Source organism: Pseudomonas rhodesiae (genome assembly GCF_007858255.1).
Taxonomy (GTDB): Bacteria; Pseudomonadota; Gammaproteobacteria; order Pseudomonadales; family Pseudomonadaceae; genus Aquipseudomonas; species Aquipseudomonas rhodesiae.
This window is the reverse complement of sequence record NZ_VFEU01000002.1, coordinates 172,613-284,232: the sequence shown is the minus strand read 5'-3', so window position 1 is coordinate 284,232 and position 111,620 is coordinate 172,613. Positions and strand designations below refer to the sequence as shown.

The window sequence follows — 111,620 nt, the reverse complement described above, 5'->3', positions numbered from 1 at the left end:
GAAAGAACGCGGCGGCGTGGTGTCGGTGTGGAACGTGGCGCACAACGTCGGCGGCGGCCTGATCGGCCCGCTGTTCTTGCTGGGCATGGCCTGGTTCAACGATTGGCACGCGGCATTCTACGTGCCTGCCACGGTGGCCTTGGCAGTGGCGGCGTTTGCGTTCATCACGATGCGTGACACCCCACAATCGGTTGGCCTGCCGCCTATCGAGCAATACAAGAACGACTATCCCGAAGGCTACAACGCCAGCCACGAAGACGAATTCAGCGCCAAGGAAATCTTCGTCAAATATGTGCTGCGCAACAAAATGCTCTGGTACATCGCCTTCGCCAACGTATTCGTCTACCTGCTGCGCTATGGCGTACTGGACTGGGCACCGACTTATCTCAAGGAAGCCAAACACTTCACGGTGGATAAATCCTCGTGGGCTTACTTCTTCTATGAGTGGGCGGGTATCCCGGGCACGCTGCTGTGCGGCTGGATGTCGGACAAAATCTTCCGTGGCAACCGTGGCCTGACCGGCATTGTGTTCATGGGCCTGGTGACCGTGGCGACGCTGGTGTACTGGCTCAACCCGCCGGGCAATCCGACGGTGGACATGATTGCGCTGGTCTCGATCGGCTTCCTGATCTATGGCCCGGTAATGCTGATCGGCCTGCAGGCGCTGGAGCTGGCACCGAAGAAAGCCGCCGGCACCGCCGCGGGTTTCACGGGTCTGTTCGGTTACCTGGGCGGCTCGGTGGCGGCAAGTGCGGCCATGGGCTACACCGTTGACCATTTCGGCTGGGACGGCGGCTTTGTGCTGCTGATCGGCGCGTGCCTGCTGGCCATCGCATTCCTGATCCCGACCCTGTGGCACACCAACAGTGTCAGCTCGGCCCGTTAAGCGCCTGAGCATCCTTTTGCACACCGCTTGAGCCGCGCCTCCAGGTTTTTATCTGGCATGGCGTGGCTGCGCAGGGCGTTGACGGTCTGCTCGACATAATCGCGGGTCGTACCGTAACGCCCACTCGCGCTTTGCAGCACATGGTTAAGCACGATATCAGGTAAGTTGCCGGCGTAGCTGGGCAAATGCCGCTCCAACACAAACCCCAGCGCTTGCACCTGCGTGCCATCCTCCAACCGACAACTGAGCCAATGCGGCCGGTACGAGGGATAAGGCATCTCGCGCTGCCACAAGGCATACAGCGAGGCTTCCAGCTGATCTTCCGGCAAGCGATAAGCAAACCCGCTGCATGACCCACCGCGATCCAAACCGAATACCAACCCCGGCAATTCCGGCGTACCACGGTGCTCGTGGGACCACAAATACAGGCCACGGTGATATCCGTGGACCCGGGCCCGTACCCGCTCGGTCGACGAGCATTCCGGCCGCCAAATCAATGAACCATACGCAAATAGCCAGACCGGCCCACCCTTATGCCGGGCCATGGTGGCCTGCATGGAGCTCATTAACTGTTCGTGGGTAAGTTGCGGTCCCAGATCGAGCCGCGGAGGGTAAGCCAACTGCAGAAGATCGGTTTCAATGGCGGTCATGGCGAAAAGCGGTGCGCCTCCTGTGTAACCAGCTGTAAGCGACTTTAGCGCAATAAAACGCGCCGCAGGAACCGTTTAGGCCAAAAGTATGGGGTGTGCTGAACCTGCGGCCTTGGGGATATAGCTTAGGGATATCCACCGGGGACAATAAATACCGGAAGTGAATAAGCAGAGATATAAGGCCAACGGCCATTCGTCAGGATTGAAACCCATAATCCCGCTACTTTCAGCCCCGGTTCAGCCTGGGGCACGTTCCTGCCGTCAAAATGATGTGCCGATCACGACCCACTAGCCGCCGCCCCCACCGACTACCGAGGTCGCCCCATGAAAAAATTTCGACTGCCAGGACTGTTGTTTCTGGCCCAGGCCACCACCGCACTGGCCGCCGAACCGCCGCCTGGCGAAGACGACAAAGGTTTCTGGTATGCGCAGACCAGCGTCTACACCCGGCATTTCTCCCCCGACCCAGACCACAATAACCATCAGGACCTGATCGGCCTTGAACGCAATGAAGCCTCAGGCTGGGTGTATGGCGGGGCGACCTTCCGCAACTCGTTCAGCCAGCGTTCGTACTACGTCTATGGGGGCAAACGCTATGACATGGCGGATTACCCGGTGTACGTAAAACTGACCGGCGGCGCGCTTCAGGGCTATCGCGGCAAGTACCGCGACAAGATCCCACTGAACGGCCTCGGCGTGGCGCCGGTGATCATTCCGTCGGTGGGCACCCACCACGGGCCGGTGGCGGCGGAGCTGGTGCTGTTGGGCTTCAACGCGGCAATGCTCACCGCGGGCGTGCGCTTCTAGGGTCGGGGGGCGTAGGCAAATACGTCAGCGCGCATCTGATGCGCGTCCATGCCGGCTTCGACCAGCGCATCCAACGTGCCATAGATCATCGCCGGTGAACCGCTGGCATAGACGTGCACGGCCTTCAGGTCGCGGATGTCTTCGCACACCGCTTCATGCAATAGCCCACAGCGCCCTTCCCAACCGCACAGGTCGCTGACGACCTTGTGCAGAAACAGGTTGGGCAGTTGCTGCCATTGCGTCCAATGCTCGATTTCGTAGAAGTCCTCCGGGCGGCGCACGCCCCAGTACAGGTGTACCGGGTGCTTGAAACCGGAAGCGCGGCAATGCTCGATCAGGCTGTGCATCTGCGCCATACCGGTGCCTGCGGCGATCAGCACCAGCGGGCCGTCGGGCAGCTCGGCCAGGTGAGTGTCGCCAAACGGCAGTTCCACACGCGCTATCTGATCACGCTGCAGTTGGGCCAGCAGGTTGCGTGCGCTGTCTTCACGGGCCAGTACATGCAGTTCCAGCTCACGCCCAGAATGGGGTGCCGAGGCCAGGGAAAACGCCGACTTCTCCCCGTTATCCCGTTCGATCATCAGGTATTGCCCGGCGTGGTAACGCACCGCCTTGCCGGCAGGCGCGCGCAGGCGCACTCGCCACACATCGCCACCCACGTCGACGCACTCGCTCAATTGGCACGCCAACTTGCGCAGCGGCAGCTCGCCGGGGGCCAGCACGCCATCCCACAACACAACGCAGTCTTCCAGCGGCTCGGCGATGCAGGTGAAGAATTCACCGTGGTCACGCACTTCACCGGCTTGCTGCACGCGGCCTTCCACCAGCAGTGCGGCGCACACATGGCATACACCGTTGCGGCAGGCCTGGGGGCATTCATAACCCAGGCGACGGGCGCCTTCGAGAATCCGCTCGCCAGGGACCAGATCCAGTACAGCACCGGAAGGTTGCAGGGTTACACGCATCAATCTATTCCCAATTCTTTCCAGATCGCATCGACACGCGCGGTCACGGCTGCATCCTTGACGATCACCCGGCCCCATTCGCGGGTGGTTTCACCCGGCCACTTATGGGTGGCATCCAGGCCCATCTTCGAGCCCAGGCCCGACACCGGCGACGCAAAGTCGAGGTAGTCGATTGGCGTGTTATCGATCATCACCGTATCGCGCTTGGGGTCCATGCGCGTGGTGATGGCCCAGATCACGTCGTTCCAGTCCCGAGCGTTGATGTCGTCGTCGGTGACAATAACGAACTTGGTGTACATGAACTGTCGCAAAAACGACCACACACCCAGCATGACCCGCTTGGCATGGCCTGGGTACGACTTCTTCATAGTGACCACGGCCATGCGGTACGAGCAGCCTTCCGGCGGCAGGTAGAAATCGGTGATTTCCGGAAATTGCTTCTGCAGGATCGGCACGAACACTTCGTTGAGCGCCACGCCGAGGATGGCCGGCTCATCCGGCGGCCGGCCGGTGTAGGTACTGTGGTAGATCGGCTTGATCCGATGCGTGATGCGTTCAACCGTGAACACCGGGAAGCTGTCGACTTCGTTGTAATAACCGGTGTGGTCGCCGTAGGGGCCTTCATCGGCCATCTCACCGGGGTGAATCACGCCTTCCAGGATGATTTCCGCGGTGGCCGGCACTTGCAGGTCGTTGCCGCGGCACTTGACCAGTTCGGTGCGGTTGCCACGCAACAGTCCCGCGAAGGCGTATTCGGAAAGGCTATCCGGCACCGGCGTTACGGCACCGAGGATGGTGGCCGGGTCGGCGCCCAAGGCCACGGAGACCGGGAACGGCTGGCCGGGGTGTTTTTCACACCACTCACGGAAGTCCAAAGCGCCGCCACGATGGCTCAGCCAACGCATGATCACTTTGTTACGGCCGATCACTTGCTGGCGATAGATGCCCAGGTTCTGGCGATCCTTGTTCGGGCCCTTGGTGACGGTCAGGCCCCAGGTGATCAACGGGCCAACATCGCCTGGCCAGCAGGTCTGCACCGGGAGCATGCCCAGGTCGACGTCATCGCCTTCGATGACCACTTCCTGGCACACGGCGTCCTTGACCACTTTGGGCGCCATCGCAATGATCTTGCGGAAAATCGGCAGCTTGGACCAGGCATCCTTCAAGCCTTTGGGCGGCTCGGGCTCCTTGAGGAACGCCAGCAGCTTGCCGATTTCACGCAACTCGCTAACCGACTCGGCACCCATGCCAAACGCGACGCGCTCGGGCGTGCCGAACAGGTTGCCCAGCACCGGGATATCGAAGCCGGTCGGCTTTTCGAACAGCAGCGCCGGGCCCTTGTTACGCAGGGTGCGGTCGCAAATCTCAGTCATTTCCAGCACCGGGGAAATCGGCATCTGGATACGTTTCAACTCTCCGCGCTGCTCAAGTTGCTGCACGAAATCCCGAAGATCCTTGAATTTCATTAACCATGCCACCCGTAAAATAGGCGTACATCCTACCTGCTCTTACGAGCGCTGGCAGCTTATTGAACGACATTGCGGCTTACATCCGACTCAATCGACGCGTTGCGCAAGGTGCGGAAGAAGGGCTCGAGAAAACCTTGTACGAACAGGGTGCCAGAGATCGAGAGATGGTTGTCATCGGTATACAACGACTTGCCAGCCAGTTCGACCCGACACCATCCATTTGTATCGCAGAGCTTCGGCGCAGGGTCGAGCAACTGAACGCCTGAGTCGGCCGCCGCCATGCGCTCAAATAGATTGCTGATATAGGCCTGTCGCTGCATGTGCTCGGCCAGAGGCAGACCTTCTCGGTCGGTCGGGCGCCCCAACATCGCCAGGCGGCTGAGCCGGTATGGCACGTTGAAATCCTGCAACGGCACCTCTTTGACCAACCATACGCGGTGCCCCTGAGCACGCAGCTGCTGCACCAGCGCGCCAAGCCCTTCGGTGAAGAGCTGCTCAGCGGTGGCACGGTCATATTTCCCCGTTGCCGGATCATGAATAGAAGCCCCCGTATCACCATTGCGCTGACCATACACGTAGAGACTCCAGCGAGCCGCCAGTACCACATCGCTGAACGGTTCGTCCTTTATCAACTGCGTTACACGATCATTGAACGCTCTGCAGCCAGGCGTATTTTCTTTGCGATAAAACGGCAGACAACCGGCGTAACCAGCCTGGGTAATGTTGAGGTGATACTGGTTCGCGCTGTCTTTCAACGCAGGAATCAAGGCCGATGCGTGACTGTCACCCCAGACCAACGCCTTGGGCGCCGCGGCCTGAGGACCGAAATGGCAGAACGCTCGGTGCTTGTTTTTTTTGTCATCCGACAAGCAATTCATGAGTGCCGGGCTCCAAGTGTGGGTTTGCGCGAACTGCAAGGCCTCGGGCGACAATCGCCACGCAACCCCGCTCGACCACACCAAGCCTTTGCCCATCATGCCCAGGCCCAGCAGCACGATGACACCCGTTACCAGAATCGAGCGGTTCCCGGCCAAGAGTCGGCGCTCACGAAACGGCCCCTCCACAAATCGCCAGGATAAATACCCTAGAACCAGGCTGAGTACGAACAGTGCTGCGAGCGCCCAAGTCGACAGCCCATAAATACTGGCGTACTTGCCAAAAACCAGTACCGGCCAGTGCCACAGGTACCAGGAATAGGAAATCAAGCCTATGCCCACCAGCACGCGGCTACCCAGCAAACGTGCGACCAGAGTGGGGTGTTGGCCATTAGCCCAAATCAGCCCGACCACGCCCAATACTGGCAGTAAGGCTGCGGCGCCAGGGAAGGCCGTGTCCGCGTCGTAACCCAATATAGCCACAAGGATCAGACCCAAGCCGAGCAAACTGACTGTTTGCGCCAACGCTGGGCTCATTTGTTTGGCCCGTACCGGCATAACCGCCAGCATGGAGCCTGCCAGCAGCTCCCAGGCACGCATGGGTAGCAGGAAAAAAGCCTTTTCCGGGTGATGAAATACCGCCCAGGCGCTCGCTCCAAACGACACAAGCATCAGTACGCACAATACGCTGCGCCATTGCTTGATCCGACTCGATACAAATACCAGCACGAGTGGAAAGGCCAGGTAGAACTGCTCTTCGACAGATAAGGACCAGGTATGCAGCATTGGCTTCATATCGGAGGCGGTCTCGAAGTAACCGTCCTGACGCATGAAGAACAGGTTGGAGATAAAGATCACCTGGTTGTGTATCGAGCGCCCCAACTCGGAGTAATCCTTTGGCGCCATCAGAAACCAACCAACCACCAACGATATGGACATCATGACAATCAGCGCTGGCAGGATACGCCGGGCTCGCCTTGCCCAAAAATCGAGAAAGCTGAAACGTCCTGCTTCACGCTCGCGCCAGATGATCGACGTGATCAGAAATCCTGAAATCACGAAGAACACATCAACGCCGACAAATCCCCCAGAAACTCCTGGAACCCCAAAGTGGAACAGAACGACAGCCAGGACAGCGATAGCACGCAGGCCGTCGATGTCTCTGCGGTAAGCAAGAGTGGTCATAAGAAATGTGGTCAGTCTCTGACGAAAGGGATAAGCGTAGTCGCGCGTACAATTTTTGTTACTTAACGGACAGTTATGCCATGAGAAATGCTGCATCAGGACGCAAAAAAAATGGCGCCCTGTTCGGGCACCATTTTTTTAAGCTGAAGCGTCGTATTACTTGCGCTTCATCGACAAGAAGAACTCATCGTTGGTCTTGGTGGTTTTCAGTTTATCCACCAGGAACTCGATGGCTGCCACTTCGTCCATCGGGTGCAGCAGCTTGCGCAGGATCCACATACGCTGCAGCTCGTCATCGGCGGTCAGCAACTCTTCGCGGCGGGTGCCGGAACGATTGATGTTGATGGCCGGGAAGACGCGTTTTTCTGCGATACGACGGTCCAGGGGCAGTTCCATGTTGCCGGTACCCTTGAACTCTTCGTAGATCACTTCGTCCATCTTCGAGCCGGTCTCAACCAGCGCGGTGGCGATAATGGTCAGCGAGCCGCCTTCTTCGATGTTCCGCGCGGCGCCGAAGAAACGCTTGGGTTTCTCCAGGGCGTGAGCATCGACACCACCGGTCAATACCTTGCCGGAGCTAGGGATGACGGTGTTGTAGGCACGGGCCAGACGGGTGATGGAGTCGAGCAGGATCACCACGTCTTTCTTGTGTTCGACCAGGCGCTTGGCCTTCTCGATCACCATCTCGGCAACCTGCACGTGGCGGGTTGGCGGCTCATCGAACGTGGAGGCAACCACTTCACCGCGCACGGTTCGCTGCATCTCGGTCACTTCTTCCGGACGCTCATCGATCAGCAATACGATCAGATGAACTTCAGGATTGTTACGTGCGATGTTCGCTGCAATGTTCTGCAGCATGATGGTCTTACCGGCTTTCGGCGGCGCAACGATCAAGCCACGCTGGCCCTTGCCGATCGGTGCGCAAAGGTCGATCACGCGGCCGGTCAAGTCTTCGGTGGAACCGTTACCGGCCTCCATCTTCATGCGCACGGTCGGGAACAGCGGCGTCAGGTTCTCGAAGAGAATCTTGTTTTTCGCGTTCTCGGGACGATCGAAGTTGATCGTATCGACCTTGAGCAGGGCGAAATACCGCTCGCCTTCCTTCGGAGGACGGATCTTGCCCACGATGGTGTCACCGGTGCGCAAGTTGAAGCGGCGGATCTGGCTCGGCGAGACATAAATATCGTCTGGGCCGGCGAGGTAGGAAGCGTCTGCAGAGCGGAGGAAGCCGAAGCCGTCCTGGAGAATCTCCAGCACGCCATCACCGGAGATTTCCTCGCCGCTTTTCGCGTGCTTTTTCAGCAGGGAGAAAATCACGTCCTGCTTGCGCGAACGGGCCATATTTTCTATGCCCATTTCTTCGGCCAATTGGAGCAGGTCGGTAATCGGCTTTTGCTTGAGTTCAGTCAGATTCATATAGGAATGACGTAATCATTTATGGAGGGGGAAATTAAGCTTTTGGCTTAATGAGGCCGCGCCGCGGAGAAGGCGACAGGATCGCGTACTAATCGAAAAGGAGTGCGTCGGCGACGGCTTGCAGGGGGCAGTGGAGAAACCAGTGCGGGGCCGAATGTAACACCTGAATTTCGGAGCGTCTAGCCCTGTTTTACGAAAAAGCCCCGCTATTTGCGGGGCTTTTTTGACGACGCTTAGATGTTCGCGTCGATGAATGCAGCCAACTGCGACTTCGACAATGCGCCCACTTTGGTCGCTTCAACGTTGCCGTTCTTGAACAGCATCAGCGTAGGAATACCACGTACGCCGTGTTTGGCAGGCGTTTCCTGGTTGTCGTCGATGTTGAGTTTGGCAACGGTCAGTTTGCCTTCGTAGGTGGTTGCAATGTCGTCCAGAACCGGAGCGATCATTTTGCAAGGGCCGCACCACTCAGCCCAGTAGTCAACCAGCACCGGGCCTTGAGCCTTGAGTACTTCGGCCTCAAAGGTCGCGTCCGTGACGTGCTTGATAAGATCGTTGCTCATGGATGTCTCCGGATTGTAAGCAAAAAAAACGTTGCCCATCATAGCCGCCCTTCCCCCGTTCAGGAAGCCGCCTCTGATTGAGTCTCGCTATGGCGATCAATGAGTTTGGATATTGCCTTATTCAGGGGGTGGCAGGGGTCAAGAACGCGATGCCGGTACGTAACGCCGCGTTGCGTACGTGCTGCTGCATGGTTTTCTGCGCCGCAGCACTGTTGCGTTGAGCCAGGGCGCGGAGGATTTTGCGATGCTCTTGCCAGGTTTCCATGGCCCGCTCCGGCCGGATGAACGGTAGTTTCTGACTCTCCAGAAACACCTCGGCGCTGGCACTAAGGATGCTGACCATCGCTCGGTTACCGCTGGCGAGGAGAATGCGCTGGTGAAATTCAAAGTCCAGCCGCGCAGCCGCTTCGAAATCACCGGCCTTGAGCACCTGACGCATTGCCTCGACGTTGTCTTCCAGGCTGTCTAACGCCTCGATGGTCAGCGTGACCGCCGCCAACCCCGCGGCAAAGCCCTCCAGGGCATAGCGCAACTGAAAAATCTCCAACGGCGTGGCCTGCGCCGCGAAAGGCCAGGCAAAACCCGCCGACGGCTCCTGCGCGGTTTGCACGAACACACCTTTACCCGGTTGCACACTGACCACACCCAGAGCGCTCAGGGACGACAACGCTTCGCGCAATGACGCCCGACTCACGCCCAGTTGCACGGCCAACTCACGCTGAGACGGCAGGGCATCGCCTGGGCCGAAACCCTGCTCCTTGATCAGTTTGCGGATGGCCTGCAACGCCGCCTCCGGTACCGCTTGGGCGATGGAATTCATAAAAAACTCAAGGTTTCAGTCAACTGAGCGGCTAGTTGTAAAGCTATTCGCAGTCGCCGGCAAGTCACGCCCTAAAGGCGCTCGCGAGGTTTTAGCGGCGCTCGAAAAGGGTGCAAAAAACTTGCTTACTGTTCAGACCAGTAAGACCAATACACGCCAGTAAAACCCAGCCTCGCAGCGCAATCGGCTACGACTGGCATGGGCTGTGCACTGACCACTGACAGAACATTCCTTCGCCTTTCTCGGAGAGTTGCCATGACCAAGCGCTACAGCGCCCTGCTGACTGCCCTGTTTGCCAGTCTGATGCTGAGCCACGCACCCGCCCAGGCCAACGGGCTGGACGATATCGTGGCCCGTGGCACCTTAAAGGTTGCCGTGCCGCAGGATTTCCCGCCGTTCGGCTCGGTCGGCCCGGACATGAAGCCCCGTGGCCTGGACATCGACACCGCCAAGCTGCTGGCCGACCAGCTCAAGGTCAAGCTGGAGCTGACCCCGGTCAACAGCACCAACCGTATCCCCTTCCTCACCACCGGCAAAGTCGATCTGGTGATATCCAGCCTGGGTAAAAATCCCGAGCGCGAGAAGGTCATCGACTTTTCCAAGGCCTACGCGCCCTTTTACCTCGCCGTGTTCGGCCCGCCCGAGGCCGCCATCGCCAGCACCGACGACCTCAAGGGCAAAACCATCAGCGTGACCCGTGGCGCCATCGAAGACATCGAGCTGACCGCCGTGGCGCCCAAAGAAGCCACGATCAAACGCTTCGAAGACAACAACTCGACGATCGCCGCCTACCTGGCCGGCCAAGTCGACCTGATCGCCAGCGGCAACGTAGTGATGGTGGCGATCAGCGAGCGCAACCCCAAACGCGTACCGGCACTGAAAGTGAAGCTCAAGGATTCGCCGGTGTACGTGGGCGTGAATAAAAACGAGCCGGCGCTGCTGGAGAAGGTCAATCAGATCCTGGTCGCGGCCAAGGCTGACGGCAGCCTGGAAAAGAACGCGATGCAATGGCTGAAAGAGCCGCTGCCCGCCGATCTGTGAAGCCACGGAGCTGACTGATGGCGTATCAATTTGACTTTGTTCCGGTGCTGGCCAACACCGACCTGTTGTTGCGGGGTGCGCTATTTACCCTGGAATTGACGGCTATCGGCGCGATCCTCGGCGTCGCCCTGGGCACCGTCGGTGCAGTAGTGCGTGCCTGGAAAATCCAGCCTCTGGCCTGGTGCTTTGGGGTCTATGTCGAGTTGATCCGCAATACGCCATTCCTGGTGCAGCTGTTCTTCATCTTCTTCGGCCTGCCGTCGTTGGGATTGAAAATCACCGAATGGCAAGCCGCCGTACTGGCGATGGTGATCAACCTGGGGGCTTATTCCACGGAGATCATCCGCGCGGGCATCCAGGCCGTTCCTCGCGGGCAACTGGAAGCCGCCGCCGCACTGGCGATGACCCGCTTCGAAGCCTTCCGTCATGTAGTGCTGCTGCCGGCGCTGGGCAAGGTGTGGCCAGCCCTGAGCAGCCAGATCATCATCGTGATGCTGGGGTCGGCGGTGTGTTCGCAGATCGCCACCGAAGAATTGAGTTTTGCCGCCAACTTCATCCAATCCCGCAATTTCCGCGCCTTTGAAACGTATGCCCTCACCACGCTGGTGTACTTGTGCATGGCGCTGATGATTCGCCAGTTGCTCAATTGGATCGGCCGTCGCTTTGTGATGAGGAATAGCCGATGAGTGATTTTTCATTCTGGGACATTGTGCGCAACCTGCTTACGGGCCTGCAGTGGACGTTGCTGCTGTCGCTGGTGGCATTTATCGGCGGCGGCCTGATCGGTTTGCTGGTGATGACTCTGCGCATCAGCAGCAAGGCATTTCCACGCAATGTTGCGCGCACCTATATAGAGCTGTTCCAGGGCACACCGCTGTTGATGCAGTTGTTCTTGGTGTTTTTCGGCATCGCGCTGCTCGGCGTGGATATTTCGCCCTGGCTGGCGGCGGCGATCGCCCTGACTTTGTTTACCAGTGCCTACCTCGCCGAGATCTGGCGCGGCTGCGTCGAGTCAATCGCTCATGGGCAGTGGGAAGCCTCCGCCAGCCTGGCACTCAACCCGCTTGAGCAACTGCGTTATGTGATCCTGCCTCAGGCCCTGCGTATCGCCGTGGCGCCGACCGTGGGGTTCTCGGTACAGGTCGTAAAAGGCACCGCCGTGACCTCGATTATCGGCTTCACCGAACTGACCAAGACCGGCGGCATGCTCGCCAATGCCACGTTCGAGCCCTTTATGGTCTACGGCCTGGTGGCCCTTGGTTACTTTTTGCTCTGCTACCCCTTGTCCCTCAGTGCGCGCTACCTGGAAAGGAGACTGCATGCCTCTGCTTAGAATTTCGGCCCTGCATAAGTATTACGGCGACCATCATGTCCTCAAAGGCATCGACCTCACGGTTGAAGAAGGCCAGGTCGTGGCGATCATCGGTCGCAGCGGCTCGGGCAAATCCACCTTGCTGCGCACCCTCAATGGCCTGGAGTCGATCAACGATGGGGTGATCGAAGTCGACGGAGAGTACCTCGACGCCGCACGCGCCGACCTGCGCAGCCTGCGGCAGAAAGTCGGGATGGTGTTCCAACAGTTCAACCTGTTCCCGCACCTGACCGTGGGCGAAAACGTCATGCTCGCGCCCCAAGTGGTGCAGAAAGTGCCCAAGGCCAAGGCCGCCCAACTGGCTCGGCAAATGTTGGAGCGCGTTGGGCTGGGTGAGAAATTCGATGCCTTCCCCGATCGTCTGTCCGGCGGCCAGCAACAACGGGTCGCCATTGCTCGCGCCCTGGCCATGTCGCCCAAGGTGCTGTTGTGTGACGAAATCACCTCGGCCCTGGATCCGGAACTGGTCAACGAGGTACTCAGCGTGGTGCGCCAGTTGGCCAAGGACGGGATGACGCTGATCATGGTGACCCACGAAATGCGCTTCGCCCGGGAGGTCGGTGATAAGTTGGTCTTCATGCACCAGGGCAAGGTGCATGAAGTGGGCGATCCCAAGGTATTGTTCGCCAACCCACGTACCCCCGAATTCGCGAACTTTATCGGCTCAGTGGAGCAGTCGGGCTGACCAGCTCGAAACGGCCCCTCCCCTCCAGCACCGCGTGACTGCGCACCTGCAGGGCGTCGGAGGGCAGTTCGGTGTCGATTTGCACCTGGGCGGTCAAGCGCTTGCCAACCGCCCGGGTGGACAGTACCTGCCCTGGCAATAGCTGCCCGCCAACGGGCTCACCGGCAAGCTGTACCGGCGCCCACTCGACAGCATGCCCATCCACCTGGGCCTGCTTGAGTGTCAGACGGAAGTGCCCCTGACGGCCAAACCGGAAACCTTGCCCATCGGCGGCTCCGACAAATCGCAGCGCGATGGTCGCAGGCTCCATGCACAGCACGCTCAAGTGCAACATGCGCGTCCCCAGTACGAGGGTGGGGCTGTGTGTCAGCGGCTCATTGCGAATCACCCCATAGTCGACCGTCGGCTGGCTCACGGACAACCGGCAGTTCTGCGCCTGTACTGCCTCGCTCATCGCCATCGTGCAGAACAGTAAGAGGCCCAGTTTCTTCAGCTTAACGGCCATGGCACACCGCCGATGTTGTCTGGTAGAACGTGTCATTGTCGGGCTGGGTCCCGGGAGTAAGCCTGAGCTGGCAAGTAGAAGAATCCGACAAAGAAACCCGCAACGCCTGGGAGTCGTTCATGTCATTCAGGAAAATCATGCCGTCACCCACGACGCTGGTCAGGAAACGGTTGTTTTTATCGAACACCGAAGCACCCTGAGGCAATGGTCGGCCCTGTTCATCGGTGCCGGTGACCAGCACCCGGCGCACTTTCACCACGTCGAACGCCACGCTGTTCACCGACCCGCGGGCGGCAGCGAGGGTGTGCGTGCCGTTCTTCAGGTCCACACGTTTGGGCAAGGACTGGGTCTGTACTTCGATACGACTGTCGGTATAGGCCGGCAACCCGGGGATCACCGCCTGCCCGCTGAAATCGGTCCATACCGGGCCGTGCGGGGTACTGATTTTGGCGGCTCCGATATCGCCCACCGAGACAATGCCAAAGGTGTCCTGCACGGCATACGGCGAGAACGTCAAACCGCCTCCGTGGGCCACGACGCCGCCGCGCAACTGCCCGGAATAATCGGTGCCCTGGGGGTTGCGACTGACCCCCATGCCCACTCGGGTGTAGCGTGGCATCAGGTCCAACTGACCGCGCAACGTTTGCTCCCGCGCACTGAGGTCACGCTCGACGCCCACTTCGTAGTTCACGTAGTCGTTGACCCGCTCGGTAAGGGCGGTGCCAGCCCGCGCGCGGTCCCCACGCCGACTGATATAGCTGTTGACCCGACGATCACCGCCCAGGGGCACGGTCACCTGCAAGCGCACCGACAGATCATCGTCGAGCGCCGAATCACGCCAGCTACCGCCCTGGGTAGCGTCATGCCGTTTGCGGGTGCCACCCACCTGCGAATCGGCGATCAAGGTGACGTCGGCATGGCTGAATGAGCGGTTCCATGAGGCGAACAGGTGCTCGGTGGTGTGCCCGTCGAATGAGTTGCTGCGCATATAGCCCAAAGAGAATGCCCCCAGCGCGGGGTCGATCCAGCTCACTCCGGCGGTGTATTGATGCTTGAAACGAGAGTCCAATTCATCGGTCTTGGACGAGCGACCCGCCTCAAGCACTTCGCGATAACCACGCGTCTGGGTGGTAGCGCTGAGGCTCAGGTCCATATCGGCGGACACCGGGCTGCTCACGCTTAGGCTGCTGCGTGAACCGGACACCGCATTAAGACTATCTCGGGAAAGGTTATGGCGAGCACCCACGTTAACGCGTTGGAAAAACACGCTGCTCAGCGTGCCTCCGGCCGCCCAGTAATCATCGGTACTCAACAGGCCAAAGCCGGCGGATGAGTCGCGCCCCAGGCCCCAGGTACCACTGCCCATGGCGACGATGGGTGACGGCGCGTCTTCATGGGTGTTCTCACGCATCTTGCCCAAGGCGAAGTAATAGCCGGGTGCCGCGGGAGCAGCACCGGCAAACGAAGCCGCCGGCACCACAAAACTGCGCGTGCCTCCTCGCACATCGATCACGCTGACTTCCAGGTCGCTGGTGCCATTGAGCAGCGGCAAACCGGTCAACCGAAAAGGCCCTTCGGGCACCAGCGTGCTATGGATCAAGGCACCCGACTGACGCACTTCGATCCTCGACTGGCTCTGGGCCAGCCCCTCAACCACGGCATTGTTGCTGCCCGCCGGCACGCGGGATTGACCATCTGGAAAAAACTGCACACCGGACAGTTGGAGGCCACCGAACTGCGGGTTATTGCTGGACAACTGGCCGACCTGGAAGGTCGATTGCAACGCGCCGATATCCCGCTGGGCATAGGCATTCAAATGTTCGGCGCGGGCCTCGCCATTGTCGGACACATAGTATTGGCGACTGCGAACGATCCAATCTCCGAGATTGAACCCCGCCTCGGTATAAGCCGATACGAACCGGCTCGCACCGCTGCGCGAATGGCTATCGAACCCCTGCACGTCATAGTTGAACAGCGCCGCCGCCCCGCCCCGGGCAAAGTGCCCAGCCTCCCATTGCGGCTCGCGCAGCGCCTGCGTCGGCACCACCAGCGCGACCTCATCGTTACCGGGCCGCAGCCGCACCATCGTATTAGGGAAAGCCCCCAGGAAGTCATGACAGGCCTGAGTCGCATCAGCCGTCTCTTGGATAATGCCACTCGGTTTGACTAACCCGGCCTTATCGAGCAGCCCGGCGGTAAAACACAGTTGCCCATGCGCATCGAACCGCGCCTCCACCAACCCGAGCGGGTTGCCATTGAGCCGCAACCCGACCACATGCACACCCTCACGAAAACGCGGGGCCGTGCGGAAATAGTCGGAGACCTTCGGATCAATACCGTGGGCAGTCAGCGCCGCCAGGTCAAACCCCTCGCCCAATTCCAGGGCAGGCAGCGCGCCAGGCAAACTCCACAAAGTCGCGACCCCCATCAACAGCGTGGGCCGACAGGGCCAGAGCGATGCCAGAAGTCGGTTACTCGACAGGTTTATCATGAGTCGATCAACCCTCGCCGGCATTGATCAAAGCTCGGTAGTTGTCTGCGGAAAAACCGTAGACAGTGGCGGGCTGAATCTCTACAGCAGCCACCCCCTCCAGAGCGCCTTCGACGCTCAATGTCAGCGCCTCCCCCGGCAAAATGTAGGTTCGGGGCAATGTTGCCAGGGCCTTCTGTGGCAGCAGCAGCACCTCCGGCGCTAGACGCACGACGTAGGCACTGTCGTTGTGAACGCTGAGCGCCTCGCCCACGTGCTTCCACTTCAGCAGTTCCCAGGGGCTGTGATGCAGAGGCAGACCGCGCGGATGCAGGATCAGCGGCAAGTTCTGCCGCAAGGTGATACCGATGGTCGCACGGCCTGGCGCACGGGCCTGGGGGATGCCTTCGAAGGACACGCGTTTCAATCGCTGGGTTTTCAGCGGCTCCTTCAAGGTGCCGATGAAGCGCACCAACTGGGTTTCGCCCGCCTCCACGCGCGTAATGGGCGGCGTCACGATTAAAAGCGGCTCCACATCTTCCGGTACGTTTTCGATCACCGAGTGAAGCAACGCCGGCGTCGCGTCAGTATTTTTGATAGATATCGTCGCTTCGCCCTGGTCTTCATAAAATACAACTACCGTGGTCTCCGGCAACATGCCGTCTGCTATCACAGCACCGCTAAACCAAAGGCAAAAACTGGCACATAACACACGCGCACTATTTATTACTGAAAGACTAAGCACTCAGTGTTCCCCACGCCCTTTAAGTTGACCATTGATAGCCAAGCCCCCCCTATAAAAACAGCCGATCGGAAATAGGAAACTTCTGATCGGCCGCAAATAAGTGGCTTAGATGTAACTCAACTCAAGCGTCGCACGCCCATCCAGAACGGTATCGCGCGACAGGTCCAGGTCCTGGCCCCGATTAATGACGGCGCGCACTTCGAGGGTGCCGGTCAGTTGACTGATCGCGGCTGGAGCGACAGCCGTGGTGTTGCGCCAGGAATACTGACTAGGGGCCTGGGCCACTTTGCCATCCGAGTTTTGCCAGGCGCCGGTGCCGACACGCACGATGGGAGCCAGCGTGCTGGTGGACGAACGCAGGTCTTTGAGGGTGATGGCGAAACCACCGGTCCTGCGGCCGCCAACGGCACCCAGGCCATAGTTGTGGGCTTCGGTATAGCCGGCCCCCAACGCATTGAGGATGCCAGGGACCTTGCTGGCGCCCTGCAGGTCGACGAACTTCAATCCGAACTTGGCTGGGGTAGTGCCGCAGTTAATGCTCAGGGGAGCGGTCTTGGGCAGCAATGGGTTGAACGCCGTTGGCAGCAATTGGCCGGAAGGGATGGTGCCGTAATCGACAATGCCGCCACCGGTCATGCTGAGGTTGCAGGCGGCGGGTTTGATCGTGCCCCTGACGATCAGTTCGGCGCTGCTGGAAGCGTGAGCGTTGATGGCCGCAGCCAGGCAAGCAATACCGAAAGTCAATCCAACAATCTTTTTCATAAGGGTCCTGTCACAGAAGTTATCAGGCGCATTTATTTATTGTTCCTAACGGCAACAATAAATAAATAACACCACGGCACTATTGCCGAGTGACAGTCTGTCCCTTTAGCACCCGACTAAAAAATGAGACAACACCTCAGTTACTGTGGGAGCGATAAAAGATTATTGTCGGCCAAGCGTAAACCCAGGGTAGGCCCCGACAAGGCAATAAATAAAATACCGACATGAAAGGTGTAGGCAAAATCATAATTCGCACTACAACAGGCAAAAGTTAAAACTTCCTACAAGAACACACGAGGACGCTACAGCGACCAAGAAAGATAACCTACTTTTCCTACAGCCAATTCTTATGGGCGGCCTCAGCGCAATTCCCTAAGCACTACGCGTTGGCGTCAGCGGTCGATCGTGGCACGATGGCGAGGTTATCGACCGAGACCCCCAAACCATGCCGCAATCCCAAGCCAAGAATCTGTCCCTGATCGCCGCCATCGACCTGGGCTCCAACAGCTTTCACATGGTCGTGGCCAAGGCCCAGAACGGTGAGATCCGCATCCTTGAGCGGCTCGGCGAAAAGGTGCAACTGGCCGCCGGGATCGACGACGAGCGCCAGCTCAATGAAGAATCCATGCAGCGCGGGCTCGATTGCCTCAAGCGTTTCGCTCAATTGATCAACGGTATGCCCCTGGGCGCCGTTCGAATCGTCGGTACCAACGCCCTGCGCGAAGCGCGCAACCGTGGCGAATTCATCCGCCGCGCCGAAGAAATCCTCGGCCACCCCGTGGAAGTCATCTCCGGCCGTGAGGAAGCACGCCTGATCTACCTCGGCGTGTCACACACCCTGGCCGATACCCCCGGCAAACGCCTGGTGGCGGACATCGGTGGCGGCAGTACCGAGTTCATCATTGGCCAGCGTTTCGAGCCGCTGCTACGCGAAAGCCTGCAGATGGGCTGCGTCAGCTACACCCAGCGTTATTTCAAGGACGGCAAGATCACCCCGGCGCGCTACGCCCAGGCCTATACGGCTGCGCGGCTGGAGATCATGAGCATCGAGCACGCCCTGCACCGCCTGACCTGGGATGAAGCCATTGGCTCATCCGGCACCATCCGCGCCATCGGCCTGGCTCTCAAGGGGGGCGGGCACGGCACCGGCGAGGTCAACGTCGAAGGCCTGGCGTGGCTCAAGCGCAAACTGTTCAAGCTGGGGGATGCCGAAAAAATCGACTTCGACGGCATCAAGCCCGACCGACGCACGATCTTCCCGGCCGGCCTGGCGATTCTCGAAGCGATTTTCGACGCCCTCGAACTGCAACGCATGGACCACTGCGATGGCGCCCTGCGTGAAGGCGTGCTGTATGACCTGCTGGGCCGTCACCACCATGAAGACGTGCGTGAGCGCACGCTCAGCTCATTGATGGAGCGTTATCACGTCGACCTGGAGCAAGCGGCCCGCGTTGAACGCAAGGCGCTGCATGCCTTCGACCAAGTGGCCGAGGACTGGGGCCTGGAAGACGGCGTCTGGCGCGAACTGCTGGGCTGGGCGGCCAAGGTGCATGAAGTGGGCCTGGACATCGCTCACTACCACTACCACAAGCATGGTGCTTACCTGATCGAGCACTCGGACCTGGCCGGTTTCTCCCGGGAAGACCAACAGATGCTCGCGCTGCTGGTGCGCGGCCATCGCCGTAATATCCCCAAGGACAAATTCGCGGAATTCGGTGACGACGGCATCAAACTGATTCGCCTGTGTGTGCTGCTGCGTTTTGCGATCCTGTTCCACCACATCCGTGGCACGCAGGAGATGCCCCAGGTCAAACTGCGGGCCGATGGCGACAGCCTGGAAGTGATGTTCCCCAAAGGCTGGCTGGAGGAAAACCAGCTGACCCAGGCGGATTTTGCCCAGGAAGCAGAATGGCTGACGCGGGTGGGGTTCAGTCTGAACCTGCGCTAGAGAACACCGAAAACAAATTTGGGAGGGGGCTTGCCCCCGATGAGGGAGTGTCAGTCAACAGATTCATTGACTGCTCCACCGTCATCGGGGGCAAGCCCCCTCCCACCTTTCAGACATCGTCGGTTTTAGTTCACCGCCAGGATCGGGCTACCCAACTTTTCCAACAACGTTGCCTGCGCGCTGCGCGGGTTCTGGTTGCCGGTCGGGGTGTTGCGCACGTAGCGCCCGTCGGACTGCAGGCTCCAGCTGTGGGTGTTATCGGTCAGATAACTCTCCAGCTCTTTCTTGACCCGCATGATCAGCTTCTTGCCTTCCACCGGGAAACAGGTCTCGACGCGCTTATCGAGGTTGCGTTCCATCCAGTCGGCGCTGGAGAGGAACATCTGCTCTTCGCCGCCGTTGAGGAAGTAGAACACGCGAGTGTGCTCCAGGAAGCGACCAATGATCGAACGCACATGGATGTTGTGCGAAACCCCGACGATCCCCGGACGCAGGCAGCACATGCCACGCACCACCAGGTCGATGCGCACACCGGACTGGCTGGCCTTGTACAGCGCACGGATGATTTTCGGGTCGGTCAACGAGTTGAACTTGGCAATGATGTGCGCCGGTTTACCGTCGAGGGCGAACTGGGTTTCGCGGGCAATCATGTCGAGCATGCCCTTCTTCAGGGTGAACGGCGCGTGCAGCAGCTTCTTCATGCGCAAGGTCTTGCCCATGCCGATCAACTGGCTGAACAACTTGCCGACGTCCTCGCACAAGGCGTCGTCGGAGGTCAGCAGGCTGTAGTCGGTGTAAAGCTTGGCGTTACCGGCGTGGTAGTTGCCGGTGCCCAGGTGGGCATAACGTACGATCTCGCCGGCCTCGCGACGTAGGATCAGCATCATCTTGGCGTGGGTTTTGAAGCCCACCACGCCGTAGATCACCACCGCACCGGCCGCTTGCAGGCGGCTGGCCAGTTGCAGGTTGGATTCTTCGTCGAACCGCGCACGCAGTTCGATAACCGCGGTAACTTCCTTACCGTTACGCGCAGCGTCCACCAGCGCATCGACGATTTCCGAGTTGGCGCCGGAGCGGTACAGGGTCTGGCGCACCGCCAATACATGGGGGTCCTTGGCGGCCTGACGCAGCAGGTCCACCACCGGCGTGAACGACTCGAAGGGGTGCAGCAGCAGAATGTCTTGCTTGCTCACCACGCTGAAGATGTTCTCGCTGTTTTGCAGCAGCTTGGGGATCTGCGGGGTGAACGGCGTGTATTGCAGCTCCGGGTGGCTGTCCAGACCGGTGATGCTGAACAGACGCGTGAGGTTGACCGGGCCATTGACCTGATACAGCTCGCTCTCGCCCAGGTTGAACTGCTTGAGCAGGTAGTCCGACAGGTGTTTGGGGCAGGTATCGGCCACCTCTAGGCGCACCGCATCGCCGTAGCGCCGCGAGAACAGCTCGCCGCGCAGGGCACGGGCCAGGTCTTCGACGTCTTCGGAATCCAGCGCCAGGTCGGCGTTACGGGTCAGGCGGAACTGGTAGCAGCCCTTGACCTTCATGCCTTGGAACAGGTCATCGGCGTGGGCGTGGATCATCGACGACAGGAATACATAGTTGTCGCCAGCGCCCCCCACCTCTTCCGGTACCTTGATGATCCGTGGCAACAAGCGCGGCGCCGGGATAATCGCCAAGCCGGAGTCGCGGCCGAAGGCGTCGATGCCTTCCAGTTCGACGATGAAGTTCAGGCTCTTGTTCACCAGCAGCGGGAACGGGTGAGTCGGGTCAAGGCCGATGGGGGTGATGATCGGCGCGATCTCGTCGCGGAAGTAGCGACGCACCCAGGTCTTGATCTTGGTGGTCCAGTGACGGCGACGGATAAAGCGGACCTGATGCTTTTCCAGTTCCGGCAGGAGAATGTCGTTGAGGATCGCGTATTGGCGATCCACATGGCCGTGGACCAGCTCGCTGATGCGCGCCAGCGCCTGGTGCGGCTGCAGGCCGTCGGCGCCGGCCTGTTCGCGGGCAAAAGTGATTTGCTTTTTAAGGCCCGCCACGCGGATTTCGAAGAACTCATCCAGGTTGCTGGAGAAGATCAGCAGGAACTTCAGCCGCTCCAGCAAGGGATAGGACTCATCCAGCGCCTGCTCCAACACGCGAATGTTGAACTGCAGTTGCGACAGCTCGCGATGAATGTACAGGCTGCTGTCATCCAGGTTGACCACCGGCGGCGCCGGGGCTGGCACCGGCACTTCAGCGGCGACGACGGGCGCGAGCGGCTCATGTTCCGGGGGTGTCTCGGAGACTTGCTCCACCACCGGGTGGGCGTCTTTTACGGCAACTTCGGAGAGTCCTTCGGTATTCATCGAGTGTCCTGTGAGAGCTACGGTTGCGCTCTAAGCAATTGGGCGGCGCGGGCGGCAAAGTAGGTCAGAATGCCATCAGCTCCGGCACGTTTAAAGGCAGTCAGGGATTCAAGGATCACTCCCTCACTCAACCATCCATTCTGTATTGCGGCCATGTGCATCGCGTATTCGCCGCTGACCTGATAAACGAAGGTCGGCACCTTGAACTCCTCTTTGACCCGATAAAGGATGTCCAGGTACGGCATTCCGGGCTTGACCATCACCATGTCAGCCCCTTCGGCCAGATCGGCGGCCACTTCGTGCAAGGCCTCATGACTGTTGGCCGGGTCCATCTGGTACGAAGCCTTATTGGCCTTGCCCAGGTTCAGCGCCGAGCCGACCGCGTCGCGGAACGGGCCGTAGTAGGCGCTGGCGTACTTGGCCGAGTAGGCCATGATCCGCACATTGACGTGACCGGCCAGCTCCAGGGCTTCGCGAATCGCCTGGATGCGCCCGTCCATCATGTCCGACGGCGCCACCACCTGCGCCCCGGCCGCGGCGTGGGACAACGCCTGCTTGACCAGCGCATCGACGGTGATGTCGTTCTCAACATAGCCGTCGGCGTCCAGAATGCCATCCTGACCATGGGTGGTGAACGGGTCCAGCGCCACGTCGGTGATCACCCCCAGCTCCGGGAAGCGTTCGCGCAATGCGCGGGTGGCACGCTGAGCAATACCTTGCGGGTTCCAGGCTTCGGCAGCATCCAGGGACTTGAGTTCAGTGGGCGTGACGGGAAACAACGCCAGCGCCGGAATCCCCAGCTCAACCCAGCCGGCCGCTTCTTCAAGCAGCAGGTCGATGGTCAAACGCTCCACCCCCGGCATCGACGCCACGGCTTCGCGGCGGTTCTCACCGTCCAGCACAAACACCGGCAGGATCAGATCATCGGTCGTCAGCACGTTTTCACGCACCAGGCGGCGAGAAAAATCATCACGGCGATTGCGACGCAGGCGGGTAGCGGGGAACAGGCGATTGGCAGGGGTAAAGCTCACGACAGACTCCTGAGCCCGGGTTCACGGGCGAGCGTTGCAGTTATAAGCGGCCATTATGACGAAGGAATGACAGTTGTGCTTATCGATGCGACCTGTCGTCGCATTCGTCGTTTATGTAGGAATTGTTCACTTCGTGACACATCTCGATACTTTCATGAATGTTCGCGAAGGCGTAGGCTGCGCGTTCATTTCGCCAGCACCCAGACCATGCTTCAACAATTTCTGCATGACTTCGGCTACTTTGCCCTCTTCCTCGGCACCTTCTTCGAAGGCGAAACCATCCTGGTGCTCGCAGGCTTTCTGGCGTTCCGTGGTTACATGGATATCAACCTGGTGGTGGTCGTTGCCTTCTTCGGCAGCTACGCCGGCGACCAGCTCTGGTACTACATGGGACGCAAGCATGGCCGCAAGCTGCTAGCGCGCAAGCCGCGCTGGCAACTGATGGGTGACAAGGCTCTGGAGCATATCCGCAAGCATCCGGACATCTGGGTGCTGAGCTTTCGTTTCGTCTATGGCTTGCGCACCGTGATGCCGGTGGCGATCGGGCTGTCCGGCTACCCGCCGTTGCGCTACTTGATCCTTAATGGCATCGGTGCCGCGATCTGGGCCGCCGCGCTGGGCGCAGCGGCTTACCACTTTGGCGCCGTGCTCGAAGGCATGCTCGGCAGCGTCAAGAAGTACGAGCTGTGGGTGTTGGGCGCATTGCTGGTACTGGGCTTTGGCCTGTGGGTGCGCCGCCGCTTCAAAAACGCGCGTATCGCCCGTCAGGCTTGCGCCGACGCACAAGCCCAGAGCGCTGCCGAGCCGGTGCCGGTGGAGAAACCTAAGACGCCAGTCGAGTAAGCCGGCTTCTGCAGCAGTAGAGGCCGATCACGCTGAGCAGGCTGTAACTGGCCAGGCCCAGCCAGCCCAGGCTGCTTGCCGGCCATAGCCCGACCAACGGCGCCAGCCATACCAGCGGCGCATTCAGCGCCAGGCGCAGCAGCTCAGCCTTCAACGCCCACGGGCGATTCTCCAGGGCCACGCCTAAGGTAAACAGCCCCAACGCCATCGCCCCCCAGCCCAGGACCAGCGCCGCCGTGGGCAGACCTTCGCCGACGTTCATCAAGTAACTGCCAAACCCCACATACGCCGCAAATTGCACGGCGACGTACACCTGCTGACGCACATCCAGCGGCACTTCGTATTTGCGGAACTGGCTCAAGTCGGGCTTGGCCAATGGGTATTTGGCCTTCACATCCGCCGGGCGCCAGCCGGTGCGCATAAACCAGATACGCAGCTTGTCCCACAGGCTCTGCGTTCGCCGCGCATCGCTACACAATTGCGCATAGAACTGCAGATTGGCCCACAGCGGGTTCCAACTGGCCAGGGGCGTGGTCACGCCGAAAATCACCGGTTCGTTTTCGTCTTCTTCTTGGAAACTGCCGAACAGGCGGTCCCAAATAATGAACACCCCGCCGTAGTTGCGATCCATGTAGAGAGCGTTCTGTGCATGGTGGGCCCGATGATTGGACGGAGTAACGAAGAACCACTCGAACCAGCCGAGCTTGGGCACATGCCGTGTATGGACCCAGAATTGATACAGCAAATTGAGCGACGCCACGCTGATAAACACCACTAATGGCACGCCGGCCACCGCCAGGGGCAGGTAGAAGATCCAGCTCAGCAGAAAACCCGTGCTGGTCTGGCGCAGGGCGGTGGTGAGGTTGTAGTCCTCGCTCTGATGGTGCACCGAGTGCGCGGCCCACAGAATATTGCGCTCATGCCCCATGCGATGCAGCCAGTAGTAGCAGAAGTCATAGAACATAAAGGCGAACAGCCACGTCCAAGGGCTCTGCGCCGGCAAATCGAACAGCGCCAGATGCTTGAGAGCGAACGCGTAGGTCAACACGCCCACACCCTTGGTCAACAGGCCCGTGGTGGTAGACAGCACACCGGTGCTCAGGCTGTTGATGGCATCCGCCACCCGGTAATTGCGCTGTCCGCGCCAACGGTCGGCAAGCAGCTCCACCACGATCAAGGCAATGAAAAACGGTACCGCGTAAGGCACGAAGTCCATGGGCAAGTCCGGTCTATTTTTGTTACATCAAGATTAGGTGCAGCGCTGTGAGATCCCATTGGCAACAGGTTACAAATTAGTAGACATTTAACGCCAAGAACCCAGGAGAAATGCCCATGAGCAAAAAGATTGCAGTGATCCTTTCCGGCTGCGGCGTGTACGACGGCGCAGAGATCCACGAAAGCGTGATCACTTTGCTGCGCCTGGATCAGCGCGGCGCTCAGGTCCAATGTTTCGCACCCGATATCGAGCAACACCACGTCATCAACCACCTGACCGGCGAGGAAATGCCAGAAACGCGCAACGTGCTGGTGGAGTCGGCGCGCATCGCCCGTGGCGAGGTGAAGGACATCAGCCTGGCCAATGTCGACGACTTCGATGCTCTGATCGTACCCGGCGGGTTTGGCGCGGCGAAGAACCTGTCGAATTTTGCCAGCGAAGGCACCGCATGCAGCGTCAACCCGCAGGTACTGGCGTTGGCGGAGGCCTTCGCCGAGGCGAGCAAACCCGTAGGGCTGATCTGCATCTCGCCGGCCCTGGCCGCGAAGATCTACGGCCCGGGCGTAACCTGCACCATCGGCAAAGATGCCGACACCGCAGCCGCCCTGGGCAAGATGGGCGCCACTCACCAGGAGTGCACGGTTGAAGACATCGTCGAGGACAAAGCGCGCAAACTGGTAAGCACGCCGGCCTATATGCTGGGCAAGAACATCAGCGAGGTGGCGTCAGGCATCAATAAGTTGGTGGATCGCGTGCTGGAGCTGACCCACGAGAACGACGAGTGATCGCCTGACCGGCCCGATGCAGTAAGCCGCGCCACCATCAACCCTGGCGCATCAGCTGCGTAAGGAGTCGGTCCAGCGCATTGGCAAACGCCTGCTTATCCTTCTCCCCATGGGGCGGTGGTCCGCCGCCCATCTGGCCCTGTTCACGCAAGTCGGTGAACAGGTTGCGCACCGCCAGCCGCTCGCTCATGTTCGCCGGGCTGAACTCCTTGCCTCGCGGGTCCAGCGCGGTGACGCCTTTTTTCACCAGGCGATCGGCCAGTGGCACGTCGCTGCAGATCACCAACTCGCCGGGCACCGCGTGCTCCACCAGGTAGTCATCGGCGGCGTCCGGGCCGCTGGGCACCACGATCAGCTTCACGCAGGCAAAACCCGGCTTGATCTGGCTCTGCCCGGCCACCAGCACCACCTCGAACTGGCGCTTGAGGGCGAACTTCACCACCAGGTCCTTGGCCGCGCGCGGGCAGGCGTCGGCATCGATCCAGACGCGCACGGTTATACCGCCACTCGGCGCTTCTCGGTCAAACGACTGCGGCCGTACAGCACCACAATCGCCAGGATCGCCACCACCTGCGCGCTCAGCGAGTAAGCGTCGGCGTGGATGCCCAGCCAGTCGAAGTCAAAGAACGCCACCGGCCGTGTACCGAAGACACCCGCCTCCTGCAATGCCTTGACACCATGCCCAGCGAACACCACCGACAGCGCGCACAGCAGCGCCGCGTTAATACCGAAGAACAGCGCCAACGGCAGCTTCGCCGAACCGCGCAGGATCACCCAGGCCAGCCCCACCAGCAGCACCAGCGCGGTGGCGCCCCCCGCCAGCACTGCGTTATGCCCGGCCGGGCCGGCTTGCAGCCACAGGGTTTCGTAGAACAGGATCACTTCGAACAGCTCGCGGTATACCGAGAAAAACGCCAGCACCGCAAAACCGAAGCGCCCACCGCCGCCCACCAGGCTGCTCTTGATGTAGTCCTGCCAGGCCGCCGCGTGGCGCCGGTCGTGCATCCACACACCCAGCCACAGCACCATCACGCTGGCGAACAACGCCGTGCACCCTTCCAGCAATTCACGCTGGGCACCGCTGACATCAATCACATACGCCGCCAACGCCCAGGTAGCCAGGCCGGCCAACAGCGCCAAACCCCAGCCGGCGTTGACGCTACGCACCGCCGATTGCTGGCCGGTGTTACGCAGGAACGCCAGGATCGCCGCCAGCACCAGGATCGCTTCCAGGCCCTCACGCAGCAGGATCAGCAAACCGGAGATATAACTCAACGACCAGCTCAGGCCATCGCCACCGAGCAAACCGGCCGATGCGGCGAGCTTGGCCTTGGCCATGTCCAGGCGCTGCTGCACTTGATCGATCGGCAACCCGTCCTGCAACGACTGCCGATAGGCCATCAGGGCCTTTTCGGTGTCTTTGCGCACGTTGGCGTCGACGTTGTCCAGGGAGCTTTCCACCAGCTCGAAGCCTTCCAGGTACGCCGCTACCGACAGGTCATAGGCTTGTTCGTGATCGCCATTGCGGTACGCGGCCAGGCTCTTGTCCAAGGTGCTCGCGGTGTAGTCGAGCAACTGTGCCGGGCCGCGCTTGACCTGCGGCGGCTGCGCACGCTGGGCGCGGAAGGCCGCGGCAGCTGCGGCGCCGTCAGCGGCCAGCACTTCATTGGGAGTACGACGGGCCAGGTCGGCGAGGTTGAACGGCTGCTCGCTCTTGGCGGCCGCCGGGTCGGCGGTAAATTCGGCGATGTAGGTGGCCAGGTCCCAACGCTGGCGGTCATCCAATTGATCGGCGAACGCCGGCATGTCGGTGCCTTCGACGCCCAGGCCCAAGGTGTTGTAGATCGCGTAGAGACTCAGGCGATCCAGCCGCGCGGCGTCCCGCAGATTCGCCGGCGGCGGCGTAAGGCCCACACCTGCCGGCCCATCGCCAGCGCCAGAATTGCCGTGGCACACCGAGCAATGCTGGGCGTAGAGGGGTGCACCGCGCGTTGGGTCGGGCGTGATGGCCGGGGCCTGGCTCACTTCATAAGCCACCGCCAACTTGGCGCCCAACTGCCGAGCCTGGCGGGCAACGGTGGCACCGTCCTGACGAGCGGTCACCGCCACGCGCAATTCTTCGACGCCCGTTACCAGTTCGGCGCGTTCCGGCTTGGCCGGCAAGTCCGCCACCAAACCCTGCAACACCCCAAGGAACTCAACTTGTTCACGGTATTCCGAAGGGTCCACCACCTTGCCCGCGTCTACCGTCGGCGGGTAATCCGCACCGATGTAGTCCAGCAAATGCAGGGCTTGGGGCGCGCCCTCGGCCGTCGCGGCCAACAGGTTGAAGCTGCACGACATCAACGCCGGCAACACCAGCCAGGCGAGAAAACGGTGGGGGGCAGTCATGAATGAATCTCAAAGGGAAATACGAAGTAACACATTGTTTAACGTTAAAGGCTTTGACTCAAGCCGTTCGTGATTTAGCACACCTGAGCGCAACCGTTTAATCCGTCAGTAGTGGCATTTTTGTCGATCGCATCACAGCAAAAAGCCATTGTTTTGCCAGTTATGGCGCCTATAATGCCGCGCCCTGTTAGTGCGAAAGGGAATGTCATTCCGGATTTTTATGCGAAATGACCACATTGGCTGACAACTTTCAGGGAAGAAATCTGCATGGCATTTCGCGCTTTAACCCCGCTCACGCTCGCGGCGGTAACCTTGCTGTCCGGTTGTTCGATGTTCCGCAGCTACGACACCGAGCTGCAAGCCACTAACCAGCAACTGGCCACCGGCAACCTCGATGCCGCCCTGACCTTGCTGGAGAAGAACAACACCGGCGAAGACAAAGACCTGCTCTATTTCTTCGAAAAAGGTGAATTGCTGCGCGCCAAAGGCGACCTCACCGGCAGCCAGACCGCCTGGCGCAGCGCCGACCTGCAAGTCTTCAAGTGGGAAGAGTCAGTCAAGTTCGACAGCGCCAAGTACCTCGCCCAGTTCGGCAGCTTCCTGGCCAACGACAAGGTTCGGCGCTACGAAGGCTACGACTATGAAAAAGTCATGCTGACCACCCAGATGGCCCTGAACCTGCTGGCCGTGAACGACTTCGACGGCGCCCGCACCGAGATCAAGAAAACCCACGAACGCGAAGCGGTGATCGCCGAGCTGCGCGATAAGGAATACCTCAAGCGCGAGGGCGAAGCCGAGCGAGAAGGCGTGACCACCCAGTTGAAAGACCTCAACGGTTACCCGGTGGAAGCCCTGAACGCCCCGGAGGTGGTCGGCCTGAAAAACAGTTACCAGAGCGCATTCAGCCATTACCTGGCCGGCTTCGTCTATGAAGCCCTGGGCGAAAAAGACCTGGCCGCCCCTGGCTATCGCAAGGCAGCCGAATTACGCCCTAACACTCCGCTGCTGGAACAGGCCTTGCGAGACCTGGACAAGTCCAAGGTCGGCGCCAATGAAACCGACGTGCTGATTGTGGTCCAGAGCGGCCTGGCGCCGGCCCGCGACTCGATCCGCCTGCCGTTGCCGATCCCGATCAACGGCAACCTGGTGATTACCCCGCTGTCGTTCCCGGTGATCAAAGCCGACACCTCCACCGCCACCTTCGCCCAGATCGGGGTGGACGGTCAGCAACAGAACCTCACCGCGCTCAACAGCACCACTGCCATGTCCCGCCGCGCCCTGCGTGACGACATGCCGGGGATCATCCTGCGCACTACCGTACGCGCGGTCAGCCGTGGTGTGGCGCAGAACAACCTGAACAAGACCAACCCCATGGCGGGCCTGGTGTTGGGCATCGCCTCGGCCGTGACCGAAGGCGCCGACACCCGCACTTGGCGCACCTTGCCGGACATGACCCAAGTGACGCGCCTGCGCCTCAAGCACGGCGAGCACCAGGTCAGCCTGCCCAACGCATTGGGCGGCACGCTGGTGACGGTCAAGGCCGATCAGCGCTACCAGGTGATCACCCTGCGCGTGGTGGGCAATCAGGTATTCGCCGGCGGCCTCGCGGCCCATGTGGTGCCGAGCAGCACGCCCCAGGCGATCGCCACCCTCAAACAACCTTAAGGAGCACGCTATGCGTCATTTCATCCTCGGCGCTTTGGCGCTGGTCCTGCTCGCCGGCTGCGCCACCCCGCCGCCACCGGCACCCGGCAGCGCCGCCAGCAAAATCGTCGTGATGGGCAAATTCAAGGGCATCGCCGTCGGCGCCATCCGCGTCGCGCGCGAGAACGGCTTCCTGACCGCCAAAGTGCAACTGAGCAACATCACCAGCAGCAACCAGACGATGTATTACCGCTTCGCCTGGCTGGGCGCCGACGGCTTCCCGGTAGGCGACGAAGAAACCTGGAAAGTGCTCAACCTGTATGCCAACCAGGCCACTTTCCTGCCGGCCATCGCCAACCTGCCCCAGGCGGCGGACTTCCGTCTTGAAGTGAAAACCCCTTGAGCCGCTCATCCTTTCTGAGAGATTTCCCCATGTTTGCACGCTTCTCGATGCTCGCCGTGGTCGCCGTTCTGGCCAGCGGCTGCGCCAATACCTCGCCAGTACTCGGCAGCAAGAACATCAACTACGGCGATACCAAGGCCGTGGAAACCGTCACCAACGAGTTCGGCTCCACCGACTTGCAGATGATCGCCGAAAGCATGACCCGCTCCCTGGCCCAGTCCGGCGTGCTGCGAGGCCGCCCGGTGGTGCAGGTGTATGACGTGAAGAACAAGACCAGCGAGTACATCGATACCCGCGAGATCACCACGTCGATCAAGACTCAGTTGATGAAAACCGGCACCGCGCGCTTCGCCAGCGACAACACCGACATGCAGAGCCAGGTCGACCAGCTCAAGCTGCAAAACCAGAGCGGCCTGTACAAGAAGTCCACGGTCAGCAAAACCGGCAACATGATCGCCGCCCAGTACCGTCTGGAAGGCTCCATCAGCTCCATTGTCAAACGCAGCGCGGACTACAAGGACGTGTTCTACAAGTTCAGCCTGCAACTGATCGACGTCGAAAGCGGCGTGGCCGAATGGATGGACGAAAAAGAAATCCGCAAAACCACGGAGCGCTAAACAATGCGTGCATGGATCGGCATGATCGGCCTGCTGTGCGCCTTTGGCGCCTCGGCCGCGCCTAAAATCGCGGTAACCGACCTGGCCTACGAGGCGCGGGTCGAGGAATACATCCACCAAGTCTCGGCCAGCGACACCTTCCAGGCCAGCGCTTATCACGCCAGTGGCGCCTCCAATTACAGCGAGTACGAAAGCCGTACCAGCTATATCGAGCAGACCGAGCTGCGTAAATTCAGCGGTGATATCAAGGGCGAGATCCTCAAGTCACGGCAGTTCCAGCTGGTGCAGGGCACGCCCTACACCGCCGATGCCAAGGGTGACGTCTACGACGTGATCAAACGCATCAAGGCCGGCCACTTCAAGGGTGCCGATTACGTGCTGTTCGGCACGTTGTCGGACATCGACTTCACCCAGGACATCAACGCGCTGGACCACACCAACAGCTACTCGGCGGTACTGGGCCTGACATTGGTGGCGGATTTCAGCTTGATCAACACCCGTACCTACGAGATCACCTCGGCGTTTACCGCCATGGGCGAAGGCCAGGACACCAAGCTGGTCAACAGCCGTGACATCCGCGTGAGCTTGAACCGGCCACGGGTGGTGAAGGAAGTGTCGAAAGCGCTGGGTGAGGATGTGGCCAGGCAGTTGGCAGAACAGTTGGGCGGTGGCTACCAGGAACCTGGCCAGCCGGCACCGCGTAACAACCTGCCAAGGGATGAAGCGCCGAAGATTCTGCGCTGAGCGGTAATCCCCCAGGCAACACAAAACCAATGTGAGAGGGGGCTTGCCCCCGATGGCGGTGCCTCAGCTACAGCTAAGCTGACTGACACCCTGCTATCGGGGCAAGCCCCCTCTCACACGTTTAGCGACCGAGCTTTACGCCGTTGCGCGATGCAAGCTGGCCAGGAAACCCGCCGCCCCCACGAACAATCCGGCAAACGTCCGGTTTACCCGCTTTTGCTGCGTGGGCGTACGCAACAGGCGTAGGACTTTGGACGCCAACCCCGTATACCCCGCCATCACGATCATATCGACGCTGATCATCGTCGCACCGATGATCAAATACTGAGCCAGCAACGGCGCCTGCGGGTTCACGAATTGCGGCAACACCGCGAGCATGAACACCAAGGCCTTGGGGTTGCTGGCGTTGACCAGGAAGCCACGGAACATCATCGCCATCGGCTTGCCGATGGGGCGTACGGCCGCGTCATCGGTCATGTCCAGCGGCAAGGCACGCCATTGCTTGATGGCCAGGTACACGAGGTACGCCACACCAAACCATTTGATCGCATAGAACGCGGTGGACGACGCAGCCAGGATGGCACCCAGGCCACCCGCCACCACGGCAATCTGCATCGCCAGGCCCAGTTGCAGGCCGATGGCGTTCCAGTAACCGCGTAAAAAACCGTATTGCAGGCCGCTGGACATCGACGCAATGGCGCCGGCGCCCGGGGAAAGGGAGATGATCCAACTGGCCAGGAAAAAGGCCAGCCACGTATCGAGAGCCATGACATACCTCGCGTGAGAATAAGCGGTGGAGCCTTAAGCTAACTCCGCCGACCAGAGGCTGGCTATCGGTTTTTATCACCGTGCAGGCTAGCGATCGCCCGGAAACACGTGGGTACCTGGCCAACGCCGTACCGAACGCTGGAAAAACAGACTGTTAGGCACCTGCACGATCGCGCTGTCGGTACCGGCGGCCTCCACTTCAACCAGTGTGGTGTAGAGCAAATTGATTGCCACCACCCGCCCCTTGACGCCCGGTTTGTCGACGGTATCCACCAACTCGACAATGTCGCCGAGGCGAAATGGGCCGACGGTAAAGATCAGAACCGCGCAAAGCAGGTTGGACAATACCGACCACATGGCGAAAAACGCCACGGCGGCGACCGCCACGAAGCCCGACAGCGCCGTCCACAACACGGTGGCGGACACACCCAGGCGCTCCAGAACAAAAATCAGCGCACTCCCCATGATCAGCCAGCGCAGGCCGCCGCGTAGTGGCATCAGCAGTTGCGGTGGGAATGGGTAGCGCTCGCCCAGGCGCGTAAGGACTTTGCTCACAAAGCGCTGAGCCAGGTAACCGGCCAGCAGGATCAATAGGATCTGCACGCCAATCCACACGGGTTCGATCCACTGTGCCGGCAACTGCAACGCTTCCATCAGGACAGCGCCTCCAGCTCCGCTTGCAGGGTTTCGAGCAGTTCGAGGGCTTCCATCCAGGCTTCCTCCAATTGCCCTTCGCGCACCTTGAGCTTGGCCTGTTCGGCGAGCAGGTCACGCAGTTCGTCCTTGCGCGCGGCTTCGTACACGGCGCTGTCGCCGAGGCTGGCTTCGATCTTGGCCAAACGCTCATGCACCTTGCCCAGCTCAGCTTCCAGCTTGTCCGCTTCGCGCTTGTGCGGCGCCAGCTGCTGACGCAATGCAGCGGCGGCCTGGCGCTGGGCCTTCTTATCGGTTTTGTCCGGATTCACCGGGGTGTTGCTCACCGGCGCATTGCGCAGGCGGTAATCGTTCAGCCAACGGGCGTAGTCGTCGAGGTCGCCATCGAATTCTTCGACTTTGCCATCGGCCACCAGCAGGAAGTTATCCGTGGTGCTCTTGAGCAAGTGCCGATCGTGGGACACCACCAATACCGCACCACTGAACTCTTGCAACGCCATGGTCAGCGCCAGGCGCATTTCCAGATCCAAGTGGTTGGTCGGTTCGTCGAGCAGCAACAGGTTCGGACGATCCCAGGCGATCAGGGCCAAGGCCAAGCGGGCTTTCTCGCCGCCGGAAAAATTCAGCACCGGCTCATCGATGCGCGCGCCACGGAAGTCGAAGCCACCGAGGAAGTCACGCAGGGTCTGCTCGCGCTCGGTCGGCGCCAGGCGTTGCAGGTGCAACAATGGGCTGGCCTTGGCGTCGAGGGAGTCCAACTGATGCTGGGCGAAGTAACCCACCACGGTGTTCTCGCCACGGGTCAAGCGACCGGCCAGGGGTTCGAGCTCACCCGAGAGGTTCTTGATCAGGGTCGATTTACCCGCGCCGTTAGGCCCCAGCAAACCGATACGCGCCCCCGGCGTGAGTTGCAGCTTGACCTTCTCCAGGATGGTTTTGTCGCCATAACCCAGGCGCGCATCCGAAAGATCCAGCAATGGGCTCGAAATCTTCACCGACTCGCGGAACACGAAGTCGAACGGCGAATCGACGTGAGCTGCCGACAATTCTTCCATGCGCTCCAGCGCCTTGATCCGGCTCTGGGCCTGGCGGGCCTTGGTGGCCTGAGCCTTGAACCGGGCAATGTAACTTTCCATATGCGCACGTTGCGCCTGCTGCTTCTCGTAGGCCTGTTGTTGCTGGGCCAGGCGTTCGGCACGCGCACGCTCGAACGCGGTGTAGCCGCCGCGGTAGAGGGTGATTTTTTTCTGCTCGACATGGGCGATGTTATCGACCACGGCGTCGAGGAAATCCCGGTCGTGAGAGATCAGCAGCAAAGTGCCCTGATAGCTCTTGAGGAAGTCTTCCAGCCACAGGATCGCGTCGAGGTCCAAGTGGTTGGTCGGTTCGTCGAGCAGCAACAGGTCCGAGGGGCACATCAGCGCCTGGGCCAGGTTCAGGCGCATCCGCCAGCCACCGGAGAAGTCGGCGACCGGGCGGTCCATCTGTTCGTTGGTAAACCCAAGGCCGGCGAGCATCTTGCGAGCGCGGGCGTCGGCGGTGTAACCGTCGGCGCTGTCGAGCTCCGAGTGCAGACGCGCCAGAGCTGCGCCATCCTGGGCCTTCTCGGCTTCGGCCAGGTCGTGTTGCACCTGGCGCAAGCGCAGGTCGCCATCGAGCACGTAGTCGATCGCGATGCGGTCCAGGGTGTCGATCTCCTGGCGCATATGAGCGATGCGCCAGTCGGCCGGCAGCAGGCAGTCGCCGGAGTCCGGGGTCAGCTCACCCAGCAACAGGGCGAACAGCGTGGATTTGCCAGCGCCATTGGCACCGATCAGGCCGGCTTTGTGACCGGCGTGCAGGGTCAGCTCGGCGTCTTCGAGAAGACGTTGCGGGCCACGCTGTAATGTTAGGCTTTGAAGTCGGATCATAATGGCGGCGGAGTCTACCAGCTTCGTTGGCCGCTGGCTTGGGTGTGACTATGTGCGCTGACCTGTGGAGCTTTGCTCTCTCGATTTACGCCCGTCCGGGTATGGAAGCCGCCTGCCTGCGGTTGCAGGCGCAAGGGGTGGATGTGTGCCTGATGCTGTGCGGCGTCTGGCTGGAACAGCGCGGCGTCATCCTGACCGACGAGCGAGTGCAGGCCCTCAAGCACATCGCCGGGCCTTGGCAGACGCAGGTGATCGAGCCGTTGCGCCAATTGCGCGTGCAATGGCGAGCGAGCGCGCAGCACGACCAGCCGCTGGCGGCCTTAAGGGAGCGGATCAAGTCGATGGAGCTGGAAGCCGAACGGCACTTGTTGATGCGTCTGGAAGGACTGGCCGACACATGGCCATCGGGCAAGCGGGCAGATCAACAACGATGGTTGGAAAGACTGGCGGCCGAGGATGCCGCCAACCTTGACCACGACGCGCTGCAGCAGCTGCGCGTCGCGGCCACCGGCGCTTAGGAAGCGCTGGTTGGGGTAGTGCTTGGCGCTGCCGGTGCAGGGGTGCTGCTGGCCGGTGCGGTTGGAGCGGTGGCGGCTGCCGGGGTCGCTGCCGAAGTGGCCGGCGCAGGCTTTGCAGCGGCCGGCTTGGCGGCAGCAGGTTTGGCTACTGGCTTAGCGGCGACGGGCTTAGCTGCTGGTTTGGCGGCTGGCTTAGCGGCAACGGTTTTAGCCGCTGGTTTAGCTGTTGGCTTAGCGGAGGCGGTTTTAGCTGCTGGTTTGGCTGCTGGCTTAGCAGCGGCGGTTTTAGCCGCTGGTTTGGCTGCTGGCTTAGCGGCGGCGGTTTTAGCCGCTGGCTTGGCTACTGGCTTAGCGGTGGCGGGCTTAGCTGCTGGTTTGGCTGCTGGCTTAGCGGCAACGGTTTTAGCCGCTGGCTTGGCTGCTGGCTTAGCGGCGGCGGTTTTTGCTGCTGGCTTGGCGGCTGGTTTAGCGGCGGCGGTTTTTGCTGCTGGCTTGGCGGCTGGTTTAGCGGCAGCGGTTTTAGCTGCTGGCTTGGCGGCTGGTTTAGCGGCAGCGGTTTTTGCTGCTGGCTTGGCGGCTGGTTTAGCGGCAGCGGTTTTAGCTACTGGCTTGGCGGCTGGCTTAGCGGCAGCGGTTTTAGCTGCTGGTTTGGCGGCTGGCTTAGCGGCAGCGGTTTTAGCCGCTGGTTTGGCCGAAGTCTTCTTCGCCGCGCTTGCTGCAACAGCTTTTACCGGTGTACGAGCACCCAGCACTTTAGCCACGGCTTCTTTTACACGGCCAACGCCCTGGGCCAGTTTCAGGCTTTCCTGAGCATCTTTTTTGAGTTGAGAAATGTAGGCGCGGGTTTCAGCTTGGCGATCCTTGAGCGCGTCCAGCAAGTCCTCAAGTTCTTTAACAGCGTCTTTGGCTTTGGCTTGTGCCTTGGCCTTGCCGGCGGTGGCGGCATCTTGCAATTTGGTGCGGGATTTGTGCAGCTTTTCTTGCGCCTTACCGCGCTGTTTTTCCAACTTGGCGAGCAGTTTTTCTGCATCGGCCAACGCTTGGGAACAGGCGCTTTCCAGATGTTCGAGCAAGCTGCCCGACAGTTGTTGGAGTAAGTGCAACGGGGTATTAACAGGCTTCTGTTTGGCCGACATGGTTTACCTCCTGGCTGACGTGGGTGCGGCTCATACTAGCCCTCTGCTCTTACCGCCGCTAGCGCATGTTGACAGTATCGATTGCCTCGCGTTGCACCGTACGAAAATTCTTATCGTGAGAACGAAAATGGGCGGCACTTTTTACGTTTCCACACTGGCATAATCCATCGCACTTTCGGCCGGAGAATGTCCATGTCGCGTTACCTTTTTCTTGTGCTTGGCCTGGCAATTTCGGTAGCCAATGCGAGCGCGCCGTCGCCGTCTAAAACCATCGAGCCGGATCAGCATGACCTCGCCTACAGCCTGGGCGCCAGCCTCGGTGAGCGCCTGCGCCAGGAGGTTCCAGACCTGCAGATCCAGGCCCTGATCGACGGCCTCAAACAAGCCTATCAAGGCAAGCCACTGGCCTTGGATAACGCGCGTATCGAGCAGATCCTCGCGCAGCACGAAGCGCAGAGCGAAGCGGACGCCCAAGCGCCCCTGAGTGAAAAAGCACTCGCAGCCGAACAACAATTCCTGACCCAGGAAAAAACCATGAAAGGCGTTCGTGAATTGGCGGATGGAATTTTGCTCACGGAACTCACGCCAGGTACCGGCCCCACGCCGAAAGCCAATGGTCAGGTTCAGGTGAAATATGTCGGTCGGCTACCCGACGGGACGGTTTTCGACAAGAGCACACAGCCTCAGTGGTTTCGCCTGGACAGCGTGATCAGCGGCTGGAGCAGTGCTCTACAACAGATGCCCGTGGGTGCGAAGTGGCGCCTGGTTATTCCATCGGCGCAGGCATATGGCGCCGACGGTGCCGGCGAATTGATCCCGCCGTACACGCCCTTGGTTTTCGAGATCGAATTGCTCGATACCCGTTCTTGAGCCAATAAAAAACGGTGCGACCTGCGCACCGTTTGTTTATCGCGTGTCCCGAAGTCAAACCTGAGCGACAGTGTTTTCTTTGTGAGCGTTGTGCAGCACTTCAATCAGGCAGTCTTCGAGCTCGAAACGCTCGTGGAGCAGCGCACCCAATTCTTTGAATTTCTCGGCGACACACTTGCCTTGATCGCACAAGTCGGTGAATGCCAGCAGCTTCTCGGTGATCACATCGATGCGTGGGTAAAGGGTCTTGGCAAAATCCAGACCGCGCTGGTCTTTGAAGGCTTCCGCCTCCTTGGTGAGCTGGGTGTAGATGCTCAAATGCCCCGCGGACACGTAATCCACCAACACAACGCAGAAATCCTGCAACGGTTCACGCTTCTGGGCCAACGCCTCGGGCTCGGCACCGAGCGCATCAAAAGCCCGAATCAATTCGTGACGTGCCTTCAACCAGCTGTCGATCAGCTTGTGCACCCCGCCCCAGCGTTCGCGAGCATTCTTGCAACGTTCCAACATGATGATCTCTCTTCCCTATTAGGGGCGCTGCCGCCTGATGCCCGCGAATACTTCAAGGATAAAACAGCAGCGGGACAAGGCTGCATCAGACAACCGGTTTGAATAACGCGTGCGGGCCAGATTATGCCCGCATGACTATGGCTTCAAGGTACGCAGGACAGAAAGTTCATACAAGTGTTTAATCCCGTCCTACAAACCTCAGCCTGCTTTTATGGCCTCGTCGGGTACAGGCGACGGCGAAGTAACGGTCGTGAAAACTGCGTGATGCCCAGAATCAGCATCCCCACGAAAAACAGCAGGCTCCACTCCGGCAGGCTTAAATCGAACAACGTCCAGTTGATTTCCACGCAATCGACAGTGCCTTCGACGGCCTGTTGCAGCGCCTGCCAAAGCGAAAGATTGTCGAGCATATGGTTGAGACTGGGCCAGCAACCGGCGATCTGGTCGGGTGCGGCATTTTGCAACAGTATCTGGCGTACAGCCGTGATAGCGCCCAGCGTTGCGCACGCCACGCTGGCCAGTCCATATAGCGAGATGACGGGACGTTTGGGGTTATGGAGGGCAGCGATCAAATTGATCAGCGTGAAAGCAGCCAGAAAAACCCGCTGCAGTTGGCATAAAAAACACGGGCGTAACGAGACGCCGAACTCAAGGTAATAGGATGCGCCCAACGTCAGCGCACCGGCCAGGAACGCCAGAAAAAACAAGGAGCGAGAAGGGGCCAAAGACATGCTTTATCCGCATCGCGAAAAGTAGATCGCTACGGTAGAGGAAAGGCCTGAACGCTTTCAATATACGTTAGACCAGACGATTCCGTGAGAGCCTGCAGACATCCCGCCAGAGGATGGAAGACTTCAGGCGATGGCGCGTAGGAGTTTGCTGCCAGACACTTACCCTCCCTGTTCGCGTGCATCAAAGGGGTGAGGGTTTGACATATCTGAGTCAACCCTCCGCTCCTTCCTACATCAAACCCGGGCAGGGACTGGCAACGGTGACGCCAATAGACGGCTATCCAACAACCCCAGGCCTTCCTGGAACAACTGGTTGCTGCGTTCGGTATCTCCCAACTGCGCCAACAGACGCGCCAGCTCGGCGCAAGCCTCAGGGTTGCGCTGCACCTGAAGGCTACTTTCCAGATAGTCGCGCGCCTTGCCCCACAAGCTGTTTTGCAGGCACAAGCGTCCCAAGGTCAATAGCAGGCTGGCATCACCGGGATGATCCTTGAGCCAACCTTCGGCGAACTTCAACTGCCGAGCCGAGTCGCTGCCGCGTAAAAGACCGTAGAGGCGAATGAGATGGCTGTCGTAACCGCGCTTGATCGCACCACGCAGGACCTCTTCGGCCTTGGCGTCAGCGCCCAATTGGCGCAGTTGCTCGGCGTAAGCCAGCACCAACTGCGGCTCCTGACGCTGGGCCGAGGTAAGTTGGTGCCAAGCCCGCTCCAGGGATTGCTGGCCAGCTTCGTCGTGCTCCTCACGCTGAGCCGCAAGGCTGAGGTTTTCACCCCATGCGCGACGTTCCAGCTCGGCCAGTTCGCCGGCGGGCAGCACCTTGTCCTTACGCAGCTGCGGCAAAAGGTGAATCACCGACGACCAGTCACCGCGCTGTTGATGCAAACGCTGCAACTGACGTAGCACCTGCGCGTTATGCGGATGACGCTCGTGCATTGCCTGTAGCGTAACCAGCGCACCGTCCGTATCGCCACGGTCCAGTTGCAGTTGCGCATGACTCAAGGCGACCGCCAGCTCAGCCTGGGGCTGGCGCTCCAACGCGCGCTCAAGCAAAGCGTCGCACTCTTCGTAACGCCCCTGTTCATTGGCGGCTCTCGCCGCGCCCAGGTAGTACAACAACGGTTGGCGTTCGGCTTCGGCGGCACGCCGCAAATGGCGTTCGGCACTGGCCCAGCGCCCTTCGGCGAGGTCCATCTGGCCCTGTTCGATAGCGATCTGTGTACGGCGGCTGCGATTACGCCGCGACCAAGGGTTGACCACGCCGCCCGACGTGGTAACCAGGCTCAGCAAGACGCGGACCAGGTAGATCGCCAGAATGATGGCAAACACGGCGAACAGGGTCGCCCACAGGCTCGACTCGTAATGCAGCACATGTGGATAAGTAATCAGCACGTAGCCGGTGTGTTTCGAAATGCCCACAGCCAGTGCCAGGGCGATCGCGATCGCCAGCACCAGGATCACATAGAAACGCTTCATCGGCTCTACTCCTGGGACGCCGGCTTGGCAGCCGCCTTGGCTTCATCGGCAGACAGGTGGCGACGATCAAGATACGCCTGCACCGCGGCGAGGCTCGCGGCCAGGTCCGGTGTCACCACCGACACGGCTTTGGGCTCAAGCTCGGCGATGCGCGCCAGCATCGCTTTGCTCTGCGGGTTGTCCTGATTGAAGTTGTCCTGCAACACGCTGCGCGCCTCACCCAGTGAGCGGCTATACACCGCCGACTCACCGTTGAGCGCCGCCCATTGCGCCTGTTCGAGCGCCAGGCTCAGGGCCAGACGCACTTGGTTCAGATCCTGACCGGCAAGCAACGGACGGATGTTGTCGTCTGGGTTGAAATCAATGCGGAAGTAGCGGGAAATCTGCTCCCACCACTGGCTCCAACGTCCCTCGGTATCGGTGGTGGGACGACCTTCAGCGGCAGGTTCAGTCAGTTGATACTCCGGCGCAATCGCCGCCAGCTGCACCACTTGATCGCGCAGGGCGGCCAATTGCAGGTACAGCCCGGTGCGGTCCGGCTGTTCGGTACTGCGCAGAGCGACCAGGCTCTTGGCCAACTGCTCGCGGGCCGCGTAGGCGCCGGGATCGCTTTGCTCGCGCAGAATCTCGTCAGCGCCCTGCACCAGCGCCTGGGCGCTATTGATGTCCTGCAAGGCCGACAGGCGCAGGCTCGCCAGGCGGATCAAGTGCTCGGCCTCGGCCAGACGCCAGTCCTGACGGCTGGCACCCAAAACAGTTTCCAGGCGCTGGCTCAGGTGTTGCTGATCACCCTGCAACTGGGCCACCAGACGGCGACGCTCCTCCAGCTCATCCGCACCCGGCAGTTGGGCCAGGCGCGCGGCCAATTGTTGCTGGGTTTGCTTGAGAGTTTGGGATTGCTCATCCAGGGTCTGCACTTGGCCCAGTTGCTGCTGGTGACTGGCTTGCAGGGCACGGACCTGCCAGATCCCCCAACCGCCGGCGGCCACTCCGGCAGCGCCGAGCAGCAAGGCGACGACCGCCAGGCCATTGCCACGGCGCGGCGCGGTGACCGGTGTCTCGACCGGCGCATCAAGTGCGGGTTGAGCTTCATCTTTAGGCAAGGCTGTTTCGCTCACGTATCCGTCCTTTGCGTATCAGAGAGTGGGGGCGGGATGTTTTTATAAGACATAGCCGCCTAACGCCACTAACAAAGCCGCGGCACTCGCGCCGCGACAATCCACCACTTTTTCTGCACCGGCAGCCCGCGCCATTTCCTGGACTCTTGGGCTGGGCACGAACAACGGCAGCTGTGCCACCTCCGGCCAATCGGCGCCGGCCAGGGCTTGCAGGTGCAAGAAACCCTGCCCACTGCTGACCACCACGCCGTTCAAGCGTTCCAACTGGATGCGCTGCATCAACACACCGGTGTCGTAGGTCGGAAGGAACCGCCGGTACAACTCCAGGTAGTCGACACTAGCACCTCTCTCGCGCAAACGCTCTGCCAGCAATTCGCGGCCGCCCTCACCCCGCAGGATCAGCACCCGCGCATCGGGGCGCGCAATAGCCTCGCGTAATGCCGGCAGTTCAAGCAAGGCCTCGCTGTCATCGCCGGTGTGCGGATAGTGAACCGTGTAGCCTTGATCGGCCAGCACCTGCGCAGTAGCTGCCCCCACACTGAACCAGGGCACCTCGGACCAGTGGCGATCCAGCTGTTGCAAGGCCAGGCGCGCGGCGGGTTTGCTGACGACAATCACGGCACAGTAGCGGCCGAGGTCACGCAACAGCGCTTGCTGGTCAGGGGTGATCGGCAAGGGCTCGATATCCAGCAAGGGCAGGCTGCTGCTGTAGATCCCGACGTCAGACAACACCGTCGCCAGCGCCGCCGATTCCTCGGCGGGCCGCGTCAGCAGCAAACGCCAGCCGGTCACTGCGGGCCGGCCTCGCCGTAGACTTTTTGCAGGATGGCGCCGGCGCCTTTCTCCAGCAGCTCTTGCGCCACTTGGATGCCCAAAGCCGTCGCTTCGCATTGCGGGCCACGCACCTCGGCGGTCAGCAAGGTGCCGCCTTCCGGATCGCCCACCAGACCGCGCAGCCACAAGTTATCGCCTTCAAGTACGGCGTAGCAGGCAATCGGCACTTGGCAGCCGCCATTGAGGTGCTTGTTCAAGGCACGCTCGGCGGTGACGCGAACTTCGGTATCACGATGGTCGAGTGGCTTGAGCAGAGTATGGATTTCACTGTCGGCGCTGCGACATTCGATACCCACGGCGCCCTGCCCACCGGCGGGCAGGCTGTCTTCGACACTGATGGCCGAGGTGATGCGGTCTTCGAAGCCAAGGCGGATCAAACCGGCGGCGGCGAGGATGATCGCGTCATACTCACCGGCATCAAGCTTGGCCAGACGCGTATTGACGTTGCCGCGCAGAAAGCGAATCTGCAGATCCGGACGGCGCGTCAACAGCTGGGCCTGACGGCGCAGGCTGGAGGTACCGACGATGCTGCCCAGGGGCAACTCGTCCAGTGAAGCGTAGGTATTGGAAACGAAAGCGTCGCGGGGGTCTTCGCGCTCGCAGATGCAGAACAGGCCCAGACCGTCAGGGAAGTCCATGGGCACGTCTTTCATCGAGTGCACGGCGATGTCGGCTTCGTTCTCCAGCAGCGCGGTTTCCAGTTCTTTGACGAACAGGCCCTTACCGCCGATCTTCGACAACGGTGAGTCGAGCAGCTTGTCGCCGCGACTGACCATGGGCACCAGGGACACCTTGAGGCCGGGGTGGGCCAGCTCAAGGCGAGCTTTGACGTATTCGGCTTGCCATAGGGCCAAGGCGCTTTTTCGGGTAGCGATGCGGATTTCGCGAGGGGACATGGATCAATCCGTACTGAATAGATACGGCAGATAATAACAGCTCAGGCAAATACGCCTTGATTTGAATCAGCAAGTGCGGGGCCTCCCTGGCCTCGTCGCACCGGGATAAGGAATGCAGTCCCGCTACAGCCCTCGGGCTAAAGCTGCTGCATCATTTTGCGCACGCCGGCGACATGCCGACGACTGACAATCAAGGCATCGCCGTTGAGCCCTTTGAGGAACAACTGAAAGTGCCCCAGCGGCGTACGTTGCAGACGCTCGATACGCTCACGGGCCACCAACGCATTGCGGTGGATACGCACGAAGCGGTCGCCGAACTCATCTTCAAGGGCCTTGAGCGGTTCATCCAACAAGACTTCACCCGCTTCGTGACGCAGAGTGACGTACTTGTGATCGGCGATGAAGTAGACCACTTGATTCAGGGGGATCAACTCGATGCCCTTGCGGGTACGTGCACTGATATGGCTGCGGGGGCCGTTGCCACTTTGGGCGGCAGGCTGGGTCAACGCGGCGAGCTGGGCGCGGTTGGGACGCTCGGCCTTCTTCAGGGCTTTGAGCAACGCTTCGGCCGTCACCGGTTTGGTCACGAAGCTCACGCCACTGTCTTCCAGCGTCTGCGCGGGAAACTCATCCTGAGCCGCACACAACACCAAGGCCGGGGGCGATTCGCGCTCACTCAGGCGGGCAGCAACCTGCAGGCCATCCAGGCCCGGCATACGGATATCGAGCAACAGCACATCGGGCTTGAGGCTGTCGATCAGCGTCAACGCCTCCTCACCGGTGGTGGCGCTCGGTTCAAGAACGGTATAACCCTCGAGTTCACTGATTAAACGACTCAGTCGCTCGCGGGCTTGGGGTTCGTCATCAACGATCAGGACATTCATATTGCGCTGGATTCCTGCGTGAGTCTCGCACAAGGATAACGTAGACAGGTGCGGTGACTTGCGTCACAGCGATCCACGCTAAGACTCGTGCGAGCGGCAAAAAGTGCCCCGAAGGTGGCACCCATATTTACCCGGACCTGTTCAATAGCGCCAAAGACCCGCTGCCTTCGGGCATCGTCGTAGGGTTTGCTGATACACAATCCGAATACCCCCCTTGTTTAATGGTTAGTCTGGGCTCTGACCGCATTACCCGACTTTGGTGCATTCACACACTATCAGTCCAACTGTAGACGCTTGCCGAGACGACATTGCTCAATCGTCAAATATCGTTTCAATAAGTCTCTTTTTCCAGTCTCGTCCCGGACGCGATCGACGGCAAGGCACTTAGCCATCCTTTGCACAAATAAAAATGCCGACGACCCGCGCCACCGCCTCCGCGAGCAACCCTGTTATGATCGGCGCCACACTTCCACGCCTTTTTATTAAAGCAACTCACGAGCGAATCCATGAGCACCGACAAGACCAACCAGTCCTGGGGCGGCCGCTTCAGTGAACCCGTCGACGCCTTCGTCGCGCGCTTCACCGCCTCCGTCACCTTCGACCAGCGCCTGTACCGCCACGACATCATGGGCTCCATCGCCCACGCCACCATGCTGGCCAAGGTCGGCGTGCTGACCGAGGCCGAGCGCGACAGCATCATCGACGGCCTGACCACCATCCGCGGTGAGATCGAAGCCGGTACGTTCGACTGGCGCGTCGACCTGGAAGACGTGCACATGAATATCGAGGCCCGCCTCACTGATCGTATCGGTGTGACTGGCAAGAAATTGCACACCGGACGCAGCCGTAACGACCAAGTCGCTACCGATATTCGCCTGTGGCTGCGTGACGAAATCGACCTGATCCTGTCCGAAATCACCCGCCTGCAAAAAGGCCTGCTTGAGCAGGCCGAGCGTGAATCGGACACCATCATGCCCGGCTTCACCCATCTGCAGACCGCACAGCCCGTGACCTTCGGCCACCACCTGTTGGCCTGGTTCGAAATGCTCAGCCGCGACTACGAACGCCTGGTGGACTGCCGCAAGCGCGCCAATCGCATGCCTTTGGGCAGCGCCGCGCTGGCCGGTACGACCTACCCGATCGACCGCGAATACACCGCGCAACTGCTGGGTTTCGACGCCGTGGGCGGCAACTCCCTGGATGGCGTTTCGGACCGTGACTTCGCCATCGAATTCTGCGCCGCCGCCAGCATCGCGATGATGCACTTGTCGCGGTTCTCCGAAGAGCTGGTGCTGTGGACCAGTGCACAATTCCAGTTCATCGATTTGCCGGACCGTTTCTGTACCGGCAGCTCGATCATGCCGCAAAAGAAAAACCCCGACGTGCCGGAGCTGGTACGTGGCAAGAGCGGCCGTGTATTCGGCGCACTGATGGGCCTGCTGACCTTGATGAAGGGCCAGCCATTGGCCTACAACAAGGACAATCAGGAAGACAAGGAACCGCTGTTCGACGCCGCCGACACCTTGCGCGATTCGTTGCGCGCGTTTGCCGACATGATCCCAGCAATCAAGCCCAAGCACGCCATCATGCGCGAAGCGGCTTTGCGCGGGTTCTCCACGGCGACTGACCTGGCGGACTACCTGGTGCGTCGTGGCCTGCCGTTCCGCGACTGCCACGAAATCGTTGGCCACGCCGTGAAATACGGCGTGGACACCGGCAAGGACCTGGCGGAAATGAGCCTGGAAGAACTGCGCCAGTTCAGCGATCAGATCGAGCAAGACGTGTTTGCCGTGCTGACCCTGGAAGGTTCGGTCAACGCCCGTAACCATGTGGGCGGCACCGCGCCGGCGCAGGTCAAGGCAGCGGTCGCGCGCGGCCAGGCCCTGCTCGCCAGCCGCTGAGTACAGTAGTGGGAGGGGCTTGCCCCCTCCCACACTTGATCACTTTTTCGCCGCCACCATGGCCAGGAACGCCGGCATCGCGGCTTGCCTGTCCGCCTCCACTTTTTGCGCGTTGGGCATTGCGTTAAGGCGATCCAGCAACGCTTTGGCCGCCGGCAACTGCGCCAGCAAGTCCAGCCCGAACAACTTCTCGCCGACCCCGCAGGCCAGGTTCAAGCTGTACATGAAGTACAGATCCGCAATGGTGAAGCTCTCCCCCGCTACAAACGGCGCAAACTTGCCATGCCGCCCCAGCGAAGCGATGCCCAAGAGCAATTCCGCCTTGGATTTTTCCTTGATCGCCTCCGCAACCGCTACGCCAAAAAATGCTTCGCCAAAGCAAGCGCGCGCTGGCAGTTCGATATAGAGCTCGATTTCCCGGCACAAGGCCAACACCTGGGCGCGCTCGAACGGGTCGGCCGGGAGCAATGACGGCCCTTCCTGGGTTTGTTCGATATATTCCAGGATCACGCTGGTTTCATTGATAAAGCCCTGCTTCACCTCCAGCACCGGCACCTTGCCGCGCGGGCTGACCGCCAGTACGTCAGGGGCCTGCCCGGCATAAAACAGTACTTCTTCGAAGGGCAGGCCCTTCTCCAGCAGCGCCAGTTTCACCATGTTGTAGTAGTTGCTGACCGAAAATCCGTAAAGCTTGAGCATCGCAAAGCCTCCAGGCCGTGTGCGGGGTTGGCTGCAAGCGTTATAGACGCCCGGTGGCCGCTTGACCAGCAGCATCACCTGCTTGAATGGGGGTAGACTGGCGCCCTTTCCTTGAGGAGCACCGCCATGAGCGAGCCCACTGATATCGACAATGACGAAGAAGCTTTTGCCGAACATACGCTGATCGGAGCGATCGAAAACCAGATCGAAAGTGACAACCCACCCGCCGCCAAGGCCACATTCAACAAGCTGACGTTGGTGGGCTATGAGCGGGAAGAAATTCTAAACCTGATGGCTCATGTGCTGGCTTTCGAAATTGGCGCCATGCTGGACGAGGGTCGCGCGTTCGATGCCCAATGGTACGAAACAGCGCTGCGCGCACTGCCCGAGCTGCCGCCGGAAAAGGAATAGCTCCGAGACGCCGCAACACGCTGGACAGTTCGGCAAAGTGAGTTCACCTTATGGCCTGCTAGCCTCTAATAAATTTAGAAAGTCTGGAGTCCTTATGTCGTATACCCCTGAGTTGGTTGCCGAACTGGAAATCCTCGCACTCTTCCCCTTGGACAGCACCCAGGAAGGCCTGAAAGTCCATCAGACCGCCGCGCCCAGCGCTATCGCCGCAGCCAAACGTCTCTTCGATAAAAAACTGATCGATCAGCCGGATGGGGGCTATCTGACCAGCCTCGGCCGCGATGCTGCCGAGCAAGCGCAAACCCTGCTGACCATCTTGACCACTGCCACGAACAAAGAAGCCGCCTGATTCCGGATGCCGCCCATGGAGTCCGCCGCCGCGGATTCCGAGGGCGTCGCCTGAGCGACTGTAAAATTCTGACGCCAAAAAACCATTTCCCTCTAAACCTCCTACGTTTCTGACTGTAAACTCCTACACGGCCGCCCACGCCGGGCTCTGCGAGCCAACGAGTTCGACATGACCCGCACCCATGAAATCCGCCCCGACTTGGACGAAGGCATCGACCGCAAGGTGCTGGCACAGTTGCGCGCGCGTTTCATGGCGCTTAATGAAGGCCGCATGGCCCGCGCCGTCGAGGGGCTGACACCTCGCCAGCAAAGCGTACTGACCCTGTTGCCGCTGTTCTTTCACGTCAATCACCCGCTCTTGCCCGGTTATGTCTCGGGCAGCACGCCGGCGGGGCTGTCGAATTTCGAGCCTACCCCCCAAGCACTGATCGAAGCCCAGCGCCTGACGCGCTCGTTCGCCTATAAACCGCGCCATGGCAACCCACCCCGACCGATCCATGGGCTGTTCCTGATGGGCAGCCTTGGCACGTTGGCCCAGGCCGACCAAAGCGACATGGATGTGTGGGTATGCCACGCGGCGGATCTGGGCGAAAACGAGCTGGCCGAACTGCGCAAAAAGTGCCAATTGCTGGAGGCCTGGGCCCAGAGCATGGGCGCCGAGGCGCACTTTTTTCTGATCGAACCGACGCGCTTTGTACTCGGCGAGCGCGACACCCAACTCAGCTCCGACGACTGCGGCACGACCCAGCACTATTTGCTGCTCGATGAGTTCTATCGCACCGCCATCTGGCTGGCCGGGCGTACACCGATCTGGTGGCTGGTGCCGGTATATGAAGAAACCCGCTACGCCGAATTCACCCATACGCTGCTGTCCAAGCGCTTTATTCGCGCCGACGAAACCCTGGACCTTGGCCATCTGGCGCGCATCCCACCGGGCGAATTCATGGGCGCCGGGCTGTGGCAGTTGTTCAAAGGCATCGAGTCGCCGTACAAGTCGGTGCTCAAGCTGTTGCTGACCGAGGTGTACGCCAGCGAACACCCGCAGGTGCAATGCCTGAGCCTGCGCTTCAAACAGGCCGTGTACGCCAATCAAATGGACTTGGACGAGCTGGACCCCTACGTTGTGGTCTACCGCCATATCGAGGGCTACCTCAAGCAGCGTAACGAGCCGGAACGGCTGGAGCTGGTGCGGCGCAGTCTGTACCTGAAGGTCAACCGCAAGCTCAGCGCCGGGCAGCGCGCCAGCAGTTGGCAACACCTGTTGCTCGAACGCCTGGCCCAGGAGTGGGGTTGGGACCCGCGCCAACTGGCGTTACTGGATAGCCGAAGCCAGTGGAAGGTGCGCCAAGTGGCTTCCGAACGCCGCGCCCTGGTCAACGAGCTCAACCACAGCTACCGCTTCCTGACCCAATTCGCCCGCACCGAACAGACCGTCAGCTTGATCAACAAGCGCGACCTCAATGTGCTGGGCCGGCGCCTGTACGCCGCGTTCGAGCGCAAAGCCGGCAAAGTCGAATTTATCAACCCGGGTATCGCCCCAGACTTGGCCGAAGACACCCTCACCCTGCTTCAATCGCATAACCGCAAAGAGCCGGGCCAGCATCACTGGAGTTTATATAACGGCAATCTCACTGCTCTGGAGTGCGAACACTTCGCGCCGATCAAGCGCAGCCGCGATCTGCTGGAAATGCTCACCTGGTGCCATCGCAACGGCGTCATCGACAGCAGCACACGGTTGGCCCTGCACCCCGGTGTCAGCGACATGACCGAATTCGAGCTGTTCAATCTGTTGGGCAGCCTGCAACAGACCATCGCTTTGCCCCTGGCCAGCGTCGATGAAGAGCGCCTGCTGCGTTCGGCGGTACCCGAGGAGGTGCTGTTGCTGATCAATGTCGGCGTCGACCCGCTCAAGCATCACCGCGAGCTGAACATCCTGATGACCACCGAGCGCACCGATTCCCTGAGTTACGCCGGGGTGCGCGATAACCTGGTGCTGACCCTCGACCAAGTGACCCTCAACAGCTGGAACGAGGTGATGGTCAGCCGCTACGACGGCCCCCATGCGTTGCTCGATTGCTTACGCGATTACCTCAACCAGCTGCCACCGGGTCATCTGCCGCGCCTGCGGGTGCGCTGCTTTTGTCACAACCGTGCGCAATTCATCGCGCAACGTGTGGAGGAAGTCTTCGACACCGCGCAACACCTGCTGCTGGGTCAGTCCAACCATCGCTATCTGCTGCAAGTGCAGCAGCACTACCATGTGATGGAGTTGATGCCGGGCCAGGCCACCCACGTTTCGTTGGCCACTCAGGAGGCGCTGATCGCTTACCTCAGCGAAGAATTGGCCAGCTACAGTCCCCTGCACTTGGACGCCATGGCCCTGGAAGATCACGACCTGGCGCTCTTGCTACCCATGGGCATGGCGGCCTGCGTGCAGGTGTTCTACCGGGTCAATGAAGATTTCGCCGAGTTGTACGTGCTGGATGAGTTCAACTCGCTCTGGCAACAGCGCTTGCCCTTCCATGATGAACAGAGCCTGTTGGTGCCGTTGCAGCGCTTTTTGCAATCGATCATGTATCGCCGCGATGCGCTGTCACCGCTGGACCCGCAGCAACCCATGAGTGCCGTGCAAACGCTGTATTACCAGTTGTTGCCATCAGGCAGCGGCCGCGCCCGTGGCGTCGAACCTCGGCCAGCGCCTTTGACCCCGGCGAACAAACCGTTCTATGACGTGCAGGCGATTATCGGCAAGGCGGCACCGGGCCAAGTGAGCATCACCCTGTACTGCAATCAGCGGGAGTTTTCCGAGCTGGAATTCGGTGATCAACTCTTCACCGTGGTCGCCCAGGAGATTGTCGGGCAGCGCCGGGAACCCGAGCGCTACCGCTGCTACATCACCGACCTGGACCTGTCAGGCCTGCTCGGTGATGTGCAAAGCCCAAGCAACCTGTATCTGCGCTATAAGGCCGAGCTGGAACGATCGCTCAACGAAGCGCTGAGCCAGATTTAGAGAGGAAAGGCGCCACCATCTTTTGGCTGGCCTTCGACACTGAGCAGTTCCAGTTTGAGGGTCTTGCCACCCGGAGCCGGCCAGTCGATATGCTGGCCCACCTGCAGGCCGAGCAGCGCGCTGCCGACAGGCGCCAGGATCGAGATCTTGCCGGCGTCGGCGTTGGCGTCTTTGGGGTAGACCAGGGTCAGGTGGTAGTCCTTACCGCTGCCTTGCTCGCGGCAATGCACGCTGGAATTCATGGTCACGACACCCGCAGGCACTTCATCGTGGCCGACCACATCTTCGGCGCGGTCGAGTTCGGCTTGCAACGCTTCGACGCCGGGAGACTCGTCGCCCAAGCGATCGATCAGTTGCTCCAGACGCTGCACGTCAAGGCGGGTGAGGATGATGGACGGTGCGGTGGTCATGATTCAGGCAGACTCCTTTTTTCTGCACAAAAAAGCAAAACCCCGCCAGAAAAAGGCGGGGTTCTCACGGGCCTCGATGAGTTGAGGCGTAGCCGGACACTAACACAGCGTCACAAATAAACAAGACGGCCTCAGGCGCGGGCCCTGCGCTGCTCGGCTTCGGCGCGGATCACCCGACGCCGATCATCGTCGGCGGAGCGCCATTCGCGAATGTCTTCGACATGCCGGAAGCAGCCAAGGCAGACTTTGTGCTCATCCAGACGACACAAACTGATACAAGGTGACGGCACCGCCGGGCTGACATTGCTGAACAGCGGCTTGGGCGGGCGTACGGGTGCAGGCTGGGTCACGGTCAGATCTCGTCGAATTCCAGCTCGACGCCGGCTTGTTCCAGGGTGAGGCGCGCGAGCATTTCACTCAACAGCTCATCGCTGGTATCGCACTGCCAATTGCTGTCTTCTTCGTTGTAATCAAAGTGAAAACCACCCGAACGTGCTGCCAGCCATAGCTGACGCAGCGGCTCCTGGCGACTGAAGATCAACTGGGTGCCGTTCTCGAACTTGACCGTCAGCACGCCTGCCGAGTTTTCCAAGTCCACGTCCAGGCCGCTGTCATCAAAAATATCCTCCAGCGCCTGCTGGGTCGCATCCACCAAGTCGTGAAAACGGGCTTCGGTCAAACTCATTGTGGCAACCTCGAAAGTGTCTGGTTTTGCTCAAGCGCCGCACGATACGGGCGAGCTTCGCCGATTGCAAAGGATACCGATTTCATTACCGATCTCGGTATGAAATATCCCAAGCCAGCGTAGTCTGCTTCGCGCTTAAGACGGCAAACCCCCGCCGGACGGGTATTCCAGCGCATAGGCAAGCTGGCGGGTGGTGGGTATACTCGGGCGCAATTAATGCATATTCAAGGATTTCGCCATGAAGCGCCTGATCTCTTCCCTTGCTGCGCTCGTCGCGGTCGCTTGCCTCGTTAGTGCCTGTGGTCAAAAAGGCCCACTGTACCTGCCCGATGACAGCAAAGACCCGAACGAACAGGCGCAATCGTCGCAAAAGCCAGCAAAAGCGCATAAGCACGACACCTTCGAATAAGGGAACCCCATGGACGCTTTTAACTACCGGGACGGCGAGCTGTTCGCGGAAGGCGTGGCGCTGTCCGCGATTGCCGAACGCTTTGGCACCCCGACGTACGTGTACTCCCGTGCGCACATCGAAGCGCAATACCGCTCGTTTACCGATTCGTTGAATGGCGTGCCGCACCTGGTGTGCTACGCGGTCAAGGCCAACTCGAACCTGGGTGTGCTCAATGTCCTGGCGCGCCTGGGCGCCGGTTTCGACATTGTGTCCCGTGGCGAGCTGGAACGTGTTTTGGCCGCCGGCGGCCAGGCCGACAAAATCGTGTTCTCCGGCGTCGGCAAGAGCCGCGAAGATATGCGCCGCGCCCTGGAAGTCGGCGTGCATTGCTTTAACGTCGAGTCCAGCGAAGAGCTGGAGCGCCTCCAGGTCGTGGCCGCCGAGATGGGTGTTCGTGCGCCGATCTCCCTGCGCGTCAACCCGGATGTCGATGCTGGCACCCACCCGTACATTTCCACCGGTCTCAAAGAGAACAAGTTCGGCATCGCGATTGCCGACGCCGAGGACGTGTACATCCGCGCCGCCCAACTGCCGAACCTGGAAGTGCTGGGTGTCGATTGCCATATCGGCTCGCAATTGACCACGCTGCCACCGTTCCTGGATGCGCTCGACCGCCTGCTGGCACTGATCGACCGCCTGGGCGACTGTGGCATTTACCTGCGCCACATCGATCTGGGCGGTGGCGTCGGCGTGCGTTATCGCGATGAAGAGCCGCCGCTGATTGCCGATTACATCCAGGCCGTGCGCGAGCGCATCGAGGGCCGCGATCTGGCGCTGATGTTCGAACCGGGCCGCTATATCGTCGCTAACGCGGGCGTACTGCTGACCCAGGTCGAGTACCTCAAGCACACCGAGCATAAGGATTTCGCCATCGTCGACGCGGCGATGAACGATCTGATCCGCCCGGCGCTGTACCAGGCCTGGATGAATGTCACCGCCGTAACGCCTCGCAACAGTGAAGCGCGCGCCTATGACATCGTCGGCCCGATCTGCGAGACCGGTGACTTCCTGGCCAAGGATCGTCAGCTCGCCCTGGAAGAAGGCGATCTGCTGGCCGTGCATTCGGCCGGTGCCTACGGGTTTGTCATGAGTTCCAACTACAACACCCGCGGCCGTACCGCCGAGGTGCTGGTGGACGGTGATCAAGCGTTTGAAGTGCGTCGCCGCGAGACGGTAGCCGAGTTGTATGCTGGCGAAAGCCTGCTGCCGGAGTAAGCCATGCTGCTGCGTTTTACCAAGATGCACGGGCTGGGCAATGATTTCATGGTTCTCGACCTGGTCAGCCAGCACGCGCATATCCTGCCCAAGCACGCCAAACAGTGGGGCGACCGGCATACCGGCGTCGGCTTCGACCAGTTACTGATCGTTGAGGCGCCCACTAACCCGGAGGTGGATTTCCGTTACCGGATCTTCAACTCCGACGGTTCCGAAGTGGAACAGTGCGGCAACGGTGCGCGCTGCTTTGCGCGCTTCGTGCTGGACAAACGCCTGACCGCCAAACGCCAGATTCGCGTCGAGACCAAGAGCGGCGTGATCGAGCTGGATATCCGCAACGACGGCCAGATCAGCGTCAACATGGGCGCGCCACGTCTGGTGCCGGCGGATATTCCGTTCCAGGCCAGCGAGCAGGCGACCAGTTATGCCGTAGAGGTCGACGGCAAAGTGGTCGACCTGGCGGCCGTGTCCATGGGCAACCCCCACGCCGTGCTGCGCGTCACCGATATCAATAACGCCCCGGTGCATGAACTGGGGCCGAAAATCGAAAACCACCCGCGCTTTCCGGCGCGGGTCAATGTGGGCTTTTTGCAGGTGATCGACCGTCACCGCGCGCAATTGCGCGTGTGGGAACGGGGCGCCGGCGAAACCCAGGCCTGCGGCACCGGCGCCTGCGCCGCTGCCGTCGCCGCGATCAGCCAGGGGTGGATGGATTCGCCGCTGCTGATCGACCTGCCCGGTGGGCGCTTGTCCATCGAATGGGCGGGCCCGGGCCACCCGGTGATGATGACCGGGCCGGCCACGCGCGTATACGAAGGACAGGTCCGTCTATGAGTGAGCCAATCCAATGACCGATAAGCCTCAAGTACCCGCACAAGCATCCCCGAGCGAAACTCTGGAGGCCGCTGCCGTCGCGGCGTACCTTGAGGCTCATCCGGATTTCTTCGTCGAACATGACGAACTGCTGCCGGCCTTGCGCATCCCCCACCAGCGCGGCGATACCGTGTCGTTGGTGGAACGACAAATGAAGATCCTGCGCGAGCGCAATATCGAAATGCGCCATCGGCTCTCGCACCTGATGGACGTGGCCCGCGACAACGATCGCCTGTTCGACAAAACCCGCCGCCTGATACTGACCCTGCTGGACGCCACCAGCCTGGAAGAAACGGTGATGGCCGTGGAAGACAGCCTGCGCCAGGACTTCCAGGTGCCTTTTGTCAGCCTCATTCTGTTCAGCGACAACCCGATGCCGGTGGGCCGCTGGGTCAGTGGCAGCGAAGCTCAAACCGCTATCGGCGGGCTGCTGTGCGAAGGCAAGACCGTCAGCGGCACCTTGCGCGAACATGAACTGGACTTCCTGTTCGGCGCCGAACAGCGCAAACAGATCGGCTCCACCGCCGTGGTCGCCCTCAGCCATCAAGGCTTGCATGGCGTATTGGCTATTGGCAGCCGCGACCCTGCGCACTACAAAAGCTCGGTGGGCACACTGTTCCTGACCTATATCGCCGAAGTGCTCGGCCGCGTCCTGCCGCGCTTCACCACTTCCCTGCGCGCGGTGCGCTAGTTATGGAACGGCAACTGGACGCTTACTGCGCGCACCTGCGCAACGAGCGCCAGGTGTCGCCCCACACGCTGGAAGCCTACCGGCGGGACTTGAACAAGGTTCTGGCCTACTGCGAAAAGCAGCAGATCGCCAGTTGGAAAGCGCTGGATATCCAAAGCCTGCGCAGTTTGATCGCACGCCTGCATCAGCAGGGGCAATCCTCGCGCAGCCTGTCTCGTCTACTGTCGGCGGTGCGCGGGCTTTATCACTACCTCAATCGCGAAGGCCTGTGCGACCACGACCCGGCCAATGGCCTGTCACCACCCAAGGGCGAACGGCGCCTGCCCAAGACCTTGGATACCGATCGCGCCCTGCAATTGCTGGAAGGCGCAGTAGAGGATGACTTCCTCGCCCACCGCGACCAGGCAATCCTTGAGCTGTTCTATTCCTCAGGCCTGCGCTTGTCGGAGCTGACCAGCTTGAATCTCGACCAACTGGACCTGGCGGACGGCTTGGTGCAAGTGCTCGGTAAAGGCAGCAAGACCCGCGTACTGCCCGTGGGCAGCAAGGCCCGCGAAGCGTTGCAGCATTGGTTGGCGCTGCGGGCGTTGGCCAACCCGGCGGACGATGCCGTCTTCATCAGCCAGAAGGGCCGTCGCCTCGGGCCACGGGCGATTCAGGTCCGGGTCAAGGCCGCGGGCGAGCGCGAATTGGGGCAAAACCTGCACCCGCATATGCTGCGGCACTCCTTTGCCAGTCATCTGCTGGAATCGTCCCAAGACCTGCGCGCCGTACAGGAACTGCTCGGGCACTCCGATATCAAGACCACACAGATCTACACCCACCTGGATTTTCAACACCTGGCAACGGTGTACGACAGCGCCCATCCAAGGGCCAAACGCATCAAGGGCGGCGACTCATGACTATCAAGCTGATCACTTTCGACCTGGACGACACGCTCTGGGACAACGTACCGGTCATCATCAGCGCCGAAGCGTCGATGCGCGAATGGCTGGCGACCCACGCGTCCAAAGTCGGCGACCTGCCTCTGGAGCATTTCGCCAGATTGCGCCAACAGGTGCTGGAACGTCACCCGGAACTCAAGCACCGCATCAGCCTGTTGCGCCATCGGGTACTGACGCACGCATTCGAAGAGGCTGGTTATCCACAGCCCGAGGCCACCGAAATGGCGGATGTGTGCTTTGAGGCGTTCATCCATGCCCGCCATCAACTGACGGTCTTCCCCGAGGCCGAACCCATGCTGCAGGCGCTACGTCGCCAATACCTGCTGGGGGTCATCACCAACGGTAACGCTGACGTACAGCGGGTCGGCCTGGCGGACTACTTTCACTTCGCCCTGCGGGCCGAGGATGTCGGCATTGCCAAACCGGATGCACGGTTGTTTCAGGAAGCCTTGCAGCGTGGCGGCGTGAATGCCGACGCGGCAGTGCATGTGGGTGATCATCCAGGGGACGACATTGCCGGCGCACAGCAGGCGGGGCTGCGTGCAGTGTGGTTCAACCCGACGGGCAAGGATTGGGAGGCGGATAAGCGCCCGGATGCGCAGATTCGCAGCCTGACGGAGTTGCCGGAACTGCTCCGCAGCTGGCAATAACCTTGTAGATCCAGCGGTGGGAGAGGACTTGCCCCCGATTACGATAGGTCAGCCAGCAATTTAGGGACTGATCCCCTGCTATCGGGGGTAAACCTCATCCCACATTTGAATCGCATAAGACTAAAAACATCAGGCATGAAAAAGCCCGCAGCGACGGCGGGCTTTTTCTTACAAGCGGGTGGCTGACCTCAGATAGGTCGGCTGCCGTACTTGTTATCCGGCTTCTTGGGCGGATCGGCTACCACGTTGGGCTCGACTTCGACCACTTTGCCGCCTTTAGCGAGGAACTCTTCCATCGCACGGGCCAGGGCATCACGCTCTTTGTTCTTGGCTTCAACGCTTGGCAACTCATCGACCGAAACCGCGGCCTTGGCTTTGCCTTTGGCTTTAGGAGCTGCGTCATCGCCAACACTGTCATCGGCCTCGCCAGTAACGTCGTCGTCAACAGCTGCCGCGTCGAGACTATCATCAGCCTCGTCGTCGTCACCTACTTCAAGTTCGTCGTTTTCCAGATCATCGTCGCTCATGTTCTACCTCATGACTTGCGAAAAGCAGATTAGTTATAGCCCAGCTTGATCCTCTGTCGAGGCGGCTGGAAAAAAATCAACGTCCACCGGCCAACCAGTGGCTTATGCCCCATCACCGTGCAAAGTGGCGAGGACTTTACGAGCACCGCCATGATCACGGTGCTCGCCCAGATAAACACCTTGCCATGTCCCCATCGCCAAGCGGCCGGCCTTCACCGGCAAACTCAGCTGGCACCCCAGGAGACTGGCCTTGAAGTGCGCCGGCAGATCGTCCGGACCTTCGTCGTTGTGTTCGAACCCTGCACGACCTTGTGGTACCAGCGAGTTGAAAAAACGTTCGAAGTCACGGCGAACCGCCGGGTCGGCGTTCTCGTTGATAGTCAACGAGGCCGAAGTGTGCTGCAGCCACAGGTGCAACAGTCCTACACGACATGCCTTCAATTCAGGCAAGCCGGCAAGCAACTCGTCGGTCACCAAGTGAAAGCCCCGGGGCCTGGCCCGCAGGGTAATCAGGGTCTGTTGCCACATACAGTTCTCCGCCCATCGGCGCGCATTCTAGCGCGCTCTGGGAAAAAACAAAGTGTCGAATACGCCTACATGCCTGTAAGACATTCGCACGCTGAAAAATGCCGTGTGCGCCCCATCACAATCACTGCACAAAAATGGCCTGGCGCCCTATGACTGACAAACGCCAGACAAAAAAATGCCCGGCAAGCCGGGCATCTTTTTTTCGCGTACTTACAAGTTGTAGCCGCGCTCGTTGTGTTGCGCCAGATCGAGGCCAACCGCCTCTTCCTCTTCGGTGACACGCAGGCCCATGACCATGTCCAGCACCTTGAGGATGACGTAGGTGACGATCGCCGTGTAGATCACGGTGAAGCCCACACCTTTGCACTGGATCCAGACCTGTGCCGCTACGTCCGTCACGGTGCCGAAGCCGCCCAACGCAGGGGCTGCGAACACACCGGTGAGGATCGCACCGACGATACCGCCGATACCGTGCACACCGAAGGCGTCCAGGGAGTCGTCATAGCCCAGCTTGCGCTTGAGGCTGGTGGCGCAGAAGAAGCAGATCACACCGGCCACCAGGCCAATCACCAGGGCGCCCATCGGGCCTACGGTGCCGGCAGCTGGCGTAACGGCAACCAGGCCTGCGACCACACCCGAAGCAATGCCCAGTGCGCTTGGCTTACCGTGAGTAATCCACTCGGCGAACATCCAGCCCAGCGCCGCAGCAGCGGTGGCGATCTGAGTCACCAGCATCGCCATGCCGGCGGTGCCGTTGGCGGCCGCCGCGGAACCGGCGTTGAAACCAAACCAGCCGATCCACAACATGGCCGCGCCGATCAGGGTGTAACCCAGGTTGTGCGGCGCCATCGGCGTGGTCGGGTAGCCTTTACGCTTGCCAAGCACGATGCACGCCACCAGGCCCGCGACACCGGCGTTGATGTGCACCACGGTGCCGCCGGCGAAGTCCAGCACGCCCCAGTCCCACAACAGGCCGCCGTTGCCGCTCCACACCATGTGTGCGATCGGTGCGTAGACCAGAGTGAACCAGATGGCCATGAAGATCAGCATGGCGGAGAACTTCATGCGCTCGGCAAAGGCGCCGACGATGAGTGCCGGGGTGATGATCGCGAAGGTCATCTGGAAGGTGATGAACACCGCTTCGGGGAACAACGCCGCCGGCCCGGTGATGCTGGCCGGGGTGACACCCGCCAGGAACGCCTTGCCCATGCCGCCGAAGAAGGAATTGAAGTTGACCACGCCCTGTTCCATACCAGTGGTATCGAACGCGATGCTGTAACCGTAGATAACCCACAGGATGCTGATCAGGCCCGTGATGGCAAAGCACTGCATCATCACCGACAGAATATTTTTGGAGCGAACCATGCCGCCGTAGAACAGCGCCAGGCCAGGGATGGTCATGAACAGCACCAGCGCAGTGGATGTCAGCATCCACGCGGTGTCGCCGGAGTTGAGGACTGGAGCAGCCACTTCGTCTGCCGCCATGGCCAGGCTTGGCATTACGATGGACAACAGGGCTCCGAGCCCTGCGAATTTACGCAGAGTCATATTGTTTTCTCCTGGGGCGTTGGGGTTTGGCGGCTTAGATTGCGTCGGTATCGGTTTCGCCGGTACGGATGCGAATAGCCTGTTCCAGATTGACCACGAAGATCTTGCCGTCACCGATCTTGCCGGTGTTGGCGGCCTTGGTTATCGCCTCGATAACCCGGTCAAGATCCTTGTCGTCAATGGCGACATCAATCTTCACCTTCGGCAGGAAATCCACTACGTATTCCGCGCCGCGATACAGCTCGGTGTGACCCTTCTGCCGACCGAAGCCTTTGACCTCAGTAACGGTAATGCCCTGCACGCCGATCTCGGACAACGACTCGCGTACATCGTCCAACTTGAACGGCTTGATGATGGCAGTGACTAGCTTCATGAAAACTCTCTCCCGAATTGGTGGACTTGCCCCAGGAAAACAAACCCGTCTCAAGTCTAAGCGCAGTGCCTGGCTTTGTAACGCGTCGTCGCCTCGGCTATGCCGTTGCGACGCCAGCTAACCACTGGTGACAAACCTGTACCCCTGATCCATCGGCGCACTGCATTCGTCACAGCGACTGCATCAGTGCATGGGTCATGATCGTCTAAGCAGAAACCTTGCCAGCTCCGTAAAAACCACTGAAATCAATCCTTTGCCCACTTATGTCCACCTTCGGTTCGTTTTGGTGAGCGTAATGCGCACGAAAACGGTGCGTGGCCCGCCGCCCCTCTGCGCGAAAAGCGTGCGCCCAAGGCCGTGAAAAAGACTATAGACGGCGCGTGATACACTGCCCGCCAACAGTTTTTCCGGAATATTTCCCATGCTCGCGCCCAAAGATTTCCTCGACGCCCTGAGCGGCCACGCCTCTCGCCTGTTCAGCGGAGAAACTCCGTTGCCCCGCAATGAAATCGAAAGCCAGTTCAAGGCCTTGCTGCAAAGCGGTTTCAGCAAGCTCGACCTGGTCAGCCGTGAAGAATTCGACAGCCAGATGGTCGTGCTGGCCCGCACGCGTGCGCGGTTGGAGAGCCTGGAGGCGAAGGTGGCGGAGTTGGAAGCGCGGCTGACGCCTGATCAGAAATAGCCCATACCTTTGTTGAGACGAGCCTGTTCGCGCAGATCTTCGCGAACAGGCTCACGCTCCCCCTACCCAAGATACGTTCAGTAAAACCTCCCCGCCCCGCTCTTACCCACCTCGTCTACCCTTGAAAAACCGCAGGAAGCGGCCCTCACTTTTCAAGGAACGAGCATGTCCCTCGCCATCGTCCACAGCCGCGCCCAGATCGGCGTCGAAGCGCCCGCCGTCACCGTCGAAGTGCATATGGCCAACGGCCTGCCGTCCCTGACGCTGGTGGGGCTGCCCGAAACCGCAGTCAAGGAAAGCAAAGACCGCGTGCGCAGCGCCATTCTCAACTCCGCGCTGCAATACCCTGCCCGTCGTATCACCCTCAATCTCGCGCCCGCTGACCTGCCCAAGGACGGCGGGCGTTTTGACTTGGCGATTGCCTTGGGCATCCTGGCGGCGAGCGTGCAAGTGCCGGCGCTGATGCTCGATGACGTGGAGTGCCTGGGCGAACTGGCCCTGTCCGGCGAGGTACGCGCGGTGAAAGGTGTACTGCCGGCAGCACTGGCTGCGCGCAAGGCGGGACGCACGGTGATAGTGCCGCGTGCGAACGCCGAAGAAGCCTGCTTGGCATCGGGCTTGAAGGTGATTGCAGTGGATCACTTGCTACAGGTGGTGGCGCACTTGAACGGCCAGGTGCCGATAGAGCCATACAAGTCCGATGGCTTGCTGTATTTGAACAAGCCCTATCCGGACCTGAGTGAAGTGCAGGGCCAATTGGCGGCCAAGCGTGCTTTGCTGCTTGCTGCAGCCGGCGCGCATAACCTGCTGTTCAGCGGCCCGCCCGGCACCGGCAAAACCTTGCTCGCCAGCCGCCTGCCCGGTCTGCTGCCGCCTTTGACCGAACACGAAGCCCTGGAAGTCGCGGCCATACAGTCGGTGGTCAGCCTGGCACCTCTGAGCCATTGGCCCCATCGGCCGTTTCGCCAGCCCCATCACTCCGCGTCCGGGCCGGCCTTGGTGGGCGGTGGCTCGAAACCCCAGCCGGGGGAAATCACCCTGGCCCATCACGGTGTGCTGTTTCTGGATGAATTACCGGAATTCGATCGCAAGGTGCTGGAGGTACTGCGCGAGCCGCTGGAGTCAGGGCATATCGTGATTTCCCGCGCGCGCGACCGCGTAAGGTTCCCGGCGCGTTTCCAACTAGTGGCCGCAATGAACCCCTGCCCCTGCGGTTATCTGGGTGACACCACCGGGCGCTGTCGCTGTACGCCGGAGCAGATCCAGCGCTATCGCAACAAACTGTCCGGGCCGTTGCTGGACCGGATCGACTTGCACCTGACGGTTGCACGGGAAACCACGGTGCTGAACCCGGCACTGGCAGCCGGGGATAACACAGCAACGGCGGCCGCACAGGTTGCCAACGCGCGGGAGCAGCAGGAAAAACGCCAGGGCTGTGCCAATGCGTTTCTGGACCTGCCGGGGTTGCGCGAGCATTGCAGGCTGGCGAAGGCCGACGAGAGCTGGCTGGAGAGTGCCTGCGAGCGGCTGACACTCTCCTTGCGCGCGGCTCACCGCTTACTCAAGGTGGCCCGCACGTTAGCCGATCTGGAGCAGGAGGCTACGATCACTCGCGAGCATCTGAAGGAGGCGCTGCAATACCGCCCGGCGGCTATAACGTGAGCCTCCCCCCTGGTCAACAGCGCTTCAGCGGAAGCGATCCACCTCATGCCGCAAGCCCGACGCCAGTGTCTCCAACTCCTTGGCGGTGATCGCCAGGTTCGAGACGACTTCGCGCTGCTCGCTGTTGGCCAGCGCAATGCTCTGCAGGTTGCTGCTGAGCAAAGTCGCGGTGCTGCTCTGTTCCTGGGTAGCCGTGGTAATCGCAGCAAACTGCTGACCGGCCGAGCGGCTTTGTTCGTCGATGCGCGCCAGGGCCGACGCCACGTCGGCGTTGCGCGACAAGCCTTCCTGCATCAGCACCTTGCCTTGCTCCATGGTGCTGATGGCATTGCCGGTTTCTTTCTGAATGCTTTGGATCATCCCGGATATTTCATCGGTAGCTTCACGTGTACGCGAGGCCAGATTGCGCACTTCGTCCGCCACTACAGCGAAACCACGGCCTTGCTCACCGGCCCGCGCAGCCTCAATGGCGGCGTTGAGCGCCAGCAGGTTGGTCTGTTCGGCAATGGCGGTGATCACACCGACGATGCCGCCGATCTCCTGGGAACGCTGACCCAATGTGTTGATCACCGTTGCGGTGCTGTTCAGTGCCGTGGCGATATGCTCCAGGGACGACGAGGCTTCCTGCATCGAGTTGCGTCCGATCCGGGTCTGTTGGGCGTTCTCTTGAGCCAGACGTTCGGTGTTGCCCATGTTGTCGGCGATGTTCAGCGATGTGGCGCTGAACTCTTCCACCGCGCCGGCCATGCTGGTGATTTCGCCGGACTGCTGCTCCATGCCCTCATAGGCGCCCCCGGACAACCCGGACAGCGCCTGAGCACGACCGTTAACCTCTTCGGCCGCCTTGCGGATATGCGACACCATGGTCGACAGCGCTTCACCCATCTGGTTGAAGGCCCGCGCCAGTTGGCCGATCTCGTCATGGCTGGAGACGTTCAGGCGAGCACTCAAATCCCCAGCGCCCAGGGCTTCGGCCTGACGCACCAAGTCACCCAACGGCGCCAGTTTGCTGCGCAACAACCAGACCGTCGCACCCACCGCCAGCAACATCGCCAACACACTGCCGATCACCAGACGCAGGCCGACGGCCCAGGTGACCGCGCGAATTTCCGCCTTTGGCATGCTGGCGACCACTGCCCACGGGCCGCCGTCGAACGGCACCGATACGCTGTAGAAGTCTTCGCTCTTATCGCTCCAGAAACGCCCCTTGCCTGGGGTTTTGGCCAGATCCAGCATCACCGGCACCGCTTGCTCCGGGGCCTGCACACCCGCCGGCGACACCAGCCAATGTTTCTGTTCATCCAGCAAGGCCAGCGAACCGGTCTGGCCGATGCGGAAGCGTTTGAGGTTCTCGAACTGGGCGTTCTGCGCATCGGTGTAGTCAAAACCGATAAACAGCACCGCGATAACTTTGCCGCTGGCGTCACGCACAGGGCTGTACTGAGTCATGTAGGAGCGATCGAACAACACCGCCCGACCAATATAGGCCTGCCCGCTGAACACCCGCGCATACGCCGGGCTCTGGCGGTCCAGCACAGTACCAATGGCGCGGCTGCCGTCCTGCTTGGTCAGGGAGGTGCTGACCCGGATAAAGTCGTCGCCACTGCGCACGAACACCGTGGCTACGCCGCCGGACATCTGCTTGAACACATCCACTTCGGTGAAGTTGTTGTTCAGCACCTCGCTGCCCAGATACAGGCTCGGGGTCTGCACACCGGCGACCGCGATGGGCTGGTCCGCGCGCACGCTCAAGCCGGGGCTGAAGCGCTTCTCGAACAGCCCCGTCAGGCGCTGAGTGCTTTCACGCAGCGTGCTATGGAACGTATTCAGCTGGTCGGCGAGCAGCCGCGCCTCGCTGGCCAAATGTTCCTCGCGGGTGTCAAGGTTGGCGGCATCCAGGGAACGCAGGGCAAAAACAGTACTGCCGCCAATGGCGACAGCCAGGATCACGGCAAGGGCCATACCGAGTTGGGAGGCAATCCGGGCACGAGGTTGAGACATGAGAGCTCCTGGCCGAGGCCAGGATCATCCTGATCTCATAGCGCTGCTCGGCAAATTATCTAAGTGGGCAAACGTTGGTGCACGATGGTTCCAACACACCTACTTCGGCGGGTGATTGCAATACTTGAGCGAATCGCAGGGGTATCGCGCAAACGGTTGCGCACCAGCGTTATAAGCACTTCAATCGAAGCGTTCCACCGCAGGCAACACCATCGCTTGCACTTCGCTCTGCAGGAAATCCGCGAGGCGTCGCAGGCGCTCGCCACCCGGACGGGTTTTCGGCCAGACCAGATAATAGTGCTCGCCACTGGCCACAGCGCTGGGCCATGGCAGGCTCAGCCTCCCCTGCGCCACGTCTTCGGCCACCATCAGCAGGTCGCCCATGGACACGCCGTACCCCCGCGCCGCCGCGATCATGCCTAGTTCCAGGGTATCGAAGACTTGCCCACCCTTGAGCGACACTTGGGACGACAGCCCCATGCGCTCCAGCCAGTAGCGCCAATCGCGCCGATCCGGCGTCGGGTGCAGCAACTCGGCCGTGGCCAGTCGCGCCGCGTCCCAGGGGCCGTCGTCGAGCAGGTTGGGGGCGCCGACGGGAATCAGCATCTCGGGGAACAGGCGACACGCCTCCCAATCCGTGGGGAAATGGCCATTGCTGAGTAGGACGGCACAGTCGAACGGCTCTTGGTTGAAGTCCACTTCGTCAACGCTCATCCACGCGCTGGTCAGTTGCACCTCATTGCCCGGCTGCAAATGCCGAAAACGACTGAGCCGCGCCAGCAGCCAACGCATGGTCAGGGTGGAGGGGGCCTTCATGCGCAGGATGTCGTCCTCGCTATTGAGGGTATGGCAGGCCCGCTCCAACGCGGCGAACCCCTCGCGCACGCCGGGCAACAGCAGCCGTGCGGCCTCGGTAAGTTGCAGGTGGCGACCGCTACGCTGGAACAGGCGACAGGCGAAATGCTCTTCGAGGGTGCGGATATGCCGGCTCACCGCACTTTGGGTGATGGACAGTTCTTCGGCGGCGCGAGTGAAAGAGTTGTGCCGGGAAGCGGCCTCAAAGGCGCGCAGGGCATAAAGCGGTGGAAGACGACGAGACATTGGGAAAGCTCCGACAACTCAATACGAGAACCCTACCAGACTCGATAGGAGCATGAGTTTTAATCATGCAAACGATCGCATTTATCCCTTTGTGCAATGGGCTGAGAGCGCCGAGAATCAACCCTCCCCCAATTCTATGACTTTCAGAGCGTGATGATTATGCAGCATCCGGCACGTACCGAACTCTGGGCCATCCTGCGGCTTTCCGGGCCGCTGATCGCCTCGCAGTTGGCCCACATGCTCATGGTGCTGACCGACACATTGATGATGGCGCGCCTGAGTCCCGAAGCCTTGGCCGGCGGCGGCCTGGGCGCGGCGAGCTATTCGTTCGTGTCGATCTTCTGCATCGGCGTGATCGCCGCCGTGGGTACGCTGGTGGCCATCCGTCATGGGGCGGGCGACATCGAAGGCGCCACGCGTCTGACCCAGGCAGGGCTGTGGCTCGCTTGGTTGATGGCCCTGGCGGCCGGCCTGCTGCTATGGAACCTCAAGCCGGTGTTACTGCTGTTCGGCCAGACCGAAACCAACGTGCAGTCGGCGGGGCAATTCCTGACGATCCTGCCGTTCGCTCTGCCTGGCTACCTGAGCTTCATGGCCTTGCGCGGCTTCACCAGCGCCATCGGTAAAGCCACGCCGGTGATGGTGATCAGCCTCGGCGGTACGGTGCTTAACTACCTGCTCAACCACGCACTGATCGAAGGTATGTTCGGCCTGCCGAAACTGGGCCTGATGGGCATTGGCCTGGTCACGGCGATCGTCGCCAATGGCATGGCGCTGACGTTGATGTGGTACATCCGCAGCAATCGTGCGTATGCCGCCTACCCGCTGAGCAGCGGCCTGCTGCGCCTCAACACCCACTATCTGCGCGAACTGTGGCGGCTGGGGCTGCCGATTGGCGGCACCTATGCGGTGGAAGTCGGGCTGTTTGCCTTCGCGGCGCTGTGCATGGGCACCATGGGCAGTACGCAACTGGCTGCGCATCAGATCGCTCTGCAGATCGTCTCGGTGGCGTTCATGGTGCCGGCGGGGATGTCCTACGCAGTGACCATGCGCATCGGCCAGCACTACGGCGCCGGGCAGTTGCTGCGGGCCCGTCTGGCAGGACGCGTCGGAATAGGTTTCGGCGCCTTGGTGATGTTGGGGTTTGCCGCCGTGTTGTGGCTGTATTCCGACCCGCTGATCGGACTGTTCCTCGACCATAACGACCCGGCGTTCCATGACGTCATCGTCCTGGCCGTCAGCCTGTTGGCCGTGGCGGCCTGGTTCGAACTGTTCGATGGCGTGCAAACCATCGCCATGGGCTGCATTCGTGGGCTCAAGGACGCCAAAACCACCTTCCTGGTCGGTTTGGGTTGCTACTGGCTGATCGGTGCGCCGTCGGCCTGGTTGATGGCGTTCACCCTGGGTTGGGGCCCCACCGGTGTATGGTGGGGATTGGCACTGGGGCTGGCCTGCGCGGCAGTGAGCCTGACCTGGGCGTTTGAAGCGAAGATCAAACGCATGATTCACCAGGAACCTGCGGCCCCAGTAGCGTTTCAGACTGCGCAAACGGACTAGAAGCCTATTGCGTCGCTTCGCCGCGCTAGTTGGCCGCGGTCGGCATGGCTTGCCGGCCATCGCCGATAGTCAGGTAATCCACCAGCTCAGGCAATGGCAACGGCTTGCTGATCAGATAACCCTGGGCCTGGTCGCAACCGAACAAACGCAACAGCGCCAATTGCTCTGGGGTTTCGACGCCTTCGGCCACCACTTCCAGGTTGAGGTTGTGAGCCAGGTTGATCATGGCGTGCACCAATTTGCGGTTCTCTTCGCGCTCCTCCATGCCGCCAACGAAGCTCTTATCGATTTTCAGCAGGGCAATCGGCAGGCTGTTGAGGTGCACGAACGATGAGAAACCGGTACCAAAGTCATCCAGGGAAAACCGCACGCCCAGGCGACCAAGGGCATCCATGGTTTGTTTGACCAAGTCACTGCGGCGCATCACAGCGGTTTCGGTCAGTTCGAACTCCAACCATTGCGCCTCCACCCCACGCTCAGCAATCAGGCGGCTTAGGGTAGAGAGCAATTGGCTGTCCTGAAACTGACGGAACGACAGGTTGACCGCCATGTGCAGCGGCGGCAGGCCGCGTTCGCGCAAATCCTGCATGTCGCGCAGGGCACGGGAGATCACCCAATAGCCCAGCGGCACGATCAAGCCGCTTTGCTCGGCCAGGGGCACGAACTCGCTGGGCGGGAGCAGGCCGCGCTCGCCGTGGCGCCAGCGCACCAGTGCTTCGAGACCGACGATATGGCCGTCATCCAGGTCCAGGCGCGGCTGGTAATGCAGCTCCAGCTCATCGCGCCGTAGGGCACGACGCAGTTCGCTCTCCAGATCGGCCAGACTGCGGGCGTTGCGATTGATGCGTTCGTTGAAGATATGAAAGGTGCAACCCTGGGTGCTTTTAGCTTGCTGCATAGCGATATGGGCGTGCCACATCAGCGGGTCGGCGCCGGCGCGAGCGCGGGCATGGGCCACGCCCAGGCTGCAGCCGATCAGCAGGCTTTCGCCATCCACCCAGTAGGGTTCGGCCATGGCTTCGATGATGCGTTCGGCCATCCATTCAGCACGCTGCGGCGCACGGCGGGTGTCGATCAGCAGGGCGAATTCGTCGCTGCCCAGGCGGGCGAGCTGGTCGCCGATTTCGAGCTGGCTCTTGAGGCGCGACACTACCTGCAGAATCAGGCGATCGCCAGCCTGGTGGCCGAGGGCATCGTTGGCATGGCGGAAATTGTCCAGGTCCAGATGGCCGAGGGCCAGGCCGCGACCGTCGTTCTCGGCCAGCCTCGCAGCCAGCAAGGTCTGGAAGCCCTGGCGGTTGGCGATGCCGGTGAGCGGGTCCTGCTCGGCCAGGCGTTGCAGGGTCGTCTCCAGTACACCGCGCTCGCGCACATGCCGCAGGCAGCGGCGTAGCGTGTCGACAGCTATTGCATCACGCACCAGCCAATCGCTGACGCCAAGGGGCGAAACCAGCGGTTCCTGCTCCAGCAGCAGCACACAGGGCAAGCTGCAACGGCCGGGGGCAGGTTGCAGGGCCGGTGTGGTCAACAGCACCGCGCTCTGGTCGTCATCGAACAGACGACTCACGGAATCCCAATTTGGCGCGCTGATCAGCACAGCCCCATCGCCCATCGGCGCCAGGCACTCGCGCAACAACGCCGCCCACTCAGGCGTATCGGCCAGAAGCAGCAAACGCAAGGGTTCGACAGGCGTAGACAAGCTAGCTCCCTAGACTCTGCAAAATTTCATTGGCGGCGGGCATTATGACGTGCGGCCTGATAATCACCAATGATAAGAGTTATCAAACACGCCAGCTGTAATCATTTGTCAGTGCTTCAACCACAAGAAGCCCCGACATCCTGCGGCAAAGTAGCAAAACCGGCAAATTTAGATCGAGTGGTACGTCACACCGTCGATCCAGAGCAGCAGAATCTTGCCAGCCTGTTAAAATGCCCGCCCTTTTGACCAACGACCCCAAAAAATCCGTATGTCCCGACTCAACCCCCGGCAGCAAGAAGCCGTGAACTACGTCGGCGGCCCTCTATTGGTGCTCGCCGGCGCAGGCTCCGGCAAGACCAGCGTGATCACCCGCAAGATCGCGCACCTGATCCAGAACTGTGGCATCCGCGCTCAGTACATTGTCGCCATGACCTTTACCAACAAGGCCGCGCGAGAAATGAAAGAGCGCGTCGGCACCCTGCTCAAGGGTGGCGAGGGCCGTGGCCTCACCGTGTGTACCTTCCACAACCTGGGGCTGAACATCATCCGCAAGGAGCATGTGCGGCTGGGCTACAAACCAGGCTTTTCGATCTTTGACGAGACCGACGTCAAAGCCCTGATGACCGACATCATGCAAAAGGAATACGCGGGCGACGACGGCGTCGATGAGATCAAGAACATGATCGGCGCCTGGAAAAACGACCTGATCCTGCCCGCCGAAGCCCTGGAAAACGCGCGCAACCCTAAGGAGCAGACCGCCGCCATCGTCTACACCCACTACCAGCGCACGCTCAAGGCGTTCAACGCGGTGGACTTCGACGACCTTATCCTGCTGCCGGTCAAGCTGTTCCAGGAACACAAAGACATCCTGGAAAAATGGCAGAACAAGGTGCGCTACCTGCTGGTGGATGAATACCAGGACACCAACGCCAGCCAATACCTGCTGGTAAAGCTGCTGATCGGAACGCGCAACCAGTTCACCGTGGTGGGCGACGATGACCAGTCGATCTACGCCTGGCGCGGTGCCCGCCCGGAAAACCTGATGCTGCTCAAGGAGGACTACCCTTCCTTGAAGGTGGTGATGCTGGAGCAGAACTACCGCTCCACCAGCCGTATCCTGCGTTGCGCCAACGTGCTGATCTCCAACAACCCCCACGAGTTCGAGAAGCAACTGTGGAGCGAGATGGGCCATGGCGACGAGATCCGCGTGATCCGCTGCCGCAACGAAGACGCCGAAGCCGAGCGCGTGGCCGTCGAGATCCTCAGCTTGCACCTGCGCACTGACCGGCCTTACAGCGATTTCGCGATCCTGTACCGGGGCAACTACCAGGCCAAGCTGATCGAGCTGAAATTGCAGCACCACCAGGTGCCGTATCGTCTGTCAGGCGGTAACAGCTTTTTCGGACGTCAGGAAGTCAAAGACCTGATGGCTTATTTCCGTCTGATCGTGAATCCAGACGACGACAACGCCTTCCTGCGCGTGATCAACGTGCCGCGTCGGGAAATCGGCTCCACCACCCTGGAAAAACTCGGCAACTACGCCACCGAGCGCAAGATCTCGATGTACGCCGCCACCGACGAAATCGGCCTGGGCGAACATTTGGACACGCGCTTCACCGATCGGCTGTCGCGCTTCAAGCGTTTTATGGACAAAGTGCGCGAGCAATGTGCCGGCGAAGACCCGATCAGCGCCCTGCGCAGCATGGTCATGGATATCGACTATGAAAACTGGTTGCGCACCAACAGCTCCAGCGACAAGGCCGCGGATTACCGCATGGGCAACGTCTGGTTCCTGATCGAAGCACTGAAGAACACCCTGGAAAAAGACGAAGACGGCGAGATGACCGTCGAAGACGCCATCGGCAAGCTGGTACTGCGCGATATGCTCGAACGCCAGCAGGAAGAAGAAGACGGCGCCGAAGGTGTACAGATGATGACCTTGCATGCCTCCAAGGGCCTGGAATTCCCCTACGTGTTCATCATGGGCATGGAAGAGGAAATCCTCCCGCACCGCTCCAGCATCGAAGCCGACACTATCGAGGAAGAACGGCGCCTGGCCTACGTGGGCATTACCCGCGCGCGTCAGACCCTGGCCTTCACCTTCGCCGCCAAGCGTAAGCAATACGGCGAAATCATCGATTGTGCCCCCAGCCGGTTTCTCGACGAGTTACCGCCGGACGATCTGGCCTGGGAAGGCAATGACGACACCCCGACCGAGGTGAAGGCCGTGCGCGGCAACACCGCCTTGGCGGATATACGCGCGATGTTAAAGCGCTAGAATCGACTACTTTTTAATCTACTTTCGGCGCACAACGCGCCATTAGAGGAAGCTTTCCGTGGAAGCACTGCACAAGAAAATTCGCGAAGAAGGCATCGTGCTTTCCGATCAGGTACTCAAGGTCGACGCGTTTCTGAACCACCAGATCGACCCGGCGCTGATGAAACTGATCGGCGACGAATTCGCTGCGCTGTTCAAGGATTCGGGCATCACCAAGATCGTCACCATTGAGGCTTCAGGCATCGCCCCGGCGATCATGACCGGCCTGAACCTGGGCGTACCGGTGATCTTCGCGCGCAAGCAGCAATCCCTGACCCTGACCGAAAACCTGCTGTCGGCGACGGTGTATTCCTTCACCAAGAAAACCGAAAGCACCGTGGCCATCTCGCCGCGCCACCTGACCAGCAGCGACCGCGTGCTGGTGATCGATGACTTCCTGGCCAACGGCAAGGCGTCCCAGGCACTGATTTCGATCATCAAGCAAGCCGGCGCCACCGTGGCCGGTTTGGGGATCGTCATCGAGAAGTCGTTCCAGGGTGGCCGTGCGGAGCTGGATGCCCAGGGCTATCGGGTTGAATCGCTGGCGCGGGTGAAGTCGCTGGCCGGTGGCGTCGTCACCTTCATCGAGTAATTTGCTACGAGGTGAACACGGATCAAAATGTGGGAGGGGGCAAGCCCTCCCACATTTGGCTTTGTGTTGGTTTTTAGTGTGCGGTTGCTTGTAAGCCAGCGAGCAATAGGCGCTGGTAGAGGTCCTCCTTCAAACCCTCCGGCGTATCCAACCGCATCCGCCTCAAATGCGCTGGAAACGCCTGCGGCTCCGGTGCATCCAGCGCCGCCTTGCCCAACTCCAGAATCTCCGTCAGCTTGAATTTGCTCTTGAGCCAGTTCAAGGCGCGCAACAAATCCCGCTCTTCGTCCGTGAAATCGCTGCCCAGCGGATACTCCGGGAACAAACGTCGATGCCGCGCCTGGATACCCTGGAGCCGCTCCGGCGTGTTGTCGCTGAAGCGCGGATCGAGCTGAAAATCCTTGGGCAACTTGCCGGCCTTTTGCGCCTGCTCGATCAAGTCGGCCTGGAAGCGCGAGTCGGTGATGTTGAGCAACGCCTCAATCACCTTCGCGTCCGTCTGGCCGCGTAAATCCGCGATGCCGTATTCGGTGATGACGATGTCCCGCAGATGCCGTGGAATGGTGCAGTGGCCGTAATCCCAAAGGATATTGGAACTGACCTCACCGGCCGATTCGCGCCAGCTGCGCAGAATCAGGATCGACCGCGCGCCCTCCAACGCATGGCCCTGGGCCACAAAGTTGTATTGCCCGCCCACGCCGCTAAGTACGCGGCCGTCTTCCAATTGATCAGCCACACCCGCGCCCAGCAACGTCACCACGATCGCGCTGTTGATAAACCGCGCGTCCTGGCGCTGCAGGCGCTTGAGCGCCTCCTGACCGTATAACTCGTTGATGTAGCTGATACGGGTCATGTTGAATTCAAGACGCCTGGAATGGGTCATTTCCTGCAAGCGCTGGTAAAAACTGCGCGGGCCAAGAAAGAAACCGCCGTGGATCGATACACCATCGGTCTGCGCCGCATCGTCGAGCAAGCCGGCGTTTGCCTGTTCCTGAGTGGCCTCATCCGGGTACACCTTTCGCCGCACAATGCCGGCGTCGGCCAGCACCAGCAGGCCATTGACGAACATTTCGCTGCAGCCATACAGGCCACGGGCGAAGGGCGCGACGCCGCCTTCACGGCTGATCAACGGCGCCCAGCGGTACACATCCAGGTCCGTCATCAGCAAGCGATAGGCTTCGTTGTCCGCCTGGCGCGCCAGTAATGCGGCGGTCAGCGCGTCGCCCATGGAGCCGATGCCGATCTGCAAGGTGCCGCCATCGCGCACCAAGGTGCTGGCATGCAGGCCGATAAAGTGATCCTGGAAACCCACCGGCATATTGGGCGTGGAAAACAGCGTGGTGCTGTCCTTCTCATCGAGCAGGTAATCGAATACGTCCATGCCCAGCTCAGAATCACCGGGCATGTAGGGCAAATCGGTGTGAACCTGGCCGACGATCAGGATGGTCTCACCCGCCTCACGGCGCTTGGCGATCATCGGCAGTAGGTCGAGGGTAATGTCGGGGTTGCAGCTCAGGCTCAGGCGGTCGGGGTGTTCGGCACTGCTGGCGACCAGTTGCGCCACCAGATTCAGGCCGGCGGCGTTGATGTCGCGGGCTGCATGGCTGTAGTTGCTGCTGACGTAATCCTGCTGGGCCGAAACGCTGTGCAGCAGGCTGCCGGGCTGCATGAAGAATTGCTGTACGTGGATATTGGCCGGCAGGCTGTCTTTATGCAGGTCGGCGAGAAAGTCCAATTCGGGGTAATCACCGAACACGCGCTCGATAAAGGGTTCGAGAAAACGCTTCTGCAAACCGTCGCCCAATGTCGGGCGGCCCAGGCTTAGAGCGGTATAAATGGTCAGCGCTCGTTCCGGTAGCTTGGCAATACGCCTATACAACGCGTTGACGAACAGATTGGGTTTACCCAAACCCAGGGGCAGGCCCATGTGGATATGCGCCGGCAACCGCGCCAGTACGTCGTCAACTGCTTGCTCGATTGAACACAACTGCACCATCCGACCCTCCTGACATTCCATGATTTGGGTTGGACCGAGCTTGCAGGCTCTTTGCTGCAATAACCAGCCTTCAGGGTGAATCCCAGGCACAAAAAAGCCGCTCGTAAGCGGCATTTTTGACGAAGATCGGCCGATTAAAGACCGGACATCTTCTTGATCGCGCCCTTGAGGTCATCATCGGAGCAATCGGCGCAAGTACCTTTAGCCGGCATGGCGTTGATGCCGGTGATAGCCTTGGCCAGGATGCCATCGAGGCCGCCCTGGTGGTCAGCGCGCTCTTTCCAGGCCGCGGTGTCGCCAATTTTCGGCGCGCCAAGCAAACCCGAGCCGTGACATGCGTTGCAGTGCTTGGCGATGATGTCATCTGCCGTTTTCGCTCCACCACCGCCGGCAGCCACGGCCACTTCCATGCCTTTGCATTCCTGACCTTGAACACACACCTGCCCCACAGGCTCCAGGCGCTTGGCGATCTCATCATTGGTGGCAGCTTGAGCGCTGACAGCCCATAGAGCCAGTACGGTTGCTGGTGCAGCCAGCATTTTCATAATTAGGTTCACGCGTTCACCCTCAATGGTGGCTATTCACGCCTGCGGCCACGGTTTCGCAGGCGGCGAAAGTATAACGGTTAGCCCGCCTGGCTGAAACAACCCTATTAACCAAAGGGAGATTCAGTCTGGCGGAATGCAGCTACGGGCGGCTCTGCAATGCTGGCAGGACGCCTCTTCTGTTAAAAGTTCGCGGGTGTGGCTGCGCTGATTAGTCGCGCCGGCACGTCGAACGGATTGCGAAAACGGTGGGGCTTGGTGCTTTCAAAGTAGTAGCTATCGCCCGCTTCGAGCACAAAAGTTTCAAGACCGACCACCAACTCCAACCGGCCTTCCAGCACAATCCCGGTTTCCTCGCCCTCGTGGGTGAGCATTTCTTCACCTGTGTCGGCGCCCGGCGGGTAGATCTCGTTGAGAAACGCGATGGCCCGGCTTGGATGCGCGCGGCCCACCAGTTTCATCGTGACCGCGCCGTCGGAGATGTCGATCAGCTCATTGGCTTTATAGACGATCTGCGTCGGTATTTCCTGGAGGATCTCTTCAGAGAAGAACTCGACCATGGACATGGGAATGCCACCCAGCACCTTGCGCAAGGAGCTGATCGAAGGGCTGACACTGTTTTTTTCGATCATCGAAATGGTGCTATTGGTGACACCCGCGCGCTTGGCGAGCTCACGCTGGGAAAGACCTTTGAGTTTACGGATGGATTGCAGTCGTTCGCCGACGTCCAATGCAGGTGCCTCCTAGGATTCAGGCTTTGTTGTAATTGAGCGTTATCATGGCGACAGCGTTCAGTATTTACAACACTTTGGCCTAAATCCCGACCAGCTCCATTCGTGACGACCTGTCAGGCCTCGGAGTAGAGCCTTGGCACCCGCCGCAGGTTGCAGAAGATCTGGTAGGGGATGGTCTCGGCGGCGACGGCCACGTCACTGGCCAAGATGTTCTTGCCCCACAATTCCACCGTAGAGCCCAGACCGGCCTGAGGCACGTCCGTCAGGTCAATGCACAGCATGTCCATGGACACACGCCCCAACAACTGACTGCGCTGCCCGGCCACCAGCACCGGCGTCCCCGTGGGAGCATGGCGCGGGTAACCGTCGGCGTAACCCATGGCCACTACCCCGATTCGCATCGGCTTGGGCGTAATGAACCTGGCGCCGTAGCCTACGGGCTCACCCGCCGGTAGTTCACGCACGCAGATCACTTTCGATTCCAGGGTCATCACCGGCTGCAAACGTGCGGCCACAGACTGCGCTTCGCCGAAAGGCGTAGCACCGTAAAGCATGATGCCGGGCCGGACCCAGTCGCTGGACACATTCGGCCAGCCCATCACCGATGGCGAATTGCGCAAGCTGACTTCTGCGCTCAGGCCTTGGCGCGCCGCATCAAACACGGCCACCTGCTCATCACTGCTCACGCAATCGAGCTCATCGGCGCGGGCGAAGTGGCTCATCAGCACAATCTTGGCAACGCTGCCGGTGGCCAGTAGGCGCTGGTAAGCCTCGTGATAATCCTTAGGGTGCAAGCCCACGCGGTGCATACCCGAATCCAGCTTGAGCCAGACGGTCAGCGGCTTGCTCAAGCGCGCCTGTTCGATCGCCTCCAGTTGCCACAGCGAGTGCACCACGCACCAGAAATCATGCTCGATGATCAAAGGCAGCTCGTCGGCTTCAAAAAAGCCTTCCAGCAGCAGCACCGGCGCACGAATGCCAGCGGCGCGCAGTTCCAATGCTTCCTCGATGCACGCTACGGCAAAGCCGTCGGCCTCGGCTTCCAGCGCCTGGGCCACGCGCACGGCACCGTGGCCATAGGCATCGGCCTTAATCACGGCAAGTGCCTTGGCTCCCGTGAGTTCACGGGCCAATTGGTAGTTGTGGCGCAGGGCTTGGAGGTCGATCAGGGCACAGGCTGGACGCATGACGGCAGGCTTCTAGGCGGCAGAGTGAAGAAAAACCGGCGCTGATCAACAAACCTCAGCGCCGGGAGAGGGATCTGTAATTACGGCAGGGCAGCCACGACGGACAGTTCTACCAGAATTTGCGGCTCGCAAAGCTTGGCCTCAACCGTGGCGCGGGCCGGGGCAACCCCTTTGGGCAACCAGGCGTCCCACACCGCGTTCATACCGGCGAAATCGGCGTCGATGTCTTTCAAATAAATCGTCACCGACAGCAATCGGGTCTTGTCGGTACCGGCCAGGTCCAGCAAACGCTCGATATTGGCCAAGGTTTCACGGGTCTGCTGTTCAATCCCGGCACCCATGTCGTCGCCGACTTGCCCAGCCAGGTACACGGTACCGCTGTGGACAACGATCTGGCTCATGCGCTCATTGGTGAGCTGGCGCTGGATTGACATGTTTTGCGGACTCCTGGTGGCTGCCATAACGGGAAATATCGAGGCCTGCGGCGCTGATTTGCGGGGTTTTCTTGGCCATCAGGTCGGCCAGCAAACGGCCCGATCCGCAGGCCATGGTCCAACCGAGGGTGCCGTGGCCGGTATTCAGGAACAGGTTCTTGAACGGTGTGGCACCGACAATCGGCGTGCCGTCAGGTGTGGTCGGACGCAGGCCGGTCCAGAACGAAGCCTGGGCCAAATCACCGCCCTGAGGATAAAGGTCGTTGACGATCATCTCCAGGGTTTCACGTCGACGCGGGTTCAGCGACAGGTCAAAACCGGCTATTTCAGCCATGCCACCGACGCGGATACGGTTGTCGAAACGGGTGATCGCGACCTTGTAAGTCTCGTCGAGAATGGTCGACGTGGGCGCCATCGCCGGGTTGGTGATCGGCACAGTCAGGGAATACCCCTTGAGCGGGTACACCGGGGCCTTGATACCCAGCGGCTTGAGCAACTTCGGCGAATAACTGCCCAAGGCGAGCACGTAGCGATCGGCCGTTTCCAGCTTGCCATCGATCCATACGCCGTTGATGCGGTCGCCCGCGTGATCGAGGCGCTGGATGTCTTGTTCGAAGCGGAACTCAACGCCCAATTGCGTGCACATCTCGGCCAGGCGCGTGGTGAACATCTGGCAGTCGCCGGTCTGATCGTTGGGCAAGCGCAGGGCACCGGCCAGGATATCGGTGACGCTGGCCAGGGCAGGCTCGACGCGAGCAATGCCGGCACGGTCAAGCAGTTCGAAGGGCACGCCGGACTCTTTGAGCACCGCGATGTCCTTGGCCGCGCCATCCAACTGCGCCTGGGTGCGGAACAGTTGGGTAGTACCGAGGCTGCGGCCTTCGTAGGCAATACCGGTCTCGGCGCGCAACTCATCAAGGCAGTCGCGGCTGTATTCGGACAAACGCACCATGCGCTCTTTATTCACTGCATACCGGCTGGCGGTGCAGTTGCGCAGCATCTGCGCCATCCACAGGTATTGATCGATATCGGCGGTGGCCTTGATGGCCAGCGGCGCGTGGCGTTGCAGCAGCCATTTCATGGCCTTAAGCGGCACACCCGGTGCGGCCCAGGGCGAGGCGTAACCGGGAGATACTTGGCCGGCGTTGGCGAAACTGGTTTCCATGGCTGCGGCGGGTTGACGGTCGACGACCACCACTTCGAAACCGGCCCGCGCCAAATAGTACGCACTGGTGACACCAATGACGCCGCTACCCAAGACCAGAACGCGCATTTTTATATCCTCATCGCGGCGTGGCCGCCGACGTGTGTTATTCGAGCAATGATGGGCGCAGTATAAAAAGCAATCACCAGTGCATTTCACTATATAAATGCCTATATTTGGCGACAATTCTCGGCAAAAACCGTTTTTACAGAGGCGTATCCCCTATGCGTACCAACACCCAGACCAAACGGGAGCTGGACAAGATCGATCGCAATATCCTGCGCATCCTACAAACCGACGGGCGCATCTCGTTCACTGAGCTGGGGGAAAAAGTCGGCCTCTCGACCACGCCCTGCACCGAGCGCGTGCGGCGCCTGGAGCGCGAGGGGATCATCATGGGCTACAACGCACGGTTGAACCCGCAGCACTTGAAGGGGAGTTTGCTGGTATTTGTCGAGATCAGCCTGGATTACAAGTCGGGAGACACGTTCGAAGAGTTCCGCCGCGCCGTGCTGAAACTGCCCCATGTGCTGGAATGCCACCTGGTGTCCGGTGACTTTGACTATCTAGTGAAAGCGCGGATTTCCGAGATGGCCTCGTACCGCAAACTGCTGGGCGACATCCTGCTCAAGCTGCCCCACGTGCGTGAGTCCAAGAGCTATATCGTGATGGAAGAGGTAAAGGAGAGCCTGAACCTGCCGATCCCGGACTAAACCAATACCTGCCGGGTGCTGGCCATATATTCGTGGATTTGTTTTTCCACCCGCGGATGAATCAACTCCACCGGCCGGCGCCCGTTGGGGCATGGCAAGGTTTGGGTGGTGCCGAACAACCGACAGATCAGCGGTCGCTCGTCATACACCGTGCAGCCAGTGGGGCCCAGGTGGACGCAGTTCAGCTCGTCCATGGCGGCTTCCTGCTCGGCAGCGGTCTTGCGCGGCAGACGCGACATTTCCTCGGGGGACGTGGTCACCGGCCCACAGCAGTCGTGGCAGCCCGGAACACACTCGAACGAAGGAATCTGACGGCGCAATGCGCTGATCTTCTGACGGTTGCAACTCATCGAACAGGTACTCAACGGCGAACAGGGATGGATTCTGCCGCAAATTCCCCTGCGCAGACAGCACCGTCTGACCGCTGTATCCTGCGTCAAATTTTCCAAACAGGGATGCGCCCATGACCGCCAGCGCCCGGCACGCCGATTCCTACTACGCCGCCAGCAGCCTGCCTCTGCCTGATTACCCAGCGTTGAAGGGTGAAGTCACGGCTGACGTGTGCGTGGTAGGTGGCGGTTTTTCCGGGCTCAACACCGCGCTGGAACTGGCCGACCGCGGTTTCAGCGTAGTGCTGCTGGAAGCGCGCAAAGTCGCCTGGGGCGCCAGCGGACGTAATGGCGGCCAGCTGATTCGCGGCGTCGGCCATGGCCTCGACCAGTTCGCCAACGTCATCGGCACCGACGGCGTGCGTCAGATGAAGCAGATGGGCCTGGAAGCCGTGGAGATCGTGCGCGAGCGCGTCGAGCGCTTCCAGATCCCTTGCGACCTGACCTGGGGCTATTGCGACCTCGCCAACAAACCTCGCGATCTGCAGGGCCTGGCCGAAGATGCCGAAGAACTGCGCAGCCTCGGTTATCGTCATGAAGTGCGCTTGCTGCAAGCCAACGAAATGAGCAGTGTGATCGGTTCCGAGCGCTACGTCGGAGGCATGATCGACATGGGTTCCGGCCACCTGCACCCGCTGAACCTGGCCCTTGGCGAAGCTGCCGCCGCCGAGCGGCTGGGCGTGAGGCTGTTCGAACAGTCCGAAGTGACCCGCATCGACTACGGCTCCGAGGTCCAAGTCCACAGCGCCCAGGGCACAGTGCGCGCAAAGACGCTGGTGCTGGCCTGCAACGCTTATCTCAACGGCCTCAACCCTCACCTGAGCGGCAAGGTATTGCCCGCCGGCAGCTATATCATCGCCACCGAACCCTTGAGTGAAGCCCAGGCCACGCAATTACTACCGCAGAACATGGCGGTGTGTGATCAGCGAGTCACCGTGGACTACTTCCGGCTGTCCGCCGATCGTCGCCTGCTGTTCGGCGGTGCTTGTCATTATTCCGGACGCGACCCCAAGGACATCGGCGCTTATATGCGTCCGAAAATGCTGCAAGTGTTCCCGCAGTTGGCCGACGTGAAGATCGATTACCAATGGGGCGGCATGATCGGCATCGGCGCCAATCGCCTGCCGCAGATCGGTCGCCTGGCCGATCAGCCCAATGTGTATTACGCCCAGGCTTACGCCGGCCATGGCCTCAACGCCACGCATCTGGCGGGCCGGCTGCTGGCCGAAGCGATCAGCGGCCAACAGCAGGGGCGTTTCGATCTGTTCGCCCAGGTGCCGCATATGACCTTCCCCGGTGGCAAGCATTTGCGCTCGCCACTGCTGGCGCTGGGCATGCTTTGGCACCGTCTCAAAGAGCTGCTCTGATCAATCGCGCCAGAACGGTTTCAGACCTTCCTCGCGCGCCTGTTGGGCACTCAAGCCGATGTCGCGCAGCTGCTCGCTGGTCATGCTCAGCAAGGCCTTGCGCGTGTGGCGACGGCGCCAGAACAGCCCCCAACGGCTGATATCGCCTGGCGTTGCGACCCGTGCGTGGTCAGCCTCCAGTTCCTGACTGTGTAACCTCAGGCGCACATCGCTTATACCGTTCATTCTGTTGCCCCTCATTTGCCGGTTGCCATGAGTGACTAGAATGAGCGAGCGAGTAAAACCATTACAGATTCAACTTTTATCTATTAAATCCATACAGATACTGCCACTGGGCGGCTGAATCCTGTATTTTCCCAGGATCTGTACTGGTCCCGGGAGCGACCGCCATGACCCTCTACGTCAACCTCGCCGAACTGCTGGGTACTCGCATCGAACAAGGCTTCTACCGCCCCGGCGACCGGTTGCCCTCCGTCCGTGCGTTGAGTGTGGAGCACGGGGTAAGCCTGAGCACCGTGCAACAGGCCTATCGCTTGCTGGAAGACAACGGCCTGGCAACCCCCAAACCCAAGTCCGGTTACTTCGTACCCGTGGGCCGTGAGCTCCCCGCCCTGCCGGAAATAGGCCGTCCGGCACAGCGCCCAGTGGAGATTTCCCAATGGGATCAGGTGCTGGAACTTATTCGCGCCGTACCGCGTAAAGACGTCATACAGATGGGCCGCGGCATGCCCGATGTGTTGTCACCCACCCTCAAACCCCTGCTGCGCAGCCTGGCCCGCGTCAGTCGACGCCAGGATCTTCCCGGCCTGTATTACGACAACATTCTCGGCTGTATGGAGTTGCGCGAGCAGATTGCTCGACTGTCATTGGATTCCGGCTGCCAACTGGGCGCCGAAGACATCGTGATCACCACCGGCTGCCACGAGGCACTCTCCGCCAGCATCCACGCCATCTGTGAACCCGGCGATATCGTCGCGGTGGACTCGCCGAGCTTCCATGGCGCCATGCAGACCCTCAAGGGCCTGGGCATGAAGGCCCTGGAAATTCCTACCGACCCGCTCACCGGCATCAGCCTCGAAGCGCTGGAGCTGGCCTTGGAGCAGTGGCCGATCAAGGTCATCCAGTTGACCCCCAACTGTAACAACCCGCTGGGCTACATCATGCCCGAGGCACGCAAGCGTGCGCTGCTGACCCTGGCCCAGCGCTTCGATGTGGCGATTATCGAAGACGATGTCTACGGCGAATTGGCCTACAGCTACCCACGCCCGCGCACGATCAAATCCTTCGATGAAGACGGCCGCGTACTGTTGTGCAGTTCATTCTCCAAAACCCTCGCCCCAGGCCTGCGTATTGGCTGGGTTGCACCGGGACGCTATTTGGAGCGAGTGCTGCACATGAAATACATCAGCACCGGTTCTACCGCCACACAGCCGCAGATCGCGATCGCCGAATTCCTCAAGGGCGGGCATTTCGAACCACATTTGCGTCGGATGCGCACCCAATACCAGCGCAATCGTGACCTGATGCTCGATTGGGTCAGCCGGTATTTCCCCGCTGGCACCCGCGCCAGCCGGCCTCAGGGCAGCTTCATGCTGTGGGTAGAACTACCGGAGGGCTTCGACACCCTCAAACTCAACCGTGTGCTGGTGGAACAAGGCGTACAGGTGGCTGTAGGAAGCATCTTTTCTGCATCCGGCAAGTACCGCAATTGCCTGCGCATGAACTACGCTGCCAAGCCAACCCCGCAGATCGAAGAAGCAGTGCGCAAGGTCGGCATCGCCGCGAGCAAAATGCTGGCCGAATCAGCGGACTGACCTTTCACGGCAAATAGCCGTCATATGCCGACTACTGCCCTGATCCGGAAGCGACTCCCTTGATGATCCAACGGCTTTTACCGTTCCTCCTGTTGGGAGCCCTCGCCCTGGGCGGCTGCGCCACGGTGACTGCGCCTCGAGTGCCCAGCGACGCACTGCCGGCCGGACAATCCTCGTTCGGCCGCTCTATCCAGGCCCAGGCGGCGCCCTATCAAGGGCGCTCGGGCTTTCGCCTGCTGCCCAACAGCAGCGAAGCCTTTATGGCCCGCGCCGAACTGATCCGCAACGCCCAGACCAGCCTCGACCTGCAGTACTACATCGTGCATGACGGCATCAGCACGCGCATGCTGGTGGACGAACTGCTCAAAGCCGCCGACCGTGGCGTGCGTGTACGCATCCTGCTGGACGACACCACCAGCGACAGCCTCGACCAGGTGATCGCCACCCTCGCCGCCCACCCCAACATCCAAATCCGCCTGTTCAACCCGCTGCATCTGGGGCGCAGCACGGGCGCCACGCGGGCCATGGGCCGCCTGTTCAACCTGTCGCTGCAACACCGGCGCATGCACAACAAGCTGTGGTTGGCGGACAACAGTGCAGCCATCGTCGGCGGCCGCAACCTGGGGGATGAGTATTTCGACGCCGAGCCCAACCTGAACTTCACCGATATCGACATGCTCAGCGTCGGGCCGGTGGCCGAGCAATTGGGTCACAGTTTCGATCAATACTGGAACAGCGCCTTGAGCAAGCCGATCGACAACTTCGTCTCTACCCTGCCCTCCAAAGAGGATCTGGCCGCCGCCCGCGCGGGTTTGGCGGCGTCACTGGCGGAGTCGCGCCAACAACATCATGCCCTGTACAACCGCCTGCGCGCCTACCAGACCCAACCGCGCATGGCCATCTGGCGCCGCGAACTGATCTGGGCCTGGAACCAGGCACTGTGGGATGCACCGAGCAAGGTACTGGCCAAAGCCGACCCGGACCCGCAGCTACTGCTGACCACTCAACTGGCACCTGAGCTGGAAAGGGTCAACCGTGAACTGATGATGATTTCGGCGTACTTCGTGCCAGGCCAACCTGGGCTGGTGTACCTCACCGGACTCGCCGATGCCGGCGTATCAGTCAGCCTGCTGACTAACTCCCTGGAAGCCACCGACGTACCGGCTGTGCACGGCGGTTACGCGCCGTACCGCAAAGCGTTGCTGGAGCACGGCGTGAAGCTGTACGAACTGCGCCGCCAACCCGGCGACCCGAGCGCCGGCAGTGGGCCGCATCTGTTCCGGCGCGGCTCGTTCCGCGGTTCGGACTCCAGCCTGCACAGCAAGGCAATGATCTTTGATCGCGAGAAATCATTTATCGGCTCGTTCAACTTCGATCCCCGCTCGGTGCTGTGGAACACCGAGGTCGGGGTGCTGGTGGACAGCCCCGAACTGGCCGAGCACGTACGCAATCTGGCGCTGCAAGGCATGGCGCCCGCCCTCAGTTATGAGGCGAAACTACAAGACGGCCAAGTGGTGTGGGTAACCGAAGACGACGGCCAACTGCACACCCTGACGCGCGAGCCAGGTAGTTGGTGGCGGCGGTTCAATGCGTGGTTCGCTACCTCGGTCGGCCTGGAGCGCATGCTTTAAGAACAAGGCTGTGTAGCGCCGAAAGCACCTTTGCGCATTAACAACAGCACCAGCCCCAATGCCCCGCCAGCCATCAGCAACGGCAGTGCGTGCCCGCTGACCCATTGGCTGCCGGCGCCAGCGATCAATGGCCCCAACAGACACCCGATGCCCCATAGCTGCGCGATATGGGCGTTGGCCCGCACCAGCGCGTCGTCGCGGTAGCGCTCGCCGATCAGAATCAACGACAACGTGAACAACCCGCCCGCACTGGCGCCGAACAGCACCCACACCGGCCAGATCAGCAGCGTGTGCAGCAGCGCAGGAATCGCCAGGCTCGATGCCAGCAACAGCAGCGCACAGCCGAGAAACAGAGTACGGCGTGGCAGATAATCGGCCAGCGCGCCGATGGGCAATTGCAGCAACGCATCGCCGACGACCACGGTGCTGACCATCGCCAGGGCAATCTCGGCGCTGAATCCCTGTTGCAGGCAGTACACCGGCAGCAGTGTCAGGATCATCGCTTCGAACGCGGCGAACAGCGCCACCGCCCAGGCAATGGCCGGCAGGCTCCGGCAAAAACGCCAAAGCTCGGCGAAAGTGACGCTAAACGAATCGGCCGTCGGCGCGCCGGAACGCCCCAGCAACAGTAACGGCGCAACCATCAGCAGCCCTACGCCGACCCAGAAACCGTAGTCATGCCCGGTGCCGATCACACCCAACAACAACGGGCCCGACAGTTGGCTCAGCGCATAGCTGCAGCCATACAGCGCCACCAGCCGGCCACGCCATTGCTCCACCACTAATTGATTGATCCAGCTTTCGCCAAGGATAAAAACAATGGTCAGGATCACCCCAATCATCAAACGCAGCACCAGCCACACGGGATAACTGGGCAGGATCGCCAGTAAACCGATGGACATCGCACCCGCCCACAGACACAAACGCATCAGGTTTGCCGTACCGAGCCAAGCGGCCAAGCGGCTGGAAAGCTTAGCGCCGAGCAGCACGCCGAAGGCCGGCATCGCGGCCATTACGCCAATGGCGAAACTGCCGTAGCCCCAGCTCTCCAGGCGCAGGGAGACCAGCGGCATGCTGACGCCCAGGGCCAAGCCCACGCTGAGTACCGAAGCCAGGACGGCAAAGTAAGTCGCCCAACGCATTGCCACGCTCCTGTGGATAATTATTTTCTAGGTTCAAAACGAACTGTAGGAGCGAGCTTGCGCGGGAGCCGGGCTTGCCCGCGATGCAAACGCCTCGGTGTGTCAACCACACTTCGGTGATGCTATCGCAGGCAAGCCGGCTCCCGCACAAGCTCGCTCCTACACGGGCCCGGCAGTGTTGCTTACAGCTTGATCCAGGTGGCTTTCAGCTCGGTGTATTTGTCGAACGCGTGCAGCGACTTGTCACGACCGTTGCCCGACTGCTTGAAGCCACCGAACGGCGCGGTCATGTCGCCGCCATCGTACTGGTTGACCCACACACTACCCGCGCGCAGCGCCTTGGCGGTCAGGTGCGCCTTGGAGATATCCGCAGTCCACACCGCCGCGGCCAGGCCGTATTGGGTGTCGTTGGCAATCTTGATCGCTTCTTCGGCGCTGTCGAAAGTGATCACCGACAGCACTGGACCAAAAATTTCTTCCTGGGCGATTCTCATGGCATTGGTCACACCATCGAAAATCGTTGGTTCGACGTAGGTGCCGCCGGTCTCTTCCAGCGTGCGCTTGCCGCCCGCCACCAGCTTGGCGCCATCGGCGTGACCGGCTTCGATGTAGGACAGCACGGTGTTCATCTGCTGGGTGTCCACCAGGGCGCCAACATTGGTCGCCGGGTCCAGCGGGTTGCCGGGCTTCCAGCCTTTGAGGGCCTCGATCACCAGGGGCAAGAATGTATCCTTGATCGAGCGCTCCACCAGCAGGCGCGAACCGGCGGTGCACACTTCGCCCTGGTTGAAGGCAATGGCACTGGCGGCCGACTCGGCGGCGGCCTGCAGGTCGGGGGCGTCGGCGAACACGATGTTGGGGCTCTTGCCGCCTGCTTCCAACCAAACACGCTTCATGTTCGACTCACCAGAGCGAATCAACAGCTGCTTGGCGATCTTGGTCGAGCCAGTGAACACCAGCGTGTCGACGTCCATGTGCAGCGCCAAGGCGTTACCCACGGTGTGGCCGTAGCCTGGTAGAACGTTGAATACGCCTTTCGGAATCCCCGCTTCAACGGCCAGGGCCGCGATACGGATGGCGGTCAGCGGAGATTTTTCGGACGGCTTGAGGATCACCGAGTTACCGGTGGATAGTGCCGGGCCGAGTTTCCAGCAGGCCATCATCAACGGGAAGTTCCACGGTACGATGGCGCCAACCACGCCGACCGGCTCACGGGTCACCAGGCCCAGTTGATCATGGGGGGTGGCCGCGACTTCATCGTAGATCTTGTCGATCGCTTCACCGCTCCAGCTCAAGGCATTGGCGGCACCGGGCACGTCGATATACAGGGAATCGCTGATAGGCTTGCCCATGTCCAGGGTTTCGAGCAGCGCCAGCTCTTCGGCGTTGGCTTTGAGCAGCGCGGCGAAACGGATCATGGTGGCTTTGCGTTTGGCCGGTGCCAGGCGCGACCACACGCCTGAATTGAAGGTGGCACGGGCGTTCTCAACGGCGCGCTGGGCATCGTCGGCGTCACAGCTGGCAACCGTGGCCAGCAGGCGCCCATCGACCGGGCTGATGCACTCGAAGGTGTCGCCAGAAACGGCGGCGGTGTATTCGCCATTGATGTAGGCGCGGCCTTCGATCTTCAGATCCTTGGCGCGTTGTTCCCAGTCGGCACGGGTCAGGGTGGTCATGCGAGTGTCCTCCTCTTATTGAATACGAGGGCCAGGCGATGTCGCCCGGCAGCCTCAAAGAATTCTTGCCCGCCAGCCAGCTGTTCGGCCAAAGGCAGCTGCCACCCTAAACCAGCGACCAGGGATGTTTCAATATATTTGACATAACGGCGGCAAACGCCCTTGCGATGTTCATTTTAATAAACATAGACTTTGGCCTCACCAACCGCAGGCCAGACGGGATATGCACATGAGCATCCAAGACATCGTCGACTTCAGCCAAGCCAACACCGCCCCCGAACGCTACCGCCCTGGCGCGGAAAAAATCCTCAAGGGCGACCCCGAGCAGACCCTCTACAACCACTACAACAGCCCCTGTGGCCAGATGAATGCGGGGGTCTGGGAGGGTGAAGTGGGGCAATGGAAGGTTAACTACACCGAACATGAATACTGCGAGATCGTGCAGGGCGTGTCGGTACTGCGCGATGATCAGGGCAACGCCAAGACCCTGCGCGCTGGCGACCGCTTCGTGATCCCCGCCGGTTTCACCGGGACCTGGGAAGTGCTCGAACCTTGTCGCAAAATCTACGTGGTGTTCGAACAGAAAGCCTGATCAGCAAATCGCACGCAAAAAAAAGCCCGCATCGTGAGATACGGGCTTTTTTTCACAAGGAAGGAAATCAATTACTTGATTTTGCCTTCTTTGTAGATCACGTGCTTGCGAACGCGCGGGTCGAACATTTTCTTTTCGAGCTTGTCCGGGGTAGTACGCTTGTTCTTGTCGGTAGTGTAGAAGTGACCAGTACCGGCGCTAGAGATCATTCGAATCAATTCACGCATGATATAGCTCCTTAAACCTTGGCAGCGCGGCGGATGTCGGCCAGCACGGCAGTGATGCCACGCTTGTCGATGATACGCATGCCTTTGGCGGATACGCGCAGACGCACGAAACGTTTCTCTTCTTCAACCCAGAAGCGGTGATGCTGCAGGTTCGGCAGGAAACGACGACGGGTTTTGTTATTTGCGTGGGAAATGTTATTCCCAGTCACCGGACCCTTACCGGTAACTTGACAGACTCTCGACATGCCTCAGCCCTCTAAAACCACATGCCCAACCCGGCATGGGTTGGCCGCTTAATCTCTCAGTCATTTGGCGCCAGGCGCCGCGTTTCTTTAGGGTCTTACCGGCTACACCTACAAGCGAAGGAACCGGGCCCCTAGAAAAGAGCGCTGCTTTATACCAGAAAGACCCAGGTGCAACAACAGCCCGTGTGTTTTTACCGACTTAATTCCAAGCCGCTAACGCCCGAACCGCTGCCAGGAGGGGCCGCCCTTACGGCTGACCGCTCGTCGCACAGAATCAGTTCGAGCCCCCACCTAAGCGATCAGGCGCACGCAGAATCTCACCGAGGCGCCATCAAAACAGTATTTTCGGCAAAAGCACAGGCAAAAATGGGCTAGTCATTTATCAATCAGACCTCTACGGTAGGACTTTTCCAGACTGCACTCGCAGATGGGCCTACGATCTGCAAAGGAAACCTAATATGCGCCTCGCAGCCCTGCCGCTCTTGCTTGCCCCTCTCTTTATTACGCCGCTGGCCTCTGCCGCCAGCAATTTGAGCGTCTGCACCGAGGCCAGCCCCGAAGGGTTCGATCTGGTGCAGTACAACTCGCTGACCACCACCAACGCGTCGGCCGATGTGTTGATGAACCGTCTGGTGGACTACGACGCCACCAGCGGCAAGCTCGTGCCCAGCCTGGCAGACAGTTGGGAAGTCTCGCCTGACGGCCTGACCTACACCTTCAAGCTGCACCCCAACGTGAAATTCCACCGCACCGAGTATTTCACCCCAAGCCGAACGCTGACGGCCGAAGACGTGCGCTTCAGCTTCGAACGCATGCTCGACCCGGCCAACCCTTGGCATAAGATTGCTCAAAGTGGCTTCCCCCATGCACAATCCCTGCAATTGCCCACGCTGATCAAGAGGATTGACGCCCTCGACCCACTGACGGTGCGCTTCACCCTGGACCACGCCGATTCCACATTCCTCTCGGCCCTGAGCATGGGCTTCGCTTCGATCTACCCGGCGGAGTACGCTGACAAACTGCTCAAGGCTGGCACGCCGGAGAAACTCAACAGCCGCCCTATCGGCACCGGCCCCTTCGTTTTTGTACGTTTTCAAAAAGATGCCGTGGTTCGCTACAAGGCCAACCCAGATTACTTCGCTGGCAAACCGGCTGTGGATAACTTGATCTTCGCGATCACCCCCGATGCCAATGTGCGCCTACAGAAGCTGCATCGCGACGAATGCCAGATCGCCCTGTCGCCCAAGCCTCTGGATGTGGGCGAGGCCCAAAAGGATGCCGCTCTCAAAGTGGAGAAAACCGCTGCGTTCATGACCGCTTTCGTGGCCATCAACAGCCAGCACCCACCGCTGGACAAGCCCGAAGTGCGCCAGGCTATCAACTTGGCATTCGACAAGACCAGCTACCTCAAGGCCGTATTCGAAGGCACCGCCGAAGCCGCCAGCGGGCCTTACCCGCCGAACACCTGGAGCTTTGCCAAGGAGTTGCCGGGTTATCCACAGGACCTCGCCAAAGCCAAAGCGCTGCTGGACCGCGCCGGGCTCAAGGACGGCTTCAAGACCACGATCTGGACGCGCCCCACCGGCAGCCTGCTGAATCCCAACCCTAACCTCGGCGCACAATTACTGCAGGCGGACCTGGCCAAGGTCGGCATCCAGGCCGAGATCCGTGTGATCGAGTGGGGCGAGCTGATACGCCGCGCCAAGGCCGGCGAGCACGACCTGCTGTTTATGGGCTGGGCCGGCGACAACGGCGACCCGGACAACTTCCTGACTCCGCAGTTTTCCTGCGCGGCGGTGAAGTCCGGTACCAACTTTGCGCGCTACTGCGACCCGACGCTCGACAAGCTGATCAGCGCCGGCAAGACCACCAGCGAACAAGGCGTGCGCAGCAAGCTGTATCAACAGGCCCAGGCGCAGATCCAGCAACAGGCGCTGTGGCTACCGTTGGCGCACCCGACCGCCTTCGCCCTGACGCGCAAGGGTGTCGAGGGGTATCAGGTCAGCCCATTCGGACGCCAGGATTTCTCCAAGGTCAGCGTCAAGCCCTGAGCCCCGGCCCCGCCGCCCACCGGGCGGGGTCACATCCAGCCATGCTCGGCCATCGACAGCGGGTCGCCGTCGCCGACGATGATGTGGTCCAGCACCCGCACATCCACGACCTCCAACGCCTTCTGCAGCAGCTTGGTCAATTTTCGATCAGCTGCACTGGGTTCAAGGCTGCCGGAAGGGTGGTTATGACATAGGATCAACGCCGCCGCGTTGTAGGCCAGGGCGCGCTTGACCACTTGTCGCGGATAAACTATCGCGGCATCGATCGTCCCCTGGGACAACGCCTCGAAACCCAACACCCGGTGCCGCGAGTCGAGAAACAAGCAGCCGAATATTTCGTGAGGCTCATGCCGCAACATCGCTTTGAGGTAGTCGCGCACCACCACCGGGCTATCCAGTACGGAGTCTTTGCGCAAGCGTTCGGCCATATGCCGCCGGGACATTTCCAGTACGGCCTGCAATTGCGCAAATTTCGCCGGCCCCAGTCCCAACTGCTGGTTGAACAGCGTCTGGCTGGCCTCAAGCAACGGCCGTAAGCCGCCGAACTGCGTCAGCAGATGGCGCGCCAGGTCCACCGCGCTGCGGCCTGCCACTCCTGTACGCAGGAAGATCGCCAGCAGTTCGGCGTCGGACAGACTTGCCGCGCCCCACTCCAAAAGTTTCTCCCGTGGCCGCTCTGCCGCTGGCCAATCGCGAATACTCATCCCACCTCCCTGTGCAAGTGCGCCGCTGTTGCGTGGCGGTCGCTGTGTTATCGTAGGCCCTCTTTTTTGCCTGCGATTTCACCTGGGGAGGGTGCATCGCAGGCGTCACTGAACTGGCTTCACTGAACTGGAAAGGCAAACCAATGCAGCGTCTGTATCGGAAACGCATCGTTCTCGGCGTCGGCGGCGGCATTGCCGCTTACAAGAGCGCCGAGTTGGTTCGCAGGCTCCTCGACCAGGGCGCCGAGGTGCGCGTGGTCATGACCCGCGGCGGCAGTGAGTTCATTACCCCGCTGACCATGCAGGCCCTGTCCGGCCACCCGGTTCACCTGGATCTGCTCGACCCTGCCGCCGAAGCCGCCATGGGCCATATCGAGCTGGCCAAATGGGCCGACCTGGTGCTGATCGCTCCAGCCACCGCCGACCTGATTGCCCGCTTGGCCCAAGGCATCGCCGACGATCTGCTGACCACTTTGGTACTAGCCACCGACGCTACCGTTGCCATCGCCCCGGCCATGAACCAGGCGATGTGGCGCGACCCGGCGACCCAGGCCAACACCCAACTCCTGCAAGACCGTGGCCTCAAGGTGTTCGGCCCCGCGTCCGGCAGCCAGGCCTGTGGCGACGTGGGCCTGGGCCGCATGCTCGAAGCCACTGATCTGGCGCAATGTGCCGCCGAGTGTTTCCAGCACCTGGCCCTGACCGGCAAGCACGTACTGATCACCGCCGGACCGACCCAGGAAAACATCGACCCGGTCCGCTACATCACCAACCATAGCTCAGGGAAAATGGGCTTCGCCCTGGCCGAAGCTGCGGTTGAGGCAGGCGCACGCGTCACGCTCATCACCGGCCCGGTGCATTTGCCGACCCCGGACCGCGTCACGCGAATCGACGTAGTCAGCGCTCGCGACATGCTTGCAGCTTGTGAAGCAGCCATTCCGTGCGACCTGTTCATCGCTTCGGCGGCGGTGGCGGATTACCGGCCGGAAGTCGTCGCCCCGCAAAAGCTCAAGAAAGACCCTACAAGCGGCGACGGCCTGCTCCTGCAAATGGTGCGCAACCCGGACATCCTGGCCACCATCGCCACGCGTCCCGACCGCCCGTTCAGCGTCGGCTTTGCTGCCGAAACCGAGCACCTGCTGGACTACGCCGCACGCAAATTGAAAGACAAAAACCTCGACTTGATCGTTGCCAATGATGTCGCCAACCCGAGCATCGGCTTCAACAGCGAGGAAAACGCTTGCAGCGTGATCGACCGCGAGCTGCACGCCACCCTTTTCGCCCAGACCAGCAAGGGCAAGATTGCCCGCCAACTGATCTCTTTTATCGCCCAACGGCTGAACCAGGTTTAATTTACATGCACCCTTTGCAAGCCAAGATTCTCGACCCCCGCCTCGGCACCGATTTCCCACTGCCGACCTACGCCACACCGGGTTCCGCCGGCCTGGACCTGCGCGCCATGCTCAAGCAAGACACCGTGCTCGAGCCAGGCCAGACCCTGCTGATCCCCACCGGCCTGTCCATCTACGTAGGCGACCCGGGCCTGGCCGCGCTGATCCTGCCGCGCTCCGGCCTGGGCCATAAGCACGGCATCGTGCTGGGCAATCTGGTGGGTCTGATCGACTCGGACTATCAGGGAGAGCTGATGGTGTCGTGCTGGAACCGTGGGCAAACCGCCTTCAACATCGCCGTTGGCGAACGCATCGCCCAACTCGTCCTGGTGCCGGTGGTGCAGGCGCACTTCGAACTGGTACAGGAATTCGACGAAACCCAACGCGGCGCGGGCGGTTTTGGGCATTCCGGCAGCCACTGACTAAGCTGGATCGGGCCGGACACTGACGTCCGGCTCAATGCTTCTGGCCAGGCTCTTCAGGATGAAGAATGGGTGAATTTAAACGGCAATATTTCTTGCTTAAAATCAACGCCTTATCTAAGCACGAAGACAGCAAGCGAGCCGCGATGGCATTTTTGCACCACGAACTCTCTGCCGAAAACGCCGTCATACCCTTCAGTTTGAGCCTGCCGGCCACCCCCATTTAGGCCAGCCTTGCCCCCTTCAGATGGAGTTTCCCCCCGCGATGAGTACCGCAGCCCGAGTAGCCCCGACGTTCCCCGACAGCATTTTCCGCGCCTATGACATTCGTGGTGTGGTCCCCAAGACCCTCACCGCCGAAACCGCCTACTGGATCGGCCGCGCCATCGGCGCGCAGAGCCTGGCGCAGGGCGAACCGAATGTATGCGTCGGCCGCGATGGCCGCTTGTCCGGCCCGGAGCTGGTGGAGCAACTGATCCAGGGCCTGGCCGACAGCGGCTGCCATGTCAGCGATGTGGGCCTGGTGCCAACGCCGGCGTTGTACTACGCCGCCAACGTACTGGCCGGCAAATCCGGCGTGATGCTAACCGGCAGCCACAACCCGTCGGACTACAATGGCTTCAAGATCGTCATTGCCGGCGACACCCTGGCCAATGAACAGATCCAGGCCCTGCACACCCGCCTCAAGACCAACGACTTGACCAGCGGCCAGGGCAGCATCACCCAGGTCGACATCCTGCAGCGCTACTCCGATGAAATCACCCGCGACGTCAAACTCGCCCGCCGCCTCAAAGTGGTGGTGGACTGCGGCAATGGCGCCGCCGGTGTAATCGCTCCACAGCTGCTCGAAGCCCTGAATTGCGAAGTCGTCCCGCTGTTCTGCGACGTGGACGGCAACTTCCCCAACCATCACCCGGACCCGGGCAAGCCTGAAAACCTGGTGGACCTGATTGCCAAGGTCAAGGAGACCGGCGCTGACGTCGGCCTGGCCTTCGACGGCGACGGCGACCGTGTGGGCGTGGTCACCAACACTGGCGTGAACGTGTTCGCCGACCGCCTGTTGATGCTCTTCGCTCGCGATGTGGTCAAGCGCAACCCCAATGCCGAGATCATCTTTGATGTGAAGTGCACCCGTCGCCTCACGCCGCTGATCAAGGAATACGGCGGTCGCCCGCTAATGTGGAAGACCGGTCACTCGTTGATCAAAAAGAAAATGAAGGAAACCGGTGCCCTGCTGGCCGGCGAGATGAGCGGCCACGTGTTCTTCAAGGAGCGCTGGTTCGGCTTTGACGACGGCATTTACAGCGCCGCGCGCCTGCTGGAGATCCTCAGCAAGGAAGAATCCACCGCCGAAGAGCTGTTTCAGACCTTCCCGAACGATATTTCTACGCCAGAGATCAATATCCATGTGACCGAGGAGAGCAAATTCAGCATCATTGACGCACTGCACGATGCGCAATGGGGTGAAGGCGCCAACCTGACTTCCATTGATGGTGTGCGAGTCGATTACGCCAAAGGCTGGGGCCTGGTTCGCGCATCCAACACCACTCCGGTGCTGGTGCTGCGTTTCGAGGCGGATACCGAGGCTGAGTTGCAGCGCATCAAGGACGTGTTCCACGCCCAGTTGAAACGTGTTGCCCCTGATCTCCAATTACCGTTCTGATCTTTTACCGGAGCCCTGAATGACCCTCGAACGCGAAGCCGCTGCCAACACCGCCAAGGTCCTGTCCGAAGCGTTGCCTTATATTCGACGCTACGTCGGCAAGACGCTGGTGATCAAATACGGCGGCAATGCCATGGAAAGCGACGAGCTGAAAACCGGCTTTGCCCGCGACATCGTGCTGATGAAGGCCGTGGGCATCAACCCGGTGGTGGTGCATGGTGGCGGTCCGCAAATCGGCGACCTGCTCAAGCGTTTGTCGATCGAGAGTCATTTTATCGATGGCATGCGCGTCACTGACGCGCAAACCATGGACGTGGTGGAGATGGTCCTCGGCGGCCAGGTAAACAAAGACATCGTCAACCTGATCAACCGTCACGGCGGCAGCGCCATCGGCCTGACCGGCAAGGATGCGGAGCTGATCCGCGCGAAAAAACTGACGGTCACCCGTCAGACGCCGGAAATGACCCAGCCGGAAATCATCGATATCGGCCAAGTGGGCGAAGTGATCGGTATCAACACCGACCTACTGAACCTGCTGGTAAAAGGCGACTTCATCCCGGTGATCGCGCCCATCGGCGTGGGCGCCAACGGTGAGTCTTACAACATCAACGCCGACCTGGTGGCCGGCAAGGTGGCCGAGGCACTGAAGGCTGAAAAGCTGATGCTGCTGACCAATATCGCCGGCCTGATGGACAAGCAGGGCAAAGTGTTGACCGGCCTGACCACCCAACAAGTCGACGATCTGATCGCCGACGGCACCATCTACGGCGGCATGCTGCCGAAGATTCGTTGCGCCCTCGAAGCGGTGCAGGGCGGTGTGGGCAGCTCGCTGATCATCGATGGCCGCGTGCCGAACGCGGTATTGCTGGAGATCTTCACCGACACCGGCATGGGCACGCTGATCAGCAACCGCAAGCGCCCCTAAGTGCTGAATACAAAAAGGCCCCCGTTCAATCCGATTGAACGGGGGCCTTTTTTATGCGGTACCTGTAAGTACTGCCAGTCAAGGTGGCAGGGGCCTGTGTCAGACCCCGAACTGCTCGCGGTATGCACGTACAGCAGGCAAGTGCTGCTTGAGCTGCGGGTCATCTTCCAGGAACTGCAACACCTGGTTCAACGACACAATACTCACCACCGGAATGCCGAAATCGCGCTCAACTTCCTGGATCGCCGACAACTCACCGTTGCCGCGTTCCTGGCGGTTCAGTGCAATCAGCACGCCGGCCGCTTTGGCGCCTTCCTGGGAAGCGATGATCTGCATCACTTCACGGATGGCGGTGCCGGCAGTAATCACATCATCGATGATCAACACATCGCCAGTCAGTGGCGCGCCGACCAGACTACCGCCCTCGCCATGGGCCTTGGCTTCTTTACGGTTGAAGCACCAAGGCAAATCGCGCCCATGATGCTCGGCCAGGGCCACGGCCGTAGCGGCGGCCAAAGGGATGCCTTTGTAGGCGGGGCCAAACAGCACATCGAAGGACATACCGCTTTCAACGATGGCTGCCGCGTAGAAACGGCCCAACTGCGCCAGGGCCGAACCGGAGTTGAACAGGCCGGCATTGAAGAAATACGGGCTGGTCCGCCCGGACTTGAGGGTGAACTCACCGAAGCGCAAAACCCCGCGATCGATGGCAAAACGAATGAAATCGCGTTGATACGCCTGCATGAAAAAAGCCTCAGATACCACGGATTTAGCTAATTAGGTAGACGGCGTGTATCATACACGCACGCGATTTTTGGGGCCATTTATGCGGATCATCAGTGTGAACGTTAATGGTATTCAGGCTGCAGTCGAGCGTGGTTTGCTCAGTTGGCTGCAAGCCCAGAATGCCGACGTCATCTGCCTGCAGGACACCCGCGCCTCCGCCTTTGAACTGGACGACCCAGCCTTCCAACTGGATGGCTACTTCCTTTATGCCTGCGATGCCGAAGTGCCCACCCAAGGTGGCGTGGCTTTGTACTCGCGGTTGCAACCCAAGGCGGTCATCAGCGGCCTCGGCTTCGAGACAGCCGACCGCTACGGGCGCTACCTGCAAGCCGATTTCGACAAGGTCAGCATCGCGACCTTGCTGCTTCCATCAGGGCAGAACGGCGATGAAGACTTGAACCAGAAGTTCAAGCTAATGGACGATTTCGCCCGTTATCTGGATAAACAGCGGCGCAAACGTCGCGAGTACATTTATTGTGGCTCGCTGTACGTGGCGCAACAGAAGCTGGATATCAAGAACTGGCGCGACAGCCAGCAATCCCCAGGCTTCCTGGCGCCGGAACGGGCCTGGATGGACGAGATTGTCGGCAACATGGGTTACGTCGATGCCCTGCGCGAAGTCAGCCGTGAAGGCGATCAGTACAGCTGGTGGCCGGACAACGAACAGGCCGAGATGCTCAACCTGGGCTGGCGTTTCGATTACCAGCTGCTGACCCCAGGCCTGCGCCGATTCGTTCGCAGCGCACGCCTGCCGCGCCAGCCGCGCTTCTCGCAACACGCGCCGCTGATCGTGGACTACGACTGGACGCTGACCATCTGAGGTCTTTTCCCAGGCACAAAAAAACCGACATCGCTGTCGGTTTTTTTGTGAGCGGTCATTATTTAACCAAACGCCAGGTCAGCGGATAGCGATAAGCGATCCCCTTGTTGGCCTTGATGCCGCCAATGATGGTCAGCACCACAGTGGCAATCGCCAGGGCCGTCATCAGGAAAAAACCAATCACGGCGAATGCCAGCACGATACAGACCAACCAGGCGATAGCCACAGTGATCTGGAAGTTCAAGGCTTCCTTGCCCTGATCGTCGATGAACGGATCCACTTCCTTTTTCATCTGCCACAGAATCAGCGGCCCAACGACACTGCCGAAAGGGAACACAAACCCGAGAAACGCCGCGAGATGGCACAGCATTGCACTCTGCCGAACCTCGTAGGAAGGCGTAGGTACCGGCATTTGGCTGTCATTCATGGCGCTTCTCCTTGAGGCGGTTTCAGTCGGCCAGGGCGGCGTTCTGCAGTTCGAAAATTTCGCTCATGCCTTTCTGGGCCAAGGCCAGCATGGCGTTCAGATCAGCCGGCTGGAATGGCGCGCCTTCGGCGGTGCCCTGCACTTCGATGAAACCACCGGTGCTGGTCATCACGACGTTCAGGTCGGTCTCGGCGGCGGAGTCTTCCAGGTAGTCCAGGTCCAGCACAGGCTCGCCCTGGTACATGCCGACCGACACGGCGGCGATCATCTGCTTGAGCGGGTCGCCGGCCTTGAGGCCGCCACGCTTCTTGATCACTTTCAAGGCGTCGACCAGAGCCACCATGGCGCCGGTGATGGACGCAGTACGGGTGCCGCCATCGGCCTGGATCACATCGCAGTCAACATACAGAGTCACGTCGCCCAGCTTGGACATGTCCAGGGCGGCGCGCAGGGAGCGGCCGATCAGGCGCTGGATTTCCAAGGTACGACCGCCTTGCTTGCCACGGCTGGCCTCACGCTGGTTACGCTCGCCGGTGGCGCGCGGCAGCATGCCGTATTCAGCGGTCAACCAACCCTGGCCCTGCCCCTTGAGGAAACGCGGCACGCCATTTTCGACGCTGACGGTGCAAATAACCTTGGTATCGCCAAACTCGACCAGTACGGATCCCTCGGCGTGTTTGGTGTAGTTGCGGGTGATGCGGATCGAGCGGAGCTGATCGGCAACGCGACCACTTGGACGTTTCATAGGGGATACCTGTACTGAGGACGAAAACTGCCGGGCATTATAGAGCCGCGAACCGCTTCGGGGCACTTCTAAAAATTCAGTTACGAATGCTCGGCCTGTCGGCCTTTGTTTGGGCGCACTCGCCCCACTGCGCTACAATCCTGCGCCTTCGCAGCCTGCCTGCTTCATTTACCCATCAGCCCGTGATCGCGGGACTGCAACGCGAGGTACCCGCATGGTGCACAGCATGACCGCCTTCGCCCGCGTCGAAAAAGCCGGCGTCCAGGGCACCCTGAGCTGGGAATTGCGCTCGGTCAACAGCCGCTACCTGGAGCCGCACTTGCGTCTGCCGGAGTCGTTCCGCGACCTGGAAGGCGCCGTGCGCGAAGCGCTGCGTCAGGGCATTTCCCGCGGCAAGCTGGAATGCACCCTGCGCTTTACCGAAGAAACCACCGGCAAACCCTTGCAGGTCGACCGCGAACGCGCGGCGCAACTGGTCGCCGCCGCCGAAACCATTGCCGACCTGATCCAGCGCCCCGCACCGCTCAACCCTCTCGAAGTGCTGGCCTGGCCGGGCGTACTGGTAGCCGACGCTATCGACCCGCAGGCCCTGAATGCCGAAGCCCTCGCCTTGTTCAACCAGGGCCTGAAGGAACTCAAGGCCGGTCGTGAGCGAGAGGGTGCCGAGCTGGCCCGCCTGATCAACGAGCGCCTGACCTCAATCGAAGAGGATGTGTCGATCCTGCGTGAGCTGGTGCCGCAGATGCTGGCCACCCAACGCCAGAAGGTGCTCGACCGTTTCGCCGACATGAAGGCCGACCTCGACCCGACGCGCCTGGAGCAGGAAATGGTGCTGCTGGCGCAGAAAAGTGACGTCGCCGAAGAACTCGATCGCCTCAGCACCCACATCCTCGAAGTGCGCCGCGTGCTCAAGTCCGGCGGCGCCGCCGGTCGGCGCCTTGATTTCCTGATGCAGGAACTCAACCGCGAAGCCAATACACTGGGCTCCAAGGCCTTCGATCCGCGCAGCACCCAGGCGGCGGTCAACCTCAAAGTGTTGATCGAGCAGATGCGCGAACAAGTACAGAATATTGAGTAAGGCAACCTCCATGACCCACAGCACCGGCACCCTGTACATCATTTCCGCCCCTTCGGGCGCGGGCAAGAGCAGTCTGGTCAAGGCCCTGACCGACACCAACGATCAGATCCGCATCTCGATCTCCCACACCACCCGCGCCATGCGCCCGGGTGAGGTGAACGGCGTGCACTATCACTTCGTCGAGCGCACCGAGTTCGTGAAGATGATCGAGCACGGCGACTTCCTGGAACGCGCCGAGGTGTTCGGCAACCTCTACGGAACCTCGCAAAGCCACTTGCAGCAGACCCTGGATGAAGGCCATGACCTGATCCTGGAAATCGACTGGCAGGGCGCCGAACAGGTGCGCAAGCTGATGCCCAATGCGCGCTCGATCTTTATCCTGCCGCCCTCGCTGCAAGCCCTGCACCAACGCCTGACCAACCGTGGCCAGGACAGCGACGAGATCATCGATGGCCGCATGCGTGAAGCCGTTAGCGAAATGAGCCACTACGTCGACTACGATTACCTGATCATCAACGACGACTTTTCACACGCGCTGGATGACCTGAAGGCGATTTTCCGCGCCAATCAGCTCCAGCAGAAGCGCCAACAACAGCGCTTTGGCAAATTACTGGCCGAACTGCTCGGCTGATTGACGCTTCCCAAAACCGCTGCAAGGGCTTTACATTGGCACTTGCAGCGGTTTGACGAGGCTCCGCGAAAAATCAGCGCTTCCCTAAACGCTGGTGATTTTTTAAACTGCTCAGTCCGCTCGCCCAACCGGGCAGCGCGCATCTTGCATTCGCTCCGAGGAATACCATGGCCCGCGTAACCGTTGAAGACTGCCTAGAACACGTGGATAACCGCTTTGAGCTGGTCATGCTCTCTACCAAGCGTGCCCGTCAACTGGCCACTGGCGGCAAAGAGCCTCTGGTCCAGTGGGAAAACGACAAGCCGACCGTTGTCGCCCTGCGTGAAATCGCTGAAGGCCTGATGAGCTACGAGTTCATCGCCAACGCCGAAATCGTTGAAGACGAACCGCTGTTCGCAGCGTTCGAGGACGAGTCCAACGAGGCCGTCTAAGCCTATGCCTGGTCGACGTAGCACGGCGCGGGGTCAAAGCCATCGGCAGGAGTTCACACTTTGCCGAGCATAGACGCCCTCGCCGATCGCTTATCGGCCTACCTCGGCCCAGACCAGGTCAACCTGGTCCGCCGAGCGTATTTCTACGCCGAACAAGCCCACGACGGCCAACGCCGCCGCAGTGGCGAGGCGTACGTCACCCATCCCCTTGCGGTGGCTAATATTCTTGCCGACATGCACATGGACCATCAGAGCCTGATGGCCGCGATGCTGCATGACGTGATCGAAGACACCGGAATCGCCAAGGAAGCGCTCAGCTCCCAATTCGGCGAAACCGTGGCCGAACTGGTCGACGGGGTCAGCAAACTGACCCAGATGAATTTCGAGACCAAGGCCGAAGCCCAGGCGGAAAACTTCCAGAAGATGGCCATGGCCATGGCCCGCGATATCCGCGTGATCCTGGTCAAACTGGCCGACCGGCTGCACAACATGCGCACGCTGGAAGTGCTGTCCGGCGAAAAACGCCGGCGCATCGCCAAGGAAACCTTGGAAATCTACGCGCCCATCGCCAATCGGCTGGGCATGCACGCCATTCGCATCGAATTCGAAGACCTCGGCTTCAAGGCGATGCATCCCATGCGCTCGGCGCGCATCTACCAGGCGGTCAAGCGTGCCCGGGGCAACCGCAAGGAAATCGTCAACAAGATCGAAGAGTCGCTGAGCCATTGCCTGGCCATCGACGAAATCGAAGGCGAGGTCAGTGGCCGGCAGAAGCACATCTACGGCATCTATAAAAAGATGCGCGGCAAGCGTCGGGCCTTCAACGAGATCATGGACGTGTATGCGTTCCGGATCATCGTAGACAAGGTCGACACTTGCTACCGCGTGCTCGGCGCTGTGCATAATTTGTACAAACCCCTGCCCGGCCGCTTCAAGGACTACATCGCCATCCCCAAGGCCAACGGCTATCAGTCGCTGCATACCACGCTGTTCGGGATGCATGGCGTGCCGATCGAGATCCAGATCCGCACCCGTGAAATGGAAGAAATGGCCAACAACGGCATCGCCGCCCATTGGCTGTACAAATCCAGTGGCGACGAGCAGCCCAAAGGCACCCATGCCCGCGCCCGCCAATGGGTTAAAGGCGTGCTGGAAATGCAGCAACGCGCGGGCAACTCCCTCGAATTTATCGAAAGCGTGAAAATCGACCTGTTCCCGGACGAGGTCTACGTGTTCACGCCCAAAGGCCGGATCATGGAGCTGCCCAAAGGCTCCACGGCTGTCGATTTCGCCTATGCCGTGCACACCGATGTGGGTAACAGTTGCATCGCCTGCCGCATCAACCGGCGCTTGGCGCCACTGTCGGAGCCGCTGCAAAGCGGTTCCACCGTGGAGATCGTCAGCGCACCGGGCGCACGACCGAACCCGGCCTGGCTCAATTTCGTGGTCACCGGCAAGGCCCGTACACACATTCGCCACGCCCTGAAACTGCAGCGCCGTTCCGAGTCCGTCAGCCTGGGCGAGCGCCTGCTGAACAAGGTTCTCAACGGTTTCGACAGCGCCCTGGACAAGATTCCCCAAGAACGCGTGCAGGCGATGCTTCACGAATATCGCCAGGAAACCATCGAAGACCTGCTGGAAGATATCGGCCTGGGCAACCGCATGGCCTATGTGGTCGCCCGTCGACTGCTGGGTGAGGGCGAGCAATTGCCGAGCCCCGAAGGCCCGTTGGCGATTCGCGGCACCGAGGGCCTGGTGCTCAGCTACGCCAAATGCTGCACACCGATCCCGGGCGATCCGATCGTCGGCCACCTGTCCGCGGGCAAAGGCATGGTGGTGCACCTGGACAACTGCCGAAACATCTCCGAAATCCGGCATAACCCGGAAAAATGCATCCAGCTTTCGTGGGCCAAGGATGTCACCGGCGAATTCAACGTCGAACTGCGCGTTGAGCTGGAGCACCAGCGCGGCCTGATCGCCCTGCTGGCCAGCAGCGTCAACGCCGCCGACGGCAACATCGAAAAGATCAGCATGGACGAACGCGATGGTCGCATCAGCGTGGTCCAACTGGTGGTCAGCGTACACGACCGCGTACACCTGGCCCGTGTGATCAAGAAGCTGCGCGCCTTGACCGGGGTCATCCGCATTACCCGCATGCGTGCGTAGTTCTTCAACCCCGCCACTGCCTATTACAAGGAGTCATTCATGACCAAGACTGTTATCACCAGCGACAAAGCCCCGGCCGCCATCGGTACTTACTCCCAGGCAATCAAGGCAGGCAATACCGTCTACATGTCCGGCCAGATTCCTCTGGACCCAAAAACCATGGAACTGGTGGAAGGCTTCGAAGCCCAGACAGTTCAAGTCTTCGAAAACCTCAAGTCCGTGGCCGAAGCCGCCGGCGGTTCGTTCAAGGACATCGTCAAACTGAACATTTTCCTCACCGACCTGAGCCACTTCGCCAAGGTCAACGAGATCATGGGCAAGTACTTCGAACAGCCGTACCCAGCCCGTGCCGCCATCGGCGTGGCAGCCCTGCCAAAAGGCGCGCAGGTTGAAATGGACGCGATTCTGGTGATCGAGTAAAAACACCCGGCGCAGCCCCTACAGGCTGCGCCGACCTCGTTTTAAAAGGATTTCATGATGCGCAAAGCGCTTGTAGCCTCTTCATTGCTCGCCCTGTTGCTCGGCGGCTGTGCCAGCAACCCTGCCGACCAAGACGTGAGCGGCACTTGGATCAATCAGGTCGCCATCGATGCGGCAGCCAAGGGCGGCCCTCTGCGTGAAGCGCTGCAAAGCTTTGGCCCGAACCTCGAATGGGAGGTCAACGTCAAGGCATCTCAAGCCCGCTACTACAACGGTTTTGAAGTCGCCGAAGGCAAGTTGCTCGGGCAACAATCCGGCGCCTGGAGCGTGGATTTCTATGGCAGCTCCGCCACCGAACTCAAGCGTAAAGGTAAGCAGTTGCTGCAAGTGGCCAACGATAACGAGCCCGAGCAACTGTTCGCCCGTGCTAAAGACCCAGCTCCGGAAGGCGCACCATTGGGCGCCAACTTCGAGCGGGCGCTCTATGCCGCCTACCTGGGCGGCGACTGGAAAATCACCGACGGCTTCGGCAACGGCGCAATCGTGCAGTTCCAGGCCGACGGCAAGGTTGTCGGCCTACCCAAAGTCGACCGGTATTCGCTGTGCCTGGCAGGCGATTGCGCCTCTATGAGTGGCGGCTACGACAGCATCTGGCTGCAACTCAATGGCCAGGGCAACCCCTGGATTTTCATGCGCAAGGGCAAACAGCTGGAAATTTTCCAGGCGGTCAATACGGCACAGGCAGACGAAGTACCTTCGTTTACGCCAGGCCCACGCCAATGGCTGTTGGAAAAACAGTAACGACCCTTGCAGGCAGTTGAATGTGAGAGGGGCAGGCCCCTCCCACATTTTTCAGATCGTGTTTCAGCCCTTGAGGATCGCCGCGTAGCCTTCCCGGTAAGTCGGGTATGTCGGTGCCCAGCCCAGCGCCTTGATCCGCGCGTTGCTACATTGCTTGCTCCCCGCACGCCGCACACTGGCCTCGTCTGACCACTCTGTCACGCCCAGATAATCGCGCAGCCAGGCCACCACTTCGGCCAGCGGCGCCGGCGCGTCGTCCACACCGATGTAGACCTTATCCAGCGAACCGCCCTGCTCCACATGCCGCAGCAAAAACGCGAGCAAGCCTGCTGCGTCGTCCGCGTGGATCCGGTTGCCATATAACGGTGGATCGACCGCCACCCGGTAACCTTGGCGCACCTGGGTCAGCAACCATTCGCGGCCTGGGCCGTAAATGCCGGTTAACCGCACAATGCTGGCGGGAATGCCGCTGTTCAACGCAACCTGCTCGGCTTCGAGCATGATCTGCCCGGAATAGCCTTTGGCCTGGGTTTCGGAGGTTTCGTCGACCCATTCACCGTTCTGCTGCCCATACACACTGCTGCTGGACACAAACAGCAGATGTTTGGGTTGCTGGCCGTAATCGCCGAGCCACTCCAGAACATGTTGCAGCCCCTGCACGTAAGCCGCGCGGTAGCCAGCTTCATCGTGATCGGTCGCGGCGGCGCAATACACCAGGTAATCCACGCCGCCGATTGGCCAGGTATCGGGGCAGTCCTTTTTGAACAGGTCACCGCCAATGCCGATCACCCCGACAGGCAAGCGCGAAATGTCGCGCCGCAGGCCGTACACCTCCCATTCCGAAGCAAGCAATTGGCTGGCTAACCGACTCCCCACATCGCCACATCCGACAATCACAACAGAAGGCGCGGACATCATAAAACTCCGTATTGAAAGGTCTAGGTTAGCCCTCTCAGTTGACCGACGGCCAGAAAAAGGGCAAATAAAGTTACTGTATTACTTCTGTTAACAAGAATTACTTGCAATAATGACCACCCATTTGTCCTCGCCCCTTGCTCTGGGTCTGGAAGGACAATCACTCATTCTTTCTCTCAGGTCCGGCCAGCATGACACGTAATACAACCCCCGCTTCGCCAACCAAGCCTCACAGCCCTTCCCGCGCCTGGCGCGCGATTGCTGCGCTGCTGTTCAGCGTTCTGCTGGCGCCGACCGCCGCATTCGCCGATGCAACCGCACCCGCCACACCTGCTGCCGCCGAGCAGAATGCCGCCACCCCGCCCGCACCGCCTGCCGCGCCAGTCGCCACCGACCCGGCCGCCCCGGCTGCGGACGACACCGGTGTGGTGCTGGAAGAGAACAACACCTTGGGCATGGCCCACGACCTGTCGCCCTGGGGTATGTACCAGAACGCTGACGTGGTGGTGAAAGCTGTGATGATCGGCCTGGCCATAGCCTCGATCATCACTTGGACCATCTGGATCGCCAAAGGCTTCGAGCTGCTGGGCGCCAAGCGTCGCCTGCGTACTGAAATCGTCCATCTGAAAAAGGCCACCACCCTCAAGGAAGCCAGCGAAAGCGCAACCAAGAAAGGCACCCTGGCCAATACCCTGGTGCACGATGCACTGGAAGAGATGCGCCTGTCGGCCAACACTCGCGAAAAAGAAGGCATCAAAGAGCGTGTCGCCTTCCGCCTTGAGCGTCTGGTGGCTGCTTGCGGCCGCAACATGAGCAGCGGCACCGGCGTTCTGGCGACCATCGGTTCCACCGCACCGTTCGTCGGTCTGTTCGGCACCGTATGGGGCATCATGAACAGCTTTATCGGCATCGCCAAAACCCAGACCACCAACCTCGCCGTGGTTGCCCCCGGCATCGCCGAAGCCCTGCTGGCAACTGCGCTGGGTCTGGTGGCAGCGATTCCGGCAGTGGTGATCTACAACGTCTTCGCCCGCTCAATTGCCGGCTACAAGGCCCAGGTGTCGGACGCGTCGGCGGAAGTCCTGCTGCTGGTCAGCCGCGACCTCGACCACCTGCCTACCGAGCGCAGCTCGCAACCGCACATGGTGAAAGTGGGGTAATCGGCCATGGGCCTGCATTTGAATCAAGGCGACGACGAACTCGTCGAGAACCACGAAATCAACGTCACGCCGTTTATCGACGTGATGCTGGTGCTGCTGATCATCTTCATGGTGGCCGCACCGTTGGCCACCGTAGACATCAAGGTCGACCTGCCCGCCTCCAGCGCCAAACCGGCGCCACGGCCGGAAAAACCGATCTTCCTCAGCGTCAAGGCGGATCAACGTCTGTTCCTGGGCGAAGAAGAAGTCAAAACCGAAACCCTGGGCCCGGTGCTCGACGCCAAGACCCAAGGCAAGAAGGACACGACGATCTTCTTCCAAGCCGACAAAGGCGTGGACTACGGCGATCTGATGAGTGTGATGGATGCCCTGCGGGCGGCCGGCTACCTCAAGGTTGGCCTGGTTGGACTTGAGACGGCAGCCAAGAAATGATCACGACGCGCCACAAACTGACGCGTTATGGCACCAGCCTCGCCGTCGTACTGGGCGTGCATGCCATCGCGATTGCCATCGCACTCCACTGGTCGGCGCCGCGCACGGTGCAGTTGCCGCCGGCAGCCATGGTCATCGACCTGGCGCCTGCTCCCGCACCGCCACCGCCTCCGGCCCCGCCGAAGGTGGTAACGCCGCCGCAGCCGCCCGCCCCGGTGGAAGAGCTGCCGCTGCCAAAAATGGCCGAAGCGCCCAAGCCGACGATCCAGGTGCCCAAGCCGGTCAAGCCCAAGCCCAAACCCCAGCCGCCCAAGCCGGTGGAGAAAAAGCCCGAGCCGCCCAAGGAAAAACCTTCCGAGGAGCCACCGAGCGATACGCCGCCGACCCAAGCGCCACCGCAGAAATCGGCACAGCCTGCACCAGGGCCGTCGCCACAACAGCTGGCGGCCAAGGCATCTTGGGAAGGCACGTTGCTGGCGCACCTGCAGAAGTACAAGAAGTATCCGCCAGGCGCCCAGGCCCGAGGCAAGGAGGGTCTCAACCGCCTGAAGTTCGTGGTCGATGCCGAAGGCAATGTACTGTCCTACGAGCTGGTGGGCCTTTCCGGCAACGCCGACCTGGACCGCGCCACCCTGGACATGATCCGTCGCGCCCAACCGCTGCCCAAACCGCCGGCCGATATGGTCAAGAGCGGCAGCATCGAGATCGTTGCACCGTTCGTGTACAACATCGAAAAGCGTCGCCGCTGAACATGAGTGTGGCGAGGGGTAACCCTCGTCACTTTCAGCAAAATCCTCAGCAGTTCCCACTCAATCCCTAACAAACTTCTGATAACGTGCGTCTATCGATTGCAGCCGGTATGCTTGGCCCGCAACCTCATGGACGCCCGCTATGACTCTTACAGAATTACGCTACATCGTGACCCTCGCCCAAGAGCAACACTTTGGCCATGCGGCCGAGCGCTGCCATGTCAGCCAGCCGACGCTGTCGGTGGGCGTGAAAAAGCTTGAAGACGAACTCGGTGTGCTGATTTTCGAGCGCAGCAAGAGCGCCGTGCGCCTCACGCCAGTAGGCGAGGGCATCGTCGCCCAGGCCCAGAAGGTGCTGGAGCAGGCGCAAAGCATTCGCGAACTGGCCCAGGCCGGCAAGAACCAACTGACCGCGCCGCTCAAGGTCGGGGCCATCTACACCGTCGGCCCATACCTGTTCCCGCACTTGATTCCGCAACTGCACCGCGTCGCGCCGCAGATGCCGTTGTATATCGAAGAGAACTTCACCCACGTACTGCGCGACAAACTGCGCAACGGCGAGCTGGATGCGATCATCATCGCCCTGCCGTTCAACGAAGCGGATGTGCTCACCCTGGCGCTCTACGACGAGCCGTTCCAGGTGCTGATGCCCGCCTCGCACCCGTGGACCAAAAAAGCCAGCATCGACGCTGCCCTGCTCAACGACAAAAGCCTGCTGCTGCTCGGTGAAGGCCACTGCTTCCGCGATCAGGTGCTGGAAGCCTGCCCGACCCTCACCAAGGGCAACGACGGCGCCAAGCACACCACCGTGGAGTCCAGCTCCCTGGAAACCATCCGTCACATGGTCGCCTCGGGCCTGGGCATCTCGATCCTGCCGCTGTCGGCGGTGGACAGCCATCACTACGCCCCCGGCGTAATCGAAGTACGCCCGCTTACACCGCCGGTGCCGTTCCGCACGGTGGCCATCGCCTGGCGCGCCAGCTTCCCAAGGCCCAAGGCGATTGAGATTCTCGCCGACTCCATCCGCCTGTGCTCGGTGGCCAAGCCGACCGCGGCGAGCTAAGTAACCGTATGACTGAGCTGTCGCAGGTGTCGGTGACGGCACTCAAGGGTGTCGGTGAGGCCATGGCCGAGAAGTTGGCCAAGGTCGGCCTGGAGAACCTCCAGGACGTGCTGTTCCACCTGCCCCTGCGCTATCAGGACCGCACCCGCGTGGTGCCCATCGGCCACTTGCGCCCTGGGCAGGATGCGGTGATCGAAGGCACCGTCAGCGGTGCCGATGTGGTGATGGGCAAGCGCCGCAGCCTGGTGGTGCGCTTGCAGGACGGTACCGGCGGCCTGAGCCTGCGTTTCTACCACTTCAGCAATGCGCAGAAAGAGGGCCTCAAGCGCGGCACCCGCGTGCGCTGCTACGGTGAGGCCCGGCCCGGCGCGTCGGGCCTGGAGATCTACCACCCGGAATACCGCGCCATCACCGGCGACGAACCGCCACCGGTAGATACCACCCTCACCCCGATCTACCCGCTCACCGAAGGCCTGACTCAACAGCGCCTGCGCCAGTTGTGCATGCAGACGCTGTCCATGCTCGGCCCCACCAGCCTGCCCGACTGGCTGCCCCTGGAGTTGGCCCGCGATTACCAGTTGGCGCCCCTGGCCGATGCGATTCGCTACCTGCATCACCCCCCCGCCGATGCCGACGTGGACGAGCTGGCCCTGGGTCATCACTGGGCCCAGCACCGCCTGGCCTTCGAAGAGTTGCTGACTCACCAACTGTCCCAGCAACGCCTGCGCGAAAGCATGCGCTCCCTGCGCGCGCCGGCGATGCCCAAGGCCACGCGTCTGCCCGCGCAATACCTGGCCAATCTCGGCTTTACGCCGACCGGCGCCCAGCAGCGCGTAGGCAACGAAATCGCCTACGACCTGAGCCAGCACGAACCCATGCTGCGCCTGATCCAGGGCGACGTCGGCGCAGGCAAGACCGTGGTCGCCGCCCTCGCCGCGCTGCAAGCCCTGGAGGCCGGTTACCAGGTGGCGCTGATGGCGCCTACCGAGATTCTCGCCGAGCAGCATTTCATCACCTTCAAGCGCTGGCTCGAACCGCTGGGCCTGGAAGTGGCGTGGCTGGCGGGCAAGCTCAAAGGCAAGAACCGCGTAGCCGCCCTGGAGCAGATCGCCGCCGGCGCCCCCATGGTGGTGGGCACCCACGCGCTGTTTCAAGACGAAGTGCAGTTCAAGAACCTGGCGCTGGTGATCATCGACGAACAACACCGCTTCGGCGTGCAGCAACGCCTGGCCCTGCGCCAGAAAGGCGTGGGCGGACGCATGAGCCCGCACCAACTGATCATGACTGCCACGCCAATCCCACGCACTCTGGCGATGAGCGCTTACGCCGACCTCGACACCTCGATCCTCGACGAATTGCCGCCCGGTCGCACCCCGGTCAACACCGTGCTGGTCACCGATACGCGACGGGTCGAGGTGATCGAGCGCGTGCGCGGCGCCTGCGCCGAAGGGCGCCAGGCGTACTGGGTCTGCACGCTGATCGAAGAGTCCGAAGAGCTGACCTGCCAGGCCGCCGAAACCACCTACGAAGACCTCACCAGCGCCCTGGGCGAACTCAAGGTCGGGCTGATCCATGGTCGTATGAAGCCGGCGGAAAAAGCGGCGGTGATGGCCGAATTCAAGGCCGGCAACCTGCAACTGCTGGTGGCCACTACGGTGATCGAAGTCGGCGTGGACGTGCCCAACGCCAGCCTGATGATTATCGAGAACCCCGAACGCCTGGGCCTGGCGCAATTGCACCAACTGCGCGGCCGCGTCGGTCGAGGCAGCGCCGCCAGCCACTGCGTGCTGCTATACCACCCACCGCTATCGCAGATCGGCCGCCAGCGCCTGGGCATCATGCGCGAAACCAACGACGGTTTTGTCATCGCCGAAAAAGACCTCGAACTGCGCGGCCCCGGTGAAATGCTCGGCACGCGCCAGACCGGGCTGTTGCAGTTCAAAGTGGCCGACCTGATGCGCGACGCCGACCTGCTGCCTGCCGTCCGCGATGCGGCGCAAGCGCTGCTGGAGCGCTGGCCGGATCATGTCAGCCCGCTGTTGGATCGCTGGCTGCGGCACGGTCAGCAATACGGCCAGGTTTGACGCTGCCGAAGCAAAAGGCGTCGCGGATCCCCAACCGGGTCACAAAAGGCACTTATCCGACCAACACTTGTATCAAGCTGGTTATACTTCGGTGACTGTACGAAATTGGATCAGGCCATGTCAGAAGTTGCCCACGCCACAGCCCCGCTGGCCGCCCCGCCGGTTATCCGCGCCCTGCTCGCCAAGCTTGCCGTCAGCTACACGGAAGTCGCCGAACAACCGGGCCTGAATCCTGCGCAAAAGGTGCAGGCCGTGCTGTTGGAAGACGCGGTGGGCGCACTGATGGTGCTGTTTCCCCAGAACCAACTGCTGGACCTCAACCGCCTCGCCGAACTCACTGGGCGTCGCCTGACCGCCGTGGCGCCGGATCGCATCAAGCGCATGCTGGACAAGCACGACCTGAAACTGCTGCCGGGCCTGCCGCCGCTCACCAGTTCGCCATGCCTGTACGAAGGCAGCCTGCTCAACGAGCCGAGCCTGTTGGTGCATTCGGGCGAAGCCGGGCTGCTGCTGGAAATCCCCACTGATGCCTTCAAGACGATGCTCACCAAGGCCAGCGCCGCGCAATTCGGCGAGCCGTTGAGCAATATCCGCCCGAACCTCGACCGCCCTAATGATGACCGCGAGGAAATCACCCAGGCGATGCAGGCGTTCACCGCTCGCCGTATCCAGCAGCGCCTGGAAGCGACCATCGAAATTCCGCCGCTGGCCGACACTGCGCAGAAGATCATCAAGCTGCGGGTCGACCCCAACGCCACCATCGACGACATCACCGGCGTGGTGGAAACCGACCCGGCGCTGGCGGCGCAGGTGGTGAGCTGGGCGGCGTCACCGTACTACGCGTCGCCGGGCAAGATCCGCTCCGTGGAAGACGCCATCGTGCGCGTGCTGGGGTTCGACCTGGTGATCAACCTGGCGCTGGGCCTGGCCCTGGGCAAAACCTTGAGCCTGCCCAAGGACCATCCGCAACAGGCCACGCCGTACTGGCACCAGTCGATCTACACCGCCGCCGTGATCGAGGGCCTGACCCGCGCCATGCCCCGCGCCCAGCGCCCGGAAGCGGGCCTGACGTACCTCGCCGGCCTGCTACACAACTTTGGCTACCTGTTGCTGGCCCATGTGTTCCCGCCGCACTTCTCGCTGATCTGCCGCCACTTGGAGGTCAACCCACACCTGTGCCACAGCTATGTGGAACAGCACTTGCTGGGCATCAGCCGCGAGCAGATCGGCGCCTGGTTGATGCGTTATTGGGACATGCCGGACGAATTATCCACCGCCCTGCGCTTCCAGCACGATCCGACCTACGACGGCAACTACGCCGAGTACCCGAACCTGGTGTGCCTGGCCGTTCGCCTGCTGCGCAGCCGTGGGATCGGTTCCGGACCGGACGAGGCGATCACGGATGCACTGCTTGAGCGTCTGGGCTTGAGCCGGGACAAAGCTGACGAAGTGGTGGGTAAGGTGCTGGACGCCGAAGTTTTGCTGCGCGAATTGGCCTCGCAATTCACTCAGGGCTGAGTGTAGCGCCTGTCATATAGCTATCGGGGGCAAGCCCCCTCCCACATTTGGAACGCATTCCCATGTGGGAGGGGGCTTGCCCCCGATAAATCCAACTCGGTCTAGCTGAAAAGCCCTACTTCTTTTTCTTCGGCTTCAAGTACTTCGTCAGCCCCTGGAACCAGATCACCAGCGCCGGGTTGCCCTTGATCTGGATCGACTTGTCCTGAATCCCCGTCATAAACGCCAGTTGCTTGTTTTTCGCCTGCATCGTGGCGAAGCCGTAGGCGGCATCTTTAAAGGCAATGGCAAACGCCGGCGCGGGGTGAACACCCGAGCGGCTGGTGATGCGCTGATCTTTGACGATGAAATGACGGGCAACCTTGCCGTCGAGGGTCTGCAACTGGAACGCCAGGTCTTTATCACCCAGTTGTTGCTGAAAGGCAGGGTTGGTGCGGCTGGCTTTGCCCATCATCAGGCCCAGCACCCACAGGAGAAGACGAAATTTCATGCACACGGCCTCGGTGTAATTATTGAGTGGCCGCAGCAGTGTAGCGATTTGCCGGAAGAACGCCACCGATCTCGCGCTTTAGCGGGAGATCGGCTGGCGTTTAACGCTTATAGCAACATGTTGCTTAAACGTTAGGGCAAGGGACCGGTGCCCAGTCGGCCAGGTTTGGATCGCGGCAGGTGCCTTCGATCTGTGCCTTACCGGCGCTGGCGACCTGCTTGCTTTCAGCTTGCTTGGTCTGCGCGGTCTGCAAGGTTTTCTCGGTAGCGACGGCTTCTTTCGGCACCACCGGCAGCACTGGCTTTTTGGCCGGTTTCACAGCCTTTTTGCCCTTGGTCGGAGCGACCACCGGAGTGGTATCGGCGGTGGCCACGGTCACCACGTCGTTACGCTGCACACCGACCTGTTGCAGGTCTTTCTCGTAAGCCTGGGTGTAGTTGTTCAGGTCTTCGGCGGCTTTGCCATTGACCGCTACGATCAGGTCGTTGGATTCCTTCAGGCCGGCGACGATTTCCGCCAGGCGCTTGCGGCCTTCGGTGTCGTTGACGGTCTTGGCTTTGCGATCGGCCACCAGCTTGGTGAACGCGCTCTGGTAGCACTGCTGCGAGGCTTTGGCGTAGGCGGTGCTGCGGTCGATGTCGGACGCGCTCTTGTTGACGTCGGCCGCGTAGGACGCAATGCGCTGGTTGTCGTCGGCAATCTGCTTCTGACGCTCGGTGTAGTAACCCGCAGCGCCACCGGCCAGGGCGCCGCCCGCCGCGCCGATGGCGGCGTTACGGCCGCGCTTGTCCTTGTCGCCGCTCAACACGCCCAGCAGGGCACCGCCGGCAGCGCCGATGGCCGCGCCGGTAACGACCGACTTGGTCATGTCCGAATCGGTGGCACGCAGGTGCTGGACCGGCTCGTAGCAGCTTGGGTAGTACTCGACCTTGGTGCTCGACGCGACCTTGGAGGCCGGCGACGTGGCGCAACCGGTCAGTACGGTGCTGAAACCGGCTGCGATCAGCAGCAAGTGACGCTTGGAAACCGCCTTACGGGAAAAAAGCATAAGTTGTGTTCTCTTCTAAGTTTGACTTGCCCAGCACGGCCGATGCCGCCTGAGTCCCTTCCAAGCTCGCCATACAGCCAACGATCAAGACCGCTGACCGCTCGCTGCGAGCAATTCCTTCAAGATCGTTGCCGGGTCGGCCCGCTGTTGCTTGCGGTAGTTGCCGACATGGCGAACGAACAGTGTTGCGCGCGTCACCAGGCTCTTGCCGAGCACCGGTTTGCGATCCAACTCTTCCTTGATCCGTTGAAACTGCGCCTGGATCACCGCATCGGTATAGCGGGTGCCGGTGGCCAGGTTGTCGATATAGATCGCTACCGCGCCGTCGAGCGCGCTGCGACCGTTCTGGATGGCCGTGGCAAACAACTGCGCGCTGGCTTCGTCTTTGTTGTCCAAGGCCTGCTGCCGACTCTTCTGCAAGTTGATCAGGCGAAT

At 60.8% G+C, this 111,620-nt stretch carries 111 protein-coding genes and 3 pseudogenes (2 of these 114 running past the window's edge); 54 read left to right on the top strand and 60 right to left on the bottom strand.

What is annotated here, in order from left to right:
- Positions 1–886: the 3' portion of a glycerol-3-phosphate transporter gene (gene glpT, locus FIV35_RS03555; RefSeq protein ID WP_034139744.1), read on the top strand. 452 nt of this gene lie to the left of the window's left edge; the window shows 886 of its 1,338 coding nt (coding positions 453–1,338); its start codon lies beyond the left edge, outside the window; it ends in the stop codon at positions 884–886.
- Here the strand turns inward: glpT and FIV35_RS03550 are convergent.
- Positions 883–1,536, bottom strand: coding sequence for a gamma-glutamylcyclotransferase (locus tag FIV35_RS03550; RefSeq protein WP_034101394.1), 654 nt, complete (start codon positions 1,534–1,536; stop codon positions 883–885). The genes glpT and FIV35_RS03550 overlap by 4 nt on opposite strands.
- A gap of 324 nt (positions 1,537–1,860) precedes the next feature.
- Between FIV35_RS03550 and FIV35_RS03545 the strand changes: the two genes are divergently transcribed.
- Positions 1,861–2,343 (top strand): hypothetical protein, encoded by a 483-nt coding sequence (locus FIV35_RS03545; protein WP_034139745.1) that lies wholly within the window; start codon positions 1,861–1,863, stop codon positions 2,341–2,343.
- Here FIV35_RS03545 and FIV35_RS03540 read toward each other — a convergent pair.
- The 6 genes from FIV35_RS03540 to FIV35_RS03515 all read right to left on the bottom strand — a co-directional run bounded on the left by FIV35_RS03540 (position 2,340) and on the right by FIV35_RS03515 (position 9,636).
- Positions 2,340–3,308: a CDP-6-deoxy-delta-3,4-glucoseen reductase gene (locus FIV35_RS03540; protein ID WP_034139746.1), complete on the bottom strand. Its 969-nt coding sequence runs from the start codon at positions 3,306–3,308 to the stop codon at positions 2,340–2,342. The genes FIV35_RS03545 and FIV35_RS03540 overlap by 4 nt on opposite strands.
- Complete coding sequence (ubiD, locus tag FIV35_RS03535) at positions 3,308–4,774, bottom strand: 4-hydroxy-3-polyprenylbenzoate decarboxylase (RefSeq protein ID WP_034101397.1); 1,467 nt, start codon at positions 4,772–4,774, stop codon at positions 3,308–3,310. Before ubiD ends, FIV35_RS03540 begins: the two co-directional genes overlap by 1 nt.
- Before the next feature lie 59 nt (positions 4,775–4,833).
- A complete protein-coding gene (locus tag FIV35_RS03530; protein ID WP_034139747.1) occupies positions 4,834–6,837 on the bottom strand; it encodes an acyltransferase family protein in 2,004 nt (667 codons plus the stop codon).
- A 156-nt stretch (positions 6,838–6,993) separates the two neighbouring features.
- Entirely contained in the window at positions 6,994–8,253 is a 1,260-nt protein-coding gene (gene rho / locus FIV35_RS03525) for a transcription termination factor Rho (RefSeq protein WP_016973082.1), read from the bottom strand.
- Between the two features lie 233 nt (positions 8,254–8,486).
- Positions 8,487–8,816 carry a thioredoxin TrxA gene (gene trxA, locus FIV35_RS03520; RefSeq protein WP_034101399.1) on the bottom strand — a complete coding sequence of 110 codons (330 nt, stop codon included), beginning with the start codon at positions 8,814–8,816 and terminating at the stop codon, positions 8,487–8,489.
- Between the two features lie 121 nt (positions 8,817–8,937).
- Entirely contained in the window at positions 8,938–9,636 is a 699-nt protein-coding gene (locus FIV35_RS03515) for a FadR/GntR family transcriptional regulator (protein ID WP_034139748.1), read from the bottom strand.
- 255 nt (positions 9,637–9,891) lie between these two features.
- Between FIV35_RS03515 and FIV35_RS03510 the strand changes: the two genes are divergently transcribed.
- Genes FIV35_RS03510 through FIV35_RS03495 form a run of 4 tightly spaced genes read left to right on the top strand, consistent with a single transcriptional unit; the run spans position 9,892 to position 12,734 of the window.
- Positions 9,892–10,677 carry a transporter substrate-binding domain-containing protein gene (locus FIV35_RS03510; protein ID WP_034139749.1) on the top strand — a complete coding sequence of 262 codons (786 nt, stop codon included), beginning with the start codon at positions 9,892–9,894 and terminating at the stop codon, positions 10,675–10,677.
- Positions 10,678–10,694: 17 nt separating this feature from the next.
- Complete coding sequence (locus FIV35_RS03505; RefSeq protein WP_034139750.1) at positions 10,695–11,363, top strand: amino acid ABC transporter permease; 669 nt, start codon at positions 10,695–10,697, stop codon at positions 11,361–11,363.
- Positions 11,360–12,010: an amino acid ABC transporter permease gene (locus FIV35_RS03500; protein ID WP_034115425.1), complete on the top strand. Its 651-nt coding sequence runs from the start codon at positions 11,360–11,362 to the stop codon at positions 12,008–12,010. The genes FIV35_RS03505 and FIV35_RS03500 overlap by 4 nt, the downstream gene beginning before the upstream one ends.
- A complete protein-coding gene (locus FIV35_RS03495; protein WP_034101404.1) occupies positions 11,997–12,734 on the top strand; it encodes an amino acid ABC transporter ATP-binding protein in 738 nt (245 codons plus the stop codon). The genes FIV35_RS03500 and FIV35_RS03495 overlap by 14 nt, the downstream gene beginning before the upstream one ends.
- Here the strand turns inward: FIV35_RS03495 and FIV35_RS03490 are convergent.
- The 4 genes from FIV35_RS03490 to FIV35_RS03475 form a co-directional block, all read right to left on the bottom strand.
- Complete coding sequence (locus tag FIV35_RS03490; RefSeq protein ID WP_034139751.1) at positions 12,706–13,239, bottom strand: DUF1120 domain-containing protein; 534 nt, start codon at positions 13,237–13,239, stop codon at positions 12,706–12,708. The genes FIV35_RS03495 and FIV35_RS03490 overlap by 29 nt on opposite strands.
- Positions 13,229–15,730, bottom strand: a complete 2,502-nt coding sequence (locus FIV35_RS03485) for a fimbria/pilus outer membrane usher protein (RefSeq protein ID WP_080761491.1) — start codon at positions 15,728–15,730, stop codon at positions 13,229–13,231. Before FIV35_RS03485 ends, FIV35_RS03490 begins: the two co-directional genes overlap by 11 nt.
- Positions 15,731–15,737: 7 nt before the next feature.
- Positions 15,738–16,436, bottom strand: a complete 699-nt coding sequence (locus FIV35_RS03480; protein ID WP_318253860.1) for a fimbria/pilus chaperone family protein — start codon at positions 16,434–16,436, stop codon at positions 15,738–15,740.
- Between the two features lie 123 nt (positions 16,437–16,559).
- Positions 16,560–17,216, bottom strand: coding sequence for a DUF1120 domain-containing protein (locus tag FIV35_RS03475; protein ID WP_034139754.1), 657 nt, complete (start codon positions 17,214–17,216; stop codon positions 16,560–16,562).
- Between the two features lie 445 nt (positions 17,217–17,661).
- On the opposite strand from FIV35_RS03475, the gene ppx reads away from it, so the two are divergent.
- Positions 17,662–19,164, top strand: coding sequence for an exopolyphosphatase (ppx, locus tag FIV35_RS03470; RefSeq protein ID WP_034139755.1), 1,503 nt, complete (start codon positions 17,662–17,664; stop codon positions 19,162–19,164).
- Between the two features lie 125 nt (positions 19,165–19,289).
- On the opposite strand, the gene ppk1 is transcribed toward ppx, so the two are convergent.
- Positions 19,290–21,512: a polyphosphate kinase 1 gene (ppk1, locus tag FIV35_RS03465; protein WP_034139756.1), complete on the bottom strand. Its 2,223-nt coding sequence runs from the start codon at positions 21,510–21,512 to the stop codon at positions 19,290–19,292.
- Between the two features lie 17 nt (positions 21,513–21,529).
- Positions 21,530–22,543, bottom strand: coding sequence for a porphobilinogen synthase (gene hemB / locus FIV35_RS03460; protein ID WP_034101411.1), 1,014 nt, complete (start codon positions 22,541–22,543; stop codon positions 21,530–21,532).
- Between the two features lie 207 nt (positions 22,544–22,750).
- On the opposite strand from hemB, the gene FIV35_RS03455 reads away from it, so the two are divergent.
- Positions 22,751–23,386, top strand: coding sequence for a DedA family protein (locus FIV35_RS03455; RefSeq protein ID WP_034115429.1), 636 nt, complete (start codon positions 22,751–22,753; stop codon positions 23,384–23,386).
- On the opposite strand, the gene FIV35_RS03450 is transcribed toward FIV35_RS03455, so the two are convergent.
- Positions 23,367–24,602 (bottom strand): sterol desaturase family protein, encoded by a 1,236-nt coding sequence (locus FIV35_RS03450; protein ID WP_034139757.1) that lies wholly within the window; start codon positions 24,600–24,602, stop codon positions 23,367–23,369. The two genes, FIV35_RS03455 and FIV35_RS03450, sit on opposite strands and share 20 nt — an antisense overlap.
- 116 nt (positions 24,603–24,718) lie before the next feature.
- On the opposite strand from FIV35_RS03450, the gene elbB reads away from it, so the two are divergent.
- Positions 24,719–25,387 (top strand): isoprenoid biosynthesis glyoxalase ElbB, encoded by a 669-nt coding sequence (gene elbB, locus FIV35_RS03445; protein WP_034139758.1) that lies wholly within the window; start codon positions 24,719–24,721, stop codon positions 25,385–25,387.
- A gap of 37 nt (positions 25,388–25,424) precedes the next feature.
- Here elbB and FIV35_RS03440 read toward each other — a convergent pair whose 3' ends face one another.
- Together FIV35_RS03440 and FIV35_RS03435 are read right to left on the bottom strand one after the other, a co-directional pair.
- Complete coding sequence (locus FIV35_RS03440) at positions 25,425–25,880, bottom strand: YaiI/YqxD family protein (protein WP_034139759.1); 456 nt, start codon at positions 25,878–25,880, stop codon at positions 25,425–25,427.
- Positions 25,881–25,882: 2 nt separating this feature from the next.
- A complete protein-coding gene (locus FIV35_RS03435; protein ID WP_034139760.1) occupies positions 25,883–27,778 on the bottom strand; it encodes an FTR1 family protein in 1,896 nt (631 codons plus the stop codon).
- 267 nt (positions 27,779–28,045) lie between these two features.
- Between FIV35_RS03435 and FIV35_RS03430 the strand changes: the two genes are divergently transcribed.
- From FIV35_RS03430 to FIV35_RS03415, 4 genes are read left to right on the top strand one after another with little or no spacing between them, the layout of a single operon-like run.
- The gene (locus FIV35_RS03430; protein ID WP_034139761.1) at positions 28,046–29,443 is read left to right on the top strand and encodes a COG3014 family protein; all 1,398 of its coding nucleotides are present in this window, start codon (positions 28,046–28,048) and stop codon (positions 29,441–29,443) included.
- A gap of 10 nt (positions 29,444–29,453) precedes the next feature.
- Entirely contained in the window at positions 29,454–29,825 is a 372-nt protein-coding gene (locus FIV35_RS03425) for a YcfL family putative periplasmic lipoprotein (protein WP_034101418.1), read from the top strand.
- A gap of 29 nt (positions 29,826–29,854) precedes the next feature.
- Positions 29,855–30,442, top strand: a complete 588-nt coding sequence (lpoB, locus tag FIV35_RS03420; protein WP_034101419.1) for a penicillin-binding protein activator LpoB — start codon at positions 29,855–29,857, stop codon at positions 30,440–30,442.
- A 3-nt stretch (positions 30,443–30,445) separates the two neighbouring features.
- Positions 30,446–31,186 carry a hypothetical protein gene (locus FIV35_RS03415; protein ID WP_034139762.1) on the top strand — a complete coding sequence of 247 codons (741 nt, stop codon included), beginning with the start codon at positions 30,446–30,448 and terminating at the stop codon, positions 31,184–31,186.
- Positions 31,187–31,321: 135 nt separating this feature from the next.
- Here FIV35_RS03415 and FIV35_RS03410 read toward each other — a convergent pair whose 3' ends face one another.
- The 3 genes from FIV35_RS03410 to FIV35_RS03400 form a co-directional block, all read right to left on the bottom strand.
- Entirely contained in the window at positions 31,322–31,954 is a 633-nt protein-coding gene (locus tag FIV35_RS03410) for a LysE family transporter (protein ID WP_034101421.1), read from the bottom strand.
- Between the two features lie 87 nt (positions 31,955–32,041).
- The gene (locus tag FIV35_RS03405; protein ID WP_034101422.1) at positions 32,042–32,608 is read right to left on the bottom strand and encodes a mechanosensitive ion channel family protein; all 567 of its coding nucleotides are present in this window, start codon (positions 32,606–32,608) and stop codon (positions 32,042–32,044) included.
- On the bottom strand, positions 32,608–34,518 hold the full coding sequence (locus FIV35_RS03400; RefSeq protein WP_034139763.1) for an ATP-binding cassette domain-containing protein: 1,911 nt from the start codon (positions 34,516–34,518) through the stop codon (positions 32,608–32,610). The genes FIV35_RS03405 and FIV35_RS03400 overlap by 1 nt, the downstream gene beginning before the upstream one ends.
- A 50-nt stretch (positions 34,519–34,568) precedes the next feature.
- Here FIV35_RS03400 and FIV35_RS03395 point away from each other — a divergent pair, with 50 nt between their 5' ends.
- Positions 34,569–35,036: a TIGR02444 family protein gene (locus tag FIV35_RS03395; RefSeq protein WP_034139764.1), complete on the top strand. Its 468-nt coding sequence runs from the start codon at positions 34,569–34,571 to the stop codon at positions 35,034–35,036.
- On the opposite strand, the gene FIV35_RS03390 is transcribed toward FIV35_RS03395, so the two are convergent.
- Entirely contained in the window at positions 35,033–36,172 is a 1,140-nt protein-coding gene (locus tag FIV35_RS03390) for an AlgP family protein (RefSeq protein WP_146374938.1), read from the bottom strand. The two genes, FIV35_RS03395 and FIV35_RS03390, sit on opposite strands and share 4 nt — an antisense overlap.
- 192 nt (positions 36,173–36,364) lie before the next feature.
- Here FIV35_RS03390 and FIV35_RS03385 point away from each other — a divergent pair, with 192 nt between their 5' ends.
- A complete protein-coding gene (locus FIV35_RS03385; RefSeq protein WP_034139767.1) occupies positions 36,365–37,042 on the top strand; it encodes an FKBP-type peptidyl-prolyl cis-trans isomerase in 678 nt (225 codons plus the stop codon).
- A gap of 54 nt (positions 37,043–37,096) precedes the next feature.
- On the opposite strand, the gene FIV35_RS03380 is transcribed toward FIV35_RS03385, so the two are convergent.
- The 8 genes and pseudogenes from FIV35_RS03380 to FIV35_RS30235 form a co-directional block, all read right to left on the bottom strand.
- Positions 37,097–37,555 carry an Rsd/AlgQ family anti-sigma factor gene (locus FIV35_RS03380; protein WP_034139768.1) on the bottom strand — a complete coding sequence of 153 codons (459 nt, stop codon included), beginning with the start codon at positions 37,553–37,555 and terminating at the stop codon, positions 37,097–37,099.
- Positions 37,556–37,764: 209 nt separating this feature from the next.
- Positions 37,765–38,286, bottom strand: a complete 522-nt coding sequence (locus tag FIV35_RS03375; RefSeq protein WP_034139769.1) for a disulfide bond formation protein B — start codon at positions 38,284–38,286, stop codon at positions 37,765–37,767.
- A 234-nt stretch (positions 38,287–38,520) separates the two neighbouring features.
- Positions 38,521–39,762 (bottom strand): heme biosynthesis protein HemY, encoded by a 1,242-nt coding sequence (locus FIV35_RS03370; RefSeq protein ID WP_034139770.1) that lies wholly within the window; start codon positions 39,760–39,762, stop codon positions 38,521–38,523.
- A 5-nt stretch (positions 39,763–39,767) separates the two neighbouring features.
- On the bottom strand, positions 39,768–40,880 hold the full coding sequence (locus FIV35_RS03365) for a uroporphyrinogen-III C-methyltransferase (protein WP_034139771.1): 1,113 nt from the start codon (positions 40,878–40,880) through the stop codon (positions 39,768–39,770).
- A 42-nt stretch (positions 40,881–40,922) separates the two neighbouring features.
- Positions 40,923–41,672, bottom strand: coding sequence for a uroporphyrinogen-III synthase (locus tag FIV35_RS03360; protein WP_034139772.1), 750 nt, complete (start codon positions 41,670–41,672; stop codon positions 40,923–40,925).
- On the bottom strand, positions 41,669–42,610 hold the full coding sequence (gene hemC / locus FIV35_RS03355; RefSeq protein ID WP_034139773.1) for a hydroxymethylbilane synthase: 942 nt from the start codon (positions 42,608–42,610) through the stop codon (positions 41,669–41,671). The genes FIV35_RS03360 and hemC overlap by 4 nt, the downstream gene beginning before the upstream one ends.
- 137 nt (positions 42,611–42,747) lie before the next feature.
- Entirely contained in the window at positions 42,748–43,494 is a 747-nt protein-coding gene (locus FIV35_RS03350; protein ID WP_034139774.1) for a LytR/AlgR family response regulator transcription factor, read from the bottom strand.
- Positions 43,491–43,607, bottom strand: a pseudogene (locus tag FIV35_RS30235) (sensor histidine kinase); the annotation flags it as partial. The gene FIV35_RS03350 and the pseudogene FIV35_RS30235, both read right to left, overlap by 4 nt.
- 393 nt (positions 43,608–44,000) lie before the next feature.
- On the opposite strand from FIV35_RS30235, the gene argH reads away from it, so the two are divergent.
- Entirely contained in the window at positions 44,001–45,395 is a 1,395-nt protein-coding gene (gene argH, locus FIV35_RS03345; protein ID WP_034139775.1) for an argininosuccinate lyase, read from the top strand.
- A gap of 39 nt (positions 45,396–45,434) precedes the next feature.
- Here argH and FIV35_RS03340 read toward each other — a convergent pair whose 3' ends face one another.
- Positions 45,435–46,094: a glutathione S-transferase family protein gene (locus tag FIV35_RS03340; protein WP_034139776.1), complete on the bottom strand. Its 660-nt coding sequence runs from the start codon at positions 46,092–46,094 to the stop codon at positions 45,435–45,437.
- A 126-nt stretch (positions 46,095–46,220) separates the two neighbouring features.
- Between FIV35_RS03340 and FIV35_RS03335 the strand changes: the two genes are divergently transcribed.
- The 3 genes from FIV35_RS03335 (at position 46,221) to FIV35_RS03325 (ending at position 49,863) form a co-directional block, all read left to right on the top strand.
- A complete protein-coding gene (locus tag FIV35_RS03335) occupies positions 46,221–46,505 on the top strand; it encodes a hypothetical protein (RefSeq protein ID WP_034139777.1) in 285 nt (94 codons plus the stop codon).
- Between the two features lie 94 nt (positions 46,506–46,599).
- On the top strand, positions 46,600–46,854 hold the full coding sequence (locus FIV35_RS03330; protein WP_034139778.1) for a TIGR02647 family protein: 255 nt from the start codon (positions 46,600–46,602) through the stop codon (positions 46,852–46,854).
- A 168-nt stretch (positions 46,855–47,022) separates the two neighbouring features.
- Positions 47,023–49,863 carry a class I adenylate cyclase gene (locus tag FIV35_RS03325; RefSeq protein ID WP_034139779.1) on the top strand — a complete coding sequence of 947 codons (2,841 nt, stop codon included), beginning with the start codon at positions 47,023–47,025 and terminating at the stop codon, positions 49,861–49,863.
- Here the strand turns inward: FIV35_RS03325 and rnk are convergent.
- The 3 genes from rnk to cyaY form a co-directional block, all read right to left on the bottom strand.
- Complete coding sequence (gene rnk / locus FIV35_RS03320) at positions 49,860–50,273, bottom strand: nucleoside diphosphate kinase regulator (protein WP_034101441.1); 414 nt, start codon at positions 50,271–50,273, stop codon at positions 49,860–49,862. The two genes, FIV35_RS03325 and rnk, sit on opposite strands and share 4 nt — an antisense overlap.
- 131 nt (positions 50,274–50,404) lie before the next feature.
- Positions 50,405–50,623 (bottom strand): DUF1289 domain-containing protein, encoded by a 219-nt coding sequence (locus FIV35_RS03315; RefSeq protein WP_034101442.1) that lies wholly within the window; start codon positions 50,621–50,623, stop codon positions 50,405–50,407.
- 2 nt (positions 50,624–50,625) lie between these two features.
- Positions 50,626–50,958, bottom strand: coding sequence for an iron donor protein CyaY (cyaY, locus tag FIV35_RS03310; protein ID WP_034139780.1), 333 nt, complete (start codon positions 50,956–50,958; stop codon positions 50,626–50,628).
- 238 nt (positions 50,959–51,196) lie between these two features.
- Between cyaY and lptM the strand changes: the two genes are divergently transcribed.
- Genes lptM through FIV35_RS03280 form a run of 6 tightly spaced genes read left to right on the top strand, consistent with a single transcriptional unit; the run spans position 51,197 to position 55,782 of the window.
- Positions 51,197–51,367: an LPS translocon maturation chaperone LptM gene (gene lptM, locus FIV35_RS03305; protein WP_034101444.1), complete on the top strand. Its 171-nt coding sequence runs from the start codon at positions 51,197–51,199 to the stop codon at positions 51,365–51,367.
- Positions 51,368–51,376: 9 nt separating this feature from the next.
- On the top strand, positions 51,377–52,624 hold the full coding sequence (lysA, locus tag FIV35_RS03300; RefSeq protein ID WP_034101445.1) for a diaminopimelate decarboxylase: 1,248 nt from the start codon (positions 51,377–51,379) through the stop codon (positions 52,622–52,624).
- 3 nt (positions 52,625–52,627) lie between these two features.
- The gene (gene dapF, locus FIV35_RS03295; RefSeq protein WP_034139781.1) at positions 52,628–53,458 is read left to right on the top strand and encodes a diaminopimelate epimerase; all 831 of its coding nucleotides are present in this window, start codon (positions 52,628–52,630) and stop codon (positions 53,456–53,458) included.
- A gap of 13 nt (positions 53,459–53,471) precedes the next feature.
- Complete coding sequence (locus FIV35_RS03290; RefSeq protein ID WP_034101447.1) at positions 53,472–54,188, top strand: DUF484 family protein; 717 nt, start codon at positions 53,472–53,474, stop codon at positions 54,186–54,188.
- Between the two features lie 2 nt (positions 54,189–54,190).
- A complete protein-coding gene (gene xerC / locus FIV35_RS03285; protein ID WP_034139782.1) occupies positions 54,191–55,090 on the top strand; it encodes a tyrosine recombinase XerC in 900 nt (299 codons plus the stop codon).
- Positions 55,087–55,782: an HAD family hydrolase gene (locus tag FIV35_RS03280; protein WP_034139783.1), complete on the top strand. Its 696-nt coding sequence runs from the start codon at positions 55,087–55,089 to the stop codon at positions 55,780–55,782. Before xerC ends, FIV35_RS03280 begins: the two co-directional genes overlap by 4 nt.
- A gap of 188 nt (positions 55,783–55,970) precedes the next feature.
- Here FIV35_RS03280 and sutA read toward each other — a convergent pair whose 3' ends face one another.
- The 4 genes from sutA to glnK all read right to left on the bottom strand — a co-directional run bounded on the left by sutA (position 55,971) and on the right by glnK (position 58,758).
- Positions 55,971–56,309, bottom strand: a complete 339-nt coding sequence (sutA, locus tag FIV35_RS03275; protein ID WP_034101450.1) for a transcriptional regulator SutA — start codon at positions 56,307–56,309, stop codon at positions 55,971–55,973.
- A 102-nt stretch (positions 56,310–56,411) separates the two neighbouring features.
- Positions 56,412–56,837, bottom strand: coding sequence for a secondary thiamine-phosphate synthase enzyme YjbQ (locus FIV35_RS03270; RefSeq protein ID WP_034101451.1), 426 nt, complete (start codon positions 56,835–56,837; stop codon positions 56,412–56,414).
- 210 nt (positions 56,838–57,047) lie between these two features.
- A complete protein-coding gene (locus FIV35_RS03265; RefSeq protein ID WP_034101452.1) occupies positions 57,048–58,385 on the bottom strand; it encodes an ammonium transporter in 1,338 nt (445 codons plus the stop codon).
- Between the two features lie 34 nt (positions 58,386–58,419).
- Positions 58,420–58,758 carry a P-II family nitrogen regulator gene (gene glnK, locus FIV35_RS03260; protein ID WP_002555808.1) on the bottom strand — a complete coding sequence of 113 codons (339 nt, stop codon included), beginning with the start codon at positions 58,756–58,758 and terminating at the stop codon, positions 58,420–58,422.
- Positions 58,759–59,179: 421 nt separating this feature from the next.
- Between glnK and FIV35_RS03255 the strand changes: the two genes are divergently transcribed.
- Both FIV35_RS03255 and FIV35_RS03250 read left to right on the top strand, forming a co-directional pair.
- The gene (locus tag FIV35_RS03255; RefSeq protein ID WP_034101453.1) at positions 59,180–59,440 is read left to right on the top strand and encodes an accessory factor UbiK family protein; all 261 of its coding nucleotides are present in this window, start codon (positions 59,180–59,182) and stop codon (positions 59,438–59,440) included.
- 165 nt (positions 59,441–59,605) lie between these two features.
- On the top strand, positions 59,606–61,102 hold the full coding sequence (locus FIV35_RS03250) for a YifB family Mg chelatase-like AAA ATPase (RefSeq protein WP_083377930.1): 1,497 nt from the start codon (positions 59,606–59,608) through the stop codon (positions 61,100–61,102).
- 24 nt (positions 61,103–61,126) lie between these two features.
- On the opposite strand, the gene FIV35_RS30230 is transcribed toward FIV35_RS03250, so the two are convergent.
- The 3 genes and pseudogenes from FIV35_RS30230 to FIV35_RS03240 all read right to left on the bottom strand — a co-directional run bounded on the left by FIV35_RS30230 (position 61,127) and on the right by FIV35_RS03240 (position 64,204).
- Complete coding sequence (locus FIV35_RS30230; protein WP_373874164.1) at positions 61,127–61,849, bottom strand: methyl-accepting chemotaxis protein; 723 nt, start codon at positions 61,847–61,849, stop codon at positions 61,127–61,129.
- Between the two features lie 180 nt (positions 61,850–62,029).
- A pseudogene (locus FIV35_RS30225) lies at positions 62,030–63,064 on the bottom strand (Cache 3/Cache 2 fusion domain-containing protein); the annotation flags it as partial.
- Between the two features lie 219 nt (positions 63,065–63,283).
- Positions 63,284–64,204: a LysR substrate-binding domain-containing protein gene (locus FIV35_RS03240; RefSeq protein WP_034101456.1), complete on the bottom strand. Its 921-nt coding sequence runs from the start codon at positions 64,202–64,204 to the stop codon at positions 63,284–63,286.
- Positions 64,205–64,357: 153 nt separating this feature from the next.
- Between FIV35_RS03240 and FIV35_RS03235 the strand changes: the two genes are divergently transcribed.
- Positions 64,358–65,761: a NorM family multidrug efflux MATE transporter gene (locus tag FIV35_RS03235; protein WP_034139807.1), complete on the top strand. Its 1,404-nt coding sequence runs from the start codon at positions 64,358–64,360 to the stop codon at positions 65,759–65,761.
- A gap of 25 nt (positions 65,762–65,786) precedes the next feature.
- On the opposite strand, the gene FIV35_RS03230 is transcribed toward FIV35_RS03235, so the two are convergent.
- Positions 65,787–67,460, bottom strand: a complete 1,674-nt coding sequence (locus FIV35_RS03230) for a putative bifunctional diguanylate cyclase/phosphodiesterase (RefSeq protein WP_034139808.1) — start codon at positions 67,458–67,460, stop codon at positions 65,787–65,789.
- 268 nt (positions 67,461–67,728) lie between these two features.
- Between FIV35_RS03230 and rep the strand changes: the two genes are divergently transcribed.
- On the top strand, positions 67,729–69,738 hold the full coding sequence (gene rep, locus FIV35_RS03225; protein WP_034101459.1) for a DNA helicase Rep: 2,010 nt from the start codon (positions 67,729–67,731) through the stop codon (positions 69,736–69,738).
- Between the two features lie 58 nt (positions 69,739–69,796).
- The gene (locus FIV35_RS03220) at positions 69,797–70,369 is read left to right on the top strand and encodes a xanthine phosphoribosyltransferase (RefSeq protein ID WP_003195447.1); all 573 of its coding nucleotides are present in this window, start codon (positions 69,797–69,799) and stop codon (positions 70,367–70,369) included.
- 73 nt (positions 70,370–70,442) lie between these two features.
- Here the strand turns inward: FIV35_RS03220 and FIV35_RS03215 are convergent, their stop codons facing one another.
- The 6 genes from FIV35_RS03215 to dadA form a co-directional block, all read right to left on the bottom strand.
- Positions 70,443–72,365 carry an acetyl-CoA hydrolase/transferase C-terminal domain-containing protein gene (locus tag FIV35_RS03215; RefSeq protein WP_034139809.1) on the bottom strand — a complete coding sequence of 641 codons (1,923 nt, stop codon included), beginning with the start codon at positions 72,363–72,365 and terminating at the stop codon, positions 70,443–70,445.
- Between the two features lie 134 nt (positions 72,366–72,499).
- Positions 72,500–72,910, bottom strand: a complete 411-nt coding sequence (locus FIV35_RS03210) for a c-type cytochrome (protein ID WP_034101461.1) — start codon at positions 72,908–72,910, stop codon at positions 72,500–72,502.
- A gap of 182 nt (positions 72,911–73,092) precedes the next feature.
- Positions 73,093–73,641, bottom strand: coding sequence for a cupin domain-containing protein (locus tag FIV35_RS03205; RefSeq protein WP_034139810.1), 549 nt, complete (start codon positions 73,639–73,641; stop codon positions 73,093–73,095).
- A gap of 116 nt (positions 73,642–73,757) precedes the next feature.
- Positions 73,758–74,831: an alanine racemase gene (gene alr / locus FIV35_RS03200; RefSeq protein WP_034139811.1), complete on the bottom strand. Its 1,074-nt coding sequence runs from the start codon at positions 74,829–74,831 to the stop codon at positions 73,758–73,760.
- Between the two features lie 80 nt (positions 74,832–74,911).
- Positions 74,912–75,265: a RidA family protein gene (locus tag FIV35_RS03195; RefSeq protein WP_034101463.1), complete on the bottom strand. Its 354-nt coding sequence runs from the start codon at positions 75,263–75,265 to the stop codon at positions 74,912–74,914.
- Positions 75,237–76,538, bottom strand: coding sequence for a D-amino acid dehydrogenase (dadA, locus tag FIV35_RS03190; protein ID WP_034139812.1), 1,302 nt, complete (start codon positions 76,536–76,538; stop codon positions 75,237–75,239). The genes FIV35_RS03195 and dadA overlap by 29 nt, the downstream gene beginning before the upstream one ends.
- Before the next feature lie 155 nt (positions 76,539–76,693).
- Between dadA and FIV35_RS03185 the strand changes: the two genes are divergently transcribed.
- Positions 76,694–77,182 (top strand): Lrp/AsnC ligand binding domain-containing protein, encoded by a 489-nt coding sequence (locus FIV35_RS03185; protein ID WP_003176896.1) that lies wholly within the window; start codon positions 76,694–76,696, stop codon positions 77,180–77,182.
- On the opposite strand, the gene FIV35_RS03180 is transcribed toward FIV35_RS03185, so the two are convergent.
- Positions 77,179–77,532 carry a YkgJ family cysteine cluster protein gene (locus FIV35_RS03180; protein WP_034115453.1) on the bottom strand — a complete coding sequence of 118 codons (354 nt, stop codon included), beginning with the start codon at positions 77,530–77,532 and terminating at the stop codon, positions 77,179–77,181. The genes FIV35_RS03185 and FIV35_RS03180 overlap by 4 nt on opposite strands.
- 113 nt (positions 77,533–77,645) lie before the next feature.
- Between FIV35_RS03180 and FIV35_RS03175 the strand changes: the two genes are divergently transcribed.
- Positions 77,646–78,938, top strand: a complete 1,293-nt coding sequence (locus FIV35_RS03175; protein ID WP_034139813.1) for an NAD(P)/FAD-dependent oxidoreductase — start codon at positions 77,646–77,648, stop codon at positions 78,936–78,938.
- Here the strand turns inward: FIV35_RS03175 and FIV35_RS03170 are convergent, their stop codons facing one another.
- On the bottom strand, positions 78,939–79,163 hold the full coding sequence (locus FIV35_RS03170; protein ID WP_034139814.1) for a DUF1127 domain-containing protein: 225 nt from the start codon (positions 79,161–79,163) through the stop codon (positions 78,939–78,941).
- Positions 79,164–79,327: 164 nt separating this feature from the next.
- On the opposite strand from FIV35_RS03170, the gene FIV35_RS03165 reads away from it, so the two are divergent.
- Together FIV35_RS03165 and FIV35_RS03160 are read left to right on the top strand one after the other, a co-directional pair.
- Positions 79,328–80,752 carry an aminotransferase-like domain-containing protein gene (locus FIV35_RS03165; protein ID WP_034139815.1) on the top strand — a complete coding sequence of 475 codons (1,425 nt, stop codon included), beginning with the start codon at positions 79,328–79,330 and terminating at the stop codon, positions 80,750–80,752.
- Positions 80,753–80,814: 62 nt separating this feature from the next.
- Positions 80,815–82,383 carry a phospholipase D family protein gene (locus FIV35_RS03160; protein WP_034139816.1) on the top strand — a complete coding sequence of 523 codons (1,569 nt, stop codon included), beginning with the start codon at positions 80,815–80,817 and terminating at the stop codon, positions 82,381–82,383.
- Here FIV35_RS03160 and FIV35_RS03155 read toward each other — a convergent pair.
- Together FIV35_RS03155 and FIV35_RS03150 are read right to left on the bottom strand one after the other, a co-directional pair.
- Complete coding sequence (locus FIV35_RS03155) at positions 82,380–83,525, bottom strand: MFS transporter (protein ID WP_034139817.1); 1,146 nt, start codon at positions 83,523–83,525, stop codon at positions 82,380–82,382. The genes FIV35_RS03160 and FIV35_RS03155 overlap by 4 nt on opposite strands.
- Before the next feature lie 182 nt (positions 83,526–83,707).
- Positions 83,708–85,201, bottom strand: a complete 1,494-nt coding sequence (locus FIV35_RS03150; RefSeq protein ID WP_034101472.1) for an aldehyde dehydrogenase — start codon at positions 85,199–85,201, stop codon at positions 83,708–83,710.
- Positions 85,202–85,430: 229 nt separating this feature from the next.
- Here FIV35_RS03150 and FIV35_RS03145 point away from each other — a divergent pair, with 229 nt between their 5' ends.
- The gene (locus FIV35_RS03145) at positions 85,431–85,793 is read left to right on the top strand and encodes a cupin domain-containing protein (protein ID WP_034101473.1); all 363 of its coding nucleotides are present in this window, start codon (positions 85,431–85,433) and stop codon (positions 85,791–85,793) included.
- A 71-nt stretch (positions 85,794–85,864) separates the two neighbouring features.
- Here the strand turns inward: FIV35_RS03145 and rpmG are convergent, their stop codons facing one another.
- Both rpmG and rpmB read right to left on the bottom strand, forming a co-directional pair.
- Positions 85,865–86,020, bottom strand: coding sequence for a 50S ribosomal protein L33 (gene rpmG, locus FIV35_RS03140; RefSeq protein WP_003176906.1), 156 nt, complete (start codon positions 86,018–86,020; stop codon positions 85,865–85,867).
- A gap of 11 nt (positions 86,021–86,031) precedes the next feature.
- Positions 86,032–86,265, bottom strand: coding sequence for a 50S ribosomal protein L28 (gene rpmB, locus FIV35_RS03135; RefSeq protein ID WP_034101474.1), 234 nt, complete (start codon positions 86,263–86,265; stop codon positions 86,032–86,034).
- A 458-nt stretch (positions 86,266–86,723) separates the two neighbouring features.
- Between rpmB and FIV35_RS03130 the strand changes: the two genes are divergently transcribed.
- Positions 86,724–88,316 carry an ABC transporter substrate-binding protein gene (locus tag FIV35_RS03130; RefSeq protein ID WP_034139818.1) on the top strand — a complete coding sequence of 531 codons (1,593 nt, stop codon included), beginning with the start codon at positions 86,724–86,726 and terminating at the stop codon, positions 88,314–88,316.
- A gap of 29 nt (positions 88,317–88,345) precedes the next feature.
- Here the strand turns inward: FIV35_RS03130 and radC are convergent, their stop codons facing one another.
- Positions 88,346–89,020, bottom strand: a complete 675-nt coding sequence (radC, locus tag FIV35_RS03125; protein ID WP_034101476.1) for a RadC family protein — start codon at positions 89,018–89,020, stop codon at positions 88,346–88,348.
- Positions 89,021–89,163: 143 nt separating this feature from the next.
- Between radC and coaBC the strand changes: the two genes are divergently transcribed.
- From coaBC to argB, 5 genes and pseudogenes are all read left to right on the top strand, one after another.
- A complete protein-coding gene (gene coaBC, locus FIV35_RS03120) occupies positions 89,164–90,372 on the top strand; it encodes a bifunctional phosphopantothenoylcysteine decarboxylase/phosphopantothenate--cysteine ligase CoaBC (protein ID WP_034139819.1) in 1,209 nt (402 codons plus the stop codon).
- Positions 90,373–90,377: 5 nt separating this feature from the next.
- Positions 90,378–90,833, top strand: coding sequence for a dUTP diphosphatase (dut, locus tag FIV35_RS03115; protein ID WP_034139820.1), 456 nt, complete (start codon positions 90,378–90,380; stop codon positions 90,831–90,833).
- A 68-nt stretch (positions 90,834–90,901) separates the two neighbouring features.
- The gene (locus FIV35_RS29535; RefSeq protein WP_156796375.1) at positions 90,902–91,060 is read left to right on the top strand and encodes a hypothetical protein; all 159 of its coding nucleotides are present in this window, start codon (positions 90,902–90,904) and stop codon (positions 91,058–91,060) included.
- A 14-nt stretch (positions 91,061–91,074) separates the two neighbouring features.
- Positions 91,075–92,496, top strand: a pseudogene (locus tag FIV35_RS03110) (phosphomannomutase/phosphoglucomutase); the annotation flags it as partial.
- 19 nt (positions 92,497–92,515) lie between these two features.
- Positions 92,516–93,421 (top strand): acetylglutamate kinase, encoded by a 906-nt coding sequence (argB, locus tag FIV35_RS03105; RefSeq protein WP_010207505.1) that lies wholly within the window; start codon positions 92,516–92,518, stop codon positions 93,419–93,421.
- Between the two features lie 99 nt (positions 93,422–93,520).
- Here argB and pyrE read toward each other — a convergent pair whose 3' ends face one another.
- Positions 93,521–94,165 carry an orotate phosphoribosyltransferase gene (pyrE, locus tag FIV35_RS03100; RefSeq protein WP_034101480.1) on the bottom strand — a complete coding sequence of 215 codons (645 nt, stop codon included), beginning with the start codon at positions 94,163–94,165 and terminating at the stop codon, positions 93,521–93,523.
- A gap of 82 nt (positions 94,166–94,247) precedes the next feature.
- Here pyrE and FIV35_RS03095 point away from each other — a divergent pair, with 82 nt between their 5' ends.
- Entirely contained in the window at positions 94,248–95,027 is a 780-nt protein-coding gene (locus FIV35_RS03095) for a catabolite repression control protein Crc (RefSeq protein ID WP_003195493.1), read from the top strand.
- A 58-nt stretch (positions 95,028–95,085) separates the two neighbouring features.
- Here FIV35_RS03095 and FIV35_RS03090 read toward each other — a convergent pair whose 3' ends face one another.
- Together FIV35_RS03090 and rph are read right to left on the bottom strand one after the other, a co-directional pair.
- Positions 95,086–95,454 (bottom strand): DUF4870 domain-containing protein, encoded by a 369-nt coding sequence (locus FIV35_RS03090; protein ID WP_034101481.1) that lies wholly within the window; start codon positions 95,452–95,454, stop codon positions 95,086–95,088.
- A gap of 22 nt (positions 95,455–95,476) precedes the next feature.
- Positions 95,477–96,199, bottom strand: a complete 723-nt coding sequence (rph, locus tag FIV35_RS03085; RefSeq protein ID WP_034101482.1) for a ribonuclease PH — start codon at positions 96,197–96,199, stop codon at positions 95,477–95,479.
- Positions 96,200–96,413: 214 nt separating this feature from the next.
- On the opposite strand from rph, the gene FIV35_RS03080 reads away from it, so the two are divergent.
- The 6 genes from FIV35_RS03080 to FIV35_RS03055 all read left to right on the top strand — a co-directional run bounded on the left by FIV35_RS03080 (position 96,414) and on the right by FIV35_RS03055 (position 101,726).
- A complete protein-coding gene (locus tag FIV35_RS03080; RefSeq protein ID WP_034101483.1) occupies positions 96,414–97,277 on the top strand; it encodes a YicC/YloC family endoribonuclease in 864 nt (287 codons plus the stop codon).
- Positions 97,278–97,287: 10 nt separating this feature from the next.
- A complete protein-coding gene (gene gmk, locus FIV35_RS03075; protein WP_034139821.1) occupies positions 97,288–97,908 on the top strand; it encodes a guanylate kinase in 621 nt (206 codons plus the stop codon).
- 167 nt (positions 97,909–98,075) lie between these two features.
- Entirely contained in the window at positions 98,076–98,339 is a 264-nt protein-coding gene (rpoZ, locus tag FIV35_RS03070; protein ID WP_003176920.1) for a DNA-directed RNA polymerase subunit omega, read from the top strand.
- Between the two features lie 60 nt (positions 98,340–98,399).
- Entirely contained in the window at positions 98,400–100,505 is a 2,106-nt protein-coding gene (spoT, locus tag FIV35_RS03065) for a bifunctional GTP diphosphokinase/guanosine-3',5'-bis pyrophosphate 3'-pyrophosphohydrolase (RefSeq protein WP_034101485.1), read from the top strand.
- A 39-nt stretch (positions 100,506–100,544) separates the two neighbouring features.
- On the top strand, positions 100,545–100,925 hold the full coding sequence (locus tag FIV35_RS03060) for a RidA family protein (RefSeq protein WP_003176922.1): 381 nt from the start codon (positions 100,545–100,547) through the stop codon (positions 100,923–100,925).
- 57 nt (positions 100,926–100,982) lie between these two features.
- Positions 100,983–101,726, top strand: coding sequence for a hypothetical protein (locus tag FIV35_RS03055; RefSeq protein WP_034101486.1), 744 nt, complete (start codon positions 100,983–100,985; stop codon positions 101,724–101,726).
- A gap of 63 nt (positions 101,727–101,789) precedes the next feature.
- Here the strand turns inward: FIV35_RS03055 and FIV35_RS03050 are convergent, their stop codons facing one another.
- The gene (locus tag FIV35_RS03050; protein ID WP_034139822.1) at positions 101,790–102,641 is read right to left on the bottom strand and encodes an SDR family oxidoreductase; all 852 of its coding nucleotides are present in this window, start codon (positions 102,639–102,641) and stop codon (positions 101,790–101,792) included.
- 191 nt (positions 102,642–102,832) lie between these two features.
- On the opposite strand from FIV35_RS03050, the gene exbB reads away from it, so the two are divergent.
- The 6 genes from exbB to FIV35_RS03020 all read left to right on the top strand — a co-directional run bounded on the left by exbB (position 102,833) and on the right by FIV35_RS03020 (position 109,647).
- Positions 102,833–103,801 carry a tonB-system energizer ExbB gene (gene exbB / locus FIV35_RS03045; protein WP_034139823.1) on the top strand — a complete coding sequence of 323 codons (969 nt, stop codon included), beginning with the start codon at positions 102,833–102,835 and terminating at the stop codon, positions 103,799–103,801.
- 6 nt (positions 103,802–103,807) lie between these two features.
- On the top strand, positions 103,808–104,233 hold the full coding sequence (exbD, locus tag FIV35_RS03040; protein WP_017526806.1) for a TonB system transport protein ExbD: 426 nt from the start codon (positions 103,808–103,810) through the stop codon (positions 104,231–104,233).
- Positions 104,230–104,982: a TonB family protein gene (locus FIV35_RS03035; RefSeq protein WP_034101489.1), complete on the top strand. Its 753-nt coding sequence runs from the start codon at positions 104,230–104,232 to the stop codon at positions 104,980–104,982. The genes exbD and FIV35_RS03035 overlap by 4 nt, the downstream gene beginning before the upstream one ends.
- Positions 104,983–105,124: 142 nt before the next feature.
- A complete protein-coding gene (locus FIV35_RS03030) occupies positions 105,125–106,045 on the top strand; it encodes a hydrogen peroxide-inducible genes activator (RefSeq protein ID WP_034101490.1) in 921 nt (306 codons plus the stop codon).
- A gap of 8 nt (positions 106,046–106,053) precedes the next feature.
- Complete coding sequence (gene recG, locus FIV35_RS03025) at positions 106,054–108,129, top strand: ATP-dependent DNA helicase RecG (protein ID WP_034101491.1); 2,076 nt, start codon at positions 106,054–106,056, stop codon at positions 108,127–108,129.
- A gap of 117 nt (positions 108,130–108,246) precedes the next feature.
- Positions 108,247–109,647, top strand: coding sequence for an aminoacyl-tRNA deacylase and HDOD domain-containing protein (locus FIV35_RS03020; protein ID WP_034139824.1), 1,401 nt, complete (start codon positions 108,247–108,249; stop codon positions 109,645–109,647).
- Positions 109,648–109,762: 115 nt separating this feature from the next.
- Here FIV35_RS03020 and FIV35_RS03015 read toward each other — a convergent pair whose 3' ends face one another.
- The 3 genes from FIV35_RS03015 to FIV35_RS03005 form a co-directional block, all read right to left on the bottom strand.
- Entirely contained in the window at positions 109,763–110,137 is a 375-nt protein-coding gene (locus FIV35_RS03015) for a hypothetical protein (RefSeq protein WP_003195530.1), read from the bottom strand.
- Positions 110,138–110,261: 124 nt separating this feature from the next.
- Positions 110,262–111,185 (bottom strand): type VI secretion system-associated lipoprotein TagQ, encoded by a 924-nt coding sequence (gene tagQ / locus FIV35_RS03010; RefSeq protein ID WP_034115457.1) that lies wholly within the window; start codon positions 111,183–111,185, stop codon positions 110,262–110,264.
- Between the two features lie 84 nt (positions 111,186–111,269).
- Positions 111,270–111,620, bottom strand: partial view of a formylglycine-generating enzyme family protein gene (locus FIV35_RS03005; protein WP_034139825.1) — the 3' portion only. 1,362 nt of this gene lie beyond the right edge of the window; 351 of the gene's 1,713 nt are visible here — the last part of the coding sequence; the start codon falls outside the window, past its right edge; its stop codon occupies positions 111,270–111,272.

Excerpts from the sequence above, each read along its gene's own strand:
- FIV35_RS03550 (WP_034101394.1), bottom strand. The coding sequence starts at position 1,536 with ATGACCGCCATTGAAACCGATCTTCTGCAGTTGGCTTACCCTCCGCGG.
- FIV35_RS03545 (WP_034139745.1), top strand. The coding sequence starts at position 1,861 with ATGAAAAAATTTCGACTGCCAGGACTGTTGTTTCTGGCCCAGGCCACC.
- FIV35_RS03540 (WP_034139746.1), bottom strand. The coding sequence starts at position 3,308 with ATGCGTGTAACCCTGCAACCTTCCGGTGCTGTACTGGATCTGGTCCCT.
- ubiD (WP_034101397.1), bottom strand. The coding sequence starts at position 4,774 with ATGAAATTCAAGGATCTTCGGGATTTCGTGCAGCAACTTGAGCAGCGC.
- FIV35_RS03530 (WP_034139747.1), bottom strand. The coding sequence starts at position 6,837 with ATGACCACTCTTGCTTACCGCAGAGACATCGACGGCCTGCGTGCTATC.
- rho (WP_016973082.1), bottom strand. The coding sequence starts at position 8,253 with ATGAATCTGACTGAACTCAAGCAAAAGCCGATTACCGACCTGCTCCAA.
- trxA (WP_034101399.1), bottom strand. The coding sequence starts at position 8,816 with ATGAGCAACGATCTTATCAAGCACGTCACGGACGCGACCTTTGAGGCC.
- FIV35_RS03515 (WP_034139748.1), bottom strand. The coding sequence starts at position 9,636 with ATGAATTCCATCGCCCAAGCGGTACCGGAGGCGGCGTTGCAGGCCATC.
- FIV35_RS03510 (WP_034139749.1), top strand. The coding sequence starts at position 9,892 with ATGACCAAGCGCTACAGCGCCCTGCTGACTGCCCTGTTTGCCAGTCTG.
- FIV35_RS03505 (WP_034139750.1), top strand. The coding sequence starts at position 10,695 with ATGGCGTATCAATTTGACTTTGTTCCGGTGCTGGCCAACACCGACCTG.
- FIV35_RS03500 (WP_034115425.1), top strand. The coding sequence starts at position 11,360 with ATGAGTGATTTTTCATTCTGGGACATTGTGCGCAACCTGCTTACGGGC.
- FIV35_RS03495 (WP_034101404.1), top strand. The coding sequence starts at position 11,997 with ATGCCTCTGCTTAGAATTTCGGCCCTGCATAAGTATTACGGCGACCAT.
- FIV35_RS03490 (WP_034139751.1), bottom strand. The coding sequence starts at position 13,239 with ATGGCCGTTAAGCTGAAGAAACTGGGCCTCTTACTGTTCTGCACGATG.
- FIV35_RS03485 (WP_080761491.1), bottom strand. The coding sequence starts at position 15,730 with ATGATAAACCTGTCGAGTAACCGACTTCTGGCATCGCTCTGGCCCTGT.
- FIV35_RS03475 (WP_034139754.1), bottom strand. The coding sequence starts at position 17,216 with ATGAAAAAGATTGTTGGATTGACTTTCGGTATTGCTTGCCTGGCTGCG.
- ppx (WP_034139755.1), top strand. The coding sequence starts at position 17,662 with ATGCCGCAATCCCAAGCCAAGAATCTGTCCCTGATCGCCGCCATCGAC.
- ppk1 (WP_034139756.1), bottom strand. The coding sequence starts at position 21,512 with ATGAATACCGAAGGACTCTCCGAAGTTGCCGTAAAAGACGCCCACCCG.
- FIV35_RS03455 (WP_034115429.1), top strand. The coding sequence starts at position 22,751 with ATGCTTCAACAATTTCTGCATGACTTCGGCTACTTTGCCCTCTTCCTC.
- FIV35_RS03450 (WP_034139757.1), bottom strand. The coding sequence starts at position 24,602 with ATGGACTTCGTGCCTTACGCGGTACCGTTTTTCATTGCCTTGATCGTG.
- elbB (WP_034139758.1), top strand. The coding sequence starts at position 24,719 with ATGAGCAAAAAGATTGCAGTGATCCTTTCCGGCTGCGGCGTGTACGAC.
- FIV35_RS03435 (WP_034139760.1), bottom strand. The coding sequence starts at position 27,778 with ATGACTGCCCCCCACCGTTTTCTCGCCTGGCTGGTGTTGCCGGCGTTG.
- FIV35_RS03430 (WP_034139761.1), top strand. The coding sequence starts at position 28,046 with ATGGCATTTCGCGCTTTAACCCCGCTCACGCTCGCGGCGGTAACCTTG.
- FIV35_RS03425 (WP_034101418.1), top strand. The coding sequence starts at position 29,454 with ATGCGTCATTTCATCCTCGGCGCTTTGGCGCTGGTCCTGCTCGCCGGC.
- lpoB (WP_034101419.1), top strand. The coding sequence starts at position 29,855 with ATGTTTGCACGCTTCTCGATGCTCGCCGTGGTCGCCGTTCTGGCCAGC.
- FIV35_RS03415 (WP_034139762.1), top strand. The coding sequence starts at position 30,446 with ATGCGTGCATGGATCGGCATGATCGGCCTGCTGTGCGCCTTTGGCGCC.
- FIV35_RS03410 (WP_034101421.1), bottom strand. The coding sequence starts at position 31,954 with ATGGCTCTCGATACGTGGCTGGCCTTTTTCCTGGCCAGTTGGATCATC.
- FIV35_RS03405 (WP_034101422.1), bottom strand. The coding sequence starts at position 32,608 with ATGGAAGCGTTGCAGTTGCCGGCACAGTGGATCGAACCCGTGTGGATT.
- FIV35_RS03400 (WP_034139763.1), bottom strand. The coding sequence starts at position 34,518 with ATGATCCGACTTCAAAGCCTAACATTACAGCGTGGCCCGCAACGTCTT.
- FIV35_RS03395 (WP_034139764.1), top strand. The coding sequence starts at position 34,569 with ATGTGCGCTGACCTGTGGAGCTTTGCTCTCTCGATTTACGCCCGTCCG.
- FIV35_RS03390 (WP_146374938.1), bottom strand. The coding sequence starts at position 36,172 with ATGTCGGCCAAACAGAAGCCTGTTAATACCCCGTTGCACTTACTCCAA.
- FIV35_RS03385 (WP_034139767.1), top strand. The coding sequence starts at position 36,365 with ATGTCGCGTTACCTTTTTCTTGTGCTTGGCCTGGCAATTTCGGTAGCC.
- FIV35_RS03380 (WP_034139768.1), bottom strand. The coding sequence starts at position 37,555 with ATGTTGGAACGTTGCAAGAATGCTCGCGAACGCTGGGGCGGGGTGCAC.
- FIV35_RS03375 (WP_034139769.1), bottom strand. The coding sequence starts at position 38,286 with ATGTCTTTGGCCCCTTCTCGCTCCTTGTTTTTTCTGGCGTTCCTGGCC.
- FIV35_RS03370 (WP_034139770.1), bottom strand. The coding sequence starts at position 39,762 with ATGAAGCGTTTCTATGTGATCCTGGTGCTGGCGATCGCGATCGCCCTG.
- hemC (WP_034139773.1), bottom strand. The coding sequence starts at position 42,610 with ATGTCCCCTCGCGAAATCCGCATCGCTACCCGAAAAAGCGCCTTGGCC.
- FIV35_RS03350 (WP_034139774.1), bottom strand. The coding sequence starts at position 43,494 with ATGAATGTCCTGATCGTTGATGACGAACCCCAAGCCCGCGAGCGACTG.
- argH (WP_034139775.1), top strand. The coding sequence starts at position 44,001 with ATGAGCACCGACAAGACCAACCAGTCCTGGGGCGGCCGCTTCAGTGAA.
- FIV35_RS03340 (WP_034139776.1), bottom strand. The coding sequence starts at position 46,094 with ATGCTCAAGCTTTACGGATTTTCGGTCAGCAACTACTACAACATGGTG.
- FIV35_RS03335 (WP_034139777.1), top strand. The coding sequence starts at position 46,221 with ATGAGCGAGCCCACTGATATCGACAATGACGAAGAAGCTTTTGCCGAA.
- FIV35_RS03330 (WP_034139778.1), top strand. The coding sequence starts at position 46,600 with ATGTCGTATACCCCTGAGTTGGTTGCCGAACTGGAAATCCTCGCACTC.
- FIV35_RS03325 (WP_034139779.1), top strand. The coding sequence starts at position 47,023 with ATGACCCGCACCCATGAAATCCGCCCCGACTTGGACGAAGGCATCGAC.
- rnk (WP_034101441.1), bottom strand. The coding sequence starts at position 50,273 with ATGACCACCGCACCGTCCATCATCCTCACCCGCCTTGACGTGCAGCGT.
- cyaY (WP_034139780.1), bottom strand. The coding sequence starts at position 50,958 with ATGAGTTTGACCGAAGCCCGTTTTCACGACTTGGTGGATGCGACCCAG.
- lptM (WP_034101444.1), top strand. The coding sequence starts at position 51,197 with ATGAAGCGCCTGATCTCTTCCCTTGCTGCGCTCGTCGCGGTCGCTTGC.
- lysA (WP_034101445.1), top strand. The coding sequence starts at position 51,377 with ATGGACGCTTTTAACTACCGGGACGGCGAGCTGTTCGCGGAAGGCGTG.
- dapF (WP_034139781.1), top strand. The coding sequence starts at position 52,628 with ATGCTGCTGCGTTTTACCAAGATGCACGGGCTGGGCAATGATTTCATG.
- FIV35_RS03290 (WP_034101447.1), top strand. The coding sequence starts at position 53,472 with ATGACCGATAAGCCTCAAGTACCCGCACAAGCATCCCCGAGCGAAACT.
- xerC (WP_034139782.1), top strand. The coding sequence starts at position 54,191 with ATGGAACGGCAACTGGACGCTTACTGCGCGCACCTGCGCAACGAGCGC.
- FIV35_RS03280 (WP_034139783.1), top strand. The coding sequence starts at position 55,087 with ATGACTATCAAGCTGATCACTTTCGACCTGGACGACACGCTCTGGGAC.
- sutA (WP_034101450.1), bottom strand. The coding sequence starts at position 56,309 with ATGAGCGACGATGATCTGGAAAACGACGAACTTGAAGTAGGTGACGAC.
- FIV35_RS03270 (WP_034101451.1), bottom strand. The coding sequence starts at position 56,837 with ATGTGGCAACAGACCCTGATTACCCTGCGGGCCAGGCCCCGGGGCTTT.
- FIV35_RS03265 (WP_034101452.1), bottom strand. The coding sequence starts at position 58,385 with ATGACTCTGCGTAAATTCGCAGGGCTCGGAGCCCTGTTGTCCATCGTA.
- glnK (WP_002555808.1), bottom strand. The coding sequence starts at position 58,758 with ATGAAGCTAGTCACTGCCATCATCAAGCCGTTCAAGTTGGACGATGTA.
- FIV35_RS03255 (WP_034101453.1), top strand. The coding sequence starts at position 59,180 with ATGCTCGCGCCCAAAGATTTCCTCGACGCCCTGAGCGGCCACGCCTCT.
- FIV35_RS03250 (WP_083377930.1), top strand. The coding sequence starts at position 59,606 with ATGTCCCTCGCCATCGTCCACAGCCGCGCCCAGATCGGCGTCGAAGCG.
- FIV35_RS30230 (WP_373874164.1), bottom strand. The coding sequence starts at position 61,849 with ATGGCCGGCGCGGTGGAAGAGTTCAGCGCCACATCGCTGAACATCGCC.
- FIV35_RS03240 (WP_034101456.1), bottom strand. The coding sequence starts at position 64,204 with ATGTCTCGTCGTCTTCCACCGCTTTATGCCCTGCGCGCCTTTGAGGCC.
- FIV35_RS03235 (WP_034139807.1), top strand. The coding sequence starts at position 64,358 with ATGATTATGCAGCATCCGGCACGTACCGAACTCTGGGCCATCCTGCGG.
- rep (WP_034101459.1), top strand. The coding sequence starts at position 67,729 with ATGTCCCGACTCAACCCCCGGCAGCAAGAAGCCGTGAACTACGTCGGC.
- FIV35_RS03215 (WP_034139809.1), bottom strand. The coding sequence starts at position 72,365 with ATGGTGCAGTTGTGTTCAATCGAGCAAGCAGTTGACGACGTACTGGCG.
- FIV35_RS03210 (WP_034101461.1), bottom strand. The coding sequence starts at position 72,910 with ATGAAAATGCTGGCTGCACCAGCAACCGTACTGGCTCTATGGGCTGTC.
- alr (WP_034139811.1), bottom strand. The coding sequence starts at position 74,831 with ATGCGTCCAGCCTGTGCCCTGATCGACCTCCAAGCCCTGCGCCACAAC.
- FIV35_RS03195 (WP_034101463.1), bottom strand. The coding sequence starts at position 75,265 with ATGTCAATCCAGCGCCAGCTCACCAATGAGCGCATGAGCCAGATCGTT.
- dadA (WP_034139812.1), bottom strand. The coding sequence starts at position 76,538 with ATGCGCGTTCTGGTCTTGGGTAGCGGCGTCATTGGTGTCACCAGTGCG.
- FIV35_RS03185 (WP_003176896.1), top strand. The coding sequence starts at position 76,694 with ATGCGTACCAACACCCAGACCAAACGGGAGCTGGACAAGATCGATCGC.
- FIV35_RS03180 (WP_034115453.1), bottom strand. The coding sequence starts at position 77,532 with ATGAGTTGCAACCGTCAGAAGATCAGCGCATTGCGCCGTCAGATTCCT.
- FIV35_RS03175 (WP_034139813.1), top strand. The coding sequence starts at position 77,646 with ATGACCGCCAGCGCCCGGCACGCCGATTCCTACTACGCCGCCAGCAGC.
- FIV35_RS03170 (WP_034139814.1), bottom strand. The coding sequence starts at position 79,163 with ATGAACGGTATAAGCGATGTGCGCCTGAGGTTACACAGTCAGGAACTG.
- FIV35_RS03165 (WP_034139815.1), top strand. The coding sequence starts at position 79,328 with ATGACCCTCTACGTCAACCTCGCCGAACTGCTGGGTACTCGCATCGAA.
- FIV35_RS03160 (WP_034139816.1), top strand. The coding sequence starts at position 80,815 with ATGATCCAACGGCTTTTACCGTTCCTCCTGTTGGGAGCCCTCGCCCTG.
- FIV35_RS03155 (WP_034139817.1), bottom strand. The coding sequence starts at position 83,525 with ATGCGTTGGGCGACTTACTTTGCCGTCCTGGCTTCGGTACTCAGCGTG.
- FIV35_RS03150 (WP_034101472.1), bottom strand. The coding sequence starts at position 85,201 with ATGACCACCCTGACCCGTGCCGACTGGGAACAACGCGCCAAGGATCTG.
- FIV35_RS03145 (WP_034101473.1), top strand. The coding sequence starts at position 85,431 with ATGAGCATCCAAGACATCGTCGACTTCAGCCAAGCCAACACCGCCCCC.
- rpmG (WP_003176906.1), bottom strand. The coding sequence starts at position 86,020 with ATGCGTGAATTGATTCGAATGATCTCTAGCGCCGGTACTGGTCACTTC.
- rpmB (WP_034101474.1), bottom strand. The coding sequence starts at position 86,265 with ATGTCGAGAGTCTGTCAAGTTACCGGTAAGGGTCCGGTGACTGGGAAT.
- FIV35_RS03130 (WP_034139818.1), top strand. The coding sequence starts at position 86,724 with ATGCGCCTCGCAGCCCTGCCGCTCTTGCTTGCCCCTCTCTTTATTACG.
- radC (WP_034101476.1), bottom strand. The coding sequence starts at position 89,020 with ATGAGTATTCGCGATTGGCCAGCGGCAGAGCGGCCACGGGAGAAACTT.
- coaBC (WP_034139819.1), top strand. The coding sequence starts at position 89,164 with ATGCAGCGTCTGTATCGGAAACGCATCGTTCTCGGCGTCGGCGGCGGC.
- dut (WP_034139820.1), top strand. The coding sequence starts at position 90,378 with ATGCACCCTTTGCAAGCCAAGATTCTCGACCCCCGCCTCGGCACCGAT.
- FIV35_RS29535 (WP_156796375.1), top strand. The coding sequence starts at position 90,902 with ATGGGTGAATTTAAACGGCAATATTTCTTGCTTAAAATCAACGCCTTA.
- argB (WP_010207505.1), top strand. The coding sequence starts at position 92,516 with ATGACCCTCGAACGCGAAGCCGCTGCCAACACCGCCAAGGTCCTGTCC.
- pyrE (WP_034101480.1), bottom strand. The coding sequence starts at position 94,165 with ATGCAGGCGTATCAACGCGATTTCATTCGTTTTGCCATCGATCGCGGG.
- FIV35_RS03095 (WP_003195493.1), top strand. The coding sequence starts at position 94,248 with ATGCGGATCATCAGTGTGAACGTTAATGGTATTCAGGCTGCAGTCGAG.
- FIV35_RS03090 (WP_034101481.1), bottom strand. The coding sequence starts at position 95,454 with ATGAATGACAGCCAAATGCCGGTACCTACGCCTTCCTACGAGGTTCGG.
- rph (WP_034101482.1), bottom strand. The coding sequence starts at position 96,199 with ATGAAACGTCCAAGTGGTCGCGTTGCCGATCAGCTCCGCTCGATCCGC.
- FIV35_RS03080 (WP_034101483.1), top strand. The coding sequence starts at position 96,414 with ATGGTGCACAGCATGACCGCCTTCGCCCGCGTCGAAAAAGCCGGCGTC.
- gmk (WP_034139821.1), top strand. The coding sequence starts at position 97,288 with ATGACCCACAGCACCGGCACCCTGTACATCATTTCCGCCCCTTCGGGC.
- rpoZ (WP_003176920.1), top strand. The coding sequence starts at position 98,076 with ATGGCCCGCGTAACCGTTGAAGACTGCCTAGAACACGTGGATAACCGC.
- FIV35_RS03060 (WP_003176922.1), top strand. The coding sequence starts at position 100,545 with ATGACCAAGACTGTTATCACCAGCGACAAAGCCCCGGCCGCCATCGGT.
- FIV35_RS03055 (WP_034101486.1), top strand. The coding sequence starts at position 100,983 with ATGCGCAAAGCGCTTGTAGCCTCTTCATTGCTCGCCCTGTTGCTCGGC.
- FIV35_RS03050 (WP_034139822.1), bottom strand. The coding sequence starts at position 102,641 with ATGTCCGCGCCTTCTGTTGTGATTGTCGGATGTGGCGATGTGGGGAGT.
- exbB (WP_034139823.1), top strand. The coding sequence starts at position 102,833 with ATGACACGTAATACAACCCCCGCTTCGCCAACCAAGCCTCACAGCCCT.
- exbD (WP_017526806.1), top strand. The coding sequence starts at position 103,808 with ATGGGCCTGCATTTGAATCAAGGCGACGACGAACTCGTCGAGAACCAC.
- FIV35_RS03035 (WP_034101489.1), top strand. The coding sequence starts at position 104,230 with ATGATCACGACGCGCCACAAACTGACGCGTTATGGCACCAGCCTCGCC.
- FIV35_RS03030 (WP_034101490.1), top strand. The coding sequence starts at position 105,125 with ATGACTCTTACAGAATTACGCTACATCGTGACCCTCGCCCAAGAGCAA.
- recG (WP_034101491.1), top strand. The coding sequence starts at position 106,054 with ATGACTGAGCTGTCGCAGGTGTCGGTGACGGCACTCAAGGGTGTCGGT.
- FIV35_RS03020 (WP_034139824.1), top strand. The coding sequence starts at position 108,247 with ATGTCAGAAGTTGCCCACGCCACAGCCCCGCTGGCCGCCCCGCCGGTT.
- FIV35_RS03015 (WP_003195530.1), bottom strand. The coding sequence starts at position 110,137 with ATGAAATTTCGTCTTCTCCTGTGGGTGCTGGGCCTGATGATGGGCAAA.
- tagQ (WP_034115457.1), bottom strand. The coding sequence starts at position 111,185 with ATGCTTTTTTCCCGTAAGGCGGTTTCCAAGCGTCACTTGCTGCTGATC.